The sequence below is a fragment of the Stakelama portus genome (assembly GCF_003171655.1).
GTDB lineage: Bacteria > Pseudomonadota > Alphaproteobacteria > Sphingomonadales > Sphingomonadaceae > Sphingomonas > Sphingomonas portus.
Genome location: NZ_QFZL01000004.1, coordinates 111,911 through 226,003 on the forward strand (window position 1 = coordinate 111,911; position 114,093 = coordinate 226,003).

A 114,093-nucleotide genomic window follows, 5' to 3' on the forward strand; every position below is an offset into this window, starting at 1 on the left:
GGACATACCCAGTCGGTGAAGACGGTCGCTGGTGGAAGGATGGAGCGCACGCGACCGATCGTCGCGATCCGCGACCGAGCGTTCGACATGGTGATGAAGCTGTCGGAGCGGTTTGGCCTGACGCCATCGGACGAATATTCGCTGTTTCGCGAGCAGGCAGTGGCGTTCGCGGCAAATCCGGGTCTGTTCGATCGCGAGCATCAACCGCAGCAAAAGGCCGATGCGGAAGCGGAAACGCCCGGTGACGGCGAAGGTCAATCGAGCCTTATCGGTGCACTGGATCGGATGGATTCGAAGCCGCCGACGCTGAACTGACATGGCGGCCGAAACGGGGTCGATCGACGGATTGCCGCCGTGGTTGGCGCGGCATGCCGACGAAGAGATTTACGATTGGGCGCGCAAGGCATGGGAACGCGCGCGGGCTGTCGACGGTGCGTGGTTCGATCATGCCAAGGCGGATCATGTGGTCGCGCTATGGCCAAAGGTGTTTCGGCTGACCGAGGACAGGTTCGCGGGCAAGCCGTTTCGCCTGGTGCCGTGGCAGGAAATCATTGTTCGCCTGCTGATCGGGTGGAAGGTGCCGGTCGAGGTGCTGGACCCGGAAACGGGCGAGCCGGAAGTGTTGCACGTCCGGTTGTTTCGCCGGTTGCTGTTGTGGGTGCCGCGCAAAAACGGGAAGTCGGAATTCCTGGCAGCACTGGCGCTGTTGTTCTGGGCGCTGGAAGGCGTTGTCGGTGGGCAAGGTTTCGTATTTGCTCGCGACGAAAAGCAGGCATTCACCGTCTTCAACAAGATGAAGGCGATGGTCGCGCTGGAGCCCGAGCTGGCGCGCGAAGTGCAGACGCACAAGCGGTCGATCTATCTGAAGCCCTGCGCAGCGCTGTTCGAACTACTGTCGGGCGCCGAGGAAGGAAAGCACGGCAAGTCGCCCACGGTGATCGTCGGCGATGAAATGCACGAGTGGCGCAGCCGCACCGTCGAAACGACGTTGCGGCAGGGAACCGGCGCGCGTTTGCAGCCGATCGAGCTGTATGCGTCGACGGCCGGGCTGAAGACCAATGTCACAGGCGTGACGTTGTGGGATGAAAGTCTGGCGATACTGGAAGGGCGGATTTCGGACCCGACCACGCTGGTCGTTGTGTTTGCGGCAGATCCAGACGCGTCCTGGGATGACGAGGCAGTCTGGAAGGTCGCAAATCCTTCGCTGGGACTGTCGCCGACGCTGCAGTTTCTGCGGCGCGAAGCGGCGATTGCGGCTGATAATCCAAGGGCTCAAGCCCAGTTCAAATGTTACCATTTGAACCAATGGGTCGACACGGTCGTGCGCTGGCTGAACATGGCCGCTTACGACAAATGTTCGAGCGACCGGAAAGGCTGGAAAACAGCCTGGGAGCGGATGAAGGGCCGTCGCTGTTATGCGGCAGTCGACGTTTCATCGACTCAGGACGTGACTGCGCTGTTGTTATTGTTCCCGCCTGAGGGCGAGGAAACGCAGTGGACGGTGATCTGTCGCTTCTGGGTGCCGGAAGATACGATGGCATTGCGCGTCAAGAATGATCGCGTGCCCTATGATCGATGGGTTGCCGAAGGTGCGATGGAGACGACGCCGGGCGATTATGTGGATCAGAATTTCGTCATGCGCGGCGTTTGCCGGGCTGGTGAGGATTTCGAGCTGCTGGGTGTCGGATTCGACCCCTGGAATGCGCGAAAGCTGATGTCCGATCTGCAAGCCGAAGGCATGGATGTCGGGCTGCAGCTGGAGGTGCGGCAAGGCATCCCGTCGCTAGGTGAGCCGACGAAAGAGTTCGAACGGCTGATCTATGCCGGGCAACTGAATCATGGATGGCACCCGGTGCTGCGATGGATGGCGAAAAACGCAGTGGTGCGGTTCGACGAAAATCTGAATTTCGCTCCCGCCAAGAAGCGGAGCGCCGAGAAGATCGACGGTGTCGTGGCGGCGGTGATGTGCATCGCGGTCGCGCTGTCGACGGTTGAGGAAGGCCCGTCGGTCTATGAAGGCCGTGGCATCATGGAGATCGAAGTCTGATGGGCTGGCTCGCGAATATTGCCGCGCGGTTCGGGCCGTCTGACGCCGCGAGCAATCCGTGGGGCTGGTTTGTTCGTCATTTGGGTGGCACGACGAATACTGGTGTCGCGGTCAGCGAGCATAGCGCGCTGTATCTGCCGATCGTCTATGCTTGCATCAACCGGATCGCGAACCCGATCGCGAGCTTTCCGTTGCGCATTTATCAGAATGTCGGCGGCAAGCGTGAGGAGGTAACGCAGCATCCGATGTCCGAACGGCTGCGGTTGCGGCCCAACGACTATATGAGCGCGCGCACCGTTACCAAGTCCAAGATGCTTCATGCGCTCAGCTGGGGTAACGGCTATCAGGAAATCGAGCGAAATGGTCGCGGTGAAGCGGTTGGGTTGTGGCCGCTTCTGCCAGATCGCACCAGGCCGCGTCGGAAGGACGGAGCGATCGTTTTCGATACGACGATCGATGGCACAGGGTTTGAGATCGAGCATCGCAACGTCCTGCATCTGATGGATCAGAGCCAAGACGGGTATGTCGGGCTGAGCCAGGTCGCGCTCGCTCGCGAAGCGATGGGATTGGCGCTGGCGACCGAGAAGTTCGGCGCGAAGTTCTTTGCCAATGATGCAAAGAGCGGCGGTTTTCTGCTGCATCCTGGTCGGCTTGGTCCGCAGGCAGTGACCAACCTGGCGGGGCAAAAGGACAAGGCCGCGGGCGAAAACCCGGCTTCGCGCATCGAGCGGCAAGGCGGATTGGACAATGCGCATCGTGTAAAGGTGCTGGAAGAGGGGATGAAGTTCGTTTCGACGACGATTCCCCCTGATGATGCGCAGTTTCTTTCGACCCGTGAATTCCAGATCGCCGAGATTGCGCGAATTTACGATGTGCCGCTGGTGCTGGTGCAGAGCCACGAAAAGTCGACCAGCTGGGGATCGGGCATCGAGCAGCTGATGATCGGTTTTGTCCGGCAGACGATTGCGCCCTGGGTGGAGGCGATCGAGCAGGAAATGAACTGGAAGCTGTTCACCGAAGCGGAGCGCGCAAAGGGGCTTTACGTCAAACACAGCATGCAGGCGCTGTTGCGCGGCGACATGGCAGCGCGAGCTGCCTTCTACAAATCGCTGTTTGAAGTGGGTGCTATCTCTCCCGACGAAATCGCCGAGCTGGAAGAAATGGAAGGTGTCGGCGGGAACGGAGCTAAGCGGTTTGTTCCGGTGAATTTCACGCCATTGGATCGGGCGCGCGAACCGCAGGCAACCACGCAGACAATGCCCAGGGATGGAGCGCAGCAATGAAATATCGGCATATCCTGCTCGCCTTCGCGTCCGAATATTGGGCGATGGAGGAATGCAAACTGTTCGCGATCATCGATCTGCTGGCGGCGCAGGCGGACGGCATCAAATTCGATGCCGCTGAAATCGAAGCTCGGATTACACCGCAAACCGCCGCCGCCGTGGCGCGACGCGAAGGATCGGTTGCCATCGTCCCGTTGCGCGGGGTGATTTCGAATCGCATCAACCTGACGCCGAACAGCTCGACCGGCGGTGGAACGAGTGCGGAGGCATTTGCCAATGCAATCGAGCGTGCTGGTGCGGACGATACAGTCAAGGCGGTGGTGGTTGATGCCGATACGCCGGGCGGCAATGTTCAGGGTGTGGAGGAAGCGGCTGCCGCGATCGCTTCGCTGCGTGGGCGCAAGCCGGTGGTAGTGCAGGTGAACGGCAACCTGGCCAGTGCCGGATATTGGATCGGTAGCGCTGCAGATGAAATCGTCGCTACGCCCAGTTCAGCGCTGGGGGCGATCGGGGTTCGCACCGCATATGACAACATAATCGGTGCGCTGGAAAAGCAGGGTGTCGAACGCGAAGTCTTTTCCGCCGGAAAGTATAAGGGCGAAGGCGTGCTGGGGCCACTGAGCGACGACGCGCGGGCGCATATCCAATCGACGGTCGATGAATATTACACGATGTTCGTCGACCGGGTGGCGCAAGGGCGCAACGTATCCTCTGACACAGTGCGCAATGGGTTCGGCGAGGGCCGGATGGTATCCGCCTCGCAAGCGGTGAAGCTGGGGATGGCAGACCGCATCGGCACGATGGCGGAGACGCTGGCGCGCTTCACCTCCACAAGCTCGGGATCCGGATCGCGAGCCCGTCGTGAACGGGCGCTCGCGCTGCTCTGACCGATACCAAAAGCGAAAGTCGCTTCGCCCCGTTCGAGCGCCGGCTCGGGCGGGGTTTGATTTGTCCGGCGCGAAGGCCTGCGGGCCAGGAGAAAGCACGATGAAGAAGACGTTTCTCGTGGGTGCCGCAATGGCGGCGCTTGGACCGATGACTGCCAACGAAGCGCGCCGTGGTCGCTATATGCGCGATCCGGATGGTCACCCGAACTTCAATCCGCAGGCGCGGTTGACGGGGCTGAACGAGCAGCGCGCCGGTCTGGTTGATCAGATGCGCGGCATGCTGGCGACGGCGGCCGACGATGGTGACCGCGACCTGACCGCTGAAGAGGCAACCGCCTATGATGCACTGAACGAGCAGGTATCAGCGCTGGACAAGCGTATCGAGCGACTTTCCGGATTTGGTGCAGCCGAAGCCGCTGGCAGTCGCATCATTCCCGCCGCGTCGCGCGGCAGTGGACCGACGCCACCGCCGCCTGGGCCGGGCGCGAGCCGCGAGTTCGAGAGCTTCGGCGAGTTCATGGCGGCGGTTCGCTTCAATCCGAACGACCAGCGGCTGAACTTCGTCGAGGGTGTCGGCGCGGCGGAGGACGCAACGCTTAGTGCCGAGATGCGCATGGATAACGATGCGCAGGGCGGGTTCATGGTGCCGACACAGTTTCGCAGCGAAATTATGCGCGTGGACCCGCAAGCAGCGATGATCCGTCCGCGCGCGAATGTGATTCCTGCTGGGTCGCCGCCCGATTCGAGTTTCACGATTCCTGCGCTTGATCAGAGCGGCACCGACGCGAACATGTACGGCGGCGTTCAGGTCGACTGGATTGGCGAGGGCGAGGAGAAACCCGAGACCGACGCCACGCTGCGCGAGATCACCCTCACACCGCAGGAAGTCGCTGGTCATATCAAGGTCACCGACAAGCTGCTGCGAAACTGGCAGGCGGCGGGGCCATTCCTCGAGAATCTTCTTCGTCAGGCTGTGACCGGAGCGGAAGAATATGCCTTTCTTCGTGGAAGTGGCTCCCACAAGCCGCTCGGTGTGCTCAATGCCGGCGCCACTAAATGGATCAACCGGGCTAACGCTAACCAGGTGCAGTACGCCGATCTCGTGGGAATGGTCGCCAGGATACTGATGCGCGGCGGCGCGCCGGTGTGGTCGATGCCGCAGGGCGTGCTTCCGCAGATCGCGCAATTGAAGGATGAGAACAATAATCTGATCTGGCAGCCGAATGCGCGCGATGGTTTCGCCGGCACGCTGCTCGGTTATCCGTTGCGGTGGGACAATCGATCGCCCGGGCTCGGGGCGAAGGGCGATGTGATTCTCGCCGACTGGTCGCATTATCTGATCAAGGATGGATCGGGGCCATTCGTGGCGGCGAGCGAGCACGTTTTGTTCACTCAGAACAAGACGGTGATCAAGATCTTCTGGAATGTCGACGGCGCACCGTGGCTGACCGCGCCGATCGCGGAAGAAAATGGCTACGAAGTCTCGCCGTTCGTCGGCCTCGACGTTCCTGCCTGATCCGCATTTCCCAGCGCGGGCACGGTGATCGCCGTGCCCGCATCCCCATTTCCTGAAACCGAAGGAACAAGATGATGCGCGATATCGCCAATCACCTGAACGTTGCCCGCGTGATTTCGCCTGCGGCGGCGGTAACTGACAACACGGCCGTCGTCGGCCAGATTGTCGATCACAATGGCTATGAATCGGCCTGCTATTTTCTCAATGCCGGTGCGATCGCCGATGCGGATGCAACGCTGACTGTGCTGCTGGAGCATGGCGACGAAGCCGATCTGTCCGACGCGGCAGCAGTGCCCGATGAACAACTGACCGGTACCGAGGCGCTGGCTGGGCTGACGTTCGCCGACGACAATGCGCTGCGCAAGCTCGGTTATGTCGGCAGCAAGCAATATACGCGGCTGACCGTCACACCGGCCAACAACACGGGCAACATCTTCCTGTCGGCGCTGTGCGTGCTGGGCGATCCGCGCTTTGCGCCGACGCCCAACCCGCCCGCCTGATCAGCCGGACTGTTTTCCCAGGCCGGGGCGGATTGATGCCGCCCCGGCAATCCTCCCGAAACGGAGTTTGCGATGAAATATCCCGTAATCGCGGAATGCGTCGATGTGCGCGACGGCAAGCGTTATTTTCCGGGCGATCAATTCCCGGACGCCAATGATGAACAGATCCAGCGTCTGGTGAAGGCCGGGTGTCTGAGGTTCGACCCGGAAGCTGAAGCGGCGGCGGCCAAGGCGAAGGCCGAGGAGGAAGCCAAGGCGAAGGCGGAAGCCGAAGCGGCAGCAGCCAAGGCGAAGGCCAAGTAAATGCGCGTCATCGTCGTCACGCCACCGGAACCGGTGGTCAGCTGGGCAGATGCCGACGCGCATCTGAAGCTGGACGGCGATGTTACGCAGCAGGCGATTGTCGAAGGCTATATCGCCAGCGCGACCGAGCATGTTGATGGCCCTGTCGCGCCGGATGGCGGGCTGGGTCGCGCGCTTGGCGTTCAGACGCTGGAGGCGCGGTTCGACCGAGCGGAAATCGGGTCGCATATCCTGTTGCCGTTTCCGCCAGCGATCGAACTGGTGAGCGTTACCTATCTGGACGCTGACGGCGAAGAGCAGGTGGCTGACCTTGCAGATTTCGAACTGCTTGGCCGCGACCTGATCCCGGTTGGCTCGTCCTGGCCGTGGTCTGACGGATCGACGCGGCGCGAGGCGGTGCGCATCCGGTACGATGCCGGATACACGACGCTGCCCGCGCCAATCCGTGCGGCGATCCTGCTGATGGTGGGCGACCTATACGCCAATCGCGAAACGGTGACGGTGGGGGCCAGCGTGCAAGCGCGTGGCATCCCGATGTCGACCAGCGTTTCCAATCTGCTGAATCCGTTTCGGGTTTATAGCTGATGGGAATGATCGCCGCCGGTGCCTTGCGGCATCTTATCCGTGTGCAACAGCCGGTTGCGGATGCCAGCTTTGATGGGGCGGGATCCGGCGCATGGCATACGGTCGCCGAGGTGCGGGCGAATGTGACGGATTTGCTGCCGAGCCGGGGCGAAAAGCTGGCCGATGGCCTAAACATCGCGACCCGTCCCGCGCGGGTTCGCATTCGCTATCGTGCCGGGTTGCGAGCGAACATGCGCGTGTTGATCGGTCACTATGTCGCGGCAGAGGGCGGTGGCGTCCCGGAGTGGATCACCGATCGCACTGCCCAGATCATCACCGTGCCCGCCGAGCTGGGCTGGCGGGAGGGGCTGGAATTCATGATCGAGGATTACAGCACGGCGGGGAATCCGGCCTGATGGCATGGTCGCGCGGCGCTTCGGACGTTCGCGCATATATGGCGCGATTGCCGCAGGAGATCGAAACCAAGCTGCTGCGCGGTGCGGGTCGCGCCGCGGCGAAGGTGGTGGCCGACGAAGCCAAGGAACGCACGCTGTCGAGCGAAATCCGTGCGGCGATCAAGGTTTCGACGCGCAGCAAGGACGGGCGGATCATCGCCAAGGTGCAGGTGAAGGGCGACGGAGCCTATCTGGCGCCGTGGGAAGAATATGGCACCTCGCCGCACTTCATCACCGTCGACGACAGTCAGCGGCAGGGCCGCAGCGTGCAGCGGATCAACCGGCTCGCCAAGGAAAAGGGAAGCAGTCATTCGCTGGTGATCGGCGGTGCGTTCGTCGGAACCACCGTGCTGCATCCCGGCGCGCGGCCGCATCCGTTCCTGCGCCCGGCGCTGGATGTGAAGCAGGCTGAGGCGATCGCGGCGGCGCAGCAATATATCAACGCGCGCGTCACGCGGGCGGGTATCATCGGCAACGCCGAACCGGAAGGCGACAGCGAATGAGCGGGGTGACGATCATCGGCGCGCTGCTGAACGCCAGCACCGCCGTGACGGCCAAGGTGCCGAGCGCCCGGATCAAGGCAGGGCAGTTGCCCGATGGCGTCGCATTGCCGGCGCTGCTGGTGCGCGGGGTGAGCCTGATCGAGCGGAAGGAATTGAAGCGGGGCGCGATCGTGCGCGTGACCGAACGGGTTTCGGTGACGGTGCGCGCGGACAGCTATCGCGATCAGCGGGCCATCATTGCCGAAGGCCTGGTGCGCAACGCCTGCGCCGGGTTCGTCGGTGATCTGGCGTCGTTTTCGCGGGTGTCTGTAACCGATGGGGGGTGCGGCCCCGATCTGATCGGCCCGGCCAACAGCTTTGAACAGACGCAGGATTTCCGGGTGAGTTTCGAGACATCCGGCAGCTGAAAAGGATGATGACGATGGCAAATTCGACAGATGTTCAGGCGGTTGTGATCCGCGATTTCACCGATGAGGGCACCGGGACGGCATATAAGGCGAAACAGCGCCCGACGCTGCCGGCAGGTGTGTTTGCCAATTACGAAGCGGCCGGACTGGTCAAGCGCATTGGCGCTGAAACGCCTGCTGTCACCGAATCGGCCACAAAGGCCAACTGATTTCCGCGCGGCCCACGGGCTGACCATCGCCGGCGACGCCGGCTCGCCACACAGGAGAAACTGACATGGGTTCCAGCACTTCGGCGGGCACGACGCTCGCCATTTCGGCCAGCAATCCCGCGACCGAAGACGCAGCCGGCTATGCCGCGCTGACGTACACGGCAATCGGCGGTATCGAAAAACTCGGCACGATCGGGGCATCGTTCAACAAGATCGAATTCAAACCGCTGAAGGGGCCGACCCAGAAGCATAAGGGCTCGGTCGATTATGGTTCGCTGCAGCCTTCGCTTGCCCATGACGGCAGCGACGCCGGGCAGACGCTGCTGCGCACAGCCGCAGCGAACGAAACGTCGGCGCTATACAGCTTCCTCGCCACCTATCCGACCGGCGAAAAGCGGTATTTTCAAGGGCGCGTGTTCGGCATGCCCGAAAATGTCGACGGACAGGACAGCATGCTGATGGCCAATCCGACCGTCGAAATCTGCACCAAGGTGGTGCCGGTCGCCGCCAGTTAATCATTCACCATTCCGTCGGGTGTTTCGCCCGCCGGTCAACAGGCATCGGCCCGCCCCGCATTCGCGGGTGCGGGGCGGGTCGGTGTACGCAAACCTCCGCGAAGGGAAACTTTATGGACATCACGCAGCACAAGGTCGCCGACACGTCCGCCATTCACATCAAAAATGCCGCCGGAGAGCCGCTGTATGACGGCGACAAGCCGGTGCGCATTCACGTCTATGGCCCGGGCAGCAAGGCCTATGCCACCGTCGAAGCGCGGCAGTCCGCGCGCGCGGTGAAGCGCATGCAGGACAATGACGGCAAGGTGACGGTCGCCCCGCATGAAGAACGACTGCAGCAGGCTGCCGAAGATCTGGCGGCGATCACCGTGCGGTTCGAAAATCTGGAATATCCGCCCGCCAAGGGCAAAGAAGGTGCCGAGCTGTTCGAGGCGGTCTATGCCGATCCGGCGCTGGGATTCATCGCCAATCAGGTTCGCAAGTTCGTGGGTGACTGGGGAAACTTCAGAGCCGGGTCGGGCGCGAGCTGACGCTGTATGTCCGGTATCTGGCGTGGCTGAACGCCACGCCGAAACCGGACGAGGATTCGCGGCGCGGCAAGGCGGGCAAGGCCGCGAAGTTGAGCCGTGCCGAGGCAATGAAGCGTGATGGCGTGCCGATTTCGATGCCGCCCAATCCGATGCCGCACCTGATCGATCGCCTGATCGAAATCGGGCTGACCGAGGCGGCAGGCATGGGCGTCGTGCCGCTAAGCTGGCGCGAGATCGAGGCGTGGCAGCATAATGTGCATGTCGCGCTGGCGCCGTGGGAAGCGCGGCTGATCCGCAAGCTATCGGTGGAATATGTCGCCGAGGGCCGCCGCGCTGAAAGCGAGAATTGCCCGCCCCCCTGGCGCGCGGAAGTGACGGCGCGCGAACGCGAAGTGGAAGAAGCGCGGTTGCGGATGGTGTTGGGGTAATCTTGGATGTAGCCTCCCCGTTATATTGGGTGAGTCGCCAGATGATGACTGAGGTGCAGATCGATGAAAATTTTGCGCGCTTTGGCAGCAAAACCTATGCGATCAACAAGATTAACTCGGTTGATACCAGAACGACCATGAAGAGCGGCAGCAAGGCGTGGATATTCTGGTGGGGATTGGCCGCAATAGTTTTGATCAGTCGATTCGGAGGTGGGAACGTATCGGCAGGCGGGGCTACCGCCGTCGTCGTCTTTGCGGCACTACTTGGCTGGCTTGGTTGGCGGTCGTTCCGAAAGAGGTTTTCGACCACCTATTATCATCTGTATCTGATGACTTCTTCGAGCGAAGCGCAGGCGTATGTGACCACCGATGAATCGGAAATGGCCGAACTTCGCGCCAAGATTGAAGATGCCATGGCGAGGGCTGGCTGATGTGGAAATTGCTATCATTGCCGCTTCTGATGGGCTCGCCAGCTGTAGCGCAGGACGTGCGGCAGTTTGATCTGGTATGCACGGCGGATGACGTTTCGATGCGGTATCGGATCGATCTGGACCGGAATGAGTGGTGCGTTCGGGATTGTCATCAAGTGCGCACGATCGCGAACGTTACCAGCGGAGTAATCACGCTTTATCGCGAACTTCCCGTCCGACCTAATTTTACTGACGCCTACACTGAGATCAATCGCCTGACCGGTGAATGGCGCTGGTATCACAAAAGTGCCCGGTCAATGAACGCAATGGATCACCGCGGGCAGTGTGATGCTGCGAGTTTCAGCGGATTTCCTCCGGCGCGGTTTTGAGGCCAGAGCGATAGGCAAGGAGCCTTTCGGCTGAAGATCGGCCAGACTATCCGTTGCACGCGCATCCGCGCGGTTGGCGGCAGGTCCGGTCGCGGGCGATGCAGGAATTGCCGCAGGCCTTGCCGCGTCGGCATATTTTGCAGCAGGGTTCAGATGTGCTCGCAAAAGTGGCGTTGCAGGGCTGAATTGTTGAAGGTCCGACAGCAAGTATTGCGAGCGAAAGTGCAAGTTTCAACATGAGTCCCTCCCTATTTCAGGGCAGCATTGTCTTTGAATAGGCTGGAGGAGTCTAGGTTTTCGTCAGGGCCGTCCCGTTGGGGCGGCCCTTTTTGCTTTGGAGGTGCCCGATGGACGACGGTTCGCCAGCTTTGGAAGTTGGCTTCGCGATCGACACGGGTGGTTCCTATCAGGAACTGTTGCAGCTGCAGGAGCTGATGGGTTCTGCGGAAGCGAAGATGGTGGCCGAGGCGGCGAACATCGAACGCGCCACCGGGAGCATGGTCAAACTGGGTGGCGCTGCTGCCGAATTTCAGGCTTTCAGCAGCGCCGCAACGCGCGAGTTGCAGGCGATCAATCGCGAAAAGGCGAATACGGATCGAGCGGGTGAACGGCTGATCAAGCAGTTGGAACGCGAAGCCGCTGCATTGGGGCAGACGCGTGATCAGATGCGTGATGCCAAGGTGGAGGCGATTGCGCTCGCGGCCGCTGAACAAGGCAATGCGGATCTTGCTGACCGACTGCAGTTCGCGTCGCGGCAACGCGCGATTGCAGCAGAGAATGCGGCGCAGGCAGAAGCGCAGGCGGCGGCGCGGGCCGTGGCCGCGAAAAATGCCGAAGTGGCAGCGGCAGAGCGACTGGCGCGGGAGCATAAGATGCTGGCCGATGCGGTGCAGGCATCGCGCGCGGCGCAGGAGGCCGATGCTGTTGCCGCCGAGCGGCTGCGCGCGTCGACCGATCCCCTGTATGCCATCACGCAGCGGCTGAATGCCGAACTGGCGGAAAGCACGCGCCTGTATCACGGCGGTACGATCGGCGCCGAAGAATATGCGCATCAACAGGCCGTATTGCAGGGGCGGCTTGAGGATGTGGGGCAGCAACAGCGGATGCTGAACCAAGGTTTGGGCGGGTTGGGTGCGACCGGCAAGTTGACCGGGTTTCACATGCAGAATCTGGCGTTCCAGTTCCAGGATATCGGGCTGGGCATGTTCGCAGCGGCGCAGAGTGGCGCGCCGCTGCGCATGGTGCTGACGACAATGATCCAGCAGGGATCGCAGATTTACGGGATCATGGGACAGGCCGGAGTGGGGTTCCGGGAAGTGGGTGCAGCAGCAGCCGACATGTCGAAAAAATTGCTGCTGGCGACGGTAGCCAACCCAGCTTTGATGGGAATCGCTGGTGCCGCTGCAGTCGCAGCCGGAGCAATCGCGCTGTTGAACCATGCCGCGAATGACGACGCAGACATGAAGGTATATGCCAAGTCGCTAGGTCTGACGGCTGCAGAGATCCGGAAGCTCGACAATCTTACCGTCACCTGGGGTGACACGACCAAGGCGGTTTTTCAGGTCGCCGGAGAGGCGATCTGGGACGCAATCGGCCCGAACGTGACGGATGTGAAGGATGCGATTGGCGACTTCTTCAGCAGCGCGATGGACCAAGGCAAGGCGTTCGGCAATTTCCTGATCCAGGTGAGTGTTGCCACATTCAAGACGTTTCGCAAGAACTGGTCGAGCCTGCCGGAGGTGCTGGGCGATCTGTTTTTCAGTGCAGTCAACGCCGCCATCGATGCAATAAATTTGATGCTGAGAAAGGCGATCGAAGGGCTGAACTGGCTGATCGCGCAGGCGAACAAGATATTGCCGGACGCATGGGCATTGCCCGAGCTGACCGCGCCGCAGATCGAGCGCGCGGCAAATCAATATGCCGGTGCAGCACGGAAAATGGCCGATAGCTGGAGCGAGGAATTCAAGGCGGCCGAACGTGATTATATCGGGGATTTCGCCTCCGTAGTTTCGGAAAGGGCGCGCCAGAATGCACGTGATCGCATACGCGCGCAGGCTGAGGAAAAGGGGTATCTGGACCCGAGCTCGACTCGCGCTCGGCTGTCAGCGGAAGAGCGGGCCTATCAGAATGCAGTGAAAGCGGCGCGGGAATATGCTGCGGCGCAGCAGGAAGAGGCCGACAAGATCGGCCTGAGCGCGCGGGCGTTGCGTGAATATGCCGATGCGGCGGCGATCGCTGCGGCGCCGACAGAGGCGCTGAAACAGGCGATCCGCGATGCCGCGGCAGTGCGCGAAGCGGCCTATGGCCGGCAAAGCGCGGTGGATTTCGACAAGAATGTGATGCAGCCGCTGCGCGATGAGCTGGCGCTATACGGCCTGATCGGCCCGGCGCGTGATCAGGCGGCGCTGGCGCTGGAGAAGGAAGCATTCATCGCCCAGCATATGGATGATGGGATCGCGACGGCGACGGCGCGCTGGGAAGAATATTACGCCGCGAAAAGCGCATTGATCGCGCGGGACGCGGCGGCGGAGCGCGAAGTCGAGACGATCCGGCGGATCCGCGAGGAAATGGACCGGTTGATCGATGCGGTCGAACGGAGCGGAGACGCATTTGCGCGGGCATTCGGGCAAGGCGGCGATGCGATCAACGAATCGATGCGTGCGCTGATCCAATACAGCGAAACACGAAAATATTGGCTGGGCGAGCTTGCGAAAGATAATATCGACGAGGCGCGGTACGCTCGCGAGAACGCCGCCGCCCAGATCGCGTTTTACGGCGACCTGTCCGAAGCCGCGCAGGGGTTTTTCCGCGAGGGAACGGCGGGATATCAAGCCCTGCAGAAGGCCGAGCAGACGTTTCGCGCGATCCAGTTCGCATTGTCGGTGCGCGCCATTGCGCAGGATGCGATCGAAACCGGGGCTTCGCTGGCGAACAGCGCGGCGCGGACGGCGAAGCATGCGGTGGAAGCAGTGGTCAAGGCGATCAGCAGCCTGCCATTCCCGCTGAACCTGGCCGCCGGGGCGGCAACGGCTGCGGCGATCGCATCGCTGGGCGTATCGATCGGCGGCGCATTCGGCGGCGGTGGCTCCCAGTCCGAGCCCAGCAACACCGGCACGGGCACGGTGTTCGGCGATCCGACGGCGCAGAGCGCGAGCATCAAGAATGCAATCGATGCCCTGCGCGAAGTGGATACCGTGACCAGCACCTATGCGCGGCAGATGTCGGCGTCGCTGGAATCGATCGACAGCCAGATCGGCGGCTTTGCATCGCTGGTGCTGCGCACGGGCAATATCGATGCGAATGCCGGGATCACCGAGGGGTTCAAGAAGGACCTTACCGGCAACCTGCTGGAAGGGCTGATCACCGGCGGGGGCATCCTGTCCAAGATTCCGATCATCGGCGGGATCATTGGCGGCATCGGCAACTTCATCGGGTCGCTGTTCGGATCGCGCACCGACGTGACCGGCAGTGGCCTGTATGGCGGGCCGCAGACGCTGGGATCGATCCTGTCGGGCGGGTTCGACGCATCCTATTACAGCGATATCACCAAGACGAAGAAGTTCTTTGGCATCGTCACCGGACGGTCACATTCGACGCAATATAGCGCTGCGAACCCCGATCTGGAAAACCAGTTCACACTGATCCTGAGCAATTTCGCCGATGCGATCGAAGCGGCCGCCGGACCGCTGGGCGTGGCGACCGACGATGTCGAGGCGCGGCTGAACGGATTTGTCGTCAATATCGGCAAGATCGACCTGAAGGGGCTGACCGGAGCCGAGATCGAGGACAAGCTGACCGCCGTGTTCGGCGCCGCCGCCGACAATATGGCGAACGCCGCCTTTCCGGGCATACGGCAGTTTCAGCAGGCGGGCGAAGGCATGTTCGAAACGCTGGTGCGCGTCGCCTCCACGATCGAGGCAGTGGGGAACACGCTGGACCTGCTGGGGCAGGGTGTCGGCAATCTGGGGATCGAAGCGACGCTGGCGCTGGCCGATCAGTTCGACAGCGTTTCGGGGCTGGTGGATGCCGCCGATGCCTATTTCCAGGCATATTATACCAAGGAAGAGCAAGCGGCGGCGAAAGCCGCGCAGATGGCCAAGGTGTTCGAGGGTCTGGGACTGGCGATGCCGGGTTCGATCGCGGCATTCCGCCAGCTGGTGGAGGCGCAGGATCTGACCACGGCAGCGGGACAGGCGACCTATGCCACGTTGTTGAAACTGGCGCCGGCGTTCGCCGATGTGCAGGAGGCGCTGACCGGCGGGAAGAGTGCCGCCGATATCGCCAGCGAGCGCCAGAGCCTGCAGCGCCAGTTGCTGGAGCTGCAGGGCGATACGGCGGCGATCCGCGAACTGGACCTGGCGAAGCTGGACGAAAGCAATCGCGCGCTGCAGCAGCAGATCTGGGCGATTCAGGACGCGAAGGATGCCGCCGCCGCCGCCGACGAATTGCGGCAGGCATGGCAGAGCGTGGGCGACAGCATCCTGGACGAAGTGAACCGCATTCGCGGCCTGGCCAATGGCGGCACCAGTACCGATTTCGCGACGTTGCAGGGGCAGTTCAACGCGGCGACGGCATCGGCCCGCAGCGGCGATCAGGATGCGGCGAAAAGCCTGCCGGGGCTTTCGCAGGCGCTGCTTTCGGCGGCCGCACTGGTGGCGACGAGCCGGCAGGAACTGGATCGGGTGCAGGCGGCGACGGCGGCGAGCCTGGAGGCGACCTATGCCGCAATCACCGGCTTTGCCGGGGGCACGGCGGCGGCTTCGATCGCGGCGGCGGGGACGCCGAGCGGCGACCGGATCAGTTCGCAGCCGGTGCAGGTTTCAATCGACGATCTGCTGAACGCCGCGGCGACCAATCAGGTAGCGACGGCACCGGCAAGCGCCAGTGGCGACATGGCGAGCGAGATCCGCGCGCTGCGCGAGGAAGTGGCGCAGCTTCGCAGCGAGAATAATGCCGGGCATGCCACCACTGCCGCTAACACCGGATCGATGAAGCGGACGCTAGACAATGTAACTCAACAGAGCGGTGGCGACGCGATCAGCATCGAGATTGCCGCATGAAGATCGTGACGGCAGGCGAGACCGAAATCGAAATCGGCACGCTGGAGGCATCGCCGACGATCGGGATTGTCGATTACAGCCGCCGGGTGACCGACGATTTCGGCGTCACGACAATCGTGAAGCGTGGATTTTCGCGCAAGATGTCGGTTCGGGTTGCGCTGGAAACCGAAAATGTCGCCGCGGTACAGCGGCAGCTGGCGGCGCTGCGCGCGACATCGGCGCGGTGGAAAGCCGATGATCGGTTCGACTGGCTGAATTTCGAGGGATATTACAAGGATTTCGAGCTGGACCTGGCGGTGCCGCCACTGAGTTACTGCACGCTGAATGTCGAAGGGCTGGCAGAAACAGAGGCGGGCGCGGATCCGGGTGGCGATCCGGCGCCCACGGGCACATCGACGTTGCGCCTGCTGCAGCCGATGACGGTGACCGATGCCGCGCTGGTTTCGTGTTCGATCGCCGAAAATGATGCTTCGCAATGGTCGGCGGCCACGACCTATGCCGCCGGGGCGAAGGTGCTGCGCGGCAATGCGCACCGGATTTATGAAAGCGTTGCCGATGGCAACGTGAACAATGATCCGGCGACATCGACTGGCAAGTGGATCGATGTCGGGCCGACCAATCGCTGGGCGATGCTGGATGGCGCGTCGGGCACGGCATCGTCGTCCTCCAGCACCATTTCCATCACGATCGATCCAAGCAGCATCGATGCGGTGGCGCTGATCGACGTGGTCGGCACCAGCGCGCGAGTGCAGGCACCGGGATATGACCGCACGATCGCGGTCGCCAATGGCAGCGCATTGTTCCTCGATCTGCCCACCACCACGGGCAATGTGACGGTGACGGTATCGGGCAGCGGCACCAAGTCGATCGGCACGTTGTTGATCGGCACGCTGGTGCCGCTGGGCGTGACGGAAGCGTCGCCGACCGCCGGGATATTGGATTTCAGCCGTAAGGAAACGGACGATTTCGGCGAAGTCACGCTGGTGCAGCGTGCCTGGGCAAAGCGGATGGCTGCGCGCGCGCTGATCCGCACGGACGCGATCGACATGGTGGCGAACCGGGTGGCATCGGTGCGTGCGCAACCGGCATTGTGGATCGGGGACAGCTATCTGGACAGCCTGATCGTGCACGGTTTCTTTCGCGATTTCACGATCGAAGTGGGCGAAACGGTGAGCACCCTCGCGCTGAATGTCGAGGGCTTCTCTGACGCGACGACGCCGAAGTCACTGGGGCAGGCGACCACCTATGACGACGGGACGCCGATCGAGGATCTGAAGCCCGCCGAACCGGGTGCGACGCCTGGCGCAATCGTTGGTGAGAATAGCGATCTTCCCGGCAATGTGCAGCGACCCGGTGGTGGCTGGTATTGGAAGGGAGATCTCGAAACCGCGATCGGTACGGCGGCGGGCGTATTGGGTCAGGGCGCGCTGGCGACCGAGAATGCAGTTCTTTGGGGTGGTCCGCTGATCGCCTCTATACCGACTGAACTCACCGACGGTCGAATCGCAGCCGGGCTGGATGGCTCAGGCGATCTGGCACGGAATATCAGCACCGCTCGTGCGAACAGTTCGGCATTGCTGCGCAAGCTGGGCGGCGGTTTGTTCACGGGCGAGCTGGCGGCGGATGTGACCGCAGGGCACACTGCAGCGGCGATTACGGGCCAGGGTGGGCTGGCGACGAAGAGCGTGGTGACGCCGTCGCTGTTGTCGAGCGGTTTTGGAAGTGCTGTCAACGCGATCCTTGATCCAACGTTTCAGGACAGCAGCTATTGGGAAAGTCTGTCGGTTTCGACCAACAGTGCTGCTTGCACAGCGCTGGGAGTTAAGCGCGCGGCAGTCATTTCCGGTGACGGTGGTACTTCAACTAGCCCAAGTTATACGACGATCCGGTCGCGGACCCGCCCGTGTCGAGGCGGAGAATTGCTGACGTTTGGCGCGCGGTCCTATGTCGGCGTGCAGCTTTCCGGAAAAGCATATGTGCGGATCGATTATTTTCGCGACGATGACAGTGTAGTGATCGCGGCATTTCCGGAGCTGGTGCCCTCCGGCACAGCGGCGGGGGCGTTGGGATCGAAGCAGGCGCGGGTGAAGCTGCCGGACGATGCGGTGGCATGGTACATGTACCTTTATGTTGCCTGGGACGCGAATGTTGCGCGGGCTGGCACCGTCTATTTCGCCGATCCGTTTGTGAGCCCCAGCGCGGTGCTGGGACAGAATGTCGTTCTGGAGGACGGCACGACTGCTGGCACCGAAGCCGTGCTCCGCACTTCGCTCGGCACCGCCGCCGCCATCTCCGGGCAGGGCAGCCTTGCGACGAAGTCAGTAGTGTCTCTGGACAGTGATGTTACCGACGGAGCGACCTATAAGCGCTATCAGCTTACCGAGCGAACCAAGCTGACAGGGGTGGAGAATTACGCGACCGTCGGTGGCGCTTTTGGGGTCAACCTGCTGGAAAGCACAGGCGGCTCGCCGGCCACATTGTCGAATTTCAAGACGGTTCTGGGAACAGCGGCGGCGATTACGGGTCAGGGTGGCCTCGCTACCAAGAGCGCAGTTGATCTGTCCTCGGGCGAAGTCACGAACAAAAGCCTCGCAAATCTGGATTCGACCGCCAGCACAAAGTTGGGCGGTATCGCCGCCGGTGCCACGGTTGGCGCAGCGTGGGGCACAAATCTGACCGGGCGGCCCACGGAACTGACCGACGGGCGCGTTGCGGCCGGGCTAGATTCGAGCGGCCTGATCGCGCAGGACATCCCGCAGTCGCGCGCGACATCGTCGAACCTGTTGCGGAAAACCGGTGGCGGGTTGTTTGTCGGTGATCTGGATGCGGATTTGACCGGCGCGAACACCGCCGCGGCCATCCTAAATCAAGGATCGCTGGCCACCAAAAGCGCGGTCAATCTGGCGACGTCCGATGTCACCGGCACGCTCGGCACCGCCAATGCCGCGACCGGGCTGAAGAACAGCAGCATCACGATCGGATCGAACGGATCGCTGTCGGGCGCCGGTGGCGGTCAGGTGACCTATGGCGGCCTGGGCGGCAAGGCTGTGGGCCTGAAGGACACGCTCTATTTTGGTGACGGGCTGTTGCTCGAGTCCAGTGGCGGATCATCGGCTACGCTGAGCAACTTCAAAACGTCACTCGGCATTGCTTCGGCCATCACGGGTCAGGGCGGGTTGGCGACCAAGAGCGCGGTCGACCTGTCATCGTCTGACGTGACCAACAAGAGCCTCGCCAATGTCGACAGCGCGGCGAACACGAAGCTGTCGGGCATTGCTGCCGGCGCGACGGTGGGGGCGGCGTGGGGAACCAATCTAACCGGGCGTCCTGCTGAACTGACCGACGGTCGGGTATCGGCGGGACTGACCGGTGATGGTGATCTCAATCGCAACATTTCGGCAACGCGCCGGGACAGTAGCAACTTACTCGGTCGATCTGGCGGTGGCCTGTTCACGGGCGAGTTGGCGGCGGATGTGACCGCAGGGCACACTGCAGCGGCGATTACGGGCCAGGGTGGGCTGGCGACGAAGAGCGTGGTGACGCCGTCGCTGTTGTCGAGCGGTTTTGGAAGTGCTGTCAACGCGATCCTTGATCCAACGTTTCAGGACAGCAGCTATTGGGAAAGTCTGTCGGTTTCGACCAACAGTGCTGCTTGCACAGCGCTGGGAGTTAAGCGCGCGGCAGTCATTTCCGGTGACGGTGGTACTTCAACTAGCCCAAGTTATACGACGATCCGGTCGCGGACCCGCCCGTGTCGAGGCGGAGAATTGCTGACGTTTGGCGCGCGGTCCTATGTCGGCGTGCAGCTTTCCGGAAAAGCATATGTGCGGATCGATTATTTTCGCGACGATGACAGTGTAGTGATCGCGGCATTTCCGGAGCTGGTGCCCTCCGGCACAGCGGCGGGGGCGTTGGGATCGAAGCAGGCGCGGGTGAAGCTGCCGGACGATGCGGTGGCATGGTACATGTACCTTTATGTTGCCTGGGACGCGAATGTTGCGCGGGCTGGCACCGTCTATTTCGCCGATCCGTTTGTGAGCCCCAGCGCGGTGCTGGGACAGAATGTCGTTCTGGAGGACGGCACGACTGCCGGCACCGAAGCCGTGCTCCGCACTTCGCTCGGCACCGCCGCCGCCATCTCCGGGCAGGGCACCGGAGCAACGGCGAACAGCCTGTCCCAGCTGAACGCCACCGAAGGTACGAAGCTTTCGGGCATCGCGACGGGTGCAACGGTTGGTGCGGCCTGGGGCACAAATCTGACGGGGCGGCCCACCGAATTGACCGATGGGCGCGTTGCCGCCGGGCTCGATGCTGCCGGCGATCTGGCACGCAACCTGACGACGACACGGGCGAACAGCTCGAATCTTCTGCGTCGGACCAGTGGTGGGCTGTTTACCGGGGAGCTGGCAGCGGATGTTACCAGCGGTCACACCGCGGCGGCGATTGCTGGACAAGGAGCGCTTGCAACGCAGAGCGCCGTGGATCTGTCGAGCGGACAGGTGACGAACAAGAGCCTGGCCAACCTTGACAGTAGTGCTGCGACGAAGCTGAGCGGGATCGAAGCCGATGCCGATGTCACCGCGAACAATCAGCACGGGATGGCCGATGTCCCGAACATCGTCGTCAATGCCGATTATACCGGCACGGCGAATTCAGGCGAGTTGCCGAAGCTGCGTTCGTTCCGTCGGCTGATCGGCACGACCGATGTGAGCGAGAGTACCAGCTATGCGATCCTTTCCAGCTCAGGCTGCACGGCGACGATCAACAACACCGCCGCCAGCGCGCAGCGGGGCGATGTTTCGGTGTCGGCGGTGTCGGCGGCGCAGGGGAGCATCACTGTTTCGGCGGCCTATGGCGGGGTGACGCTTTACAAGCAGATATCCATCCAGCGGATCGACGCGCCGCCCCCGGTAAGCGCAGCGAGCGGCCCGGCAAGCACTAGCAGTTTTACGAATCCAGGCACCAACACCACGCACCAGGTGATGACAGAGAACCTGACGGTAGTGGTCGGCACTGGCGGGGAAGTCGATCTAACCGCGCCATTGACCTATTCCGCAGTGAACGGTTCCGAATTCGACGTCACCTATCTGGCAGCGAAATGGCAATATAGCGCCGATGGATCGACGGGGTGGTCGGATGTGGCAAGCGAGATCACAGGCTCAGCAGCGGAGCGGTGGTTTAGTCTCAATCCTCCCAAGGGGCAGCGGGACTTTCCCGGCGATATCGCGGTGACCCAGACCAAGACGGGGCTGACCAATGGCGCCACTGCCTATTTCCGATTGATGGGCCGCATGGTTTCCGGAGGGCAAGGCCTGGCATCGGTGGTCGGCACCGCAACGGCGTCGCCCCAATGATGCGCCGGGCGAAGGAAGTGCATGCGGTCCGGCATTGGCTGGTCACGCACGCAAACGGTGAACAGACGCGTCATTATACGCACGGCGATGATCCCGCGGCGGAAGGGATCGATACCGGCGTCAGCTGTATCAAGGTGCCCGAGCCCGCGCATGATCGACAGGTGTGGGACAAGCGGAAGCGGCGGTGGAAAGACTGCCCGAGCAAGCAAGCTGAGCATGACCAGGCGATGCGGAAATCCATGTCGCAGGAAAGCCTGATCGAATTGGTCCTGACGCTGGAGGCGCGCGTCAGAGATCTGGAATCGCGCCTCGATCAACCGGAGAAATGAAGATGCGTATTTTTAATGGCATCGCCGATGCCGCAGACGCCGCGCGCGCCCACTTGATCATCAACGCCGGGCTGCTGCCCGCGCACCTTTCGACCAGGCTGGGCGATCTGACCCGCACGGGCACGTCGCCTGTCGATTTGGCCGCGAGTTTCACCGAGGCGGTGTATGCCAACCCCGCCGACTTCGACGATGATGCACGCGAGATCGCGGCGGGTTGCGCCTCGATCTGTGAGCGCGACGGCTTCCACGGGCGGCTGGACAATCGGGCCGGTGCCATGATGCTGGCCCTGCGCCGTGCTGCCGGCGAGACGGCGCCCAGCGGTGGCTGGCCGGATGCGGCCGATGATCCGTCGCCGAAAAGCGAATGGGGTGCGCCGATCGAAGAAGCCGAAGGCGAGGGTGCATAAATGGCCGCTCTCAACAACAAGCCAACGCCGCGCCCCCGGAAGGCCGCAGCGGCGAAAGTCGGCGTGAAGCCGAAGGCCGAGCCCGAAATGCCCGAGGTGACGGCGGAAGCCAAACCGGAGGTGCCTGCGCCTCGTTTCTTCGCGGTGCACGGGTTGCTTCGCGACGCCCAGGGCAATGAGGGCGGGTTCTTTTATCCGTTTCTGGCAGCTGGCGAGAATGGCGCTTTGGCGATGGGATACCAGTCGATCGAGCGGGACTTTCCCGGCGTTCGCGTGGCGCACATCTGGGCCAATGACCTGACAGAGATTTCGGCGCAGGCGATCGCTGAAATCGATCAGCACAGATTGCGGATCACCACAGACTAAGCCTTGGGCGGCAAGCGTCCTGCGGCCAGTTCGGCAAAGAAAATGACGGCGTCACGCAGTTCCGGCGCTCCCTTGATCACCTCATTTGCGGAGAAATTGATAAGATGTTCAGCATCTTCCGAAGGTATCGTGCCATTGCTGACCAGCCAGGAGAGCAGGTCGAGCGAAAGCCGATTGGTGAGCAAAAGAACCGCCTTATCAGCAGTTTCCTCGTCCATGATGAATCTGCCGTCCATGATGGCCCTTCCTTTGCCGGGAGTCGTTCGAGAACGCCTGCATACCCGGTTTCTACAATGCATGCGATTCGAGCGCAGGGGGCGTTGGCGACAGTACAGAAGGTAAAGGTCAATGCCCGATAACCGCCCGCAAGGCATGGGCAATAGCGAGCAGGTGCGCGTCATAGCCGAGCAGCTGGCAGAGGCGTTTATCAAACGGTTCGACCGTGAACATCCGCCGGCGCCTCCGGAATCCCGCGTCCCGGCTCCGTTGAAATGGGCGGCCGGGATCATTTCGTCGCTCGCCAGTCTGGGTGTGGGCGGCATGTGCATCTGGGGCGTGACGACTCTGAGCAGCCTGCAGCAGACCGTTACGCGGATCGATGAACGCCAGCAGCTGTCGGGCGACCGCAGCGACGATCGTTTTGGTGAACTGGATCGGCGCATCGGCCAGCTGGAGGCAATGCACCGTCACGAAAGTGGCGACCAGCGCTGAGGCGCAATCGGAGATATCGACATGGATATGAGTGAGCTGCAGCGGCGCGTGGGCGTCGCGGCCGATGGCGTGTGCGGTCCGCAGACGCGCGCGGCGATACTGCTCAAGCTGACGGAAGGCCCAGACACCCCGCTGGACGTGATGGATATCGAAGATGCGGCGGAGGATCTGGGTGTCGAGCAGGCAAAGATCTGGGCCGTGTGGGATGTGGAGGCGACGGCATCGCCCTTTATCGATGGTCGCCCGACGATCTTGTTCGAGTCCCATCGTTTCAGCCGCGCCACCGGCCACCGTTTCGATGTGAGCCACCCGCATATCTCTTCTCGTAACTGGAACCGGAAGCTCTATCCGGGCAGCCAGGCCGGGCGGTGGAAGCAATTGCTCGACGCCGTGGCGCTGGATGTCGACGCGGGGTTCGCGAGTGCCAGCTATGGCGGGTTTCAGATCCTCGGCGAAAATCATGAAATCTGCGGTGCGCCGACGCCCTGGGCGTTCGCCTGGCGCCAATCGCAAACCGAGGCTGATCAACTGGCTGCGTTTCTGCTGTTCGTGAAACGGCGCGGTCTGGTGCAGGCGTTGCGCACCGGCGACTGGGCTACCTTTGCCGGCGGCTATAATGGCACCGCCTATCAGGCAAACCGATATGATGTGCGCCTTGCGGAAGCTTTTGCCCGCAGGAGGGCCGCGCAATGACGGGGCGTATCGATCTGGGCTTTATCGGCTGGCTCGGGCGATTGCCGGGCCATCTTGGCGCGCCGTTCCGCAGCCTGTTGTCTCAGGAGGGCCGTCGCGCCTGGGCGCTCATGCTGCTCGCCGGCGGCGGCGTGGCGATGACCATCTATGCAGGGTTCACGCTTTGGTTCGTGCGGGAATCGCCGTCGCGGGTGTTCTGGCTGGGCGTCGGTGCGCTGATTCTGATCGGGATCGTCCTGACCGGGTTTGCGGGCCTGCTGATCAAGCGGACGATCCGGGTGAGCCGTGACGGCATCGAGATCGAAGACGCTGTGGTTGCGGCAGCCGCAGAGGCGGCAGCGCGAACCATTTCAAGCAGGGATGAAGAAGCATGACCGAATATCTCATGCGTTTGGCTGCGCGTACAGGCGCCAAAGGGAACGTGCAGCGCGTGGTGGCGGGGCTTATCGCTCTGGCGTTGCTGATTGCGCTGTCCGGGGCTGTCCGTGGCGCCCTGGCGGTGTTCGACTGGTTCAACGATCGCGGGGCAGTTTCGAATGATCGCAACAAGAACAACGCCAGGGTGCGCTCCGATCAGGTGGACGCGGAGCGCGGGGCAATGAAGGCGCGGCAGATGCGCGACGCCGCAGAGGCGAACGAACAGGCCAATCTGATCGAAAGGATCGACGATGCGCGGACCAATCGCAGCAGCGCTCTTGACGCTATCGCTGACTAACTGTGCGCTGCCCGAACGGGCGGTGCCGGTGATGCCGGACCCTGCGCAGCTGAGCGCCGGGTGCCCGGATGCCTTCCCGAAGCTGACCGGATTGCCGCCGCTGGCCCGCTTTACGCTGGCGGCCGATGTGATCGGCACGCGCGACGACGGGACGCGGGCGCTGTTGCCGGCAGGGACTGAGGTCGCGCTTTATTCAAACGTGCTCGATCGCGACGAAGTGACGGCACTGTTCATCGTGCGCGGTGCGCGCGGCGCCTGGGCAGGTTGTCGCTCAGGCGTGCTCTACGGCCTCGACTGGATCAGGAATATGGAGGCACCGCCATGATTTGAATGAAGAAACAGCCCAATATGCAACAGCGCCGGCGGAGCAATCCACCGGCGTTTCATTTGCTGGCGAGCAGCCAGCGCGTATCGTCGCGATCGCGCCACAGCGGCCACCAGAATGCGTTCCAGTAGAAGAAGCGGACCCATCCGGCGCATCCGCGCGTGAAGCGGCAGGGCGAGCGCCTTCCGATCAGGCAATAGTCAGCGCCCTTAGCGTGGCGGATGCGCTCCAGCGCGAGGCGATCGAGTTCGCGCGATTCGCCGCAGGTGTCGCATTGCGCCTTGAGGCGCCCACCGCGCGCGATCGTGTCGGCAATTGTGCGATAGGAGGATGGAATCAGCGGTGCGGTCTTGCCCATGCCCGGCAAGCGAGCAGGCGCGATCCAACATTGCAATCGAAGCTATGGGTGAATGACGAGTTCGCTTGAATCCTATCGTCCGGCTTCCTATCTCCCGGTCGCCTGCGGCATGTACAGCGGACATACAGTTGCCGCCATGTATCGTCCCCCGCAGTTTACATGCGGTCGCCTCCGGACTATTCCGCAGTGAAAACTGGTCGCGACCGTTCTACAAATGGGGGGAGGATAGGATGGACATGGAAACGCTGCTTCAGTTTTTCGCGACACTATTTCTTGTCATCGTCAGCTTTTTGTTGCTGGCTAATGCGGCAAGTGTTGTCGGATATGTGCTGCACCGTCGGCGCACCGTGGACAGAATTCAACGGCGTCTGGCTTCGGTGATCGCATTGTTCCGGATCGGAGTTCGATAATAACCGATTTCGATTCGCTTGGCCTTTCCCCCTATGCGGTCGGCGTTATCGGAAGCGCTGTTGTCGAATTCTTCGCTTTTGCGCGAGCCTGCGCAAAGCTCGACGGACATCTTCCATCTCGATATCGAAAGTGGCCCTATATTGCCACGAGGTGTCTGATGCCGTTCGTGTCAGGCACGCTTCCGTTGATCATTGATGCGGCGACGCCATTGATTGCATTCTATATGGGAGCTACCGCGCCGATCATCGTCGATCGTCTGGCAGTGGGTGTGATGCCGAAATTGCCCGATCCCGATGCACCGCTGATCGGTGGTGACGAAGTATCCAATGCATGAACCGACGTCGCGTCCGCTACTCCGCCCGCATCAATTGTGCAGGGAAGGGTGCGACCAGCGATTGCGCTTCGTTCCAGTCGCCGGTCAGCCATAGTTGATAGTCGTCTTCGGCGAGGATCACGGGCATCGCCTTGGGATGGAGCGGCTTGACCAGGCTGTTCGGTTCGCAGGTGAGAAAGGCGAACACGGGTTCGCCGTTCCACATATCCCATATTCCGGCGAAGGCGGCGGCTGGGCGTGAGGGGACGGTGAACCAATGTTCTTCGCGGCCTTGCCCGATCTTCGGTTCGGCGAAGCGCGTGAATGGGACTAGGCACCGGCGCTCGATCCTTGGCACGCGACCGCGCCAGAAGGGGCTGGACAGGTTGCGGATATTGGTGACCTGCGTTTTGCGCGTCGTCCCTTCGCGTTTTCCGGGGACGTGAAGCTCGAAGCCCCAGCGCATCGGCTCGAACCGCTTTTCGCCATCCTCGATACGCGCGACCCAGCCTTCACCCTTCGGCCACACGTCGTCTAGCGTTTCGCCGAACGCGTCGGGGAGGCTCCACCCGATATAGTCAGCCCACGCGGCGATCGCTTCCGGATGTTTTTGGTAGTGATTGCACATCAGTCGGTATCCACGGATCGCGGGCGCCCAGCTCGCGTTCATCGACCTGAAAGTATCGAGCGAGGATCAGCCTGTCATCTTCATCGAGACGTTCCGGCGTGCCGCGTCTCATGAACTGCTGGAAATACGCTGCATTGCGACCGAGTAGGCGACTGACTGATGCATAGGTTTCGCCGTGCGCGTTGATCAAGTGCTCCAAGCGGTCGCGGATGTGGTGCGGTTCCATTGGCGCAAGGCAGCAGGCAAAATCCTACATTGCAAGCGGGGCGAGCAACGCTGCGATCGTCAAAATGATGATCAACGTGGCTTCAATCTCGATGAGTCTTGGTCTGCGCAATGAGCCATTCCTAACTTCGGGAATAGTTCGGGACCTTCAGGTCGTTTCCGTTCCGATCGTATCCGGTCTGTTCCGTGAAAGGGAGATTGACCTTCGGAGAAAAGCGCGTAAATGCCCGCATTCCCGAGGTACGGGCGGTTAGCTCAGTTGGTAGAGCATCTCGTTTACACCGAGAGGGTCGGCGGTTCGAGCCCGTCACCGCCCACCATTTGCGGGTCGCGACTTTTCAGCCGAACATTCAGAGCGCGCGGATGAGCCGGGTCGCCTGGGCGATCCAGGGGGGATCGGCGACCACTTGCTGGCGCGCGCCGGCGCCGAGCGGGAGCAGGTGCAGCCTGCCATCTTCGCGACCGAGCAGCCGCCCGAACAGGAAGCGTCCGGCGGGCCGGGGGACGAGGATGTCGCGATTGAGCGCCTGTGCGAAATCGGCTGGTGCCAGCCGCTCGCACCAGACTTCGTCTCCGGTGCGATAATCGCCGACGCCGCCAGTGACGCGCAGCGCCACCATTTCGGGCGAGGGACGCGGTGCCGCGAGCGTTGCCTGCCGCCGCGGCGCCTGAGCCCCCTGTCCGTCGAGATGGGCGACGACCGGGACATCGGGACGGTCGGGAAGCTGGACCAGATCCGCTGCGTCGACTTCGAGTGCGGCGGCGATGCGGTTCAGCCATCCCACCGATACGGTTCGCGTTCCGGTTTCAAGGCGACCGATCGTCTGGGCCGTGGTGGGCGGATCGCAACGGCGTGCGACATCCTCTAGCGTCAGCCCCCTGGCGCGCCGGACTTCGCGGATTGCAGTAATCATTGCGGCTCCTGAAATAACCAGATCGGTACATTTCACTGTCCTACAACAGCATCGCTGTGGCAAGGCAAATCGAATCGCGCAATGGATGGGAGTGGCCGATGCAGGAACTTGCCGAACGGGAAATCGACGGAGCGACCGGGCGTATCGGTCGCGCAGGCGCGCGCAAGGGCCGGCGCAGCGTGACCGTCAACCTTGCCGAATCGCCGCTGTCCTGACTGCAGGCGCGGGGCATGGTGACGCCGCGCCAGTTCGAAGCGGGCGAAAGGCTGCGGGGCGATTATGAGACGGCGGCGCTGGGCGCGCGGGTGACGATGGCGTGGGACGCGGCGCCCGCCCGGCGCGGCCATCGCGGGCCGGACGCGCCGCTCGATCCGACGCTGGCGCAGATCGCGGCAAAGCGGCGGTTCGACGCGGCGATCGCCGCCGCCGGGCCGGGGCTTTCCGACATATTATGGCGCGTGATCTGCGCCTGCGAAGGGCTGGCCACGGCGGAGAAGGCGCTGGGCTGGCCGGTGCGCGCGGGCAAGCTGGTGCTCGGCATGGCGCTCGACCGGCTGGCCGATCATTACGGGCTGGATTGAAGCTCGCTTGTCGCTTCCTCGGCGTCCGATCGCCCGCCGAGGAACCGGTTATAGGCCCAGCCGATGCCGATCAGCGCAAGGCCGAGACCGAGGAAGGACAGGATCCGCAGCACGCCATCCAGCGCGGACGCATCGACCAGAAATACCTTGAACGTGACGATGGTGAGCAGGCCGAGCCCGAAAATCCGAAGATCGCGGGCGCCGCTGTGTATTCCGCGCCAGAGCCAGAATAGCGCAAGCAGCAGCAGCACCGCCGAATAGCCGCCATTTTCGAATGTGGTGACGGGACCGGTGAAGATCGCGCCATGCGCCGCCTGGCGCACCGTCGCCATCAGCGTGGCGATGGTCGCGATTGCTGCGGCGATGCGCTCGCCATGGCCGGCCATGGCGGTACGCGGCAGCGTCCAGAGCCAGAAGGCTGCAAGCGCGAAATGGAGCGTTGCAAGGTTGAGCAGCGGCAGGCCGCCGATCCATTGCGGGGTAAATGCCGGATTGCATATCAGCCAGTCGAACCAGACAAGCCGGAAGAAGCCGGTAGCGAGCAGGCCCCAGCCGAATGGCGCCAGCCGACCATGACGAAGCAGCAACCAGCCCGATGCCATCAGCGCCTGGGTAATCAGCGCGCGTTCGGCAAAGCCCCATGCAACGAAGCTTTGCTCATGGGAGATCGCAAGCGGTTGCTTGGCGAGCGTGTAGAGCGCCAGCAGCCCGATCGCGAGCGCGGCAGAGGCGATCGGCGCGCGCGCGCGGGCAAATTGCCGGGGGTCGGCAAGCAGCAGGAAGGCGCCGACGGAAATCGCGGGCAAGGCGCGGAGCATGGCGCCGGTCGTCGGCAGCAACGCATAGACATAGGGCGTGCCAGTGAGCGATTCGACGATGGCATGGAGGTTTCGCCACAGCACCGGACTTGCGGCGAGCAGCGCCGCGACGAAGGCGGCAGTGGGAAGCGCGTAGAGCCGTTTGCGGTCGAGCAGGCGCGCCCAGCCGCCCAGGCTGAGCATGACGATCGTCAGCGGCAGGGCGAGCCAGGTGAAGGGCACAGCCTGACCCAGTCCGGTGGCGGCCATCAGCCCGGCGACGCAGGTCGCGGCGACCAGCGCGATGTCATGGGCAGCGTTCCGCAGCCGCCATCCGGCCCACAGGACGAGCGCGGCAGCGGCGAGCTCGAGCAGGATCCAGCCCCATAGCGGCATCAGGCCGGGTGCGCAGATCTGAGCGACGAGCAGCGGCGCTGCGGTTCCGGCGATGGCGAGCGCCGCCCAGCTGGTCGATCGGCGCAGGAGGATATGGCCGGGCACTGCGAAAATCAGAGTCGCAATCGCGATGGCGATCGGTGTTGCGGACCGTTCGGGCTGAAGCAGGGCGGTTGCTTCGAGCAGCAGCGTCAGCGCGAGCGCGGCGATCGTGCCGGGCAGGTAGCGCGCGTCGCGCCATGCGAGGAAGAGCGTCGCGGCGGCAAGGACGAGATAGAAGCTCCAGGCCAGTCCGTCGAAATCGAGCGACGGCGCCAGCACCAGCAGTTGCAGCAATCCCGCGAGCAATGGCGCCAGCCGCAGCCCGATACTGCGCAACCCCGTAGCGGGCAGTGCGGCGCTGCACCCCACTGCGAGCAGCACGGCAAAGGCGCCGACGCCCGCCAGATCCTGACGCGCCAGCGCATAGATGAGGAAATTGATCCAGCCAAAGCCGGCGAGCGCGGCGGCGAGCGCAAGCCAGCCCCAGCCGCGCTGTACCGCCAGTGCGAACAATGCGGCAGTGAACAGCGCGAGGTAGACGAGCAAAGGGCCCACTCCGGCCGCGTCGAAACCCGCCACCAGCGGCGCGACGAAGCCGCCGATCAACGCCATGATCGCAGTCGGCGGGCCATGACGCAGTGCCAGCCCCAGCGCGCCCGCAGTGACGAGCAGCATCAGGACGAAGGCGGGCAGCGGGGCGATGAGGTGATAGAGCGCGGCGGCGATATAGAGCGTGGCATAGCCGCTGGCGACGCCGGCGCCGGCAAGCGCCTGGGCCACGCGATGGTCGTCGCGCGTCCAGCGCAGATTGCGGGCGAGCTCGCTGAGGACGATCAGCGCCACCGCGAACAACGCGGCGAGGATGGTGCGCGCCACCGGGCCGAGCAGGCCGCTTTCGATCGTCAGGCGAACGAGGAAGAAGCCCGCGAGCACCAGGGCGGCGCCGCCGATCCAGATCGGCAATTGGCCGCCGATCAGCTTTTCGAGACTGAATTCGGGCAGCGCGATCCGCGCGGTTTCGCGGGGTTCGGCGCGCTCGATCGGTTCAGCGGGTTCGACCGGTTCTCTCGGAGCGACAGGCGAATGTTCCCAGGGCGAGACGGGCGCGGTCGGGGGATCGCGTTCGACCGTGGCGGGGCGCAGCCGGGCCGGTTCGTCCTGCGCAGGCCGCCGACCGGCGAGCATCGCGTGCAGTTCGGCGACTTCGCGTTGCAAGGTCACGATGCGCTTGTTCAGCGAGGCATAGACAAGGATACCGCCGACCAGCAGCACGAGCTCGATCATCGGGCGGTTCTGCCATAGCCTGTTGGGGCTGTCCCCGATAAACTAAGTTGCAAGTTGCAACTTAGGCCCTATTCTGGCGGCACTGCAATCGCACGGGAGAGAGCGCGATGATCGTCTATGGTTCCACCCTGTCGCCCTATGTTCGCAAGGTTACGGCTTTTGCCGCCGAAAAGGGACTCGAAATCGAAGTCCAGCCCGCCGGAATGGGGCGCGGCAGCCCGGAATTTCACGCGGCAAGCCCGTTCGGCAAGATGCCGGGATTTCGCGACGGCGATTTTGCGATTTCCGATTCGACCGCGATCGTCACTTATCTCGAAGCGAAATATCCCGATCCCAATCTGATCCCGCTCGCACCCGAAGCGCGCGCCCGCGCAATCTGGTTCGAGGAATTTGCCGATACGCTGATCATGGCGAGCGGTGCCAAGATTTTCGGCAACCGGTTCGTGGTCCCGCGCGTGCTGAAGCGCGAAGCCGATCTTGCCACTGCCGATGCGGCCGAGCGCGACGAATTGCCACGCTGGCTCGATTATCTGGAAAGCGTGATCCCGCAGAGCGGGTTTCTGGTCGAGGACCGGCTGACCATCGCCGATATCGCGGTTGCCAGCCCCTGGGCGAACCTTTCCTATGTCGGCTGTCCGGTCGATTGCGATCGTTATCCCAGGACGGTCGACTGGCTGAATGCGATTCTGGCGCGGCCAAGCTTTGCCGCCACGATCGAAGCCGACCGGGCGATGGTTGCGGCGATGGGCGGGCCGGTTTCGGCGGCGGCGCCCGCCTGAACCCGGCGGGCCACGAAAATCTGCATGCCCCCTCTGTTTCGCGGGAGAAATTCTTCCCATAGAAGGGGCATGCAGATCGCCTTCATCAAATGCCATGGTTCGGGAAATGATTTCCCGCTGATCGACGCCCGCGCGATGGCGTTGTCCGATGCGCAATGGGCGCAGCTGGCGCGCGCGCTGGCTGATCGCAACGGGCCGGTCGGCGGCGACGGCATCCTGTTGCTTACAAAGGGGAATGATCGCGCGGCCTTTGGCATGCGGATGTTGAATCCCGATGGCAGCGAGGCGGAGACGTGCCTCAACGGGCTGCGTTGTACGGCGCGGCTGGGGTTCGAGCTGTTGGGAGTCGATCGCGCGAGCGTTCAGCTCAAGACCAGCCTGGCCGAGGTTGCGCGCGACCCCGAACTGGCGCCGGGGGTGGTGACGATCCGCACGCAGGTGGGCCCGGCATCGCTGGCGACCGGGGATGTTGGTTTGAAGATCGACGCGGCCGAACTGGTCGATGCGCCGATCCCCGGCTTTCCGAGCGAACGGCGTTTTACCGCGGTGGCGATGCCCAATCCGCATCTGGTGACGTTCGTCGATACCGTCGATGAAGCCGAACTCGTCGCGCTGGGCGATTGGTGCGAGGCGGCGCCGGCGCTGATTCCCGGGCGCGCCAATGTCAGCTTCGTCGCGATGCAGGACGGCGGTTTGTTCGTCCGCACCTATGAGCGCGGCGTGGGCCTGACCAATAGTTGCGGTAGCGCGATGGCGGCGTCGACCTTTGCCGCCGGGCTGACCGGTCGGATCGGGTTTGGCGCGGCCGTGACTGTCTTCAACCGCGGCGGGATGGTGCGCGCATCGGCGACGGCGCCGCAGGACGGCGCGCTGGTGACGATCCGCGGCAATGCCAGTTTCGTCTATGACGCGACGATTGCGTTCGATCCGGCGACGGGCGCGATCGGCGCGCCGCTGGTCCATAACCGCCGGTTCGACGAGGCGCAGGCATGGGACGCGCTGCTCGAAAGCCTGAAATAACCTATTTGGTGTTTTTCGCTTGACATCGTCACGCTGTTTTGGTACCTCCAATGCACGCTGAAGAATTGCGAGTCGGGCCGGGGCGGTGACGCCTTCCGGCCCGATTGCGTTTGGGGCCGGGGGGCCCCGAGGGGAGGGCGGCATGGCGGATATGTCGAGGCAGGCGGGCGGCAGGCAGCCCGGCAGCAAACAGGCAGGCGGCGCGAAGCTGCGGTTGGTGAAAGCGGGCGGGAAGGCACGCAAGACGCGCCAGCCGTCGATTGCCGTGCGCAAGGCGTGTTTCCTGGAAGTGCTGCGCCAGACCGCGAATGTGGCGCGGGCGGCGCGCGAGGCGGGGCTGTCGAGTTCGACGGTATATTCGCATCGCGCCCGTTATGCCGGCTTTGCCCGCGACTGGGACGCGGCGATCGCCGAGGCGCTGGACGAGCTGGAAAGCCAGTTGATGGAGCGCGCGCGCAACGGCGTGGAAAAGCCGGTCTATTATCGCGGCGAAGTGGTTGGCAGCGTGCGAACCTATTCGGATAGCCTGGGCATGTTTCTGCTCAAGGCGAAGCGACCCGAAGTCTATGACCGGATCGGCGGCGCCGCGCCGTCGGGCGCTTCGGCGATGACGCAGGACGAGGCCAAGGCCGAAGTCATGCGCCGGATCGCCTTGCTGCGCGATCCCGATCCGGAGGAGCCCGACGAAGAGGATGCGCAGTGAGCCAAGACGCGCGGCGGATCGCCAATGCGCCGCATGGCGAGCAGCTACGCTATTTCCTGCAGGAGCGCGATTGGCGCGCATTGTTGCAGGAATGGCCGTTCTGGGCCGATCCGCGACAATTGCCGCCGCCGGGCGCGGATTGGCGGATATGGCTGATGCTGGCGGGGCGCGGGTTCGGCAAGACGCGGGCGGGCGCCGAATGGGTGCGCGCGCTGGCCGAAGCCGATGGCGGTGTGCGGATCGCACTGGTCGGGGCGACGCTGGGCGAAGTACGCGCGGTGATGGTCGAAGGCGCGAGCGGGATATTGGCGACCGCTACCGAGGCCAAGCGCCCGACATGGGAGCCCACGCGCGGACGGTTGAAATGGACCAACGGGGCGCAGGCCTTTGCCTATTCGGGCGAGAATCCGGAGGGGTTGCGGGGGCCGCAATTCCATTATGCCTGGTGCGACGAAATTGCGAAATGGGCGCATCCGGGCGCGAGTTGGGACAATCTGATGATGGGGCTGCGCATGGGGGAGCGGCCGCGCGTGCTGGTGACGACGACGCCGCGCCCGATCCCGTTGCTGCGGATGCTGCGCGATCGGGCAGATACGGCGATGGTGACCGGGCGGACCGATGAGAACCGGCTGCTGCCCGAGAGCTTTGTCGCGGGGATTCGCGAAACCTATGGCGGGACGCGGCTGGGGCGGCAGGAGCTGGACGGCGAACTGATCGAGGATGTCGCCGGTGCGTTGTGGACGCGCGAGATGCTGGAGAGGTGCCGGGTGGCCGCGATCGGCGGCACGCGCCGCGTCGTCGTTGGCGTCGATCCGCCCGCCAGCGCGCATGGCGATGCATGCGGGATCGTCGCAGTGGCGCTGGGGCGCGATGGCCATGGCTATGTGCTGGAGGATGCGAGCGTGCGCGCGGCATCGCCCGAACAATGGGCGCGCGCGGTGGCGGCATGCGCAGTGCGCAACGGCGCCGACCGGGTGGTGGCCGAAGCCAATCAGGGCGGCGAGATGGTGCGCAGCGTGCTGACCGCTGCGGACGCGGTGCTGCCGATCCGGCTGGTCCATGCCAGCCGTGGCAAGAGCGCGCGCGCCGAGCCGGTCGCGGCGCTGTACGAGCGCGGCAAGGCGTTTCATGTCGGGAGCTTTCCGGCGCTGGAGGACGAAATGTGCGGGATCATCGCCGGGGGTGGCTATGAAGGGCCGGGCCGATCGCCCGACCGCGCCGATGCGTTGGTGTGGGCGATGAGCGAATTGTTGCTCGGCAAGCGCGGCGAGGCGGGGGTGCGGGTTCTCAAATAGCCTGCACCCTCGGCCATCGGATCACTGCGCGATACGCTCGGCTCTGATTTCGGCGCCGCCCTGGAAGGTGGTGAAATAGGGGGCGGGGCCTTGGCCTTCCGGAAAGACCAGACGTGCGCCGACTCGCGGAATGGCGAACTCCGTCGTGCTTCTGGCTTCGAGCGTGAGCGCGGACTGGCCGGTGAGCTGGGCCGTCAGGACATTATCGTTGGAAAGCGTTATGTCGGCGACCATTCCCGCCAGCGAATAGCGGCCGACATAGCGTGCGAGCGTTTCGTGCGGGACCGTGACGGATTCTGGGACGGGACCGGTGCGGGTCGCACGCTCGACCGTGTCGCCGCCATTCTGGTGCATTTCGAGGATATGCGCGCCATCGGCTGCGCGCCGGACGCGGAACCAGCTGAGGCTGCCCGGGCCGAAATGGAAGACGCCGTCGCCGGCGAAATAGACCGGCAATGCGCCACTGCCCTCGCGCCGGGAAAGGAGTTTGCCGTCCTGGAAGAACAGCGTGCGGGTGTCGGTGCTGTCGTCGATCCGGTAGATGCCGGTCACCCATTCGAGCGTGCCGGGATCGACCGGGATCGTGGCGAGCACCGGATAGGGATCGCCAAGCGCGAGCGCGGCCAGCTTTCGCGCGACGATGCCGGGTGGCACGTCGGGCGCGTCGGTGTTGACGAAGGCGGCGGTGAAGATGCCGCTTTCGGGCAAATAGAGGCTGTCGGTGGCGCCGCCGAAAATGCCGCCGCCATGGCCGATCATCTTGTGCCCGCGCACATCCTCAAGGCTGAGGCCGAAGCCATAGGGGATGGTGCGCCCGTCGGGCAGATTGGTGGGCGTGGTCATCAGCGCATAGCTTTGCGCGTCGACGACCTTGCCATGGTGGAGCGCATGCGCCCATTTGGCCAAGCCGCCGACCGAACCGACCAGCGCGCCCGCGGCATGCGGCACGCTCATGTCGATTTTCTGGGCGGGGACATAGCCGTCCTCATTCTTCGAATAGGGGAGCGCGCGATTGGCGAATTCGGATTCGCCGCCGCCATTGCGAATATCGGCGATGCCGAGCGGATCGAGAATGCGTTCGCGCAGCGCGACATACCATGGCTTGCCGGTGACCGCTTCGATCACCGCGCCGACAAGGACATAGCCGCTGTTGTTGTAGCGTTGATCGGTGCCGGGGTCGAAATCGAGCGGCTGATCGGAGAATTGCGCGATCAGCTCGGCTGTCGTCCAGGCGCGGGCGGTGTTGGCTTCGACCAGCCAGCCGGGGATCGCGGTGTAGGATTTGATGCCCGAAGTATGATTGAGCAGCTGGCGCACCGTCGCGGCGGCGCCGGGGCCGGGATAGTCGGGCAGATAGGTGGAGAGCGGGGCGTCGAGCGAGACCTTGCCCTGTTCGACCAGCTGCATCGTCAGCGCGGCGGAGAATTGCTTGGTGATCGAGCCGAGGCGGAACAGGCTGTCGGGCCGGATCGCGCGACCGGTGGCGAGATCGGCGATGCCGCGTGCGCCGGTGAAGACGGTGTCGCCATGCCGGGTGATGATTGCCGCGCCGCCGGGAGCATCGGCGGGGAAGGCGCTTTCGAGAATGGCAGTGGCGGCTTCGTTGAGGTCTTCCGCCGCAAAGGCGCGAACCGGCAGGCCGAATGCGCCGATAGCGGCTGCGGCGGTGCCCGATCCGAGCAGGCGGCGGCGTGAAATTGCGTGGCGCATGAATCTCTCCCTTTTGCGGGAGGCTAACAGTTGGTGTGTTAATCGGTCAACACAGTGCGGCTTTTGTGCGGACCGATGGCGCACTACAATAAGGACATGTGTGTTTTTGCCATGTTGTGGCGCGGCCATCCCGACTGGATGCTGGTCGCCGCCGGGAACCGGGACGAGCGTCATGCGCGTCCTGCCACGCCGCTGTCGCGATGGGAGGATGGTTCGTGGATCATCGCCGGGCGCGATGTGCTGGGGGGCGGCACCTGGCTGGGCGTGAGCGGGACAGGGCGGTTCGCGGTGGTCACCAATGTGCGCGGCGATACGCCGCCCGATCCGGCGAAGCTGTCGCGCGGGGCGCTGGTCGCCGATCTGCTGGGGCCGGTCGATGTCGATGACGTCGATCCGGACGCCTATAACGGGTTCAATTTGTTCGCGATCGATGCCGGGCGGGGCCGGTATCTGAGCAACCGGCCCGAAGCGGTGCGCGAAAAACTGTCGCCGGGGATGCACGGGCTGGCCAATGGCGTCGGCAGGCGGGCCTGGCCGAAGACACAGGCAGTGCAGGGCGCGGTGCGGCGCTGGGCCGATAGCGGCAGCGACGATATCGCGCCGTTGTTCGCGGCGCTGCGTGACGAAAGCGGCTTTGTGACCGATCAGCCGGGCAGCGGATCGCCGGTGTTCATTCGCGACCCGGTTTATGGGACGCGATGCAGCACATTGGTGCTGGTCGATGCCGAAGGGCGCGGAGTGATTGCCGAGCGGAGTTTCGATGCCGAAGGCGCCGTGACGGGCGATGTGCGGGTGCCGTTCAGCTGGATGGTTTGATTTGTAACTGATCGGGTCGGCGGGCTTTGCCTGCTGCCCCTCCACCATTCGCGCTTGGCGAATGGTCCCCCTCTCCGAGAGACGCTCGGGGAGGGTTTTTTGTGTCCGGCGGGCACGGGAGCAACGCATGAAAAACTGGTTCAGGCGGCGGCGGTCGGGCGACCGGCCGGCGCTTTCGCGTGGTGCGCGCATGGTCGTCGCGGGGGATTGGCCGCGATCGTACGAGGCGCAGGTGCGCGAGGGATATTGCGCCAATCCGGTGGCGCAGCGCGCGGTGAAGCTGGTCGCCGAAGGGGTGGGCGGGGCGCCGATCCGTGCCGCCGATCCGGCAGTCGCGGCTTTGGTCGGCGCGCGATCGGGCGGGCAGGCGCTGACCGAAACGCTGGCGGCGCAATTGCTGTTGCACGGCAACGCCTATGTGCAATTGCTGACGGATGCCGAGGGGCAGCTGTGCGAGCTATATGCGCTGCGCCCCGAGCGCGTGACGGTCGAGCCCGATGCGAGCGGCTGGCCGGCAATTTATCGCTATCGCGTCGGCGAGCATGTCGCGCGGCTGGCGGCGGAGGATCCGGGCGGGCGGCCGCAGATCGTCCATATCAAGGCGTTCAACCCGGTCGACGATCATTATGGGCTGGGGTGCCTGGGCGCGGCGGCGGGCGCAGTGGCGATTCACAATGCGGCGTCGCAATGGAACAAGGGGCTGCTGGACAATGCCGCGCGGCCATCCGGGGCGCTGGTCTATGAACCCGGCGATGGCAGCGTGCTGTCGCCCGATCAGTTCGACCGGCTGAAGGCGGAGATGGATTCGGGCTTTGCCGGCGCGGCCAATGCCGGGCGACCGATGCTGCTGGAAGGCGGGCTGAAATGGCAGGCGCTGAGCCTGTCGCCCGCCGACATGGATTTTGTGGGCCTCAAGGCGGCGGCGGCGCGCGACATTGCGCTGGCGTTCGGCGTGCCGCCGATGCTGCTGGGGCTGCCGGGTGACAGCAGCTACGCCAATTATCGCGAGGCCAACCGGGCGCTGTGGCGGCTGGCGATTTTGCCGCTGGCCGAGAAGATTTTGGGTGGCGTGTCGCAGGGATTGGCGGGGTGGTTCGACGATGCCGGGCTGGCGGTCGATCTCGATCGGGTGACGGCGCTGTCCGAGGATCGCGAGCGGTTGTGGGCGCAGGTGAGCGGCGCCGATTTCCTGAGCGATGACGAGAAGCGCGGGATGGTGGGTTTGGGCTGAAAGCTCCGTTTTTTGATCCGCTCACGCGGATGGCGGCACCGGCCCGCTCCCCCACCCGACCTCCCATCGGCAGCATCTTGTGGGAGGCCGGGTGGGGGAGCGGGCCGGCGCCGAACCCCAAGCAAGGGAGAAAATCATGAGCGATTCTGCGGTGCTGGCGCAATTGCTGCGTCAGGGCGAGGAGGCGGGTGCCGATCTGACGACGCTGCGTGCGATCGTCGAGGAAGCGGGCGAACTGGGTGCGCGGCGGGCGCTGGCCAAGCTGGGGCTGGATGATGGTGCGGCGCCCAAGGATATGGCCGAGCTGCGCGAGCTGCTGGGTGCGTGGCGTGATGCCAAGAAATCGGCGGTGCGCGCCGTGATCGGATGGCTGGCGCATCTGGCGCTTGCCGGATTGCTGGTCGGGCTGGCGGTGAAGCTGGGCTTTTCGGGCTGGGTCAAGTGAGCGTCCGTTTCGCAGGCTATGCGGCGGTGTTCGATGTGGTTGATCGCGGCGGCGATGTGCTGCGGCGGGGGGCGTTTCGCGTGCCGGGTGCCGTGCCGTTGCTGTGGCAGCATGGCGGCGATCCGGTGGGCGCGGTCGAATGGATCGAAGAGGATGACAAGGGTCTGCGCGTAATCGGGCGCGTCGAGGCGCCGATGCTCGCGCGGCTTGTCCGCGACGGCGGCGTGACCGGCCTGTCGTTCGGATATCGCGTGCGCGAGAGCCGACGCGGACCGCGCGGGCGCGAATTGCTGCAGGTCGCGCTGGTCGAAGTGAGTCTGGTCGCCTCGCCGATGCAGCGGCTGGCGCGGGTACATGCGGTCGAGCCGGTCCGCGGCTGACATTTCGGGAAATGCGTATCGGGAGCGGTCGTTAGCCGCCCCCTCCACCACTCGCCCGTGGCGAGCGGTCCCCCTTCCCCTGGCGGGGGAGGATCTTTTGTGTGGGAGATTTTCATGATCGAGACGAAGGCGAATGATCTGCGCGCGAGCTTTGGCGCAGTCGATATGGCGGGCGTGCCGAGCGCGCGGCCGATGCTGGCTGGCGCGGCGCCGAGTGGTGGCGCGATGTTCGAGAGCTTCTTGCGGTCGGGCGGCGGCGCGCTGGAGGCCAAGGCGTTCACCGGGGCGAGCGATGGCAGCGGCGGGCTGGCGGTGCCGCAGGAAATCGATGCGCAGATCGATGCGACGCTGAAAAGCATTTCGCCGATCCGTGCGATCGCCAATGTCGTGACGGTCGGATCGAACGGCTATCGCAAGCTGGTGACGAGCGGCGGCACGCCGTCGGGCTGGGCCAGCGAGACCGGCGCCCGCGACGAAACCGACACGCCGGTGTTCAACGAAATCACTCCGCCGATGGGCGAGCTTTATGCCAATCCGGCGGCGAGCCAGACGATGCTCGACGATGCGGCATTCGATGTCGAAGCGTGGCTGGCGAACGAAATCGCGATGGAATTTGCCAAGGCCGAGGGCGCCGCGTTCGTCAATGGCAATGGCACCAACAAGCCCATGGGCTTTCTTCAGGCGGCTACGTCGAGCGCGAGCGATGCGACGCGTCCGTTCGGCACGATCCAGCTTCTGGCGAGCGGGGCGGCGGGCGGATTTGCCGCCAATCCCGAGGAGAAGCTGATCGACCTGGTCCAGAGCCTGCGCCCGCCCTATCGTCAGGGCGCGAGCTGGGTGATGAATTCGGCGACGCTGGCGCGGATCCGCAAGTTCAAGACGAGCGACGGCGCGTTTCTGTGGCAGGCGGGTATCGCCGCAGGCCAGCCGGCGACTTTGCTCGGCTATCCGGTGGTCGAGGCCGAGGACATGCCCGATATCGCCGCCAATGCGCTGTCGATCGCGTTCGGCAATTTCAAGGCGGGCTATCTGATCGCCGAACGGGGCGAGACGCAGATTCTCCGCGATCCCTATTCGAACAAGCCGTTCGTCCATTTCTACGCGACCAAGCGTGTCGGCGGGATGGTGAGCAATTCGGAAGCGATCAAGCTGATGAAGTTCGCCGCGGCCTGACCGCGGCGCGGGCGGCGGCGTGTGGTGGGTGCGTCGCCGCCCCTGTTTCCTTCCTTGCAAGCAACGGAGAACGAGATGGCGGACGCTTTTTCGAACCATGCCGATCATGTGATTGCGCCGGCGACGCGCGCGGTGGCGGTCGTGCCGCATGATGCCAATGCGCTGAGCGATATTCCCAAGGCGCTGTATGTCGGCACCGCGGGTAACGTCACGATGCGCGGCGTCAATGCGAGCGCGGACAGCGTGTGGAAGAATGTCGCGGCGGGCAGCATCCTGCCATTTCGCGCGCAATATGTCCGCGCCACCGGCACGAGCGCGGCCGACCTGCTGGCGCTGTATTGATATGGTCGCGCTATCCATGTCGCTCGCGCTGCCGGGGAGCGTGCGGGGTGCGCGCAGGCGGCCAGAGACCGATGCGCTGATCGCGCGGATGACGGTGCCGCCCGACGCGGCGCGGGTGGCGGCGATCGACCGGCTGATCGACGCGCTGTGCCGCGCCGCGATCTGGGCGAAGCTTGATTGCCTGTGGGTGCTGGCGGCGCATGACGCGCAGGCGGCGCGGCGCAACTGGATTGCCGATCGGTATAATCTGGCGGCGGTCAACGCGCCGCTGTTCACGATCGATCGCGGCTATGCCAGCGATGGCACCACCAGCTATCTGGCGACCGGGTATGACCCGGTAGCGGCCGCTCTGCCGATCACGGCGGGGCTGGGGCTGTGGTGCCGCACCCATGCGGTGACGATCGCAGTGTCGGGGAACCAGAATTTCTCGCTGTCGCCGCGATCGCAGGTCGCCAACGAGATCCGGGGCCGCATCGCCGTCGATGACTATTCGCTCGACAATTTCGGCGCGGTCGCGGACTCGACCGGGTTGACCGTGGCGCAGCGGGAAACCGCGGCCCTGGTCACCGGCTGGCGCGATGGCGTGCAGGTGGGCAGCGCGACGCGGGCGGGGACGGCGCATGCCGCGTCGTCGCTTTACCTGCTCGCGCTCAACAATGCCGGCACTGCGCAGAATTTCGACGGCCGCCAATATGCGGCGTGCTGTGTGTTGCGCGCACCGGCGAGCGCGGCGGAACAGACGGCGCTTCATGGCGCGATGCGCGATTACAGAGACGAGCGTCACTTTGTGCTGGCGTGTCGACCGGCGCGATGGCGTGACGGTCGGACTGACAGCGCATGATCGCGATCTGGAAATCGACGGGCTTGTATATCGCGCGGCGCCGGGAATGACGCCGTCGGCAGTCGAACGCTCGGCGGGTCTGGATGCGGATACGATGGATGTCGGCGGCGCGTTGACCGGTGCGGCGATCAGCGAGGTTGATCTGCTTGCCGGGCGATGGGACGGGGCGCGGGTGTCGCTGTTCGCGTGCGGCTGGACCGCGCCGGACGATATAATCGCGCTGGGTAGCGGATTTGTCGGCGCAGTCGAAACGCGGGACGGAACGCTGACCGCGGAGTTGCGCGGCTGGTCGACGGCGCTCGAACGGCCGGTGGTCGAGGAGACTTCGCCCGAGTGCCGCGCCGAACTGGGCGACCGGCGCTGCCGCGTTCCGATGGCGGGGCGGCGGCGCTATGCGCGCGTGCTGTCCGTCAGCGACGAAACGCTGGCCATGGATGGCGTCGAGCCGAGCAGCAATGCCTATGGCGGCGGCAGGCTGCGCTGGTTGAGCGGCGGCAATAGCGGGTTGGAGGATGCGATTGCCGTTTCCGACGGCGCGACGATCACGCTGCGCTCGCCGCCGCGTTTTGCCGGCGAAGATGCGCAGGTCGAGCTGATCGAGGGGTGCGCGAAATCGCTCGCGGTCTGTGCGGGGCGGTTCGGCAATGCAGTCAATTTCCGGGGCGAGCCCTATCTGCCGGGGAACGACCTGTTGACGCGCTATCCGGGCGGATGAGCGGCGAGGCGGCGGCGGTCGCTGCCGCGCGAAATGCAGTGGGTGTCCATTTTCGCCTGCACGGGCGCGATCCGGCGGAGGGGCTGGACTGTGGCGGGCTGGCGGCACTGGCGCTGCGCGCGGAAGGATATGCAGGCGAAGTGCCCAGCGGATACGCGCTGCGCAGCGGCGATGCGGCGCTGGTTTCGGCGCGGCTCGATGCGTTGGGGCTGATGCGTGCATCGGAGGCGCGGGCGGGCGACCTGCTGCTGTGTCAGCCGGGGCCGGGGCAATTGCACTTTGCGATCCGCGACGCCGATGGCGTGATCCATGCCGATGCGATGCTGCGCCGGGTGGTGGCGCGACCGGGGCCGATACCGTGGCGCGTGATCGGCGCCTGGCGAATGCGCGCATGCTGAGCGAACAAGGAGAAAGCCATGGCGACGCTGGTGCTGACAGTGGCGGGGACGGCGATCGGCGGGCCGCTGGGCGGATCAATCGGTGCCGCAATCGGCGGCGTGATCGATCGCGAAGTGCTGTTCAAGCCCGCGGGACGCGAAGGGCCGCGGCTCACCGAACTGGCGGTGCAGACATCGTCTTACGGCACGCAAATTCCGAAATTGTTCGGAACGATGCGCGTTGCCGGATCGGTGGTCTGGGCGACCGACCTGGTCGAACATCGCAGCACCAGCGGCGGCAAGGGCCGGCCGTCGACGACCAACTACAGCTATACTGTGTCGCTGGCTGTGGCATTGTCGGGTCGCCCGATCTTGTCGGTGCGGCGCATCTGGGCGGATGGCAAGCTGTTGCGCGGGACGGCGGGCGACTTCAAGGCACGGACCGGATTTCGCCTGCATCGCGGCGATGAGGATCAGGCGGTCGATCCGTTGATTGCGGCTGCCGAAGGCGTGGGACTGGCTCCGGCGCATCGCGGCATTGCCTATGCCGTGTTCGAGGATCTGGAACTCGCCGAATATGGCAATCGCATTCCGTCGATGACGTTCGAAGTGATTGCCGACCCCGGTGCCGTGGCGGCAGGCGATATCGCCGCTTGTGTGGCCGACGGGGCGCTGGCGAGCGAAGCGGGGTCGGTGTCGCTCGATGGTTTTTCGGTACAGGGAGGGAGCGTCCGCGCGGTTGCCGAAACGCTCGCGGGTGCGGCGAATGGGTGGTTCGTGCCCGGCGAAGCGGGCGTGACGCTGGTACATGGCATCGGCGAGACGATCGAATTGCCCGATGAAGGTGTCCGCGATGCGCAGGGGCGGATGGGAACGGCGAATCGCGCCATCGCCGCCGCCGACAGTGCGGCGCGGATGGTGTCGCTGACACATTATGACCCGGCGCGTGATTATCAGGCGGGCGTCCAGCGTGCGAGCAGGCCGGGGGCCGGGACGCGCGAGGCGCGGCTGGAACTGCCGGCGGCGATTGCGCCGGGTGCGGCGCGGACCATCGCGCAGGCGGCGTTGGCACGCATCGATCGCGAGCGCGAACGGCGGACGCTGACGCTCGGATGGCATGCGCTGACACTGTTTCCGGGCGGACGGGTGACGATCGCGGGGACGCCGGGACAATGGCGGATCGACCGATGGTCGCTCGAAGCGATGGTGTTGCGGCTGGAACTGCTGCGGATCGCGGCGGCGCCGCTGCCTGCCGGCGGGGGGCGCGTCCTGTCTTCGCCCGATCTGCAGATCGGAGATACGGTGCTGGCGGCGTTCGAATTGCCGTTGCTGGAGGATCGGCTGGCTGTGGTTCCGCGTCTGGCGGCAGTCGCAGCGGGAACCGGCGCAGGGTGGCGCAGCGCGGGGTTGATGCTGAGCATCGATGACGGGGCGCATTGGAGCGAAGCGGGCGCTACGGCGCCGCCCGGTGTGCTGGGAACGATCGATGTTCCCCCAGGCGTGGCGAGCGCGGCGATTGCCGATGCGATTAACCATTGCGAAGTCACGCTTGCCAATCCGGCCATGCAGCTTTCCGACGCCGATGCGGCTGCGCTCGACAATGGCGCCAGTCTGGCGCTGGCGGGCGAAGAGCTGCTGCAATTCGCGCGTGCCGAACCTTTGGGTGCGGGGCGCTGGCGCTTGCGCGGCCTGTGGCGCGGCAGGCGCGGAACCGAACATGCGATCGGCGGGCAGAATGCCGGGGACGCGTTCGTTCTGATCGATTCGGAAACGGTGAAGACCATCGACCTGGCGAGCAGCGCGATCGGGGCGCAGGCGCGAGTTACGGCCCAGGGCGCCGGGGATGGTGCGGGCGTGACGGTGGCTGCGCCGATCGACGGGCGATCGGTAGTGCCGCCGTCGCCGGTGCATCCACGCGTGCAGATGCAGAGCGATGGCGCGCTGTTGATCGAATGGGTGCGGCGGAGCCGGTTGGGATGGCGGTGGATCGATGGCGTCGATGCCGCGCTGGGCGAAGAGATGGAGCGCTATCGGGTTTCGATCGCTCCCGGTGATGCTCCTGCGCGGACAGTTGAAACCGAAACAGCCTCGATTATGCTCGATCCGGTCGATTTTGGAGCGGGTTGCGCGATCACGATATGTCAGATCGGTTCCCAGGGCCTGTCGCGACCGCTGTCGATCATCTTGTCCGATACGGGAGAACCGGAATGAGCGAGTTTATCAGCGCGCGGCTGGCGCTTCCTCTGCTGCAGGCCGGACAATCGCAGAAGGAAATGTCTCATAACGAGGCTCTTATGCGCATCGATATCGCCTGCCAGGCGGCGGTGGAGGCAGCGCAGCCCGACACGCCTCCCCGGATCCCTTGCCCGGTCAGTGCTGGATCGTGGGAACCGACCCGTCGGGCGCGTGGATTGGCCATGCAGACGCGCTGGCCTGCTGGACGGCAGGCGGCTGGCGTTTCGTCGATGCGCAGGAAGGCATGTCGGCATGGGACCGCGAGACGCAGTCTCCGGCGCTTTTCCGCGACGGAAGCTGGCGGATCGGCGAAGTACATGGTCGGTTGATCGTGGATGGGCAGCAACTGGTCGGCCCACGTCTGGCGGCGATCGGGAATCCGGAGGGCGGCACGTTGATCGATGCCGAGGCGCGCGAGGTAATCGCGCAGGTGCTGGCGGCGATGCGCGAGCACGGGCTCATCGCTGTGGATGAGATGTGATGTTTCTGCAACAGTAGCTTAATTCTTCGACTTGCGCGGAAACCATCCTTTCGTTAGGGAGTTTGCGCTGTCCGTAGGACATCATTGAAAGGGGACCAAAATGCGGAAGCTCGCCATCACTCTGGCACTTGCGTCGACCGCGCTCAGCACTCCTGCCCTGGCACGCGACGACGCGTGGTACGTGGGTGTGGAAGGTGGCGCGATGATCGTCGAAGACCTCCATTTTGACATCAACGGCGCCACGCGCGCCGGAACCGTGGAACACCGTGCCGGTTGGGACGCTGATGCGACGATCGGTTATGATTTCGGCGGTTTCCGCCTCGAAACCGAAGTCGGGTATCGTAGCGCGAACGTGAAGGGCTATGCGTCTTCGGTTTCCACGCCTTATTATAACGGGTCGGGCACGCTGCTGAACGTGGGTTCCGGCATCTATCCGGCTGGCAAAAAGACTTCGGCTCTCAGCTTCATGGTTAACGGCATGTTCGATTTCGGCGATGGCCCGATTTCGGGCTTCGTTGGCGGCGGTGCGGGCGTCGCGCGTGTCAGCGCCGACTATGCGCTGACCTCGGGCGGTTCATTCCTCGACGATTCGGACACCGTGTTCGCCTATCAGGCGATCGCCGGTATCCGTTCGGCGATCACGGACAACATCGACGTTACGCTGAAGTATCGCTTCTTCAGCACCGAAAAGGGTAACTTCGTCGACGTCACGGGTCGCGAATTCGAAGGTCGTTTCCGTTCGCACAGCCTGATGGGCGGCGTGACCTACAACTTCGGTGCGCCGGAGCCGGTTTACACCCCGACCCCGACCCCGACCCCGACGCCGGTTTACACCCCGACGCCGACCCCGACGCCGACGCCGACGCCGGTCGTTTGCACCCCGGGGCCGTACATCGTGTTCTTCGACTGGGATAAGTCGGATATCACGCCGGAAGCCGCCAACATCCTGAACAACGCGATCAGCAACTATCGCAGCTGCGGCAATGCCCAGGTGATGCTGGCTGGTCACGCCGACCGTTCGGGCCCGGCGAGCTACAATGTCGGTCTCTCGCAGCGTCGTGCCGACGCGGTGAAGGCCTATATGACGGCTCGCGGCATTCCGACCGGTGTGATCACCACCGAAGCGTTCGGCGAAAGCCAGCCGCGCGTCCCGACTGCGGACGGCGTGCGCGAGCTTCAGAACCGTCGCGTGGAAATCAAGTACGGCCCGGGTTCGGGCATGTAAGCCACGCGATCCGAAGTTTCGGATCAGGAAATCGGGGAGGTCGGGCAACCGGCCTCCCCTTTTTCATGCGTGCGTGTCTTCCTGCGGCGATGCGAGCAACCGGGAAGGCGGGCGACCGGCGTCCGGCAATCGCCTGACGCGGGGATCGAGCCGCTATCGGTCGTGCTGTGCGTAGCGTTCTTCGCAAGTCGGTGGGCGCGGCGGACGGACCTGTCGCAAGCGTAGCGGTGCGTATCGCCTCGCTTTCTCAAAGGCTGCGACGGACCTGCCTCGTGCCATGCGCGCACGCTGCGGCGCCAGTCAGGCGATCTTCAGCTTTCCGAAGGCGTCGAAACGGCGAGCGCCTCTGCCAGCCAGCCGGGGATATTGGCCGCGCCGAGATCGTCGATACGGCGATGTTCGACCATCAGCCCGAGTTCCGGATATTGCGCACGGGTCCGGTCGCCTGCCTCACCCATGGGTAGCACCACCAGTCGACGGTTGACCTTGCCGCGATAATGCATCCGCGCGCTATTCTCCTGGCCGATGAAGCAGCCCTTGTCGAACCGCACGCCATCGAGTTCGCGGGCATTGCATTCGAGCCAGAGCGTCTTGTCGTGACCCAGTTCCGCGACACCCTCGGTCACGCCATGGTGCAGACGATGCGCGAGCCAGCCGGTAGCCGCCGGCGCATCCACCGCGCCCAGCCACCGCCATCCCAGTTCCGCGAGTCGTGGATCGGCGACTCCGGGCCCCTCCTCGGCGGACCAGTGCACCGCCAGGTCGTCCACAGGCGTGATTTCGATCGCGCGGCGCAGGCGATACAGCGTCAGCCGCCGTGCCAGTGCCGCGCGTTGTTCCGATTCGCAGTCGATCAGCACGGTTCCGTCCTCGCCATCCCAAAGGATGAAATCGAACAGCGCCTTGCCCTGTGGCGACAACAGTCCGGACCATTTCGGCGTTCGGGGCGTGACCGCCGCCATATCCTGAGTCACAAGGCCTTGCAGGAAGCCGCGTACATCCTCGCCGGAAATGCGCAGCAGGGCTCGATCGCGAAGCAGGGTCGCCGGGGTGGTATCGCTCATTACGAACAGGTAGGACGCCTGCCTTGCCTGCAAAAGGGGATAGCCGATGTCGAGCGTTGACCTGAAGCTTGTTGGTGGCCGGGTTCATTTGCCCTCGGGGCCTGCATCCTGCGACATCGGCGTGCGCGATGGGCGTATCGTCGCGCTCGGGTCCGTCGGCGATGCCGGGGAGACGCTGGATTGCTCGGGCCTGGATATCCTGCCCGGCGTGATCGACAGCCAGGTTCATTTTCGCGAGCCCGGTCTGGAGCATAAGGAAGATCTGGAAAGCGGCAGCCGCGCGGCCGTGCTGGGCGGCGTCACTGCGGTGTTCGAAATGCCCAACACCAATCCCAACACCGACAGCGAAGCCGCCATTGCCGACAAGCTGGCGCGCGCAAAGGGGCGGATGTGGTGCGACCACGCCTTCTATGTCGGCGCGACGGCGGACAATGCCGAGATCCTTGGCGAACTCGAACGCCTGCCCGGAACGGCGGGTGTGAAAATCTTCATGGGCGCGTCGACCGGCAATCTGCTTGTCGCCGAGGATCGCGAGCTGGCCCGGGTGCTTGCCTCTGGCCATCGCCGCGTTGCCGTTCATTGCGAGGACGAGGCGCGGATGAATGCGCGCGCCGATGCGCGTGTGCCGGGTGACCCGTCCTCTCACCCTGTCTGGCGCGACGATGAAAGCGCGATCCTTGCCACGCGGCGTATCCTGAAACTGGCGCGTGAGGCGCGGCGGCGCGTGCACGTCCTTCATGTCACGACGCCGGCCGAGCTCGAGCTGCTGGCGCAGCACAAGGATGTCGCGACATGCGAAGTGACGCCCCAACACCTCACGCTCGCCGGCGAAACGGCATATCCCGAGCTCGGATCGCACGCACAGATGAACCCGCCGATCCGTTCGGCGGCGCATCGCGACGGCCTGTGGCACTGGCTGAATCAGGGGGTTCCCGATGTCCTGGGTTCCGATCACGCGCCGCACACGCGCGAGGAGAAGGCGCAGCCCTATCCGAAGAGCCCGAGCGGCATGCCCGGCGTCCAGACGCTGTTGCCGCTGATGCTCAATCACGTCGCCGAAGGGCGGGTGACGCTGCAGCGGCTGATCGACCTGACAAGCGCCGGGCCGCAGCGGATATTCGGGCTGGTACGCAAGGGCCGGATCGCGGCCGGGTATGACGCGGATTTCACTGTGGTCGATCTGAAGGCGAAGTGGACGATCGAAGAGAGCTGGCTCGCATCGCGTTGTGGCTGGTCGCCCTTCACCGGGATGGAACTGACCGGGCGACCCGTCGGCACGATTATTCGCGGCAATCGCGTAATGTGGCAGGGCGAGCTGGCCAATGCCGCCCTGGGCGAGCCAGTCTCGTTCGAATCGGTTGCCTTCGTCTGAGCGGGCAAAAGCCTCAGAATGGCAGCCAGCGCTGCCGTTCGGTGAATTTCATATAGCCCACATTCGCGCCGAGCCGCCATCCGACGCCGAGTCGGACGGGGATCAGGACCACGTCGCCCGAGCGCATATAGGTGGCCGAAAACCCGCCCACGAAATAGATCCGGCCCTCACCGCCCGGGAAGCGTTTGTAGAGATCCTGCGAATCGTAGAGATTATAGACCAGCACGAAGACCTTGTTGGCGTCGCCGCCGACATCGAAGCCGACCGACGGGCCGGTCCAATATACCGGTCGCTGGCCCTCCACCTTGTGGAACAGCGTGCCCGAGCCATAGCGTAGCCCGACGATGAACGCGCCGCTTGCCTCGCGCCCGGCGATATAGGCATTGGGTTCGCCCTGTTCGCGCAGGATATTCTCGATGATCCCGGCCAGCCCTTCCGCGCCCTGTCCGAACACGCCCTCTGCCGCGCCGATCAGATCGTCTTCCTTATAGGTGGTGCCGTCCTGCACGGCCTGGCTTGCCGCCTGTTCGGTCTGCTGATCGGTGGGATATTCGGGCTGCACATAGCCTGGCTGCGAATAGCTGTCCTGTTGGGGTGCAGGCTGGGGATAGGGATCGTTTAGCGTTGGGGGCGGCGGATTCCTGTTGTCCTGAGGCGGATTGAGGTCTGCGTCGATCTGGCTGTTGGGATCGATCGTCTGAATATCCTGCGCCATTACAGGTGTGGCGGTGAATGCCAGTGCCGCAGCCGCGACCATCAAGAAGCGCGAAAAAATCGCCATTTTGCTACCCCACATACCTATTCGGGCCAGCCCTATGGGCTCGTAAATGACCCCGCAATGAACAGGCGGTGACCCGAGTCCTATTCGCGCCGATTCGCCTGTCAGACAGTGTTGCTTCGGCACCGGACCGCAGCTATAGCGCGCGCTTCAGGCCGTTCGGAGACGTGGGTGAGTGGCTGAAACCAGCGGTTTGCTAAACCGCCGTACGGGGATTACTCGTACCGAGGGTTCGAATCCCTCCGTCTCCGCCAGTTTCTATTAATTTCATTGGATAAAATTTCCTTTTAGAGCCTTGTTCCCATAATCGCTCCCCGAAAATTTTATCGCTGTGGGAACTATGGAAAGCTGCCGTTCGCGTGTTCGTTCAAAAAACGCGAAAAGGAGGCTCCCAGAGGAAAATGGCGCGACCGGGGGGATAACTTCGAGAGCAAGTTGCTTGTCCCGGCCTATTGGCCGTTCACGATAGGCCCCAATTTTCTAAGTCGGCCAATTCGGCGCGTGCTTCACAAATCCAAGTGACCGGCGGGCCGCTGGTAGAAGGTCATTTTTCGCCCGCGCACCGTTTCGACGCGATACCAGCCTTCAATCTCCTTTCGGGCCGCGATCAAGGCGAGGGGGATTCGGGCATAATCTTCCTTCCGCAGGCTCGAACGGTAATGCCATACAAGCCGAACCGCGATCCAAGCATGGGGCACCGCCCGCGAGGGAATGACGTCGCGTAACCATTCGCCCAACATCGCGATGGCATGAGGCCTACCGTCCGCTGCATCGTCCATGTTGGCACAGACCTCAGCTGACGCCTTTGTCGTCTCTACGTCTCCGAGTGCTGCGACTTGGCTCAAGGCAATATCGGCATAGCGCCCCAAATCATATTCCAACGTTGGGTCGTCGATCAGAGCCAGCAGTTGCTCCACGCTCAGCGGATTTTGCCGGGCCAGCGCGCGGCGCATCTGTTCGGCAAGAGGATTTTCCTCGCTGGCCTTAACGAATCCCGCTTTTACGAGCTTTCGTATCGTCCAAGCGCTGACGCCCGATTTCTTTGAAATTTCCTGAATTGTCTGCATGATTTGCTCTCGCCGGTTAGCGGGGAAGCCGCGTGGACCGCCTGACTTCCCCTTCGGTTGCCTATCGAACCGCCCAAAAGCGGTAAAATTGCTCGTAAATATGCGGCAAAGCATCGCTTGGAGGTGAAATGGACCAGATAGCTTCCCACGTATGATACGCGCGGGCGCGGTGGAGGAGCGATGCTTTCGCTCGCTCCGTTCGCTCTCGCGCCTGCGGCGCTTCGCTCACTCGCTTCTACGCAATACTTACGGGTTGCCGCTCGATGAGCATTGGAATTTCAAAAATATCCGCTCAATCTTCAGAAATCGGCTTTCTTACCTTTTGCCGAGTTTCGAGTTGATGGCTTCCTGTCTTCCAGTTGGTTTGAACGGCGCGTGCCATGAGCCACATCACGGTGATTCTGATTTTCACCCACCGCCCACCAGCGCCCGAAGGCTTTCCGCCGGAATAACGGTGCGGGAGCCGATCTTTCGCGTTTCGAGGCGACCTTCGCCTATCAGCGCATAGAGTTTGGTACGGCCGATGCCGACGGCATGGCAGGCTTCGGCAATGGTGAAGGCCAGCATCGGGCTTTCGTGCTTTTGCATTCGTCTATCTCCACAAGGCCACAAGCGTGATCGCCCGGACGTTGCGGAACGGCATATGATGCGCGGTGGGCACGGTGCGGAGATGACTTAATTCGGCAAATTACTCGACACTGGCAGACGCAACGCCCGACTATCGTTTCGGGCTGGATCCCGTGAGCGTTTGGAGAACATTAGAAGCTGGTGCCGGCGTGATTGGCTTCCCGGCTTCCGCAACGAGTTCCTGCATGGTCATACTCGCGGGAGGCTCGCCAAATTTCGCCTTGTAGTCGGCTAGCGAGCCTTCTCGTAGACGAAGCAGGCGATCCCATGAATCGTGCAACGTTCCAGTTTCGAGAAGCGCCCTGATAGCCCGCAAATTTTCCGTGTACGGGTATTTCTCCTCACTCAGCCGTTCCGCTTCCACTAAGGTGTAATAGCGGCGGCGCTCGCGGAGTTTTCTCATGAGACGATCTCGCGTCGAGGCGAAGCTATGCCCCGGATGTTTCTCCGCGAAAACGAGCGCGATCGAGCGATTGGAACGCGCTGTAAATGGGTCGCCGCCTTCCAGCCAGAGGCGGGCGTCCTCGCGCAATATGCTGGTTAGCTCTGGCCAGTCCGCTATGGGAATTGGCCCGCGCCGTCGCGCCGTTTGCTGCTTGATCGCCTCTTGCACCTTATCCACGCCATAGCGTTGGATCAGGCGGCGAATATCGTCATCGACAGCGGGGCCGGAAATTTCAAGATCGGGGGAAGGGTTGGGCAAGTTCTGTCACCATTTGTCGGCCATGCCGCCGACGCTGTCAGGTAGACATATTGCGTGCGGCTTCCAACTCTCTGCGCAAAGCGTAGCCATAGTAAGCCCGCGCCGAATATATGAATACCGCGCTTACCGTCACGCCCATGAGATACGAATTTGCGCGGCTATCCGCCCAATAATATCCGAGCAGCGTCGAAACCGGCATCAAAACTAGAATTGATAAGAACGTCGTAGAAATCAGTCCAACCCCTATCGAATCTCCCATGGCGCGGAATGACGGCCCGTACTTTCTATGGCCGTTAAAATGGCAAATAAGGTAAATTGCCGCGCAGCTTATCCCAAGACACGCTGCGCTTAGGGCGACGCATGCCCAACTCCCACCACAGATGCTATAGAAAACCGCGATCCCTACTGCCGCGCCGGCCAACGCTGCCACGCCCGCCAATGCGACGAACAGCACTCTCCAGAAAACGGCTACAATAGCGAGAAGCGAAACGGCCAGGATGATCCCGCCTGCGATTTCAAATATCAGCGTCATTGCTATCTCCACGGGCCTAGGTGCGCAGGCGCATCGCGAAACTGCTGCGTACACCGGCGAGGGAGTAAACTAATTACGGACAGTTGCCGGTAGGTTACCGAATCGCTCTATAATCTATTCTACTTCCCTCATAGCATTTTCAGCGTGCCGCTACCCGTGGGCCGGGAGGCGTCATGGTGGATTTGCGCAAAAGGTTTGGGAGGCTGGTCAAAGCGCATCGTGTTCGAATGCGGCTGACGCAAGAAGCGTTGGCCGAGCGCGCCAAAATCAGCACCGACATGGTTTCAAAAATTGAAGGCGGTTCAAGTGGCGCTCGTTTTGGTGTCATCACCCAACTTGCGGAGGCGCTGGGCGTCGATCCCGCCGAATTGTTCACCCCGGATTTGCCTAACGGACAATTACAACGACCGGCACTTACCGAGATCACAAGCCGCCTCGCCAGCCTCAGCGAGAGCGAATTGCTCTGGGTGAGAAATTTGCTTGAGACGGCTTTACAACCCAAAGCGTGATAGATCGGCCGGGCGCGTTCTGATACCCAAGTATTCCGGGAGGAAGAGCAGTGGCCAAAAGAGGAAGCGTCAAGCTCAATATCCAGCGTGGTGCCGGGGTAGCGGAATTTCGGCAGTTTCTAGCCGACTTGGAGAGCGCTTATCTGGCCCTATATTTCCTGCCTGTTGGTGATGGCGTTCGCCGATTAAGTCGCCGGTTGCCATTGCTGATCGACTACATGGGGATCGAGCCTTTTGAAGTCTATTTCGGAAATCCACGTCGGTCGGAAGACGGAGCAATCTATCCGAAGGACCAGCTTGAGATAGCGGCAATCAGCATCCACTCGCCGGGCTGGGTCGAATTGATCGGCTCCCTAAACCCGCTCCAACAGATTCGCGAATATCTCAAGGACCGGCACGAGCGCAAAAAGGATCGGGCGTGGCGATCCGAAACGGAAAAGCATCGCGCGCTTGTCGAGCTCGAAATTTTGCGCCTGCAAGCCGAGCGAGAGCGAACGGGCGTGATCAGCGATTTTTACGAGTTGCTCGAACGCATGGATATCAGCCCGGAAGAGCGACAGCGTATCCTTTGGGATCGGCTCGGTAAGCCAATGAGCCAACTGGCACATCATCAGGACACGGGTCTGCTTGGAAGCCAGAACGATAATATTGATGGGGTGAAAGATTAGTGAGTCAAAATAGAGCCCAATTTCACGATTGCGCGAATTGTCGTGGCGTCGAGATTGGGCCTGCGCCCCTGACGGGTATCAGGTGCGCCGGTAGCGCCAAAAATGAGCGAGAAAAGCTCTCGCATTTGTTGGTCTGCTAGAGTTACTTTTGAAACATGCGCTTCTTCGCCGACGGCCCCGATATTCCGGAAAGTCTGCTCGACGCCCGTAATCTCGGAGAGGTCGTTTTCTTTTGCGGGGCGGGTCTATCGGCACCCGTTGGTCTTCCCGATTTCGCGGGCCTTGCCGACGATGTGATACGTCGCTTGGCCGCGCAGGAATCTCGTGAGGCGCGAGAACGCGGCGAAAGCCTCGATCGCGTGTTTACGGCAATGGTCAAGGAATTTGGCGGCGCTGCTGTCGATCTGGAAATGAGCCGGGCGTTGAGAACGCCAAGGAATGCTGACCTTCGCTTTCATCGCGCCATTCTCGACCTGTCGCGCGGGACAGATGGCGCGGCCAAGGTCGTGACCACCAACTTCGACTTGCTGTTCGAGCGCGTCGATCGGACGCTCCGCCGGTATGTTCCGCCAGCGCTCCCTGACCTGGCGCAGCTACAACCGGTGCAGGGCATCGTCTATCTTCACGGACGGCTCAACCGGAGCGCCGGGGCGCGCGCGGGGTATGTAATTTCAAGTGCCGATTTTGGACGCGCTTACCTGGCCGAAGGTTGGGCCGCACGGTTCGTGCGTGGCCTGCGCGAACGGTACACGATCGTCCTAGTGGGCTATTCCGCCAACGACCCGCCAATGCGATATTTGCTAGAAGGGCTGAACAGTCGGGAAGGATCGTCCTACCGTACGCTCATATACGCTTTTGCACCGGAAGGCGCTGCGGCCGCCGATGAGGCTTGGCGCGACAAGGGTGTGACGACGATCCCGTATAGCCCGCGCGATGCGGCACACGCGGGACTTTGGGATACGCTGTTCGCGTGGGCCGAGGCGGCGCGCGATCCCGCTGCGCGACAGACACAGCTGATTTCTCTGGCGCAATCGCAGCCTGCCAGTCTTCATCCCTTTGAACGTGGACAAGTCGCGCATCTTGTTAGTTCCAAGGCCGGTGCACGAGAATTTTCGGCGGCGCGCCCGCTCCCGCCGGCAGAATGGCTTTGCGTATTCGATGCTGGCATCCGCTATTCCAAGCCGGGGAGATTGAACTGGCAGGAAGAAATTGAGGTCGATCCGCTGGACGTGTTCGGCCTAGACAACGATCCGCCGCGACCAGAACCTCGGCCCGGCGGTGAAATCGACGTTACGGGCGAGGATTTGATCCGATGGCGCAATGGCGACGAATCTCGGCCCGACCGACAACGGTTGAGTGGCTTTCATCCTTTATTCGCGATCGATTTTCCGCCGCGCCTATTTCACCTCGCCAGCTGGCTTGCAGAAGTAATGGACCAACCGGCGGCGCTCTGGTGGGCTGCACGCAATACCATGCCCCATCCGGGTCTTGTGCGGGAAGTACGGAACCGGCTCGATCGCGCCGCAACCATGCCGCCGCCAGTTCGGTCATTCTGGCAATGCTGGCTTGAAGCATGTCGTGCGCGAACAGAGTATATGCACGATTTGCGGCGCTACGAGCTTGCAGCACGGGTTAGGTCAGATGGATGGAGCAACGCTGTCCTGCGCGAGCTTGAACGGGTCATAGAGCCATTTTTCGAGATCAAGCCAGCATCGCTTTCGTCGCCCATACCGCCAGCGGGGGATTGGAATACGCTCAATTTGCGGCACGTCGTTGACATACGCGTCGCGGTCTCGAATTGGCCGGCCGACGGTGGCTTGGAGCCGCCATCTGACATACTCGCAGCCGTCGCGACGATGGTGCGTCGTTCGCTCGTTCGTATGGCTGAAATGTTGACGGAAAGCACGGTCCTATACTGGCGGACACCGACGCTACATCCGACCGGCGAACGGGGCGAATCTCAGTTTTCCGGCCGCAAGGCAGGTCACTTCCTCAAGTTCAAAGCACTATTCGAACGGCTTGTTCTGGAGGATGCTGCGGCCGCGCGGCGGGAGGTTCAGCAGTGGGATAGCAACGATCCGATTTTTTTCGCCAAGCTATTTTTGTTTTCTGCAACTCTGCTCCCTGTGGTTGATCACAAGGACGTAGCGTCTCGTCTCCTCGCGATGCCCGCAGAAGTTTTCTGGGATAGCAATCTGGCGCGTGAGCTCTTGTTCGCTCTACGCGCCAACTGGCCACATTTTTCGCCCGCAACCCTTGCACGTCTTGAGCACAGGATTGCCAGCGGACCTCCCATTCGCGACGGCGAATCCCGTAAGGATCATCGCCGCCGGGCGTCTGCTCACGCGGCGAGTTGGCTGCGCTGGCTTGAACTGCATGGCCGCACATTGACCGGCCGCACGCAATCGAAACTGCAAAAGCTCATGGCGGCGGACAGCCGTTGGTCTGGCGCATGGGCATGGAACGCCGACGATAGCGGAGGCCCTTGGGGCGGCTATATAGAGCGGGTCAAAGAGTCTCAGGGACTGGAAGATGCCCCGTTGCCAAATGTGTTGGCACTGGCTGAGGCGCTGAGCACGGATGATCACAGGCAACTACGCGACTACCGGCCATTTGACGGGTTGGTCGAGAAGGCTCCTTTCCGCGCCCTCGCTGCGCTGCGTATCGCCAGCCGTCGCGGCGAGCACCCGCCGCGATTTTGGCACAGCATCGTCGATAACTGGCCGAGCGAAGCAACTACTTCCTGCTTGAGCCTGTTTTTCGGCTTCACCCTAGCTCGCCTGCCAGCGGAGATGTTCAAGGCGCTGAGGCATGGCGTCGCGGATTGGCTCTCTAAAAATCTCGACTGGCTGCTCAAAAGCGACCGAGCGCGGACATTGAAGCTGTGGGATGTGATTGTTGCACGCTACGCCGCAGCCGACGCCGCGACGCTGGAAAGTGGCGTGGGCTTCTCAACGATCGGCGGCGTGCCGCAGGAAAAATCAGAGTTCTCGCTGATGAAGGCGATCAATTCGCCGGCCGGGAAATTGGCAGGCGCGTTGCTAAAACTGCCTGGCGACCGCAAGCGCAAAGCGGCAATGCCGGCTTGGATCGCCACTAGGCTTGACCGCTTGCTTCAGCTTCCCGGAGATGGTGGCGGTCATGCAGCTTGCGTTATCGCCCGACAGCTGAGCTGGCTCGAATACTGGTTCCCGACATGGGCCGCGAAGATGTTGCCTATGCTCGCGCTTGACCATCCACTTGCCGAGGCAATGTGGCACGGGTTAGCCGCAGACCAGCATTTCCTGAGTGACGAGGCACGACGTTCGATCAAGCCGGCTTTGCTCGATCTGCTTGTAGACAACGCGCCCTTCCAAATGGATCGGGAAGAGCGCGAACGCCTCATTCAGTGGATGACGATGCTGACAATGCCGCGAGGGGGCAATAAAGCGGTTGTCAGCTATGCGGACGTTCGCAGCATTCTTATGAATGTGGGCGACACCGATCGCGCGGAGGCGCTGGAATTGCTCGCGCGCTCGATGGATTCCGGCGAGATGTGGACCGGATTTGTGCGGCCCTTCATTCTCGACGCCTGGCCTAGACAATTACGTTTTCAAAGCGAAGCCAGCGCGCGGCAGTTCGCTTACATTGCTGAGAAGGCAGGCGACCGTTTCCCTGAAGTGGTCGAATTGGTTCTACCATTTCTGCGGCCTGTCGCGCATTTCGACACGTTCGCATATCGCCTGAAGAAACAGGATGAGGATGGACAGGGCTACAGCGCGCGTTTTCCTGCCGATACGTTGCGTTTGCTCGACGCAGTGGTTGGCGATGATCCGCAGCTAAAGCCGTGGAACCTCGGCGAACTAATCGAGACCATCGCGGAGGCACAACCGGCGCTTCGTCAAAGCGACCAATGGCGACGCTTGAAAGGCATCGCCCAATAGCGATTTACACTACTACGCTGCGGATAGGCGTTACCCCACCCTTCGCATCAACGTGGCCGGTCAAACAATACGCCGACCAATCATTCATCAGCCGGCGGCGTTTCTCAAACAAATCGCCGCGCCGATAGGCAGCTTCCGCCTTGTTTTCGATCACATGGGCCAGGGCCATTTCGCAAACTTCGTGCGCGTATCCGGTGCTCTCAGCCGCCCAATCGCGAAACGCCGATCGGAAGCCATGTACGGTGGCGTCAACCTTCATCCGACGAAGCAGCATATTCATCGCCATACCAGAGAGCTTGGGTTTCATTCCGTCCGAAGTTTTTGCGGTGCCGACGAAAAGCCAATCGCCCCCGAGCGCCTGTGTGGTTTTGAGAATTTCGACGGCGCGCGCCGACAGGGGAACGCGATGTTCCTTGCCCGCCTTCATTCGCCCGGCCGGGATCGTCCAAACCGCTTTGCCTAGATCGATCTCGGCCCAAGTCGCGCCGATCACTTCGCCCGTTCGTGCGGCTGTCAGGATCGCAAATTCCAGCGCTAGAGCGGCCGTCGCTTCCCGATTGCGCAGACTGGCGACAAACGTGGGAACGTCCTCATAGGACAGCGCCTTGTGATGGCCGCGCGATAGGCGTTTACGGGCGGGTAGAATTTGCGCGACATGGCCGCGCCAGCGCGCCGGATTTTCCCCATTCCGATATCCGCGCGCCTTTGCAGCGTCCAAGACCGTTTCGATCCGCCCGCGCACCCGGCTGGCGGTTTCAGGCTTTTCTTTCCAGATCGGCTCGAGGATTTGCAGGATGTGCGTGGTGCCGACTTCCGCGACTGGCAACGCACCGATCACAGGATAGACATAGGTGGCGAGTGTGTTCTTCCATTGCTGCCGGTGCTTGGCATTGCGCCAGCCGTCCTCATTTGCCGCGATATGAGCCTCAGCGACGGCCTTGAACGTGATTCCGGCTATCTGCGCCGCCTGAGCCGCCGCAAGTGCCTCAGCGGCCTCCCTGTCGCGTTCCGCGAGGGGATCGACTCCCGCCTTCACCTTCAAACGCAAAGCGTCGGCCTTATCTCGCGCTTTGGCTAGCGAGATCGCCCCGGGGCCGGCTGCGGCGCCCAAACCGATATCGCGGGCTTTGCCGCGCAACATGAAGCGATAGACCCAGGAACGCGCGCCGCTTTCCTTCACCAGCAAATGCAATCCGCCCCCATCCGCGTGGCGTCCAGGCTTCGCGTTCTTCACCGCCAATGGCGTTAGCGCGTTGCTGAGCTTCCTTGGCATGGCGCGCCATCCTCGTTCCCAAAATAGCTCCCCGATATTAGCGCGGTTTTATGGGAACGCAACCGAACAGAGGTGAACGATGGGTGCGCAAGTTGGGACATAAATTGGCACTTTTCAGCGGAATTATCGGTTATTCGAGAACGGTTGCGGCTAGTGGTTTAGCGGACTCCGTCTCCGCCAGTTTTGTTTGAGCCTCAAGCGCCGGCGGCGACATCCGTCGCCTTGGCTTTCCTCGCATAAGCTCGGGCGGCCGTTCGGCCTTGCGAACCCTGACGGGTTCGAAGAGTCTCCCTCCCGCTCGGCCAGTATTTGATCTCGCGGCCAGTTCGCTTCGCTCACGCCTCCGACGGGGCGGCCGGTCGCGCCGTCGCGCTCCTGCCCACGCCGCCGCGGTCGACGGCGTTTGGCATCGCGATCAATCCGCTGCGAAATGGTGCAGCCGGGCGCCTTTCAGTGCGATTTCGCGAAGTTTGGACAGGTCGGTGAACAGGAGGGTGCCCTGCTGGACCGATATGATGCCCAGTTCCTGAAATTCGTGCAGCACCTTGTTCACGGTCTGTCGCGCGGTGCCGACCATCGCCGCGAGTTCGGATTGCGACAGCCGCCGGGACAGGCCGATGCCATCGTCGCGCGCGACGCCGAAGGTTTCCGCCATGTCGAGAAGACGCTGTGCCAGCCGCGAGGACACTTCATCGAACGTGGCCGCCGCGAAATAGTCGCTGAGCAATCGCATATGCCGCGATAGCAGCTTCAGCAGCGCATCGTTCAGTTCGGGATGCGCCTGACGCAGCCGGTTGATCGTCGCGCGGTCGAACACCTGCAAGGTTACGTCGTCAAACGCTTCTGCGGTATGGGGTCGCGGTTCTCCGTCGACGACACTGCTGGTGCCGAAGCAATCGCCGGGACTGAACAACTGATACAGAAGATCGCGGCCATCATCGCCCATAAGCGAAAGCCTGACGGTCCCCGACACGAGCCGGAACATGTCGCGTCCTTCTTCGGACTGCACATAGATCGAACTGCGGGCGGGAAAGTGGCGCGATTGGCCCGCCGCCAGAAACGCGTCGGCAGCGTCCTTTGGCAGCCATTGCAGCAAGTCGAATGATGAATATCGTTCCGTCATCGCTCCATCTGTTCCGGTTGGCGGGGAAGATCCAAGCGGCGCTGCAATCCCCCGAGAATTCTGCGCTGCCCCGCAGCCAGACGGGTGCCCCCCGGAACCGGCGCCGTAGAATCGGAATATACTCCGCGCTGTCATGCAGATGACAGCGGTCCATCAGCGCTTCCGATAGACGGTCACGGACGAGAAACGGGACCGATATGACTGCAATCACCCTCGACGACAAATGGAATGTAACCACCGGGCGCGTGATGCTGAACGGCACCCAGGCGCTGGCCCGCGTGATGCTTGCCCAGGCCGCGCTCGACGCGCGGGCGGGATTGAAGACGGCGGGCTATATCAGTGGCTATCGCGGGTCGCCGCTGGGCAATGTGGATATGACCTTGTGGTCAGCGGCCAGGCGGCTCGATGCGGCGAATATCAAGTTTCAGCCCGGGGTGAATGAAGACCTGGCGGCGACTGCGATTGCCGGCTCGCAGCAGATCGATCAGGTCCCTGGTGCCCGATATGACGGCGTGTTTGCCGCATGGTATGGCAAGGGTCCCGGAGTCGATCGGTCGGGCGATGCGTTCAAGCACGGCAATTATGCGGGCGCCCATGCCAAGGGCGGCGTCGTCCTGTTCTATGGCGACGATCACGCGGGCAAATCCTCGACCGTCGCCCATCAAAGCGAACAGGCCGTCGCGGCGAGCCTGATCCCCTGTTTCTATCCCGCCAATGTCGGCGAAATCCTGCACTATGGACTGCTGGCACTGGCGCTCTCGCGCCATTCGGGCCTGTGGACCGCCGTGAAGTGCGTCAACGAAGTGGTCGAACAGACCGCGACGATCGATATCGACCTCGAACATTTCGCGCCCGTGCTGCCGCCTGTCGCGTCGCGACCGCCCGAAGGGCTGCATGCCGCGATCCGGCCCTATAATCCGCTGCGCGCCGAGCAGATCGTGGTCGAACACCGCCTGCCGCTGGTGATCCCGTTCGTGCGCGCCAACCGGATCGACCGCGCCGTCTTTCGTGCGGAAACGCCGCGGCTTGCGATCGTCAGCACCGGCAAGAGCCATGGTGACGTGATGCAGGCGCTGGAGTTGCTTGGCCTGGACGCGGCGCGCGCGCAGGCGCTGGGCATTTCGCTGTTCAAGGTCGGGTGCATCTGGCCGCTCGATAGTGAGCGGGTCGCGGAGTTCGCGAACGGGCACGACACGCTGCTGGTGGTCGAGGAGAAAAAGACGTTTCTGGAGGCGCAGATCGCCGAGGCGCTGGTCAACGATCGCGATGCGCCGATGCTGATCGGCAAGAAGGACGAACGCGGCCGGGCGCTGCTGTCGTCGGTCATCCAGCTCGATCCCGCCGATATCGCGCGGGTGATTGCAGGCAGGCTGACCGAACTCGGCATTCGCGACGCGGCGATCGATCGGGCGATTGCGGCGCTCACCTCTGCCCGCTCGGGCAATGCCAATGTCGCCAGTCTGAAGCGTAGCCCGTTTTTCTGTTCGGGCTGCCCGCATAACCGCTCGACCCGCATCCCCGACGGCAGCCTGTCGATGACGGGTATCGGATGCCACACGATGGTCAATTTCGTCGCCCCGGACAAGGCGATGCTGCCGACCCAGATGGGGGGCGAGGGCGCCAACTGGATGGGGCTGGCGCCCTTTACCGACACATCGCACATTTTTCAGAATATGGGCGACGGCACCTATTATCATTCCGGATTGCTGGCGATCCGGGCGGCGGTCGCCTCCGGCGTCAACGTCACCTACAAGATTCTCTACAACGATGCCGTGGCCATGACCGGCGGTCAGCCGGTCGACGGGCCCCTGTCGGTTTCGGAAATCGCACAGCAGCTGTTGCACGAAGGTGTCGGCAGGATCGTCGTGCTGAGCGACAATCCCGATCACCATCGCCGCGACCGGACCATGCCGAAGTCAGTGACCATCGGCCATCGCGACGAGCTGGACAGCGTTCAGCGAATGCTGCGCGAAACGCCGGGCTGTACGGTCCTGATCTATGAACAGACCTGCGCCGCGGAAAAGCGACGCCGCCGCAAACAGGGGAAGTTTCCCAATCCACCCAAGCGGATGTTCATCGCCGAGGATGTTTGCGAAGGCTGCGGCGATTGTTCGGTCCAGTCGAGCTGCGTCAGCATCCTGCCGCGCGAAACCCCGCTGGGCCGCAAGCGCGAGATCGATCAATCGAGCTGCAACAAGGATTATAGCTGCGCCGACGGATTTTGTCCGTCCTTCATCACCGTGCGCGATGCCGAACCGCGCAAGCCGAGCGGCGTTGCGCTGACGGACGCGCTGTTCGATTCGCTCGAAACGCCGGCAGTGGCGCCGGGCAAGTGCAACATCATGGTTGCCGGGATCGGCGGCACCGGCGTCATCACCGTGGGTGCGCTGATCGGCATGGCGGCGCATATCGACGGCCGCGCCGCCTCGCTGTTCGACATGACGGGGCTGGCGCAGAAGAACGGCGCGGTGTTCAGCCACATCCGCATCGCCGACACGCCGGACGATCTGCATACGCAGCGGCTGGGAAGCGGCGAGGCCGACCTGCTGCTCGCCTTCGATCTGGTTGCGGGGCTTTCGCCCGAATCGGCAATGACGCTGTCGCCGAACAGCCGGGCCATTGCCAATGAAGCGGTGGTTCCCACGGTGGCGTTTCAGTTCGATCGCGATGCGGTTCCGGAAAGCGAAGTGCTGGTCGCCCGTCTCGCCGAAAAAATCGGCGCGGAGCGGATGCAATTGGTCGATGCCACGGCGCTCGCGCTCGGCCTGACCGGCGACACCATCGCTGCGAATCTGATGGTCGTGGGCATGGCGGCGCAATCGGGCCTGTTGCCGGTTTCGGTCGCTGCGATGGAACAGGCGATTGCGCTGAACGGCGTTGCGGTGCGGCTAAACGTCAATGCCTTTCGCCTCGGGCGGCTGTTCGTCGCCGATCCCGATCGGGTGCTGGCGATGCTGCCGCGCCCCGACGCAGGCGATGCCATTCCCGAGACGCTGGACGCGATCTTGGCGCACCGCTCCGCGCATCTGGCCGCCTATCAGAATGAAGCGCTTGCGCAGCGCTATCGCGAACGCGTCGCTGCGGTACAGGCGCGTGAGAGCGCGGCCGTGCCCGGTTCGACCGCTCTGACGACCATCTTCGCGCGCAATTACGCCAGATTGCTGGCGATCAAGGATGAGTATGAGGTGGCGCGGATGCTGGTCGATCCGAAGCTGCATGCGCGCCTGCGAGAGCGTTTTGCCGATGGGGCGCGGCTGAGCTTCAACATGGCGCCTCCGTTTCTGGGCGGGTGCGGACGCGATGGGCGTCCGGCCAAGCGCGAATTCCCGGCATGGGTCATGCTGCCGGCGTTGCGTTTCCTGAAAAGAATGAAATTCCTGCGCGGAACCGCGTTCGACCTTTTCGGGATGACATCGGAGCGCCGGGCGGAGCGACAGTTGATCGGCGACTATGAGCAACTGACGGAGCGCACGCTCGACGGGCTGAGCGCTGCAAATCTGCCCGAGGCGGCCGCGCTGCTGGAAGAAATTGAAGCCGTGCGGGGCTATGGGCCGGTGAAGGAAGCTGCGATGCAAGCCTATGCCAGGCGGATCGATGCTGCAGAGGCGCGATTTGCGCGTGGCAATGGCGCCGCGCGAGAGGTGGGAGCCGCGCCGGCGCAGATCGCACCGGTCGAATAGGGCGCGTACTCCAGCGCGGCTTGCGCCGTCAGCTGGCCAAGAGACGTGCGATCTGGTCCTTCGCTGCAGCGGCCAATTGCCGGATCTGGTCGGCATTTTCGGGGGCGGCGGCGGTGACGGCGACATCGAACGACGGACGATCCTGAACGCGCTGCCACCATTGGTGCAGGCGCGGCGTTTCCGCTTCGGGAAGCAGCAGTCCCAGCAATTCCATCCGCGCCAGGAACGGCGTCAGCCCTGCATCGGCGAGGCTGTAGTCGCCGACCAGGAAATCGGCCGCAAGGCTCCGTTCGGCTTCGTGCTGCAACGCCTTCAGCGCTTGTAGCGCGCCGCCCACTTCCGGCGCCTCCAGTCCCTGTTCGACGAGATTGCGGTAAAGCTGGCGCCGCTCCGGGATCTGGACCGACGCATAATAGGCTTCGCGTTGTTCGGCGGGCAGCGCGAGGATCGGGTGCCGCATCGCAATCGCATAGGTGGCGATGCCCAGATGCTGCAGGCTGTCGTCGAGCCGCTTCAACCAGGCGTTCACCCGTGCGCGGCCGAGCGGGGTATCGGGCCGCAAAGCTGGCCGGGGAAACACCTCGTCCAGATAGGTCATGATCACGCTCGATTCGACGAGCACATTGCCGTCATGGACGAGCGTCGGCACCACGCCTGCGGGATTGAGCTTCAGATATTCCGGATCGGACAGATAGCTTCTGGGTACCAGTCTGTCCTCATAGTCGAGGCCCTTCTCGGCCAGAACGAGCATGACCTTGGAGGCGCAGGTTGCGCCCCGAAATCGATAGAGGCTGAGCATCGGATCGGCCTTTTCGGCATGGGCAACGGGCGAGGATCGGATCGCTCGCCCGCTGCGCAGGTCAGAATCGGGTGGCGGCGGCGGGGCGGGCGCCGACCTAGTTGGCGGCCAGAACGCCCATGATTGCCGGATCCAGCTGATCCTCGTCATAGCGTTGCAGGTCCGCTGCGGGCGTGCCCTCGCGCAGCGCCTTCAGATTCGCAGCGGGATCGAATGCCACGCCGATCGGATTGCGTTGCATCGCGCCGCTTTCCAGAAACCGCGTGAAGGCGTCGAAATCGGCGAAATTGTCGACCTGCAGTTCGATCCGGTTGCGATCGGGATCTTCATAATAGATCGACGTGGTCGCACCGTGATTGATCGACAGGATCGGCTCGATGCCATCCTCTGCAAGCCGCTCATAGGTCAGGAGCAGATGTTCGAGCGCGGCAAAGGTGAAGGCGACATGGTCGACGCCAACCGTGCCCGAGGGGCGGTCGACCATTTCGGGCACGCGCGCGATCGCGACGCGATGATGTTCGTCATCATAAGTGAGGAACGCAAGATTATCGTCCTTGTGGACGCATTGCGCGTTCAGGAGATGCAGGTACCAGCGCACCATTTCCTCGAACCGTTCATTGGTGCGCATGACCACATGCGCCAGCTTAACGGGCCGGATCGGCGACGCGTCGGATTGGGACACGATCGTCTGTTCTGCAATATCCATCATCATCTCCTCATAAATTATGTTTCGTCGTCGGCATCGCCGCGCCCGGCCGGACGCTGGATTTGCAAGCCGTTGAAAAGCAGTTTGATCATGTAATCCGCATGGGCGTTCGCCACGTCCTCATCCTGCGGATCGATGCCGTAGAGGCCCTGGATCAGCGGCCGGAACGTATAGAAATGCGACAGCGCGATCATGATCATCGGGGTCAGGTGGGCGACCGGCACGGGCACGATCCAGCCATCGTCGGCGGCGCGGGACAGCAGGTTGTCGAGCTGCCCATGGAAAGGCCCGACAAACGTCTCGATCAGCCAGTCGAAACGCTCGCCCGGTGTGCGCATTTCGTTGAGGATGATCATCACATGTTCGGGCCGCTCGGCCGAAAATTCGAGAAACCCCCGCATGAACACGCGAAGCGCGTCGATGGGCCGCAGGTCGACGATCGTCCTGTTCAACAGGCCGAAGAACCGCTTGTAATCATCCAGCGCATATTCGACTGCTGCGCGCCACAGATTGTCCTTCGATCCGAAGTGATAATGGACCAGCGGCTGTCCGATGCTCGCCGAATTCGCGATTTCCTGCAGCGACGCGCCATCGAACCCGTTCTGCGCGAACAGCTTCAACGCCGCATCGAGCAGATCATTGCGCGCGTTCGCCGACGATCCGGGGGCCGCGCGGCGCGTCTTCGTGGGTTTGCGGGCAGGAGCTTTCGACATGACGGTCCTTCGGGAAGTTTAGACTGTGGTCAGCATATCTGACCGAAGAATCGCATTCAACGCAGCCGCAAGACCGGCGCCGTCCTGATCGCGCCCGTTCCAGGCGACATGCCCGTCGGGACGGACGAGGATCATGTCACTGCCGGTCAGCATGTCGGGGAGGTCGTCCGAGATCCGACGCAGCGCGACTTCCCCGGGCAAGTCCGACAGGGTTCCGATGTCTACATCCTTGCCCACCAGCAGGGTCAGGCTATCGCCGGCGCAAAGCGTGTGCAGGCCGACGCTCCCCTGCGGCCCGTCGACCAGCGCGTGCGGAAGACGCCCGCCCTGGCGCACGGACGGCGCATAGGGTCCAGCCTCCGAATAGGGTTCGCAAGCGCCATAGACATAGCCAAGTTCGTGCGTGAGCGAATCGAAATGCGGCCGCTGCGCTTCGATCGCTTGCGCCACTGCACGCCGGGCCTCGTCGCCGTCTTCCCCGTCGATCGCGAGCGCTGGTCCGCTTGTTTCGGCACGGGTAACCACGGCCGGGTCGACCGGTGCCAGGAAAGAGACACCGAGCGCGGCGTCGATTTCCGCCAGTTTCATTGCGTTTTCCAGGCTGTGCGCGCAATTTGCCCGGGCAACCGGCATGCGCTCTTCGGCATAGCTTTCCAGCAGCGCGGCGGGCGCTTTCCCCTGAAGCACGAACGCCAGTTTCCACGCCAGATTATGCGCGTCCTGCACGCCGGTGTTCAGCCCCAGCCCGCCCGTGGGCGGAAAACGGTGCGCCGAATCGCCGACCAGGAAAAACGGGCCGCGCCGGAAATCGTCCGCGACCTGCGCGCTCATATTCCACGATCCGACGCCGTCGAGCCGGATGGTCGCCGTGCGATCGCCGATCGCGCGATAGATCAGCTCGCGCATCACATCGGGACCGAAATCATCGGGAGTGGAATCGGGCGGGATGACGCACATCAGCGCCCAGCTGTTCGCGATGTCGAAACCGATCAGCACACCCCTGACATCGGGGCCGCCGACAAAGACAACGGGCCCCCGTATATCGCCGATCAGATGCGACAGGTCGGCAGTGAAATAGGCCGATGCGTAGCGTGCGATCGATGGCGGGCCGACCATGGCGATGCCGAGCGATTCCCGAACGGAACTTCGCGCTCCGTCGCAGGCCAGGACATAATCATAGTCATATTTGCTGATATCACCATCAGCATTGCGGATACTCAGCACAGCCTTGTCGCCGTCAATCTGCGATCCGACCACCCGGTTGCGATAGCGGACGGAGCCACCCAGCTCGGCAAACCGTGCCGCCACGACCTGTTCGAAGTGATTCTGACCGACATTCAGCGCGTGAACCGCGCTCGCGCCAGCGCGCAAGGCGCCCGATGCTGCGTCCTTGATCAGGTCCATCCGCCCGAAACGTCGTCCGGTCAGCGATTCAACCCACGCGATCGATTCGACGCGATCGATCGGCGCGGCGACAGCCCGCAACGCTTCAAACGCACCGATTTCTGCCAGAATCTCGCTGGTGCGCGTGTTGATGACATGCGCCTGGGGCAGGGTGCAGGGGCCATCGCCATCGTCGAAAATATCGACCGCAATCCCCCGCTGCCGAAGCAGCACGGCGGAGACCAGCCCTGCGGCGCCCGCGCCCACAATGGCGATCCTGTGGTTCAAATCCGTCACCCCCTTCACCCGCACTCTCCAAGTCTGTTGACATTGTCTGTTATGCTGATAGCTTTATCAACATAGCCAATGACAATGTCAACAAAGACGGATCAGGCTCGGAGAGATCGGAATGGCAATTCGTGAAGCAGTGATCGATCGCGTGATCGACTTTTGGCGTGCGCTGGATCGGCGCGACTATGCGACGATCCTCTCGCTGGTCGCCGAGGACTGTGTCTGGCAGCGCGAGGTGCTCGTTTCCGGACGGGCCGCAATCGGCGAAGCGCTGTCGAAACGGCCGGCCGGCCTGATGACCCGCCATCAGATCACGAATCTGCGCGTGAAGAGCGACGGCGATGGCTGCTCGGTCGCATTCCTGATCACCACCTTCGGCGTGGTTCGGTCCGGTGAGGAAGACTCACCTCCCGACTGCGGCGGCCCGGCGCTGGTGGCCGATGGCGAGATGCGCTTTTCGATCGACGGCGAGACGATTTTAATAACCGCGATTGGCGCGGAAATAGTCTTCCTGGCGCCTCAGAAATAATCCGCGCAACTTCGATAATAATAAACAAAATCAATAATAATATTTGGGGAGGGTTTCGTGAAATACGCATCCAAGAATTACCTGTATCATGCGCCATGCATTCTCGCCCTGGTATATGCCGGGGCTGCCCATGCGCAGGACAGCGCGCCCGTTACGCAGCAGACGCAGAACTGGACGGATACCGAGATCGTGGTCACCGCCCAAAAGCGCGATGAGCTGTTGAGCGATGTGCCGATCGCGATTTCCGCGGCCTCTGGCGACCAGCTGGCACGGCAGGGCGTGACGTCGGTCGAGAATCTCGATCGCATCGCGCCGGGTTTCACATTTCAGCAATCGCACTTCGGAACGCCGGTTTTCACCATTCGCGGCGTCGGTTTCTTCGACAGTTCGATCGGTGGCAGCCCCGCCGTCAGCGTCTATCTCGACCAAGTGCCGCTGCCCTATTCGCTGATGACGCGCGGGGTCGCACTCGACCTTGAACGTGTCGAGGTGCTGAAAGGGCCGCAGGGCACCTTGTTCGGCCAGAGCTCAACCGGTGGCGCCATCAACTATATCGCGGCGAAGCCCACCGAAGACATGCATGCCGGTTTCACGCTGAACGCCGGTCGTTTCGACGAGGTGTCCGCCGAAGCCTTTGTCAGCGGAAAGCTGGCCGAGGGGCTGACCGCGCGCGTTGCCGGTCGCTATGAATATCGCGATGGGTGGCAGAAGCCCGATATGCGCAACGATGCGCGCTTCGGACAGAGCGAGGATGCGCGCATGGGAATGCGGCGCTTCTATACGGGTCGTGTTCTGCTCGACTGGAAACCGACCGACACGCTTCGGTTCGAACTGGGCGCGAATGGCTGGCACGACGGATCCGAACCACAGGCGTTTCACTATATCGCGTTCGCGCCGACCGCTCCGATGAATCCCCTGAACGCGGGCAACAGCTACGCGAATCTGGGGCCACTCACCGCCACGCCCAACGACCCCCGGCTCGCCGGCTGGGATCCGAACACGCCCTTTGGTCTGGATGACGATTTTTATCAGTTCTCGCTTCGCGGCGATTACGATCTGAGCGATTCGATCACGCTGTCGTCGATTTCCGCTTATTCCGAGCTGACCACCAATGCCTATACCGATACCGACGGCACGGCCTATGCCGCGTTCGTGTTGCGGCGTCAGGGATCGATCAAATCCTTTTCGCAGGAACTCCGTGTCGCCGGCACGTCGGGGGCGGTCGACTGGATGATCGGCGGCAATTACGCCTGGGATCACAGCAACGAAATCCAGCAGAACATTCTGAAGACGAGCAACGCCGGCCTTGGGCCGTTCCCGTTCAGCGGGCTTGAGGTTCGCAACGATCAGCAAGTGAACACCTATGCCGCATTCGGCAGCCTGAACTATGCGCTTTCGCCGCAGTTCGAAATCCAGCTTTCGGGGCGCTACACCAAACAGGATCGCGATTTTCGCGGTTGCCTTGCCGATCCGGGCAATGGCCAGGTCGCGACGGCGTTCGGCGCGGTATTCGGTATTCCCGCAATGGCGGGCGAGTGCGTAACCCAGTCCGCCCCCGGTGTATTGCTGGGCGAAGTGCGCTCTTCGCTGGATGAGGATAATGTGTCGTTTCGCGGCGGCGTGAACTGGAAGCCGTCGGACGACGCGTTGCTCTATGCCTCGATCTCCCGGGGCTATAAGCCCGGCAGCTATTCGGTATTGCCGGGGGTTTTCGCTTCGCAGTTCAGCCCGGTTACCCAGGAATCGGTGACGTCGTACGAAGCGGGGTTCAAGCTTTCGGCGCTGAATCGTCGCGTCAGCCTCGACGGCGCGGTGTTCTATGCCGATTATACCGACAAGCAGATTCTGGGCAGCGCGGTAATTCCGCCGTTCGGCAACCTGCCCAAGCTGGTCAACATCCCGCGTTCGCGCGTCTATGGCGGCGAGCTTCAGGCGGTGGTTCGCCCCTTTGCCGGGCTTCGTACGACGGCGGGCATCGCTTATTATAACAGCCGGGTTCTTGAAGACCCCAGCAACCCGGTCGACGCCTATGGCGTGCCCACCTCCTTTGTCGGCGAAGAACTGCCGACCTCGCCCAAATGGCAGATCGTCGGCGACGCGGAATATGGGTTCGATATCTCCTCGGGCACTCGCATGTTCCTGGGCGGCGGTCTGACCTATCACAGCTCGACCTACGCCGCCTTTGGCGAAAATCCGGGGCTGTTGCTGCCGGCCTATACGCTGATCGATGCGCGCGGCGGGATCGAAGCCGCAGACGGCAGCTGGCGGGTTCAGCTGTGGGGCAAGAACATCACCAACCAATTCTACTATCTCAGCTCCAGCGTGGGCGGTGATCGGCTTGCCGCCCTTACCGGAATGCCCGCGACCTACGGGGTGACCTTCAGCTTTCGCTACTGATGCGCGCAGCGTGATGAACCTGTTCCTGGGAGATGACCGGACATGAAGCTTTGCCGATTTGAAATCGACGGTGAAATCAGGATCGGCAAAATTGTCGGGGATCGCGTCGTCGATCTGGGCAATGTTGCGGGGGTCGGATCCTCGATGCGCAAGCTGATCGAGGATCTGCCCGCGCTTCGCGGCGCGCTGGAGGCGGAAAGCGGGCGCGACTTTCCGCTGGCGAAGGTGCGATTGCTGGCGCCGATTACGGACCCGCAGAAATTCCTTGCGATCGGCATGAACTATACGGCGCATGCGGCAGAGGCCGAAGCCGCCGGCATTCCGGTCCCGACCAGCCAGGCATGGTTCAACAAACAGGTGTCGTGCATCACCGGCCCCTATGATCCGATCGAATTGCCCAAAGCGTCGGACAAGGTCGATTATGAAGGAGAACTGGCCTTCATCATCGGCCGGCGATGCCATGATGTCAGCGAAGCCGAAGCGCATTCGGTCATCGCGGGATATCTGCTGTGCAATGACGTGTCCGCGCGCGATTGGCAGATGCGCAGCCCGACGGTCACGCTCGGCAAGAGCTTCGACACGCATGGGCCGATCGGCCCCTGGATCACGACGGCGGATGAAGTGCCCGACGCCGAGGCGCTGACTCTTTCGCTCAGCGTCAATGGCGAGGAACGCCAGCGCGCGGATACCGGCGGGCTGATCTATTCGATCGCCGCGCAGATCGCCTATCTCTCCACCGTGATGACGCTGGAGCCCGGCGACATCATCGCAACGGGTACGCCTTCGGGCGTCGGGATGGCGAGCGGCCGGTTCCTTGCCGACGGCGATATCGTCCGGCTGGAAATCGAAGGTCTGGGCCATATCGAAAACAGGGTTTGCGCGGAGTTGTGACCGGGCAGGGCTTCGAGTTGACGGACGCCGATCTGCTCGAGCGGATACGCATCGAAGACCGATTGGTGTTCGAGCGGGCTGCGCGCGATGCAGGGCGCTGGGACGAGATGGCGGCCTGTTATCATCCCGATGCCGAGGTCGATATTTCCTGGTTCACGGGATCGGGAGCGGCGTTCGTTCAGGCGTCGCAAGCGATGGCGCAAGGCGGCAACGTCTCCTTTCACCAGATCGGCCAGTCGGTCGTGCAACTCCGTGGCGACCGGGCGACGCTCGACACGGATTGCACCATCCATATTTTCACCGAACTGGAAGGGTGCGGAGTCGCGATCACCTCTTTCGGGCGGCTTCGCGTTCGCATGGAAAAACGGGGCGGAGCGTGGCTGATTGCGGGTCTTCGCGGAATTTATCTTCGCGACCTGATGCAGCCGCTTGATCCGAACCGAATTCCGCAGCTCGATGAGGATCTTCTGGCCGGCCTGCGTCCCTCCTATCGCTGTCTGGCGTATGCAATGGCAAAGCTCGGTCGCCCGGCATCGGCCACGCTGCCGGGCATCGACCGCCCCGACCTCGTCCAGTCCCTGATCGACGCCGAGCGTGCGTGGTTGCTGGACATGGCAACCACAGAGACGAACAACCACGGGAGAAGCCTGCGTGCGTAACCTTAGCCGGAATTGGAAGCTGGGCTTTGTCGCCTTGTGCGTCGCCACCATCGGGCCTGTGTCGGCTGCAGCGCAAGCTGTGGGCGCGGCTCCGGCGCCGCAGCAAGTCGCACAGCCGGACCCGGCAAAGTCGACGCGCATCGTGACGCTGGGGACGGCCGCCGGGCCCCGATCGCTGTCCGATCGCGCAGGACCGGCCACCTTGCTGCAGGTGGGAGATCGCATCTACCTGATCGATGCTGGCGCGGGGGTTTCGCACGGCCTTGCGAAAATCGGCATTCAGCCGGATCAGGTTCGGCGGATCTTTCTCACCCACCTCCATTTCGATCATGTGGCCGGTATTCCGACCATGCTCGGTTTTGCCTGGCAAAGGCGGCCGAGCGAACCGATCGAGATATACGGGCCGCCCGCCACGCGGGAATATATGGCGCGCGTGACGAATCTGGTCGGTTTCACGAGCGATATCTACGCGGCGGAAATGCCGCCGACGCCGCCCGTTGCACAGATGGTGGTGGCGCATGATGTCGACGTTTCCGGCCCGGCGGTGATCTACAAGGATGATCTGATCACGGTCACTGCAGTCGAAAATTCGCATTATGCGACGATCCCTGCTGATCGACGCCCGCTGGGTGCTGCGCGATCCTATGCCTATCGCTTCGACACGCCGGACCGCTCGATCGTATTCACGGGCGATACGGGCCCTTCGGAAGCTGTCACCGAACTGGCGCGCGGGGCCGACATCCTCGTCGCCGAAGTCATGGACATGGACTATACGCTGTCGCAGCTGTCGCAGCTGTTCAACACGCCGGTTGCGCAGTTGAAACCCGTTGCCGAGCATATGTTGCAGGAGCATCTGTCGCCGCAGGCGGTTGGCGAGATGGGGAAGCGGGCCGACGTCGCTATGGTCGTGCTCAGCCATATCGGCACGGGCGAGAACAACCATGATTTGCGGCTGTTCACCAGCGGGGTCCAGGCAGTGTATCCGGGGCCTGTCGTCGTCGCCAACGATGGCGATGCGTTTTAGCAGCGGGCGGAATCTATCCGGTTCCTGCGCAGGTTTAAGATAGTTTCACGTCAGGAGATGCCGATGGCTTCGGTCTCGCTCATGCGATTGTTCACTGCGGCCGCCGAAGCCTCGACCGGTCGGCGTTTCGGCGATTATGAAGCCCTGCACCGCTGGTCGGTGACGGATGCCGAGGCATTCTGGAAATTTCTGTGGGAATTTGAGGGTGTCCTGTCGGACACGCCGTATGAAACGGTACTGGCAAGCCGTTCGATGCCGGGTGCGCGATGGTTTTCCGGTTCGACGCTCAACTATGCCCGCCAGGTTTTCCGCCACGTCGATGCCGCCGATGCCGCCGGCCATCCTGCGATCGTCGCCGAGGATGAAACCGGCGCGATTGCGCAAGTCGGATGGCCCGAATTGCGTGCGCGCGTGGCCTCGTTCGCAGCCGAGTTGCAGTCGCTTGGCGTGGAAAGCGGCGATCGTGTCGCCGCCTATCTGCCCAACCGGACCGAGGCGGTGGTGGCGTTCCTCGCCTGTGCGTCGATCGGCGCGGTGTGGACGGTATGCGCTCCCGATATGGGGGCACCCGCCATTCTCGACCGGTTCCGGCAGATCGAACCGAAGCTGCTGATTGCTGCCGATGGCGTATTCTATGGCGGGAAGGCGATCGATCGCGCACCGGTCGTCCGGCAATTGCACGATGCACTGCCGACGGTCGAAAAACTGGTGATCGTGCGATCGGGCCATAGCGCCGACCCGTTCGAGGACGCGCTCGACTTTGCCGCGCTGTGCGCCCGTACCGATTGCGTATTGGCGCCGACGCCGCTGCCGTTCGATCACCCGCTATGGATCGTCTATTCCAGCGGCACGACCGGCAAGCCCAAGGCGCTGGTCCATGGTCATGGCGGGATCATCCTCGGCAATGCGGCAACGCGGCTCCATAGCGATCTTGGCGCCAGCTATGACGCGCGCACGCCGGGCGAGCGTTTCCACTGGTTCAGTTCGACCGGCTGGATGATGTGGAATACGCAAGTCGGCGGCCTGCTGGGCGGGACCACGATCTGCATTTACGACGGCAGCCCGATGGGCAGCCGGGAAGCGCCCGACTGGGGTGTCCTGTGGCGTTTCGCCGCACGCCATCGCGTCACCTTCCTGGGATCGGGCGCGCAATTCTACACGCTATGCGCCAAATCCGGTCTCGACCTTGCTTCGGTCGGCGACCTTTCTTCGCTAAGGTCTCTGGGAAGTACCGCGTCGCCCTTGCCGGCGGCGGTGCAGCTGGAAATTTCCAGACGGCTCGGCTCGGCCGGCGCGCCGGATATCTGGTGGTTCAACAGCTCGGGCGGCACGGATATTTGCGGGGCGTTCTGCACGGGCAATCGCGATCTGCCCGAAGCGCCCGGAAAATTGCAGTGCCGCCAGATCGGCGCTGCCGTGGAAGCGTGGGACGAAGCGGGCAATCCGGTCATCGACGTGGTCGGCGAGCTTGTCTGCACCCAGCCGCTGCCGAACATGCCGCTCTATCTGGTCGGCGATACCGATGGCGCGCGCTATCGCGAATCCTATTTCGACATGTATCCCGGCATCTGGCGGCATGGCGACTGGCTGCGCATCGAATCCGACGGGACTTGCGAAATCTTCGGCCGCAGCGACGCCACCATCAACCGTGGCGGACACCGGATGGGCACCAGCGAAATCTATGACGCCGTGGAGCAACTGGATGCCGTCGCGGATTCGATGGTGATCGACGTTCGCCAGCAAGATGCCGACAGCAAGTTGCTGCTCTTCGTGGTTCCGGCGGGCGGAGAACTGACCGATGCACTGGCGGATGCCGTTCGGGACGCGATCCGAACCTCGCTATCGCCGCGCTTCATCCCGGATGCGATCATCCCGGTCGCCGACATTCCGCGAACCCTGACGTCCAAGAAGCTGGAATTGCCGGTCAAGCGGTTGTTCGAAGGGCGTCGTGGCAAGGCACTGGTCGATCCATCGACCATGTCCAATCCCGATTCGCTAACCGAATATATGGCTATCGCAGACCGTTTGTCGTCCGGACGGGGCGTGTAGGGGCGGGCCTGGCAGCAGGATGGATCGGGTGGGCGATGCAACGCGCCATCCCCGAGATATTGCAGAAGCCTCACCAGCCCATGGTTCGGCGGACAAGGCGCGCCTGCATGGGGGGTATTGCTCCCGCGCTGTTGTCGCCGGGTAGTGGTCAGGTGAATCCGCAGCCAGGTCGCGCTCGCTTTTCAGTTGAAGCGCGCGGAGCTTGCCGCCGACGAGACAATTGTCCCTGGCGACGATCCCGATGATCTGCATCAGCGCGGAAAAAATGCTCGTTGCCGCGGCAAAGGCGTGACCTGACGGAGTGCCGGTGCGCGCTGTACAAGTCGGCTGAGGCTTGCGGTCATGGCCCGGCCCACCATAGCCAGAGGAAAGCGGCCGACAGCACCGCCTCGCCCGCGATCGATCGGAAAATGCCCGCGCTGGCCCGTCGCGCCAGGAATTCGAACAGCCCCAGACATGCCAGAAGCGCGACGGCGCCCGCCACGACTAGGCACATGGCCGAGCGGAAATCCGAAGGCGCGGCATTGCGCCCCAGAAAAAACGCCAGGGCAAGGCCGAGATAGATGACGCCGAGCCGGCGAAACAGAATCAGCGCGCCGGCGGTCGGTTCAAGACCCCACTCCCTGAGCACGCCGCCCCCCGCGAAGAGGAAGCGGAACCCCAGAAGGCAAGCAGCGCCGCACGTGACGTACGCCAATATCTGAAAGGTCATTGTCGATCTTCCTGATCCAAATGCCGGGGCCAATGCAGGCCCGTTCGGCACGGTCATGCAGGATTGCGTCCGGACGATCCATGCGCCATCGTCCGATTTTCCTTGGAGATCGTCCAGGCATGGATCCGCTGTCCGATGTCCTCGCGCTGCTGGAACCAAGAAGCTACCGTGTCGGCGGCTTCGAGGCGGGCGGCGACTGGTCGATCCGCTTCGATGCCTATGACACAGGGATCAAATGCTATGCCGTGACTGCGGGCAGTTGCTGGATCACGGTCGAAGGCGCCGGCCCGCCTGTGCTGCTTGAGCAAGGCGATTGTTTTCTGTTGCCGCACGGCTGGCCGTTCCGGATTGCAAGCGATCCGAACCTGCCGGCCGAGGATTACCGACCTTATTTCGTTGGCTCACCCGAGGGCGCGGTCGTCAGGTTGCACGGCGGCGGCGGGGTGACGGTGCTCGGCAGCCATTTCCAGTTCGCAGGGCCGCATGCCGAGATGCTGCTGGGGCTGTTGCCGCCGCTCGTTCACCTGAAGAGCGAGGCGGATCGTGCGACGCTGCGCTGGGCCTTTGACCGGATGCGACAGGAACTGGCCATTGCCCAGCCGGGAAGCGTGCTGATCGCGCAGCATCTGGCCCATATGATCTTTGTCCAGGCGTTGCGGCTTCACCTGGAGGAAGGCAGGGACGCGGGATGGTTTTCCGCGCTGTCCGACAAGCGGATCGGCGCGGCGATTGCCGCGATGCACCGGGAACCGGCCCGGCGCTGGACGGTCGCAATGCTTGCCGCCGATATCGGCATGTCGCGATCCAGTTTCGCGGCGCGGTTCAGGCAATTGGTCGGCGAAGGACCGATGGCATATCTCACCCGCTGGCGGATGCTGCGCGCCGAACGCAGCCTTTCGCGCGGCGAGGCCGTCGGGACCGTCGCCCGCTCGCTCGGATATGAATCGGAAAGCGCGTTCAGCACTGCCTATAAGCGCGTCATGGGCAGCACGCCCCGCCGGCGCGCGCGTTCGGCGGTCATCGGGCCGCTGCGCTAGCCAAATGGGAACAACGCGTGCGGCGGAGCGGCACCGGCGCGTGCCGAAACTGCCGGTCGTTGCGCGGCGGCCTTTCCGCCTCTCGGTCTCGCTGACCGGCGCGGCGATCAGCGTGCGGTTTCGCGATGGTTCCAGCCTGCGGAACGGACCGATTTCAGAACAGCGGAGCAATCATCGTCAGCAGATTGTCGACAAAGCGGCGGGCAATCGACCGGCTGGCGGCGCCGCCGCGATCGATCTCGATAGCGTCGGCAAGCCAGCGCTGCTGATGCTCGCGCAACTGCGTTGCCAGCTCGCGGGATTCGAACAGGATGTTGTTCTCGAAATTCAGATCGAGACTGCGCCGGTCCATGTTGGACGAGCCGATCAGGGCCAGCCTGTCGTCCACCGCGATCGTCTTGGCGTGCAGCAGTCCGCCGCCATATTCGAAGATACGCACCCCGGCTCTTGCGAGAACCGGATAATAGGCTCGGCCGATTGCGCCGACGATCCGGTTGTCGTTGCGGCGCGGAAAGACGATGCGGACCGCGACGCCACGTCGCGCCGCGGCAACGATCGCGCTGATCAGCGGCGGATCGGGCGCGAAATAGGGCGTCGTGATCGTCGCGCTTTCCTGTGCGACCGCGAGCGTGGCGACGAACATGTCGGTCATCGTTCCGCCCGGAGATAGCGGCCCGGTTCCTGCGGCGATCGCAACGAAGCCGTCGGCCGCAGGTTGCGGCGGATCGACGGCCATGACGGGACGCAGATCCTCGCCCGTTTCCAAGGTCCAGGCAGAGGCGAAGATGAGGTCGGCCTGGCGTGCCACCGGCCCTTCGAAGCGAACCAGAATATCGACCCAGGGCGCAAAGCTGCGTTTGACCAGAAACGCCGGATCGGCGCAATTCTGGCTGCCGCAATATGTGACGTGTCCGTCGATGACGGCGATCTTGCGGTGATTGCGCAGATCGGTGCGATGCCCCACCAGAAAGCCGAGACCCAGCGGCGCCTGAAGCGAACTGCAAAGCCGCGCGCCGGCATCGCGCATCGCCGACCAGGGATCGGAGCGGATCAACGCCCGCGATCCGATCGCATCGGCGACGATGCGACAGGTCACCCCGCGCCGGGCCGCGCGACATACCGCCTCCACGACCTTCATGCCATTATTGTCGGCCAGCCAGATGTAGAAGGACAAATGAACCGACTGGGTTGCCGCATCGATGTCTGCGACCAGCATCGCGATCGCGGCATCGGAATCGGGTGCGATCCGGCCTGTGTTTCCGACAGAAGCCGGCCAACCCGATGCCGCTTCGAAGGTTCGAAAGGCGTTCGCCGCGAAGGCGGCGTCCCCGCGTTCTGCAGGGCGGGGCGCGAATGGAAGCAGCGCGTCATAGGCGCGGCGTCCACGGTCCCTGAGGCCGCTCGAAATCCAGGGTTCGCCGAACAGAAGGTACAGGATCACGCCGAGCACGGGCAAGGCGATCAGCAGCAGCAACCAGGCTGCGCGCGCATAGGAATCGCGCCCTTCGAGCAGGACCGCGCGGAGGACCACGGCGAGATGGAGCGCCGCGACGATCAGCCATAGGATGGTGTTCAGTTCGATCAACGACGTTTCACCCCTGTCGGTGCCTGGTATCTGTGCTTCTTTCCTTGGTCATGGTCCAGCCGCTTCCGGGTTGCCGGCGGACGGCCGGTTGCTGAGCGATGCGCGGTCGATAATCGTCGTTCATCAGCCGATGGCCGCTGCGGTGGCCGCCGTCGCGCTCGCATATCCCGTCCCCTGCGGAGCCGGGTCTTGCAACCACAGACGGTTCGCTCAGGCTCTGGGAAGCCGCACCTCGAACGTGCTGCCTTCGCCGGGGGCGCTTTTCTGGAGGGAAATCTGGCCGCCATGCATTTCCACCAGTTCCTTGACCAGCGCCAGACCGATGCCCAGACCGTCACCGACGATACCAAGCGATGAATCGGCCTGACCGAAAATCTCGAAGATTCGCGTCTGCTGATCCGGTGCGATGCCGATGCCGGTGTCGCGGACCGCGATGATCGCCTGAGTCTCGGTTCCGGATATCGTGACGGTTATCCGTCCGCCCGCAGGCGTGTAGCGCGCGGCATTGCCGACCAGGTTGCTCACGATCTGGATTATTCTGGCGGGATCGGCTTCGAGGAGGATCTCCTCATCGGGCATTTCGACGTCGAGCCTGTGTCCGGCCGTCTCGATCGCCACGCTGTTGAGCGCCAGCGCCTGTGGCAGGATGTCGTGCAGCGAGAGCGTTTCCTTCCGCAGCGAAATCTTGCCCTGCTCGATCCGCGCGATATCCAGAAGATCGTCCACCAGCCGCGAAACATGCGTGATGTTCTGTCGCATCGCCGCGCGCACCTCATCGGCATTCGCCCGGCGATTGTCGCGCTCGAGAATGTTGAGCCCTGAGGAAAGCACCATCAGCGGATTGCGCAGTTCATGCCCCAGAACCGCAAGAAAGCGATTCTTCTGCTGGTCGGCGACCTGAAGCGCCGCGCTGAGCATGGCGAGTTCGTCGCGCTGGGCGGCGATCTGGCGACGCTGATCGTAAAGGTCGATGAAAACCGCCGCCTTCGAGCGCAGAATATCCGCTTCGATCGGTTTCTGGATGAAGTCGACTGCACCGGCTTCATAGCCACGGAAGCGGCGCGCGGAATCGCCCGTTCCGGCGGTCACGAAAATGATCGGAATATGCCGCGACCGTTCGTTGGCGCGCATGAATTCCGCGAGCTCGAATCCGTCCATCCCGGGCATCTGCACGTCGAGCAGCGCCAGCGCATAGTCATGCTGCAGCATCAGTTCGAGCGCTTCCTCGCCGCTGCGGGCCGTGTGGAACGCCAGTCCGTCGCGCTTGAGCAACGCTTCGAGCGCGAGCAGATTCTCGGCCAGATCGTCGACCAGCAGCAGGTTGATGGTGGGTTCGGGCACCGTCATTGAGTCACCGTCTTTGCAAGATGCGCCGCGATTTCATCGAGCGTCATAACCAGTGCGCCCCGGCACGCGTCCGCTGCGGCGACCGGCATCGCCGCGACTTCGGCTTCGTCGGGATTTTGCACGATGGCGGTGCCGCCCGCCGCGCATATCGCCTGCAATCCGGCTGCGCCGTCATTATTGGCGCCAGTCAGCACGATCCCCGTCAGCGCCGCTCCATAGGCATCGGCGGCGCTTTCGAACAACACGTCGATCGCCGGACGCGAATGATTGACCGGTTCCTCGGTCGAAAGGGCGAGCGCGCCCTCCGCCTCGACCAGCAGATGATAGTCGGGCGGCGCGAAATAGACGGTCCCCGACGTCAGCGGTTCCTTGTCCTCGGCTTCCTTCACTCTCATCCGGCACTTGCGGTCGAACAGCGCGACCAGCGCATTGTCCTTTCGCGGCGGAATATGAACCACCACCACGACCGGCAGCGGATAATCCGCCGGCAGATCGGGCAGGATATGCGAAAGCGCCTGTACACCGCCCGCCGAAGCACCGATTGCGACCAGCCCCTGCGTCATCGCGACTTTCTCCGATAGATACGTTCCTCGCGCACGAACTCGGAGAACCGGTCGGCCTGGGCGGAAAAACGCAGACTCTCCTTGGACCCGATGCCCAGAAAGCCACGCCGTGCCAGTGATTCCGCGAACAGGCCGACCACGCGATCTTGCAGTTCACGATCGAAATAAATCAAGACATTGCGGCAGGATATCAGGTGCATTTCGCCAAATGCCGCGTCGGTGACCAGGCTGTGGTCGGAAAATACGGTTCGTGCGCGCAGCGACTGGTCGAACACCGCGCGGCCGTAATCGGCGGTATAATATTCCGACAGCGAGCATTGGCCGCCCGATTGCTGGTAGTTTTCCGTGAACAATCGCACGCGGTCTAGCGAATAGACACCCGCCTTGGCCGCCTTCAGCGCGGCGGGATTGATGTCGGTGGCATAGAAGATCGTCTTTTCCGCCAGCCCCTCTTCGCGGAACAGGATGGCGAGCGAATAGAGTTCCTCGCCATGGCTGCATCCGGCCACCCACACTTTCAGCGAGGGATAGGTGCGCAAATGCGGGATCACCTTCTCGCGCAACGCCCGGAAATAGGACGGATCGCGAAACATCTCGCTGACCTGTACCGTCAGATAATTGAGCAGGTTGGGCAGCATCGTTTCGTCATGCAGCACGGCGGATTGCAGCGCCGAAATGCTGTCGAAGCCCAGCTGCTTTTGCGCCTGAAGCAATCGGCGCTTGATCGACGCGCGCGCATAATGGCGGAAATCATAATGATAATGGCGATAAAGCGCGTCCAGCAGCAGCTGGATTTCTATTTCCTCGACGGGCTCGCTCATTATCGGGGCATCCACACCCGCACCAGCGACAGCAGCTTGTCGACGTCGATCGGCTTGGCCATGTAATCATTGGCGCCGGCATCGATGCATTTCTGCTGATCGTCGGGCATCGCCTTGGCGGTGAGCATGATGATCGGCAATTTGCGCCATTGCGGATCGTCGCGAATGGTGCGTGCCGCAGTCAGGCCGTCCATCACCGGCATCATCACGTCCATCAGCACCAGGTCGATCGCATTGTCGGGATCGGTCGCGGCCGCCGCCAGCGCGTCGAGTGCTTCCTGGCCGTTGCGCGCGATGCGGGTCAGTGCGCCGCGAGGTTCCAGCACGCTGGTCAGCGAATAGACGTTGCGCACGTCATCCTCGACGATCAGGATACGCCGTCCTTCCAGCGCGGCGTCGCGATGCCGCGCTTTCTCGATCATCTGCCGCTGTTCGGGCGGCAGTTCGGACACCACCCGGTGCAGGAACAGCGAAACCTCGTCCAGCAACCGTTCGGGCGATTTCGCGCCCTTGATGATGATCGAACTGGAATAGCGGCGCAGGCGCTGTTCCTCATCGGCCGAAAGATCGCGCCCGGTATAGACGATGACCGGCGGCAGCGGCTCGTGGACATCTTCGCTGAGCGTTTCGAGCAACGAGAAGCCCGAGGCGTCGGGCAGCGAAAGGTCGAGGACCATGCAGTCATAGCCGCCCTCGCGAAGCTCTGCGAGGCACTCCGCGGCAGTGCCGACACCGACGGTTTCGACATCCTGCGACCGCAGCAGATTGCCTACCGCCTCGCGCTGAACCGAGTCGTCCTCGACGATCAACACGCGCCGCATGCGTGCCGACAGTTTTTCCTGCAGACCGGCAAGCACTTCGGCCAGCTGTTCGCGCGGCGCGGGCTTGCCGAGAAAGCCGACCGCGCCGAGCGCCAGCGCGGTATTGCCCTGGTCTTCGCCCGATACGACATGGATCGGAATATGCCGGGTTTCGTCCTGGTGCTTCAGCCGGTCGAGCACGGTGAGTCCGGACTGGTCGGGCAATCCGATGTCGAGCACGATCGCGCTCGGCCGATATTCGCGGGCAAGGTCGATCGCATCCTGCGCGGTGCCGGCAACGATGCACTGGAACCCCATTTCGCGCGAAAGATCGCAAATGATCGAAGCGAAGGTCGAATCGTCCTCGATTACCAGCAACAGCCGCTTGCCATCGGCAAGCGCATCGCGATCGTCTTCCACACTCGAGGACGGTGCCGCCGGTCCGGGCGTTCTATCGCGTAACGGCTTCTCCGGCGCCATGATCGCTGCGGGAACCTGCGGCACGACTTCCCTCGCCGCGACCTTGCCGGGATCATAGGCGAGGGGAATTGCGACGAAAAAGGTGCTGCCCTTGCCGACTTCGCTTTCGAGGCGGATCGAACCGCCCAGCAGGCGCACCAGTTCGCGCGAAATCGACAGGCCAAGCCCGGTCCCGCCGAACCTGCGGCTGATCGTGCCGTCGGCCTGCTGAAACGCTTCGAAAATCGCGTCGCGCTGTTGGGGCGGAATGCCGATGCCGGTGTCAGAAACGGCCAGTTCCAGCATCTCGCCCTTTACCGGTCCGATGGAAAGCCCGACGCGTCCCTGTTCGGTGAATTTGATCGCGTTGGACAACAGATTCTTGAGCACCTGTTCCAGGCGCAACCGATCGGTTTCGATCGAGCGGGGCGCGCCGGGCGCCAGAGTGACGTCCAGATCGAGCCCGCGTTCCTTTGCCAGCTGCTCGAACAGCTTGCGCATGTCCGCGGCCAGCCGCTCGGTCGCCACGGGCGCGGCTTCTATCTCGACATGCCCCGCCTCGATCTTCGACAGGTCGAGAATGTCGTTGATCAGCGTCAGCAGGTCGTTGCCCGACGATTCGATGGTACGGGCGAATTTGATCTGTTCTTCGGAGAGATTGCGGTCGGGATTGTCGGCCAGCAATTTGGACAGGATCAACAGCGAATTGAGCGGCGTGCGCAGCTCGTGGCTCATATTCGCCAGGAAATCGGACTTATACTGGCTGGCCTGTTCCAGCTCGCGCGTCTTGAGCTGCAGCGTAGTCGCGGCGCGGACCAGCTCGTCGCGCTGGTTTTCCAGTGTCTGCGCCTGTTCCTCCAGCTGGCTGTTGGTCTGTTCCAGCTCGACCTGCTGCAATTCCAGCCGCGCCTGCGATTCCTTCAGTGCGTTGCCCTGTTCCTCAAGCTCTTCGTTCGAAACGCGCAGTTCCTCGCTTTGCGCCTGCAACTCGCCGGCCTGACGCTGAGTCTCTTCCAGCGCGTCCTGCAGCTTTTCGCGGAACCGTGCCGACCGCAGTGCAATGCCGATCGCGCCCGCCGTGCTTTCGAGCAATTCGGGCACCTGATCGTCGATTTCATCGAAAAACCCCAGTTCGATGACGCCGTTGACGATTCCATCCACCTGGCAGGGTGCAATCAGCAAATGACGCGGCACATCGCTGCCGAACGCCGAGCCGATGGTGAGATAGCCGGCGGGCACATCCCGGAGCATGGTCGCATGGCCATCGCGCGCAACCTTGCCCAGCAATCCGTCGCCGCGTTCGAACGTTTCCGGCACATCGGCAGTTGCCGGGACGCCAAGCGTCGCAGCGCGGTTGAACGTCCCAGCCTCGCCCTTGAACATCGCGCCGGCATGGGCGTGGGTGACCTCCGCCAGGAATGTGAGGATGGCAGAGGCCAGCTGCGGGACCGTCTTGTCCCCCCGCATTGCCTCTGACAGGCCGACCTGAGCGGTCTGCAGCCATCGCTGGCGTTCGCGGGTGCGGCTGGTTCGCAAACCCAGAATGAAGATGGTGACCGTCAATGCGATACCGATCAGACTGGCCGTGACTGCGCTGATCACGGCCTGGCGCGATGCTGCCTCCAGCGCGGCTTCGCGCACCTGTCGTGTTTCCAGTTCGCCTCGCTGCAACACTGCCATCTGCGCGCGAATGGCATCCATCGCCGCTTTGCCGCGGTCGCTGCTAACTTCCGCTATCGCTGCTTCGAGCCCGCGCTCGCGGCGCAGTTCAATGACCCGCGCCATTTCGCGCAGCTTGATCTCGACCGCGCTTCTCAGCTTCTCGAAGGTTTCGCTGCGCAGACTGTCCCCCTGCGTGTCGCGTTCCAGAAGCTCAAGGCGACGGCGCAGGTCGGCCACGCCGTCGACATAGGGTTCGAGATAGGCCTCCTCGCCGGTCAGGAGGTAGCCGCGCTGGCCGGTTTCGGCATCGAGCGCAGAGGTCAGCACCTCGTCCAGCATCGTCAGCACGTCATGCGTCTGGCGAATCTGGGCGTCGCTTTGCCGCATCTCCTGAAGGTTCGAAAAGGTGATGGCGGCGGTGACGAGGAAAAATCCGATACCCAGCGCGATGCCGCCGATCGACCACCATGTCGTGGCATCACGCAGGTTGCGCGCGCTGAAAAGTCTCTTCAATTTGGATACCTTACAAAAGCAGCCTGGGTGAAATAGCAGGCGGACTGTTCTATTCAATCGCTATCGGGCTTTGTGGGGCAGGCGCCGAAGGGGCGTAGCGGACTCATTTTTCAGCCCGCGCGCGTCCGCAAGCGAGGCGACGGATCCCGGCCTTGGTCCCATTGGGGACGCAATCCGCGAGGAGGGCGGGAGGCGGGGGCATCGCCGAGTTACCGGAGCGGCAGCGTCGCCGGCCCGCATCCGGATGTCGTGAAATCCCCGCCGGCTTGGCCGAACGCTGCATGCAGGACGCCGTTGGCACCCCCGGAAGGGCACGCTTTCAGGCGATAAGCAAACGATATTGACAGCGCCACGAGTCTGTATATTAAAAGTGTTGACACCGGTTACCTGAAGACGGGAACCGGCTGTCTGGCGAAGTAATTCGCCGCTGTCCGTTTTCGCCGGGGGCGATCGGGCAAATTGGCGGAACGGGGGAGGTCGCAATAGGAATCAGCGCGCCATCAGTGCGAGTGGCCGTTTTTCGGCAAATTCTTGAAAAAATCAGAATCGCTGACGGGTGTAGCCTGCAACGCAGGTGCGCCCACATTGCATCATAGATTTCGACTGTTGTTGATACCGGTGTCACAGCTTTCGAAGCTCGCGCTGCAAAGTGCCGGTTTCGAAATCGACCGCGCCGGTTACATGTCGATCGAACGGGAGAAGGTCATGTCTGAAGTGCAGAAGGGGGCCCGCGCCATGCGGGTGGGGATTCGTTCGTTATTGACGGCATCGGTTGCCGTGCTCGCCATAGGCAGCGCCTATGCCCAACAGGCCGGCAATGCGCAGGATGCTGCGCAGGACGACAGCCAGTATGAAGAGATTGTCGTCACCGGTTTCCGCGCCTCGCTGGAGGAAGGGCAGGATAACAAGCGCAACGCGCCGAACGTCATCGAAAGCATCGTGGCGGAAGATATCGCCAAGCTGCCCGATCTGAACGTCGCCGAAACGCTGCAGCGCATTCCGGGCGTCGCCGTATCGCGCGAAGGCGGCGAGGGCCGCAACATCACGCTGCGCGGCTTCGCGCCCGATTTCACGCGCACCACGCTGAACGGCATGGAAGTTCCCGCGTCGAGCGACGGCCTCGATTCGGGCGGCTTCACGCTCAATGCCGGACGCGCATTCGACTTCCACCTGTTCGCGTCGGAATTGTTCACGCGCATCGACGTCCAGAAGTCGCAGCGCGCATCGATCGAAGAGGGCGGCATCGCCGGCACCGTCGATCTCTATTCGGCCAAGCCGCTTGATTACGACAAGCCGGTGATCGTGATGTCGGCGCAGGCGGGCTATAATTCGCAGACCGAAAAGGTCGATCCGCGCTTCACCGCGCTGGTCAGCGATACCTTTGCCGACGGCACCCTTGGCGTGCTGCTGTCCGCGGCCTATTCCAAGCGCACGGTACAGCAATCGGGCTTTGGCACGGTGCGCTGGACCTCGCCCTATGCCAATGGCGATTCCTGGGCGGACACCAATCCGACCGTGATCGGAACGGTCGACGGCAGCTGTGGTGCGACCGATCCGCTCGACTGTCTGTGGGCGCCGCGCCTGCCGCGTGCCGATTATTTCGGCAATGATCAGGAACGTATCGGCCTTGCCGGATCGATCCAGTTCAAGCCGAGCGACAGCTTTGAAGTGACTCTCGACGTGCTGCATTCGGAGCTCGACAATGATCGCTACAGCTACAACTCGATGGAGTGGCTGCTGACCCATGGCGATCCGGGCAATTATACCGGCCAGACGCCGCTCGAATTCGTGGTCGGCCCCGATGGACGCCAGATCGTCGCCGCCAAGTTCGACGACGTCACTTCCTGGTATGAAAGCCGTCACCAGACGTCGAAGTCGAAGTTCAACCAGGTCGTGTTGTCGACCGATTTCCAGTTTACCGACCGGCTGAAGGGCGATGCCATGGTCGGCTGGGCGCGCGACAGCGCCGATCGCTATGAGCTGCGCTTCTATGCGCGGTCGAACCCGCATTATTATGCCTATGATTTCCGCGACAACCCGCTGGTTGCTGCGGTCGATTACGGCTCGTTCGATCCCAACGATCCCAACAGCTTTATCAATGCGACGACTGCGGCGCATCGCACCAACGATGTCGATAAGGAGAATGTGACCGCAAAGGGCAATTTGTCCTTTGAAATGGGCCGCGCCACGATCCTTGCCGGCGGCGCGTTCAGCGATCGCACCGTCCGCTATCGCGAGGCATCGGGCTCCGCCGCCGACTTCGCGCCGCAAAATTATCTGCGCCCCTTCCCGATCTCGACCTTCGGAAACGGGATCGGCTCGCCCGGGCTGGTGCCGTTCGCCGTAATCGATTTCGACAAGATCGATTCGACCGTCCTCACGCCGGGCTTCACTGACAATGTCGGCGCCGGATGGGATGTGGGTGAGCGCACCGCAGCCGGCTATATCGAAGTGCTGGGCAGCGTCGATATCGGCGGCATGGAACTGCGCTATGACGCGGGCGTCCGCTATGTGAAGACGATGGTTCGTTCGAGCGCGGTGGTCAGCGGTACGCCGGTCAAGGTGACCAATGATTATGACAACTGGCTGCCGTCGGCGAACCTGGCGCTGAACATCACGCCGTCAATCATCGCCCGCGCCGCCTATGCCCGCAGCATGACGCGGCCCAGCCTGGGCTCGCTCAATATCGCCGGTCCGCAATTCGGTTATACCACCCGCACGGTCAGCAATATCGGCAACCCCAATCTGAAGCCGTATGAATCGAACGATCTCGATTTCTCGCTCGAATGGTACACGCCGGGCGGTGGTCTGATCGCGGTCGGATATTTCAACAAGGATATCGTCCGGTCGCTGAATACCCAGATCATCACCCAGATGATCGACCCGGTCTATTGGCCGGCAATCTATGCCGATCCGCAATATGATCCGTCCTACAATGCCGATCCGGCAGTGGTGCCCTACACCTTCTCGATCCCCGTCAACAACGAGGACGGAAACTCGGTCAAGGGCGTCGAAGTCACGCTGAACCAGCCCTTCACCTTCCTGCCCGGCGCGCTGCAATATTTCGGTATCGCGGCAAACTACACCCATGTGTCGGCGCGCGATTCGACCGGGCTTTCGCCCAATTCGTACAACGCCACGGTATATTATGATCACAGCGATTTCGGCGCGCGCGTTTCGGTGAACAAGCGTGACGATTATCTGCTGTCGCAACCCGGCGGCAACGGCCATGTGCAGGAACGCAAATATGGCCCGACGCATGTCGACTTCTCGGCCTTCTACAACCTCACCGATCAATTTACGCTGACGCTGGAAGGCATCAACATCACCAACGAGAAGGAAGTCATCTATGGCACGGGCCAGGGCGATCAGTACCTGTTCCGCGAATATAGCCGCACCGGCGCGCAGTGGTTCGTTGGCCTGCGCTTCACCTATTGATCCTGTGATCGGGCGCTTTCCTGTGCGGGAAGCGCCCGTCGCCGCACCGCGCTCCCCGCGCGTTCGCCGCCTCGGCTGGCGCGGGGCCGTGGGGCTGGCGCTCGGCCTGCTGGTCACGGCCTGCGCCACGCCGGAGGCGGCACAAGCGCCCGCCAGCGTTTCGGCCAGCGCTTCTCACACCGGAACGGTGCCGTTCGACCTGTCCTACACCATCTCGAGCCGCTTTGCGCAGAACCGCGCCGAGCATCCCGATTATCGCCTTCCCGAGGTCGCGCTGTCCGACGGGCGGCGCTTGTTGTTCGAACGGCGCTATCGCGAAGTCGACGGGCGCGAACTCCATCTCGACCTGTTCCTGCCTGCGGCTTCCGCGAAGCCCGCGCAAACGATCGTGCTGGTCCATGGCGGCGCGTGGCGATCGGGCGACAAGTCCAATTTCTATGCGATCGCCGACCATCTGTCGCGTGCGGGCTATGCGGTGGCGCTGCCCGCTTTTCGGCTGGCGCCGCAAGCCGCCTATCCTGCCGGGCTGACCGACATCAACGCCGCGATCGGCTGGCTGCGCGACAATGCCGCCATGCTGGGCATCGACGCGGCACGGATCGCGATCGGCGGCGAATCTTCGGGTGGGCAGATGGCGGCATTGCTCGCCTATAGCTGCGGTACGCCGCTATTTTCCGCTGACGGGAACGCGGCCCCGGCGATCAGCGCACTGATCGATATCGACGGCGTGCTCGATTTCACGACGCCGCTTGCGCTTGCCAACGAAAACCGCGCGGGCGTCGATTCGCCTGCTGCGAAGTGGCTTGGCGGGTCATGGGAACAGATCCCCGACCGCTGGCGCGAAGCAAGCGCGGCGACGCATCTCAGTCCCGCCGCTCCGCCGACACTGGTGATCAGCGGCGAAGCCGCGCGCTTCACGGCGGGATGGGATGCGGTGCAGCCCGCGCTCGATCGCTGGGGCATCGCCAATGCCGAAATACACTTTGCCGGACAGCCGCACACTTTCTGGCTGTTCGAACCCTATGCCGGTCAGGTCGCCGATGCGATCGACGGCTTTCTGCAGCGCCAGGATGTCGCGGCGGCCCGCCCCTGTGTCCGCGCGACCGGAGACACGCAATGAAACCGATCCTCGCCACACTGGCCGCCGCACTGGCGCTGACCGCGTGCACCGCCGATTCGGGCGTAGCGCCCGGCGGCGTTGCGGCGCCGGACCGGATGCTGACCTTCGAAGTCCGCAAGCAATGCGATGCGGCGCCGCGCTGCTTCGAAACGGTGCAGGGTGCCGTCGATGCTGCCGCGGCGACGCCCGAAACGGTGCCGGTGACGATTCGCGTCGGTGCGGGCGATTTCAATGAGCGGGTCGAGATACGGCGCGGCAATCTGACGCTGACCGGGGCCGGGCGCGACGCAACGCGGCTGCACCATGACCTTGTCGCCGAAAATGCCGGCAAATATCACCGCAACAATTGGGGGACCGCGGGATCGGCGACCCTGACGCTCGACGGCGACCGGATCGATGTGCGCGCGATGACGATCGAAAACACCTTCGACTACCTCGCCAACGACGCGTTACCCGGCGATGATCCGCGCAAGATCGGCAATTCACAGGCGCTGGCTGTGCTGCTCGACATTCACAGCGACCGCGTCGCGTTCGAGGATGTGGCGCTGCTCGGCTATCAGGACACGATCTTCGCCAATGGCGCACGCGCCTATTTCCACAATGGCCTGATCGCGGGGAATGTCGATTTCATCTTCGGCAACGGCCAGTTGCTGATCGAGGATAGCGAGCTGCGTACGCGCCGCCGTGCGGGCGAGGACAATGACCATGGCTTCCAATCCTTCCTGCTCGCCCCCTCCACGCCGATCCAGCAGGCGATCGGGCTGGTGGTCCATCATTCCCGGCTGACGCGCGAAGCCGGCGTCCCGGACGCCAGCGTGGCGCTGGCGCGGCCATGGCACCCGACCACGCGCTTCCCCGATGGCCGCTATGCCGATCCCGATGCCGTCGGGCAGGCGATGTTCATCGACTGCTATATGGACGCGCATATCCATCCCGATCACTGGGCGAGCATGCCTGGAACCGCGCGCGACGGCACAAAGACCGATATTTTCCAGCCACAGGATTCGCGCTTTTACGAAAGCGGTTCGCACGGCCCGGGCGCGCGGCATCGCGACATCGGCATCACCTGGCGCCCCGACATGTCGATCGATCAGATCCGCGCCAGACTCTTCGAGGGCTGGTCGCGCTGAATATCGCAGGCGACACACGTGTCGCCTGTTCAATTGCGCGATTTTGACTCGGGTCAAACCATGCTGACCCGGGGCGGATTATTCCGGTGCCATGGCAAACTGCCCGGAGTATTCGTGATGCCCTCGTCCGGTCCGTTCTGGATTTCCCCAGCCGATATCGACATCGATCATCAGGTGCAGGAGGCGCTGTGCCATGATCTGGAGCGTGTCGCCGATGCGTTGCCGGGATTGCCGACGCCGGCCAAAGTGCGCAGGCTGGCCGAACGGGTCGACCGCGTCGTTGACGAACATTTCCCCCGTGCCGAAGCGCTTTTCGCCGCCATGCCCGATTCCGAACGGCCGACCGAACAGGAATTGCGCCGCCTGCGCAACATGCACAGCATGGATGCCGTCCATGGTGAGGATCTGATCGACATCATGTGGGACCGGGTGTGCGATCGCTCCACCGGCAGCCAGAACGATCTGGCCTATATGCTGCGCTGCTTCTTCGACGGATGTCGCCGTGCCATCGCGTACAAGGAATCTTTATTGGCGAGGGGCCAGCGGCTGCCGGTCAATCCGGATCGGCAATCGCCGCAAGCCGCTCGCGAGAAAGGATCGTGCAGGAACGATCGCCTTTCTCCAACGCAATCACACCGTCTTTTCGCAGCCGGGTGAGTTGTCGGCTGACGGTTTCGATCGTGAGGCCGAGATAATCGGCCATTTCGCCACGGCTGATCGGCAAGGCGATTTCGCTGGCGCTATCGTCTTCGTCGCTGCCCATGCGTTCCGACACTTCGAGCAGGAAGCTGGCGATGCGTTCGACCGCGTTCTTTCTGCCGAGTGCGAGAATGCGATTTTGCGCGTCGGTAAGCGATTCCATCGTCCGTTCGAGCAGCTTGCGTTCCATCGCGCGATGTTCGTCGAGCGTGCGTTCGAACGGACCGCGCGGGAACAGGCAGAGATCGGTTTCGCCGACCGCCGTGATCGTCAGCGGCGCATCCTGCGCAAAGGGCTGGCCGACGAAATCGCCCGGATAGAGAAGGCCGACAATCTGTTCGCGGCCATCGGGTGTCGATGCGGTGACCTTCACTGCGCCGGAAACGATATTGGCGCAGAGCGAATTGGGATCGCCCGACCAGGTAACGACCTGACCCGCCGGAAAGGTCTTGCGGCGGGCGATGTCGCTCAATGCATGAAGCTCGTCATCGCGCATCGCACTGCACAGGGACGTATCGCGCACCAGACACTCGGCACAACGGGAAGGCAGACTAGGCATAAGGCGCATATCGCCCGCCTGCCCCCGGATGTAAATCAGCGATCTTCCGGATCGTCCTCGTCGCTGTCTTCCCAGGCGCAGCGCATGCAGGCGGCGTGACAGCCCCCCGCGCAATCGGAACGCCGCTCGCCCTTCCCCCGGATCGGGATCTGGATCGTGCCGATCGTGCCATTCATCCCGCAAATCGAGACGCTTATGGTGCGTGCTCCGGCCTGAGCCGGGAATGCCGAAAGCAGTGGCAGGACCGACGTCATCGCGGCGGCCGCCAATGCAGTCCTTCCGGCCCAGCGGTGCTCAGACAGCATTGCTGAACCGCACGCCGCTATTGTGTCGATAGGGATCGAGTGTCGCTGCCACAGTGCGCGCATAAGGAAGCGATTCGGGCGCCAGCGTCAACCTTGCACCTTCCCACGCGATCAGGCCGCGTTCGGCAAAGGGCGTCAGCCGGTCGCGAATCTCGGCGAGATCGGGGAGGGCGGCGAGGTCGGCCGAACCGACGCACAGCAGCTTTTCGATCGCAACCCCGCGCAGCCGGTCGAGCGTGCCGCGGTGGAGGCCGCGCGTCGTCGCCAGCGTTCCGTTGCCGATACGCAGATGCCAGCGACCGGCATTTTTCTCGTTCTGCAACAGCGCGCCGGGAAAGGCGCTGATCGCCGACGCGCCCAGGCCGATCAATATGTCGGACGGGTCCTCGGTAAAGCCCTGGAAATTGCGGCGCAGCGTGCCGTTGCGGGATGCGACGGCAAGCGCGTCATGGGGCAGCGCGAAATGATCGAAACCGACCGCCTCATACCCCGCCTGCGTAAGCAGCGCGTGCGACAGGATGGCCTGATCGAAACGCGTCCGCGCGTCGGGCAGGGCGCTGGCATCGATCTGGCGCTGGCGCGGCAGAAGGTGGGGCACATGCGCATAGCCGAACACCGCCAGCCGTTCCGGTTGCAGTTCGATCGCCTGTTCGATCGAATCGCGCAGCAGCGCCGCCGATTGTCCGGGCAGGCCGTACATGAGATCGAAATTGAGCGAATCGACGCCCGCGCCGCGCAGCAGCGACACGGTGCGGGCAATATGTTCGGCGGGCTGGACCCGGCCGATCGCGGCCTGAATTTCGGGCGAGAAGGTCTGCACGCCCAGACTGGCGCGGGTAGCGCCCTGACGCCACATCGCTTCTGCCCAGGGCGCGTCGAAACCGCGCGGATCGAGCTCGACCGAAAGCACTGCATCGCGGCATGCAAAGGCATCGCGAACCCGCCCCGCAAGCGATTCGAACTGTTCGGGCGACAGCGCATTGGGGCTGCCGCCGCCGAACGCGACACGCGCGACCCGGCCATGCCCGCGCAAATGATGCGCGATCAGGTCGATTTCCTCGCCCAGCCGATGGACATAGGCGGCAAGCCGTCCCGAACGGTTGGCCGCACCGGTATTGCATCCGCAATACCAGCAGACCTCATGGCAATAGGGGATGTGCAGATAGAGCGAGAGCGGCGCGTCGATATCGACTGCGGCCAGCGTGCTTGCAAGATCGGCGGGGCCGACCGAGTCGCCGAACTCCGCCGCAGTCGGAAAGCTCGTGTAACGCGGTACGGGCGTCGCCAGCAATTCGGGGTGATAGCTCCACATGCCCGCTTCCCTAATGGGACACGCGCGCGAGGCGTTTGACGCCGGTCAAGCTGGAATTTGAGCAGTCTCAAGGCCGCTGGTTCAGCTGGGGTTCAAAGGCTCCTCACCGACTTGATACGGAGATACGAAATGAAAGGGTTGATTCCGGTTTCGCTGCTGGCGGCTACGATGTTCGCCGCACCTGCCGCCGCGCAGGATCAGGGCATCGGTGCCGGAGACGTGCTGTTGCGCGTTCGCGGCATCGTAGTGGCTCCCAATGAAGATTCGGGGAGCATTCTTCCGGCATTTCCGGGCGAGGGCGTTTCGGTGAACAATGCCGTCATGCCGGAAATCGACTTCACCTATATGGCGACCGACAATATCGGTTTCGAACTGATCGCGTCGACCACCAAGCACACCGCCTCGGGCGTTACCGGCACGACCGGTTCGGTGGGCGAACTCGCCAAGACCTGGGTGCTGCCGCCGACGCTGACCGCGCAATATCACTTCAATCCGAAGGGTGCGATCCGTCCCTATATCGGTGCGGGCATCAACTACACCATCTTCTGGAACGAAGAAGCAACGCCGGCCCTCGAAAGCGCCGTCGGACCGACCTCGGTCAAGATGGACGACAGCTTCGGCTGGGCCGCGCAGGTGGGTATCGACATCGATATCACGCCGAAGGTCTTCATGAACCTCGACGTCAAATATATCGACATGGATACCACCGCGCACATCAATACCACGGCTGCCGGCATGCAGAATGTCGATATCGACCTCAATCCGCTGGTGTTCGGCATCGGTTTCGGCATCCGCCTTTGAACTTTGCGGGGGGCGGTCCCCCGCGTCACCATCTCTCCCCTCAGGGCCGGTGCAAACCGGCCCACTTTTTTTGTCTGCTGCAGGTGAAGCGGGCGGGGAGGGCGGCGTCGCGTTTCGGTGAAGCCGGGGCTCAGGCGTCGCGATCGGTCCGGCTCTGGTCCGGGCGATCCTCGTCGATCAATATGCGCATCGCCGCGCCGTCGAGATCGTCGAACTGGCCGCTTCTGGCTGCCCAGAAAAAGGCGGCAACGCCTATCCCGCCGAGCAACAGCGCAATCGGGATCAGGATGACGAGGCCGTTCACCGCGCCGCTCCGCGCAGGCGCAGCGCATTGGCGACGACGACCAGCGACGATCCCGACATGGCGGCGGCGGCGATCAGCGGGGTGACGAACCCTGCAATTGCCAGCGGGACGGCAAACGCATTGTAGATCACTGCGAGCGCGAAATTCTGCTTCACCACCGCCATCGTCCGCCGCGCGGCGGCAATCGCGATCGGCACCGGCATCAACCCGTCGCCCAGAAAGACGATATCGGCGGCCTGGCGTCCGACATCGGTCGCGCTGGAGGGCGCCATCGACACGGATGCGGCGCGCAGGGCAGGGCCGTCATTAAGTCCATCGCCGATCATCAGGACATGATGCCCGGCCTCTTCGCGTTCGCGGATCGCAGCAACCTTGTCCTCGGGGCGCAGCCGCGCCTTGCCTTCGATGCCGAGCTGCGCGGCGAGTCGTGCCACCGGATCCGGCGCATCGCCCGACACCATGGTGCAGCCGATGCCCATCTGCTGCATGCGGGCAATCGCTGCCGGCGCATCGGTGCGCGCCCGATCCTCGATAGCGATAGCGTGGATCGCGCCGTCGCCCAGCCGGAACGCAGTGTGCGAGCCGTCACGCGCTGCGGCGCCGACCCAGTCGGGGTGCCCGAGCATTGCCTGCCGACCGTCGATCACGCCGCGTACGCCCTTGCCGGGCACTTCCTGCAGGTCGCGCGCTTCCGCCGCTTCGATACTGTCGCCCAGGGTGCAGACGATCGCGCGTGAGGCGGGGTGGTTGCTCGCCCGCGCGAGCGCCAGCAGCGCGCTGCGTTCCGCCATGTCTTCGGGCAGGCCCGAGGTGACGAGCGGGCGTCCGATGGTGATCGTCCCGGTCTTGTCGAACAGCGCCATGTCGGCGCGTGCGAGGCGTTCGAGCCCCGAGCCATCCTTGACCATGATCCCCTTGCGCATCATCGCGCCGGTGACGACCACCTGCGAAATCGGTACGGCAAGCCCCAGCGCGCACGGGCAGGTGATGATCAGTACCGCAATCGCCGTGGTGATCGAGGCGTGCAGCCCCATGCCCGCGATCAGCCAGCCGGCAAAGGTGAGCAGCGCGAGCGAATGGACGGCGGGGGCATAAAGCCGCGCCGCGCGATCGGCGATGCGGGTATAGCGCGACTTGCCCTGACCCGCGCTTTCCATCAGCCGCGCGATCTCGGCGATGGTGGTTTCGTTACCGACACTGGTGATCTTCACCGTCAGCGGCGCCGACAGGTTGATCGTTCCGGCCAGCACTTCGCTGCCCTCGCGCACCGGCTCGGCATCGCTTTCGCCAGTGACGAGCGAGCGATCGATGTCGCTTTCGCCCGACAGGACGATGCCGTCCGCCGCGATCCGTTCGCCCGCCGCGACCAGCAGCGTCATTTTCGGCGCCAGTTCGTCGATCGCGCGGCGGCTGGTGCTGCCGTCCCCGGCCAGAACCAGCGCGTCATTGGGCAGGCGGCGCAGCAGCGCAGTGATCCCGTCCTGCGCCTTTTGCCGCATCACGCTGTCGAGGAACCGCCCGCCGAGCAGGAAGAAAAGCAGCATCAGCGCGCCGTCGAAATAGGCGTGAATGCCGCCGGTGGCGGTTTCGTACACGCTAAGGCCGAGCGCCAGCACGACGCCGATCGAAATCGGCACGTCCATGTTCGTGCGCCCGCGCCTGAGCGCGCTCCATGCGCTTTTGAAGAATGTCTGTCCCGAATAGGCTGCGGCAGGCAGCGCGATCAGCGCCGACAGCCAGTGGAACATGCCGCGCGTCGCGCCGTCGGCGCCCGACCAGACCGACACCGACAACAGCATGACGTTCATCGCGGCAAAGCCGGCGACTGCCAGTGCGAGCACCAGTTTGCGGCTTTCGTCGCTGATCCCGGCGGGGCGTTCGCCCTGCGCCTCATGCGCCTCGAATCCCAGCGCGCGGATGCGTTCGGCAACGGCTTCCGCATCGATGTCGGCCAGATGCGCGACCTTGACCTGGCGCGTGGTGAAATTGACGCGGGCGCTGGCAATATCGGGCTGTGCGGCAAGGCCGTGCTCGATCTTGGCGATGCAGCCGGCGCAGCGCATCCCCTCGACAGCGAAGGTCGATGTCGTCAGCGGTTCGGGCTGTTCGGCGGACGCCGGCGCATTCAAATCCGGACCTCATTGTCGAAATAGGCAGTGTCCCCCGCTGTAACGGCGGTAATGCGCAATTCCCAGCGCCCTTCGGGCAGCTTGTGATCGGTGACATAGCTGCCCTGCGCCGCATCCCAGTGCATCGCAAAGCTGCGTTCGGGCGCGTGGCCGAAGGGGTGGCGCGCGCGCACATCGACCTTGGCGCCGCTTATCGCCTGGCCCGCACGCTGAAGCAGTACGGTCAGCGTGCCGTCCTTGGCGACCAGCGGTGCGGCTTTCCACCCGGCCGCGGCCTGTTTGCGCCCTGCTTCGATCCATTGGTCATAATGCTGGCTGGCGACATAGGGGTTTTCGACGGTCACGCCGCCAAATCCGCGGATCGCGCTGGTCGCCATGATGACGTTGACCGAAATGATCACGCCGAACATCACGAACATGACTCCCAGCATGTGCCAGCCGGTAAAGCGCTTGATCATCGGTTAGCCTCCGGGCGTTCGAAGAAGCTCTGGTCGGTGGCGCTCGCCATATCCTGATCGAGCGCGCGGACCGTGAAGGTGACGTCGGTGCGCTTCGGGCCGTTGCCGGGCGCGGCGACGAAGATCTGGGTCTTCGCCACCTTGTCCGCCGGAACCTTCAGCCGGACCGACCGGGTCGCCTGTTCGCGGCTTCCCGCTTCGTTCCACAACACGCCGTCGATGCCGTCGACACGGATTTCGACGGTGCGCGGGCGTGCCTCCATGTTGCGGATCTTGACGGTATAGGTGTTGCGGATGCTGCCATCGGCAAGGCGGACCCATATGGGATTGCGCGTCTGAAGCACATCGATCCCGATCCGGTCGCGGTTGCCGAGCACGAACAACATGCCGAGCCCGACGCCCGCCCATAGCAGGAAATAGATAAGCGTGCGCGGGCGCAGCAGCCGCTTCTTTGCCGAAACCGTCGGCTTGCCTTCGCGGATCAGCGCTTCGTCGGCAGCGGTGGCATAGCCGATCAGCTTCGGCTCGCGGCCGACCTTTTCCATGATCTCGTCGCAGGCGTCGATGCACAGGCCACAGGTGATGCAGCCGATCTGCGGCCCTTCGCGAATGTCGATGCCGGTCGGGCACACCGCGACACAGGCATTGCAGTCGATACAGTCGCCGACTTTCTCGCCATTGGCGAGATCGGTCAGCGGCTGGGCATGCGAACGTTTCAGACCATGGGTGCGCGGTTCGCCGCGCCAGTATTTATAGGTAACGCCGAGCGATTTCTCGTCCATCATCGCGCCCTGGATGCGCGGCCAGGGGCACATATAGATGCACACCTGCTCGCGCATGAAACCGCCGAGCGTGAAGGTGGTGAATGTGAGGATGCCGACCGCGGCATAGGCGGCGAACGGCGCGCTACCATGGATGAAATCCATGAACAGCGTCGGTGCGTCGGCGAAATACCAGATCCACGCGCCGCCGGTGGCGGCCGCGATATAGAGCCAGATGGCGTATTTCAGCGCCCGCTTGCCGATCTTCTTCGCGGTCCAGGGCGCCTTGTCGAGGCGGATCTGGGCGTTGCGATCGCCCTCGACCAGACGTTCGACATGGACGAACAGGTCGGTCCAGACGGTCTGCGGGCAGGCATAGCCGCACCAGGCACGCCCGACCGCCGAAGTGACGAGGAACAGGCCGATTGCCGCCATGACCAGCAGGCCGACGACATAATAGAATTCGTTCGGCCAGATCTCGATCGAGAACATGTAGAAGCGGCGGTTCGCCAGATCGATCAGCACGGCCTGATCGGGGGCGTAAGGCCCCCGATCCCAGCGCAGCCATGGCGTGACGTAATAAATCGTCAGCGTCACCGCCATGATGACCCATTTCAGGCGGCGGAACGTGCCGTCCACCTTGCGCGGGAAAACCTTTTTCCGCGCTTCGAAGAACTTCTCCTCCGCTCCGGTCAAGTCACTCGGCGATGACATTGCCCGCGCTTTCGTCAGGTGCCGGAGCCGCTTCCGGTTCCGCCCCGACATCGGAGGTCGGCAGGCCTTCGCCACCGCCCAGCGAGTGGACATAGGCTGCCAGCATCTTGATCGTCACCGGATCGAGCCGTCCGCCCCATGCAGGCATGATGCCGTAGCGCGAATTGGTCACGGTATCGGTGATGGTGTTGCGGTCGCCGCCATAGAGCCAGATGGCATCGGTCAGGTTCGGTGCGCCGAACTGCCGGTCGCCCTTCGCATCGGCACCGTGGCAGACGGCGCAGTTATTGGCGAAGATCGCCCGCCCGCGTTGCGCGGATTCGCTCGCCGGCTCCTGCTTCGACGCGAAGCGGACATAGGAAACCACGTCCTGAATCTCGCTCGAAGAAAGCAGCCCGTCGCGGCCGAAGGCAGGCATTTGCGACATGCGGGTCTGATCGTCGCCCGGCTGGCGAATGCCGTGCATCAGCGTCTGCTGGATGGCGGTGATGTCGCCGCCCCACAGCCAGTCATCGTCGTTCAGGTTGGGATAGCCCTTGCTGCCCGCCGCGCCCGATCCGTGGCACTGGACGCAATAGACCTTGAACGCCGAACGACCGCCTTCGACTGCGGTGTCCATCAGCTGCGGGCTGGCGACCAGTTTTTCGACCGGAGTGGTCGACAGCGCCGACATGATCGGCGCGCGCTGCGCTTCCTGTTCGGCCAGCTTCTTTTCCAGCTCGCCATGGCTGGACCAGCCGAGCACACCGGCGGTGGCGCGGTCGATCATCGGCCAGGCGGGATAGAGGATCGTATAGACGATCGCGAATACCACCGTGGCGTAGAAGATGATCAGCCACCAGCGCGGCATCGGCGTGTCGAGTTCCTCGATGCCGTCCCATTCGTGACCGACGGTCTGCGTGCCGGTCGGTTCGTCGATGCGCTTGTTGTCAGCCATTGTCGTTCTCGTTTTCGAAAATGCTATGGGCGGCGCGGCGGTTCGCCTCGCGGTTACGCGGCAGAAAGGCCCAGCCGATCAGTGCCAGGAACAGGCCGGTCATGATGATCAGCGCCCAGCTGTCGGCAAATTCGCGCAGCAGATGATAGTTCATTGCGCCACCTCCTGCGGAATCGCGGTCGAGAAATCGACCTGCGTGCCCAGGCCCTGAAGATAGGCGACCAGCGCGTCCATTTCGGTCAGGCGGCTCGGATCGCCGTCAAAGTCGCGCGACTGTGCCTTGGGATAGCGCGCAGCGACGGCGGCGGTATCGCCTTCGCCGCTGCCCTGCGCGATCGCATCGGCCTGGGCATTCGCAATCGCTTCGTCGCTATAGGGGACGCCGACCCGACGCAGCGCGGCAAGATGTTCGCCAAGCTTGGTGGTGTCGAGATCGGTCCGCGCGAGGAAGCCATATTTCGGCATGATCGATTCGGGCACGACCGATTGCGGGTTCTTCAGATGCTGGACGTGCCATTCATCCGAATAGCGCCCGCCGACGCGCGCCAGATCCGGCCCGGTCCGCTCCGACCCCCATTGGAACGGGTGGTCGTACATGCTTTCCGCCGCCAGGCTGTAATGGCCATAGCGTTCCTTTTCATCGGGGAAGGGGCGGACCATCTGGCTGTGACAGCCATAGCAGCCTTCGCGGATATAGATGTCGCGCCCGGCAAGCTCGAGCGGCGTATAGGGCCGCACGCCTTCGACATGCGCGACCGTCGACTGGATCCAGAAGAGCGGTGCGATTTCCACAATGCCGCCGATCGCGACGGTGACGAGTGCGCACACCCCGAGCAGGGTCACGTTGCGCTCAAGCTTCTTATGCTTTTCTGCCCATTTGGCCATGATCGTTATCCTTATTCGGCAGGGGCGACATTGGCGGCGGCCGGTGCCGGCAGCGGACGATCCTTGGCAGGATCGAACGCGGCGTCGGTCAGCGGGGCTTCGTCACGAAGCTTGCCGGCGATCGTCATCCAGATGTTCCAGACCATGATCAGCGCGCCGGCGAGATAGAGCAGGCCACCACTCCAGCGGATCAGATAATAGGGGTGGAGTGCTGCCACGACTTCGGCGAACGAATAGACGAGATAGCCATTGTCCCCATATTCGCGCCACATCAGCCCCTGGGTGACGCCCGCAACCCACATCGAAGCGGCATAGAGAACGATGCCCAAGGTCGCGCACCAGAAGTGCCAGTTGACCATCCGCAGCGAATAGAGGCGCGTGCGGCCCCACAGGCGCGGCACCATGTAATAGAGTGCGCCGAAGGTGATCATGCCGTTCCAGCCGAGCGCGCCGGAATGGACGTGGCCGATGGTCCAGTTGGTATAGTGCGACAGCGAATTGACTGCCTTGATCGACATCATCGGGCCTTCGAAGGTCGACATGCCGTAAAAGGCGAGCGCGAACACCATCATGCGGATGATCGGATCGGTGCGGATCTTGTCCCATGCGCCGTTGAGCGTCATCAGGCCGTTGATCATGCCGCCCCAGCTGGGCATCCACAGCATCACCGAGAAGACCATGCCGAGCGTCTGTGCCCAATCGGGCAGCGCGGTATAGTGAAGGTGGTGCGGACCCGCCCAGATATAGAGGAAGATCAGCGACCAGAAGTGCACGATCGACAGGCGATAGCTGTAGACCGGGCGTTCGGCCTGTTTGGGCACGAAATAATACATCATGCCCAGGAAGCCGGCGGTCAGGAAGAAACCGACCGCATTATGCCCGTACCACCATTGCGTCAGCGCGTCCTGAACCCCCGAAAAGGCGGCATAGGATTTGGAGCCGAGCAGCGACACCGGCATCGACAGGTTATTGACCAGGTGCAGCATCGCGATCGTGATGATGAACGCGAGATAGAACCAGTTGGCGACATAGATATGCGGTTCGGCGCGGCGGAAGATCGTACCGGCAAAAACCACCAGATAGGCGACCCAGACGATCGTCAGCCAGATGTCGACATACCATTCGGGCTCGGCATATTCCTTGCCCTCGGTCACGCCCATCAGATAGCCGGTCGCGGCCAGCACGATGAACAGCTGATAGCCCCAGAAGACGAAGCGGGCGAGGCCGGGCATGAACAGGCTGGCGCGGCAGGTGCGCTGGACGATGTAAAAGCTCGTCGCGATCAGCGCATTGCCGCCGAATGCGAAAATCACTGCCGAGGTGTGCAGCGGACGCAGCCGACCGAAATTGAGATAGGGCTCGACGTTGAGCCAGGGAAAGGTCAGCTGCGCGGCGATGAACACGCCGACCAGAAACCCGACCACGCCCCAGAAAACCGTCGCGATCGTGCCCCAGCGAATGACTTCGTCATAATAGACGTCGCGGCGGCTGTCGGCGAAGGCGCGTTTTTCCTCGCTGCCGACCCGGCCGATGGAAACCCATGCCGCGATCAGCGCGGCGATTGCGAATATCCCCATATGCACAGCGAAAGGGGCATCCGCCGCCATCGCCGAAGCGAAAAGGCAGGCGAACCCCAGCAGTGTCCATCCGCCGGCGCGGATTGCGGTGTTTTCCATAACTACCCCGATCAATAACCCTGTCAGCCGGCCTATGGCCGTGTGACAGGTGCTAGCTCTTGATCGACGTCAAAACAATGTTCCGGGTCCCTCCGGGAAACTATCATATCGGGCCGCGCCGATGGCGAACTCACTCAGTCGGCGCGGCCCTTTTCCATGGTTTCAGCGCAGCCGGTTGCCCTCTGCGTCCCACACTTCGACACTGCCCAGGTCGAGCGCGCGGATGCCCGTTTCGATCTTCGAAAGGTCGCCGACGATCACCCAGGTCATGGCGTCGGGATGCAACGCCTTTGCCGCTTCGCCGATCGTCGCGGGCGTCAGGGCCGCATAGCGATCGGGCAATGTGGTGATCCATTCATAGGGATGGTCGAAGCGGTCGACATAGCGCAGATAGCCGACCATCGCATTGCTGGTTTCGAACTGGTCGGGCAGCGTCAGCACCTGCCCGCGGACATAGAGGTTGAGCTCTTCCGGGGTGGTCGGACGTTCGCCGGTGATGCCGTGCAGTTCCTTGCGGATCTCGCCCAGCGCTTCGACGGTCTTGTCGGTCTGGACGCTGGTGGCGATGGTGAAGACCTGGGGCCCGCGACCGCCGCCGATGCCGCTGCTGGCGCCATAGGTCCAGCCCTTGTCCTCGCGCAGGTTCATGTTGAGCCGCGCCGTGAAGCCGCCGCCCAGCACGCCGTTCATCGCGTCGAGATCGAAATTGGCCGGATCGAGTCCGTTGGGCATGATCTGGCCGACACGGACCACCGACTGGATCGCGCCGGGCTTGTCGACCAGGACGATGCGCGGCGCGGATTGCGCCGTCAGCGGCTCCAGCGTCTTGGTGCCCAGCGGCGTGGCCGGTGCCTGCCAGTCGCCGAAATTCCGTTCCAGCGTCGCGATCAGCATGTCGAAATCGACATCGCCAGCAGCATAGATCACGCCATTGTCCGGGCGGATCCATGCATCGTGAAACTGCTCGACATCCTCGCGGCTGTACGAAGCGATATTGTCCGTGCGGCCGGCCAGCGGCGCGCCATAGGCGTGATCGGGGCCATAAAGCAGATAATTATAGACGCTGCCCGCGATGCTGTCGGGATTGGCCTGTGCCTGGCGTACGCCGTTGAGCGCGTTCTGGCGATCGCGTTCCAGATCCTCTTCACGGAAGCCGGGGTGACGGATCATGTCCGCCCATAGCGCGACGGTGTCGTCGAGCGAGCGGAGCAGCGCCGAGGCCGCGAAATTGCTGGTGTCCGAATCGCCATACGCATTGAGCCGTGCGCCGAGCATTTCGCTGCGCTCGGCAAATTGGCTGCCGGTCAGGCTTTCGGTGCCGTCGCTCATCATGCCGAGCATGAAGCCCTGCAGCCCCGGCTTGGCCGATTGATCCGCCGCGCCGCCGGCATCGAACGATGCGACCAGCTCGACGGTCGGCGTACCGGTCTTGTGCGAAAAGACGACGCGGATCCCGTTGGAAAGCGTCGCTTCGCGCCGTTCGGGAAGGACGAGCGGCGGCGTCGCGCCCAGCGGCGGCAACTGGCTGCGGTCGGCGCCGTCGGCAACTGCCTGATACTGGCCGAACGGCGTCACCGTCAGCCGATAGTTGGGCCGCGCAAGCCAGCTGTTCGCCGCCTGTTGCACGGCGTCTGTCGTCAATGCGGCATATTCGGTATCATCCTCGGCATAGGCGCCGGGATCGCCGGAAAACACCGTCCCGCCCGCCAGCGTCATTACGCGAACGAACAGCATCTCGCGCGCGCGGACATTGTCGGCATAATAGATGTTCTTGTAGCGATCGAGTTCGGCGGGGGTGGGGCCCTTTGCGAGAAAGCGATCGAGCTCGCGCTGGATCACCGCTTCCACCGTTTCGGCGTCGACGCCCGGCTTGAGCCGCACTTCGATGCTGAAGATGCCGGCGATGGCCGCGCTCTGATAACTGACGTCGACATTGGTGGCATAGGGATTGTCGATCACCAGCGCCTGAGTCAGCCGCGAAAGCCGCCCGCGGCCGAGAATGGCCGACGCCATGCGCAGCGCCGGATTGTCATCGGTGTTGGCGCCGGGCACCGGCCAGCTCCACGAAATCGCAGTTTGCGGCACATTGTCCTGCACGGTTTCCGATTTCACGCGGTCGAGCGTCGGAACCCAGGCTTCGACGCGCGATACCGGCTCGCCCGGCGGGACGCTGCCGAAATATCGCGTCATCAGCTCGCGCGCCTGATCGACCGTCACGTCGCCGGCCAGCGCGACCACGGCATTGGTCGCGCCATAATAGCGGCGGAACCAGTCGCGGACATCGTCGAGCGAGGCAGCGTCCAGATCCTCCATCGAACCGATGGTCTGGTGATAATAGGGGTGATTGACCGGGAACAGGCCGTGCGCCTGCATCTCCGGCATCATCGCATAGGGGCGGTTTTCATACGTGCGCTTTTCGTTCTGGACGACGGCGCGCTGCTCATCGAGCTTTGCCTGGCTGACCGCGCCGAGCAGATAGCCCATCCGGTCGCTTTCCAGCCACAGGACGCGTTCGAGCGCGCCGGTGGGCACGATCTCGTAATAATAGGTCTGGTCGAGCGACGTGGCGCCGTTGACGCCGGAAACGCCGACTTCCTGAAGCGGCGGCATATATTCGTCGTCGCGATGTTCCGATCCGTTGAACATCAGATGTTCGAACAGATGCGCGAAGCCGGTCTTGCCCTCGGGCTCGTTCATCGATCCCACATGATACCAGACGGCGACCGCCACCTTGGGCACCGAATGATCTTCGTGCACGACGACGCGCAGCCCGTTGGGCAGCGTGAATTGCTGAAAGGGGATGGCGGCGTCCTGCGCGGCGGAGCGGGCGGCATCGGCGTCCTGAGCGGACTGGGCATATGCGGCCGGGCTCAGAACCGCCGCCGCACCGGCGAGCAATAGCGTCATCATTTTCATGGCTGTCCGATGTCCTTGCAAACGTACAAAAAAACCGGCGCAGCAGAGTGGCTGCTGCGCCGGCGATATCCGGAATGGGTCAGAAAGTGGCCGAAACGCCGAGCTTGAAGCTGCGTCCGCCCAGATAGCTGGCGCTCGTATAGAATTTCCGGTTGTCGCCCAGCGAATAGGCGACGTCTGGCGACCCGGTGCCTTTCAACAGGTTCGCGCCTTCGACGAAGATGCGGAACTGCCCGAAGCTGGGGCGCAGATAATATTCGGCGCGGAAATCGAGCGTCTGCGCATCCTCGGCATAGAAGCTGAGGCCGCGCGGATAGAAGGTGCTGAGCGCGCGCGACTGGAAGCCATAGGTCAGCGTCGCGTCGATATCATATTTGTTATAGGTGAGCGCGACCGTTCCCGAATGTTTGGGCGACGAGGAATAAGGCACGCCCGAAAATTCGAAGATATTGTTGTTGGGGTCGGTATAGGCCCAGCTATAGCGATCGACGCGCGAGCTGTGCGTATAGGTGTAATTGGCGAAGATGCCGAAGCCGCCAAGCACGCCCGGCAGGAAATCGAACCGGCGTTCGGCCTGAACCTCGACGCCCCAGAGCTCGGCCACATCGTCGCTGTTCGACGGCGTCGAACCGGTGATGAAGAAATTTTCCGGATGCGCCGGATCGAAATAGGGCGGGCCGTTGAAATAGGGGTGATCGGGCAGCGTCACCGCGTCGAGATTGGCCGCGCCGTTGCTGATGTTCGACTGGAGCAGATTTTCGGTCCGCTTGTAAAAGCCGCTCAGCTTGAAGATGCCGATTCCCGAATAATATTCGGCGCTCAGATCGAAATTATGCGTGGTTGCGGGCTTGAGATCGGGATTGCCGCTGTTGATCTGCAGGATCGGCTTGGTCCCCTGCGGTCCCGGAATCGGGAAGTTGATGAACGCGATCCGGGTTTCGTCCGAAAGCTGTGAAACCGACGGACGCGCGACCGACATGAAATAGCCGCCGCGAAAGATCAGGTCGTCGCTCTGGCGATAGTTGAACAATACGCGCGGAAGAAATTCGTTCGTCGTGCCGGATTCGGTGACCAGACGGGAAAATTCGTTCTGGAAAATGATATCGTTGCCGATGCCGCCGCCGTTTTCGGGCAGGATCGGACCGGTATAGACCGGGAAAACGAGATTGCGTGCTTCGAGCTTGACCCGATTGTAGCGAACGCCACCGATGATCTCGAGCTTGCCGAACTTCAGCTTCGACTGGACATAGGCCGCGAAATTGGTTTCGCGGGTCATTTCCTGATCCTGGCCGGGCACCGGCGCGATCGGATTGATCGTGAGCGGCGTGTTGGCGGCGATGCTGTCGATATGGTCGACGAAATATTTGTAGGAATCTTCGCTAACCACCGTGAAGCCAGGCACGTCGAGCCCGATGCGCGAAAGATCGGACGGAACGAACTCGAGGCCGACGGCGCTGGCAAGGACGTTGCCGCCGATCTGCGAGCGGCTATGGTCGGTGTGGAATTCGGCGCGTTCATAAAATGCGCCAACCTCGATATAGCGCAGGAATCCGGCATCGGGCTGCCAGCGTACGCTGCCTTTGGCCGTGTAGCGATCGTTGCTGCCGGTCCAGCTGTCCAGCTGACCGCTGTTGTTCTGGATGGTGAAGCTCGACGGATCGTTGATCAGCGCCCAGCCCTGCTGAGTCAGTAGCGGCAGGGGAATGCCATCGCCGGTGCGCGGACCCCATGCCGAAATGATATATCCGGTTTCAGGGTCGACTGCTTCGGGCAGGAAATAGCTCGCCTGTGCATCGATCGCAGTGCCGTTCGCCGCGGTTCCGAGCTGAAGCGTGTTGGAAAAGTCGCGCGGATCGGTGCGCTCGCCATGCGCATAGCCGGCAGTATAGTTGAATTCGAACGCACCGATATTGGTCTTGCCGTTGAAGGCATAGGTTTCGGTGATGTTCTTGACGTCGGGGCTGTAGGAATAGCTTTGCGATCGCGAGATAGCGCCGTTGTCCGGCGAGAGGTCGACGCTGAGTTCCGGTCCGTCATAGCCGCCGGGAAGGTCGCTATATTCCGATGCCACGCTGAAAGTGTCGGAGAGAGAGAAGATGGTCTGGCTCGATTCCGCGCGCTGCACGTCGAACTTCAGATTGGTGTGATCGGCGACCTGCCATTCGGCAGAGACCGTCGCCGTCAGATTTTCGCTTTCGATATGGGAAAAGCGCGTGCCGAGCGAGGTCACATAGGCCTGATCGGCGCCATCGACGAACGGGAAGTTCGCATAGGGATCGAGCTCTTCGGTGCTTTCATAGGTGGGCAGCCCGTTCGCATCGAGCGGCAGCGCACGCCCGGTGCGCAAATTGGTGCCATAGCCGACCGTGCGCAGATCCTGTTTGCGATACTGGACCGAAACGCTGACTCCGAAATTGCTGCCGAAGGTGCCGGCGAGCGTTCCCGACGCCAGGAAATCGTCATTGAAATCGCGACCGGTCGTGCCCCCTTCGACCAGGATATTGGCATAGCGGCGCGGGCGATTGAGCGGCGACATCGTCTCGATCTCGATCAGCCCGCCGGTCCCGGCGCTGTCATGGCTGGGCAGCAGTGTCTTGTTGACGGTGATGCTGCTGACCGAATCGGCGAGCAGGTTGGAAAGATCCGCCGAACGATCAAGGCCGTTGCCGACCGGCAGGTTGAGCCCGTTGAGCTTCACCTGGTTCATGTCGGGTTCGAACCCGCGGACGACGACATTGCTGCCGTCGCCCGTCGCCGAATCGCGCTGAAACGACACGCCAGGCACGCGGCGCAGCGCTTCGGAAAAGGTCGTGCCGGTGAAATTGCCCAGATCGTCGGCCGAGATGATGTCGGCGCTGTTGTCGGCGGTGCGTTGCTGGTTGAGGGCGTTGGCGCGCGCGCTGCGCGAACCATAGACGACAATCTCTGCGCCATCGGTATCGATCGCCGGATTGAGCGCCAGATCGACCTGCGAGCGGGAGCCGTCCGTCACCGTCACCGTTTCGGTGCGCAGTTCATAGCCGAGGAAGGAGATTTCGAGCGTGTAGGTGCCAGCGGCGACATCGGGAAAGCGAAAATTGCCGAATTCGTCGACGCTGGTGGTGGCGCCGGTCTCTGCGATGCGGACCAGCGCGCCGGTCATCACCGTCACGCCGTCAGGGCCGGTGACATGGCCGGAAAGCATGCCCGTTCCCTGCTGGCGAACCGACTGGCGCGCCACCGGCGCGGTGACCACGAACGAACCGCCGCTGGTGGTGCCCAGCGTCAGCCCCGATCCGGCGAGCAACGACTGATAGGCATTGCGCGCGCTGAAGCTGCCGTTCAGCGCAGGGGCGATCTTGCCGCGCACCATGGTGCCGGTGAACACGATGTTGGTGTCGGTTTTGGCGGCGACGGCGCGGAGCGACGTTTCGAGCGATTGGGCCGGAAGATTGAAGCTGTAGAGCGCCTGCGCCTGTGCCGCCGGCATCACGATCATGCTTGCCGTCGCGGCAAGCGCCGCCATCGTGGTTCTGGACATGGATTCCCCCTTATTGCGGAGCGCGACCCCGTTCGGCTCCAAAAGGGTAGACGATGCGGCAGTGCAAAACCGACATGGCCGCGACATAAAAATGCAACCGCGCGGTGATCAGCGCGATATACGAAGCGTATCGCCGTCCTTTTCGACATGAAGGCCATGCAACTGCGCGACCGCCTCGGCGAATTCCGGCGTATCGTTGGTGGCGAACACCCCCGATACGGGAAGCGCGGCGACGTGCGGGTCGGCGACTTCCAGTCGCGGGCCGCCATAGCGATTGAGCTCCGCCACTGCCGATGCAAGCGGCGTTTCGCGGAATATCGCCTGGCCGCGGCGCCATGCCGTCGCCGCCTCGATCGATTCGGGTTCGACGATCGCCGGGCCGTCGGTCGAAGCGGTCAGCCTTTCCCCCGGCGAAAGCTCTGCGGCAGGCACCGGCGTGCGCCCCCGCTGCGGCGCCGCAATATCGCTGACCGCGACCTTGCCCTTGATCAGCGTGACGACCACCGAATCGCCGTCGCGGCGCACGATGAAGACCGTGCCGATCGCGCGCACCTGGGTATCGCCCGCAGTGACGATGAAGGGACGGTCGGCATCGGGCGCCACTTCGAACATGGCCTCCCCGCGATCGAGCCGGACGCGGCGCATGCCGGTGGTGAAATCGACGTCCAGCCGGCTGTCGGTGTTGAGCACGATACGGCTGCCATCGTTCAGCGTCGCAGTGCGTTGTTCGCCCCGTTCGGTGGAATAGCCGGGAGAGGCGCCGAACGTCGCGAGCACGCCGCCTGCGAGCAGGAGGACCAGCAGCGCGACAAGCGCAAATGCCGCATGCCTTTGCCGGGGACGGGGTTCCGGTTCGGCATGCGATCGCGCCCGTGCGTCCTTTTCGGCCTGGCTGCAAAGCGCGGCACCGGGCAGCATCGCCCAGATTTCGGTCGCGCGTTCGAACGCATCGACATGCGCCGGATCGGCCTGAAGCCATTGCTGCAGCCCGGCTTCGGCGCTTTCGGTTTCGCCGCTCTGAAGCCGGGCGACCCATGCCGCCGCTTCCGCGTCCACCGCGTTGTCGAGGAATCCGCCGCTTACCACTGCGCCATCCATTCCATCAGCATCAGCGTGGCACGGGCAACCTGCTTTTCCACTGCGGCCACGCTCATATCCTCGCTGCGCGCGATTTCCGCATAGCTCATATTCTCGAGCCGCCGTTTGAGCAGGATGCGACGGCTGCGTTCCGAAAGACGATCGAGCCCGCCCGCCAGATGGCGCAGTCGCGCCTGTTGTTCGACGATCTGGGCGGGGCCGGGCGTCGCATCGGCGATGTTCTGAAAATCGTCGATGTCCGACAGGCGCATGCGCGCGGCGCGGCGCTGGCGATCGATCGACAGATTGACCGCCGCGGTGATCAGCAACGCTTCCTGCGAACGCGCGACATGCGTTCGCTGATATTGCTCCACCTTCAGAAACGCGTCCTGCACCAATTCTTCCGCATCCTGTTCGGAGATACCCCGCCGCAATACGGCACGTCTGGCCTTTTCGAGCATCTCGGCGAGCGTCGGCATCGTTTGAAGCAGACCTCAGCTACGAAGACGATCCGGCACGGCGAATCCGACATGGATTTGCGCGCATGGGGACGGGGGCGGGCACATCGGGCCCATAGTGGCAGCGAAAAGCCATGATGCAAGACGGCGATGCTGCGCGTGCAAAACGATCCGTCCCGTCGCGAAACGGCAAGGTCGCAAGGGCGCCGGTCAGAGGCATTGTTCGAATGCGCTGCACCCATAGTACATCGCGAAGGCGATCAGCGTGAAGAACAGCACGGGCACGATCACCAGTGCGGCGATGGCGCGAATGCGTCCGTGCCCGGGTATGATCGCAAGCCCCGCGCCGCCCATTGCGGTTGCGATCAGCAGGATGGGCAGGTCCCAGCCGCCATAGCCGTCTGCCTGTCGCGTGAAATGCATCAGGATCAGCAATGTGAGGAAGGGCAGCACGAGCAGCATCGTGACGCCCAGCGCCGTTCGGCCGCGGCGCGAAAGCTGCGCGGTCACGCTGCTGCCTTCACCTTTGCCACGCCGCCCAGCGAATTGGGCCCCGCGCTGACGATATCGACCGTCACCATATCGCCGATCTGCGCATGGGTTTCGAGATGCACCGATTGCAGCCAGGGCGACTTGCCGATCATCTGGCCGGCATGGCGGCCCTTGCGTTCGATCAGCACGTCGCAGGATCTGCCGACAATTGCCTCGTTGAATGCCTGCTGGTGGGTGTTGAGCGCCGCCTGCAGCCGCTGCAATCGCTCGCTCGCAACATCGTCGGGAATGAAATCATCGGTCATTTCCGCTGCGGGCGTGCCCGGGCGGGGCGAATATTTGAAGCTGAAACACTGGGCGTAGCGGACTTCGTGGACCAGGCTCAGCGTCTCTTCGAACTCAGCGTCGGTTTCGCCCGGGAAGCCAACGATGAAATCGCCCGACAGCGCGATATCGGGCCGCGCCGCGCGGACGCGATCGAGGATGCGGAGGTAGGAATCGCGGCTATGGCTGCGGTTCATTGCCTTGAGCACGCGGTCGCTGCCCGCCTGTACCGGCAGATGGAGGAACGGCATCAGCTTTTCGACATGCGCGTGCGCGTCGATCAGGCCCTGCGTCATGTCATTGGGGTGGCTGGTGGTATAGCGAATGCGCTCCAGTCCGGCGACCTTGTCCAGCGCCATGATCAGGTGCTCCAGCCCCTGTTCGCCGTCGCTCCAGGCGTTGACGTTCTGACCCAGCAGCGTGATCTCGCGCGCGCCGGCATCGACCAGCGCCTTGGCTTCGTCGACCAGCGCGTCGAACGACCGGCTGACTTCGGCGCCGCGCGTATAGGGGACGACGCAATAGGTGCAGAATTTATCGCACCCTTCCTGCACTGTCAGAAACGCGGTCGGACCCACCTTGCGCCGGGCGGGCAGCGCGCCGAATTTGGCGATGGCGGGCATATCGGTGTCGAGGCTCGCCTGCCCCTTCGCCGCATCGGCGACCAGTTGCGGAAGGTTGTGATAAGCCTGCGGCCCGACCACCACGTCCACCTTGGCGCGGCGGATAATCTCCTCGCCCTCGGCCTGTGCAACGCAGCCGGCGATGGCGATCATCGGCTTGTCGCGGCCCAGTTCCGCTGCGCCCTTACGCAGCCGTCCGATTTCCGAATAGACTTTCTCGGTCGCCTTTTCGCGGATGTGGCAGGTGTTGAGCACCACCAGATCGGCGGCATTGGGATCGTCGGACGCAGTCAGCCCCTGCGCCGCCATCAGTTCGGCCATGCGCTCGCCGTCATAGACATTCATCTGACAGCCATAGGATTTGACGTGGTATGTTTTGGGATCGGTCATTTGGCCGCGCGCTATAGCGATTGTCGCGGGGGAGGTCGATTCCTCGCATCAGGGTTGTCGAAGCACGATCTTGCCCCGCTGCTGGGAGCGCGAAAAACAACAGGGTTTCGACAGGCTCAGCCCGAACGGTGGAAAGCGGCTGTTCGTTTCGTCATCGCGTGCCTGGTCCGAAATCCGGCTTTTTCGGTACTTGTATCCGCCGAAATACAGCTGACCCCCCGGTTCAAGGCCGGGGTGACGGGCAAAAAAGGTCTTGAACGCGAAGCTGCCTCAGCGCGCGATGTCGCTGGGAAGTTCGGGCTCCTCCCGCTTCCCCGCCCACCAGTCATGGCCTATGAACTCTTCCGGCGGGCTGCCGGTGCGTTCCTCAAAGGCTTCGCTGATCCGGCGTTTCGCCTCCGCCGCAAGTGCCTTGCGCGTCGGGAAGTCGCGCGGGTGGAAGGGGTCGAGGAACACGCAGCGGACGCCGAAGCTGCCCTTGTTCGACAGCACCCGGATCGCATTGTCCTTGCCGCGTTCCTCGCCGATCCACGCCAGATTGCGCCCGCGCGCATCATAAACCAGCAGGATCGGCTGGACCATCACGCCCGGCGGCGGGGGTTCGAGCACCTTGAGCAAGGGCGACTTGAACGGGAGCAGCGACGCGCCGTCGGTGGTCGTGCCTTCGGGAAAGACCGTCACGGCCCAGTTATCGTGAAACGCCTCGCGCAGCTGGTTGATCTGGTCGGCAACGCGCAGCCGTTCATTGCGCGCGACATAGACGGTGCGGTTGAGGCTCGCCAGCCAGCCGACGATCGGAGCCTTTTGCAATTCGGCCTTGGCGACAAAGGCGCTGCCGCTGCCTCCGGCAATCGCCAATATGTCGATCCAGCTGATATGATTGGCGATATAGAATACGTCGCGTTTCAGCGGCACGCCGATCTTCTTCACGCGTGCGCCGCAGATCCGTGCCGCCATCCCCAGAAACAGGCGCGGCCAGGGTGATGGCAGGCGAACGATGCGGAACAGATAATGGAGCAGCACGGTCGGCACCACCGCGACCGCCAGCATGGCGACGCGCAGCCACAGCCGGCACCAGCCGATCAGGCTGACCGGCGGAGGCCTGCCTTCGGCTGCGGCATGTAGCTGCTCCTCGGGAGTAAGCCCCATGCGGCCTTAGCCCTTGCGGTCTAGGGAGACGCCGTAAAGTTCCATACGATGGTCAACGAGGCGGAAGCCGAGCCGTTCCGCAATCTGCTTTTGCAGCAGCTCAAGCTCGGGATCGACGAATTCGATCACCTTGCCGGTTTCGACATCGATCAGATGATCGTGATGCGCTTCGGGTGCGGGTTCGTATCGGGCGCGACCGTCGCCGAAATCGTGGCGGTCGAGAATGCCGGCCTCTTCGAACAGCCGCACGGTGCGATACACCGTGGCGATCGAAATGCCCGAATCGATCGCGGACGCGCGCTCGTACACCTTCTCGACGTCGGGATGATCCTCGGCATCGGAAAGCACGCGCGCGATCACCTTGCGCTGCTCGGTGATCCGCAACCCCTTTTCGTGGCAAAGTGCCTCAAGATCGATCCGTCGCCCCATGGCTTGGAAATGGCTTCCCGATGGCGAAAGGTCAATGGCGTAAAGGCACAAGCGGCACGGCGCATGCCTTCATGCGAAAGCCCGCCGACGCCATCGCGCCGACGGGCTCGCAAAAATCGCTTTCGCCGGGATCAGCGCTTGCGGCGCTTGGTGCCCAGGCCGATCTTCTTCGCCAGGGTGCGGCGCTGTTCGGCATAATTGGGCGCGACCATCGGATAATCGGCCGGGAGATTCCACTTGGCGCGATATTGTTCCGGGGTCATCTGGTAATGCGTCATCAGATGCCGCTTGAGCATCTTCAGCTTCTTACCGTCCTCAAGGCACACGATATAGTCGGGCTTGACCGAGGCACGGATCGAAACTGCCGGCTCCTGCTTCACTTCGGGCTCGGCTGCTTCGGCGGAGAGGCCCGAAAGCGCTCCGTGCACGTTCTGAATGAGCAGCGGCAGGTCCGACACGGCGACGCTGTTGTTCGATACATGCGCGGCGACAATATCGGCAGTCAGCGTGACGAGCGTCTCGTTCAGTTCAGTTTGCGATTCCATCATAATCCTTTCGACCCGGATTGTTCATTTTTATTATGTGCCACTTATGGGCCCTATCAC

Annotated in this window: 108 protein-coding genes and 2 tRNA genes (1 of these 110 running past the window's edge); 64 read left to right on the forward strand and 46 right to left on the reverse strand. The window is 63.2% G+C overall.

From position 1 onward, the window contains the following. The 22 genes from DKB74_RS11990 to DKB74_RS12090 form a co-directional block, all read left to right on the forward strand. Positions 1-315 carry the final stretch of a P27 family phage terminase small subunit gene (locus DKB74_RS11990; RefSeq protein ID WP_161956857.1) on the forward strand. It extends 321 nt beyond the left edge of the window, so only the last 315 of its 636 coding nucleotides appear in the window; the start codon falls outside the window, past its left edge; its stop codon occupies positions 313-315. A gap of 1 nt (position 316) precedes the next feature. Next, positions 317-2,047, forward strand: coding sequence for a terminase large subunit (locus DKB74_RS11995; protein ID WP_109808410.1), 1,731 nt, complete (start codon positions 317-319; stop codon positions 2,045-2,047). Next, positions 2,047-3,330 (forward strand): phage portal protein, encoded by a 1,284-nt coding sequence (locus DKB74_RS12000; protein ID WP_109808411.1) that lies wholly within the window; start codon positions 2,047-2,049, stop codon positions 3,328-3,330. The genes DKB74_RS11995 and DKB74_RS12000 overlap by 1 nt, the downstream gene beginning before the upstream one ends. Continuing rightward, positions 3,327-4,217: a S49 family peptidase gene (locus tag DKB74_RS12005; protein WP_109808412.1), complete on the forward strand. Its 891-nt coding sequence runs from the start codon at positions 3,327-3,329 to the stop codon at positions 4,215-4,217. The genes DKB74_RS12000 and DKB74_RS12005 overlap by 4 nt, the downstream gene beginning before the upstream one ends. A gap of 100 nt (positions 4,218-4,317) precedes the next feature. Continuing rightward, a complete protein-coding gene (locus tag DKB74_RS12010; protein WP_205007874.1) occupies positions 4,318-5,733 on the forward strand; it encodes a phage major capsid protein in 1,416 nt (471 codons plus the stop codon). A 71-nt stretch (positions 5,734-5,804) separates the two neighbouring features. After that, positions 5,805-6,233, forward strand: a complete 429-nt coding sequence (locus DKB74_RS12015; protein WP_205007875.1) for a hypothetical protein — start codon at positions 5,805-5,807, stop codon at positions 6,231-6,233. Between the two features lie 105 nt (positions 6,234-6,338). Further along, positions 6,339-6,536: a hypothetical protein gene (locus tag DKB74_RS18945; protein ID WP_193504449.1), complete on the forward strand. Its 198-nt coding sequence runs from the start codon at positions 6,339-6,341 to the stop codon at positions 6,534-6,536. Then, positions 6,537-7,121, forward strand: a complete 585-nt coding sequence (locus DKB74_RS12025) for a head-tail connector protein (RefSeq protein ID WP_109808413.1) — start codon at positions 6,537-6,539, stop codon at positions 7,119-7,121. It begins immediately after the preceding gene. A 5-nt stretch (positions 7,122-7,126) separates the two neighbouring features. After that, positions 7,127-7,516, forward strand: coding sequence for a head-tail adaptor protein (locus tag DKB74_RS12030; RefSeq protein WP_109808799.1), 390 nt, complete (start codon positions 7,127-7,129; stop codon positions 7,514-7,516). Then, positions 7,516-8,058, forward strand: coding sequence for an HK97-gp10 family putative phage morphogenesis protein (locus tag DKB74_RS12035; protein WP_109808414.1), 543 nt, complete (start codon positions 7,516-7,518; stop codon positions 8,056-8,058). The genes DKB74_RS12030 and DKB74_RS12035 overlap by 1 nt, the downstream gene beginning before the upstream one ends. Beyond that, positions 8,055-8,465, forward strand: coding sequence for a hypothetical protein (locus tag DKB74_RS12040; protein WP_109808415.1), 411 nt, complete (start codon positions 8,055-8,057; stop codon positions 8,463-8,465). Before DKB74_RS12035 ends, DKB74_RS12040 begins: the two co-directional genes overlap by 4 nt. Before the next feature lie 8 nt (positions 8,466-8,473). Then, a complete protein-coding gene (locus DKB74_RS12045) occupies positions 8,474-8,674 on the forward strand; it encodes a hypothetical protein (RefSeq protein WP_145960980.1) in 201 nt (66 codons plus the stop codon). Positions 8,675-8,739: 65 nt separating this feature from the next. Further along, positions 8,740-9,189, forward strand: a complete 450-nt coding sequence (locus DKB74_RS12050; RefSeq protein ID WP_109808417.1) for a hypothetical protein — start codon at positions 8,740-8,742, stop codon at positions 9,187-9,189. A gap of 113 nt (positions 9,190-9,302) precedes the next feature. Beyond that, a complete protein-coding gene (locus DKB74_RS12055; RefSeq protein WP_109808418.1) occupies positions 9,303-9,719 on the forward strand; it encodes a hypothetical protein in 417 nt (138 codons plus the stop codon). 89 nt (positions 9,720-9,808) lie between these two features. Beyond that, the gene (locus tag DKB74_RS12060; protein ID WP_239987492.1) at positions 9,809-10,147 is read left to right on the forward strand and encodes a hypothetical protein; all 339 of its coding nucleotides are present in this window, start codon (positions 9,809-9,811) and stop codon (positions 10,145-10,147) included. A 41-nt stretch (positions 10,148-10,188) separates the two neighbouring features. Beyond that, positions 10,189-10,578 (forward strand): DUF6232 family protein, encoded by a 390-nt coding sequence (locus tag DKB74_RS12065; protein ID WP_109808420.1) that lies wholly within the window; start codon positions 10,189-10,191, stop codon positions 10,576-10,578. Beyond that, positions 10,578-10,946: a hypothetical protein gene (locus DKB74_RS18630; RefSeq protein WP_145960981.1), complete on the forward strand. Its 369-nt coding sequence runs from the start codon at positions 10,578-10,580 to the stop codon at positions 10,944-10,946. Before DKB74_RS12065 ends, DKB74_RS18630 begins: the two co-directional genes overlap by 1 nt. Before the next feature lie 347 nt (positions 10,947-11,293). Then, complete coding sequence (locus tag DKB74_RS12070) at positions 11,294-16,006, forward strand: hypothetical protein (protein ID WP_109808421.1); 4,713 nt, start codon at positions 11,294-11,296, stop codon at positions 16,004-16,006. After that, complete coding sequence (locus DKB74_RS12075) at positions 16,003-21,360, forward strand: beta strand repeat-containing protein (protein WP_109808422.1); 5,358 nt, start codon at positions 16,003-16,005, stop codon at positions 21,358-21,360. Before DKB74_RS12070 ends, DKB74_RS12075 begins: the two co-directional genes overlap by 4 nt. Next, positions 21,357-21,689 carry a hypothetical protein gene (locus DKB74_RS12080; protein ID WP_145960982.1) on the forward strand — a complete coding sequence of 111 codons (333 nt, stop codon included), beginning with the start codon at positions 21,357-21,359 and terminating at the stop codon, positions 21,687-21,689. The genes DKB74_RS12075 and DKB74_RS12080 overlap by 4 nt, the downstream gene beginning before the upstream one ends. Beyond that, positions 21,686-22,096, forward strand: coding sequence for a hypothetical protein (locus DKB74_RS12085; RefSeq protein WP_109808424.1), 411 nt, complete (start codon positions 21,686-21,688; stop codon positions 22,094-22,096). Before DKB74_RS12080 ends, DKB74_RS12085 begins: the two co-directional genes overlap by 4 nt. A gap of 87 nt (positions 22,097-22,183) precedes the next feature. Next, positions 22,184-22,462 carry a hypothetical protein gene (locus tag DKB74_RS12090; RefSeq protein ID WP_145960983.1) on the forward strand — a complete coding sequence of 93 codons (279 nt, stop codon included), beginning with the start codon at positions 22,184-22,186 and terminating at the stop codon, positions 22,460-22,462. Here the strand turns inward: DKB74_RS12090 and DKB74_RS12095 are convergent. Further along, on the reverse strand, positions 22,459-22,698 hold the full coding sequence (locus DKB74_RS12095; RefSeq protein WP_109808426.1) for a hypothetical protein: 240 nt from the start codon (positions 22,696-22,698) through the stop codon (positions 22,459-22,461). The two genes, DKB74_RS12090 and DKB74_RS12095, sit on opposite strands and share 4 nt — an antisense overlap. Before the next feature lie 112 nt (positions 22,699-22,810). On the opposite strand from DKB74_RS12095, the gene DKB74_RS12100 reads away from it, so the two are divergent. The 5 genes from DKB74_RS12100 to DKB74_RS12120 are packed head-to-tail and all read left to right on the forward strand — an operon-like array spanning position 22,811 to position 24,906. After that, complete coding sequence (locus DKB74_RS12100) at positions 22,811-23,173, forward strand: hypothetical protein (RefSeq protein WP_145960984.1); 363 nt, start codon at positions 22,811-22,813, stop codon at positions 23,171-23,173. A gap of 21 nt (positions 23,174-23,194) precedes the next feature. Continuing rightward, positions 23,195-23,866, forward strand: a complete 672-nt coding sequence (locus tag DKB74_RS12105; RefSeq protein WP_109808428.1) for an N-acetylmuramidase family protein — start codon at positions 23,195-23,197, stop codon at positions 23,864-23,866. Next, positions 23,863-24,240, forward strand: a complete 378-nt coding sequence (locus DKB74_RS12110; RefSeq protein WP_109808429.1) for a hypothetical protein — start codon at positions 23,863-23,865, stop codon at positions 24,238-24,240. The genes DKB74_RS12105 and DKB74_RS12110 overlap by 4 nt, the downstream gene beginning before the upstream one ends. Further along, positions 24,237-24,581 (forward strand): hypothetical protein, encoded by a 345-nt coding sequence (locus tag DKB74_RS12115; RefSeq protein ID WP_109808430.1) that lies wholly within the window; start codon positions 24,237-24,239, stop codon positions 24,579-24,581. Before DKB74_RS12110 ends, DKB74_RS12115 begins: the two co-directional genes overlap by 4 nt. Beyond that, a complete protein-coding gene (locus DKB74_RS12120) occupies positions 24,535-24,906 on the forward strand; it encodes a hypothetical protein (protein WP_145960985.1) in 372 nt (123 codons plus the stop codon). The genes DKB74_RS12115 and DKB74_RS12120 overlap by 47 nt, the downstream gene beginning before the upstream one ends. A gap of 58 nt (positions 24,907-24,964) precedes the next feature. Here DKB74_RS12120 and DKB74_RS12125 read toward each other — a convergent pair whose 3' ends face one another. Further along, positions 24,965-25,264, reverse strand: coding sequence for a hypothetical protein (locus tag DKB74_RS12125; protein ID WP_109808432.1), 300 nt, complete (start codon positions 25,262-25,264; stop codon positions 24,965-24,967). Positions 25,265-25,494: 230 nt separating this feature from the next. On the opposite strand from DKB74_RS12125, the gene DKB74_RS18635 reads away from it, so the two are divergent. After that, positions 25,495-25,674, forward strand: coding sequence for a hypothetical protein (locus tag DKB74_RS18635; RefSeq protein ID WP_145960986.1), 180 nt, complete (start codon positions 25,495-25,497; stop codon positions 25,672-25,674). Positions 25,675-25,832: 158 nt separating this feature from the next. Then, complete coding sequence (locus DKB74_RS18720) at positions 25,833-26,009, forward strand: hypothetical protein (RefSeq protein WP_154670834.1); 177 nt, start codon at positions 25,833-25,835, stop codon at positions 26,007-26,009. 16 nt (positions 26,010-26,025) lie between these two features. On the opposite strand, the gene DKB74_RS12130 is transcribed toward DKB74_RS18720, so the two are convergent. Continuing rightward, positions 26,026-26,616 (reverse strand): SOS response-associated peptidase, encoded by a 591-nt coding sequence (locus DKB74_RS12130; RefSeq protein ID WP_109808433.1) that lies wholly within the window; start codon positions 26,614-26,616, stop codon positions 26,026-26,028. Further along, positions 26,567-26,842, reverse strand: coding sequence for a hypothetical protein (locus DKB74_RS12135; RefSeq protein WP_239987493.1), 276 nt, complete (start codon positions 26,840-26,842; stop codon positions 26,567-26,569). Before DKB74_RS12135 ends, DKB74_RS12130 begins: the two co-directional genes overlap by 50 nt. 243 nt (positions 26,843-27,085) lie before the next feature. On the opposite strand from DKB74_RS12135, the gene DKB74_RS12140 reads away from it, so the two are divergent. Further along, positions 27,086-27,161 (forward strand) — tRNA-Val (locus DKB74_RS12140). A gap of 30 nt (positions 27,162-27,191) precedes the next feature. Here the strand turns inward: DKB74_RS12140 and DKB74_RS12145 are convergent. Then, positions 27,192-27,755 (reverse strand): helix-turn-helix domain-containing protein, encoded by a 564-nt coding sequence (locus DKB74_RS12145; protein WP_109808434.1) that lies wholly within the window; start codon positions 27,753-27,755, stop codon positions 27,192-27,194. Between the two features lie 230 nt (positions 27,756-27,985). Here DKB74_RS12145 and DKB74_RS12150 point away from each other — a divergent pair, with 230 nt between their 5' ends. Continuing rightward, positions 27,986-28,336, forward strand: coding sequence for a DUF6456 domain-containing protein (locus tag DKB74_RS12150; RefSeq protein ID WP_338062890.1), 351 nt, complete (start codon positions 27,986-27,988; stop codon positions 28,334-28,336). Here the strand turns inward: DKB74_RS12150 and DKB74_RS12155 are convergent. After that, the gene (locus DKB74_RS12155) at positions 28,321-30,855 is read right to left on the reverse strand and encodes a DUF2339 domain-containing protein (RefSeq protein WP_109808435.1); all 2,535 of its coding nucleotides are present in this window, start codon (positions 30,853-30,855) and stop codon (positions 28,321-28,323) included. The two genes, DKB74_RS12150 and DKB74_RS12155, sit on opposite strands and share 16 nt — an antisense overlap. A 107-nt stretch (positions 30,856-30,962) precedes the next feature. On the opposite strand from DKB74_RS12155, the gene DKB74_RS12160 reads away from it, so the two are divergent. From DKB74_RS12160 to DKB74_RS12175, 4 genes are all read left to right on the forward strand, one after another. Then, the gene (locus tag DKB74_RS12160; RefSeq protein WP_109808436.1) at positions 30,963-31,634 is read left to right on the forward strand and encodes a glutathione S-transferase family protein; all 672 of its coding nucleotides are present in this window, start codon (positions 30,963-30,965) and stop codon (positions 31,632-31,634) included. 69 nt (positions 31,635-31,703) lie between these two features. Beyond that, positions 31,704-32,654 carry a diaminopimelate epimerase gene (gene dapF, locus DKB74_RS12165; protein WP_109808437.1) on the forward strand — a complete coding sequence of 317 codons (951 nt, stop codon included), beginning with the start codon at positions 31,704-31,706 and terminating at the stop codon, positions 32,652-32,654. A 142-nt stretch (positions 32,655-32,796) separates the two neighbouring features. Beyond that, positions 32,797-33,357: a hypothetical protein gene (locus tag DKB74_RS12170; protein ID WP_109808438.1), complete on the forward strand. Its 561-nt coding sequence runs from the start codon at positions 32,797-32,799 to the stop codon at positions 33,355-33,357. Further along, the gene (locus DKB74_RS12175) at positions 33,354-34,652 is read left to right on the forward strand and encodes a DNA-packaging protein (protein WP_420822415.1); all 1,299 of its coding nucleotides are present in this window, start codon (positions 33,354-33,356) and stop codon (positions 34,650-34,652) included. The genes DKB74_RS12170 and DKB74_RS12175 overlap by 4 nt, the downstream gene beginning before the upstream one ends. 21 nt (positions 34,653-34,673) lie before the next feature. On the opposite strand, the gene DKB74_RS12180 is transcribed toward DKB74_RS12175, so the two are convergent. Next, entirely contained in the window at positions 34,674-36,362 is a 1,689-nt protein-coding gene (locus DKB74_RS12180) for a serine hydrolase domain-containing protein (protein ID WP_161956858.1), read from the reverse strand. A 96-nt stretch (positions 36,363-36,458) separates the two neighbouring features. Between DKB74_RS12180 and DKB74_RS12185 the strand changes: the two genes are divergently transcribed. From DKB74_RS12185 to DKB74_RS12240, 12 genes are all read left to right on the forward strand, one after another. Beyond that, on the forward strand, positions 36,459-37,178 hold the full coding sequence (locus tag DKB74_RS12185) for an NRDE family protein (RefSeq protein ID WP_109808440.1): 720 nt from the start codon (positions 36,459-36,461) through the stop codon (positions 37,176-37,178). Positions 37,179-37,305: 127 nt separating this feature from the next. After that, the gene (locus DKB74_RS12190) at positions 37,306-38,409 is read left to right on the forward strand and encodes a phage portal protein (RefSeq protein WP_109808441.1); all 1,104 of its coding nucleotides are present in this window, start codon (positions 37,306-37,308) and stop codon (positions 38,407-38,409) included. A gap of 136 nt (positions 38,410-38,545) precedes the next feature. After that, positions 38,546-38,854: a DUF6127 family protein gene (locus DKB74_RS12195; protein ID WP_109808442.1), complete on the forward strand. Its 309-nt coding sequence runs from the start codon at positions 38,546-38,548 to the stop codon at positions 38,852-38,854. Then, positions 38,851-39,234 (forward strand): HK97 family phage prohead protease, encoded by a 384-nt coding sequence (locus DKB74_RS12200; RefSeq protein WP_239987494.1) that lies wholly within the window; start codon positions 38,851-38,853, stop codon positions 39,232-39,234. Before DKB74_RS12195 ends, DKB74_RS12200 begins: the two co-directional genes overlap by 4 nt. A 114-nt stretch (positions 39,235-39,348) precedes the next feature. Next, the gene (locus DKB74_RS12205; protein WP_109808444.1) at positions 39,349-40,407 is read left to right on the forward strand and encodes a phage major capsid protein; all 1,059 of its coding nucleotides are present in this window, start codon (positions 39,349-39,351) and stop codon (positions 40,405-40,407) included. Positions 40,408-40,482: 75 nt separating this feature from the next. After that, entirely contained in the window at positions 40,483-40,749 is a 267-nt protein-coding gene (locus DKB74_RS12210; RefSeq protein WP_109808445.1) for a spike base protein, RCAP_Rcc01079 family, read from the forward strand. 1 nt (position 40,750) lies between these two features. Next, positions 40,751-41,590, forward strand: coding sequence for a hypothetical protein (locus DKB74_RS12215; RefSeq protein ID WP_145960987.1), 840 nt, complete (start codon positions 40,751-40,753; stop codon positions 41,588-41,590). Continuing rightward, the gene (locus DKB74_RS12220; RefSeq protein ID WP_109808801.1) at positions 41,499-42,305 is read left to right on the forward strand and encodes a DUF2163 domain-containing protein; all 807 of its coding nucleotides are present in this window, start codon (positions 41,499-41,501) and stop codon (positions 42,303-42,305) included. Before DKB74_RS12215 ends, DKB74_RS12220 begins: the two co-directional genes overlap by 92 nt. Further along, entirely contained in the window at positions 42,302-42,703 is a 402-nt protein-coding gene (locus DKB74_RS12225; RefSeq protein ID WP_109808447.1) for a hypothetical protein, read from the forward strand. Before DKB74_RS12220 ends, DKB74_RS12225 begins: the two co-directional genes overlap by 4 nt. A gap of 18 nt (positions 42,704-42,721) precedes the next feature. Then, positions 42,722-44,893: a phage tail protein gene (locus tag DKB74_RS12230; RefSeq protein WP_109808448.1), complete on the forward strand. Its 2,172-nt coding sequence runs from the start codon at positions 42,722-42,724 to the stop codon at positions 44,891-44,893. A gap of 172 nt (positions 44,894-45,065) precedes the next feature. Beyond that, entirely contained in the window at positions 45,066-45,398 is a 333-nt protein-coding gene (locus DKB74_RS12235; RefSeq protein ID WP_239987495.1) for a DUF2793 domain-containing protein, read from the forward strand. Positions 45,399-45,498: 100 nt separating this feature from the next. After that, positions 45,499-46,623 (forward strand): OmpA family protein, encoded by a 1,125-nt coding sequence (locus DKB74_RS12240; RefSeq protein ID WP_109808449.1) that lies wholly within the window; start codon positions 45,499-45,501, stop codon positions 46,621-46,623. Positions 46,624-46,934: 311 nt separating this feature from the next. Here DKB74_RS12240 and ygfZ read toward each other — a convergent pair whose 3' ends face one another. Beyond that, entirely contained in the window at positions 46,935-47,687 is a 753-nt protein-coding gene (gene ygfZ / locus DKB74_RS12245; protein WP_109808450.1) for a CAF17-like 4Fe-4S cluster assembly/insertion protein YgfZ, read from the reverse strand. A 46-nt stretch (positions 47,688-47,733) separates the two neighbouring features. On the opposite strand from ygfZ, the gene DKB74_RS12250 reads away from it, so the two are divergent. Continuing rightward, positions 47,734-49,059: a dihydroorotase gene (locus DKB74_RS12250; protein ID WP_109808451.1), complete on the forward strand. Its 1,326-nt coding sequence runs from the start codon at positions 47,734-47,736 to the stop codon at positions 49,057-49,059. Between the two features lie 13 nt (positions 49,060-49,072). On the opposite strand, the gene DKB74_RS12255 is transcribed toward DKB74_RS12250, so the two are convergent. After that, the gene (locus DKB74_RS12255; protein ID WP_193504451.1) at positions 49,073-49,840 is read right to left on the reverse strand and encodes a DUF1134 domain-containing protein; all 768 of its coding nucleotides are present in this window, start codon (positions 49,838-49,840) and stop codon (positions 49,073-49,075) included. Positions 49,841-49,998: 158 nt separating this feature from the next. Here DKB74_RS12255 and DKB74_RS12260 point away from each other — a divergent pair. Next, a tRNA-Ser gene (locus tag DKB74_RS12260) sits at positions 49,999-50,091 on the forward strand. Positions 50,092-50,343: 252 nt separating this feature from the next. Here DKB74_RS12260 and DKB74_RS12265 read toward each other — a convergent pair. The 4 genes from DKB74_RS12265 to DKB74_RS12280 all read right to left on the reverse strand — a co-directional run bounded on the left by DKB74_RS12265 (position 50,344) and on the right by DKB74_RS12280 (position 52,766). Next, positions 50,344-50,904, reverse strand: a complete 561-nt coding sequence (locus DKB74_RS12265; RefSeq protein WP_145960988.1) for a hypothetical protein — start codon at positions 50,902-50,904, stop codon at positions 50,344-50,346. Positions 50,905-51,312: 408 nt separating this feature from the next. Beyond that, positions 51,313-51,471 (reverse strand): helix-turn-helix domain-containing protein, encoded by a 159-nt coding sequence (locus DKB74_RS12270; RefSeq protein ID WP_205007876.1) that lies wholly within the window; start codon positions 51,469-51,471, stop codon positions 51,313-51,315. A gap of 151 nt (positions 51,472-51,622) precedes the next feature. Then, positions 51,623-52,234: a hypothetical protein gene (locus tag DKB74_RS12275; protein WP_145960989.1), complete on the reverse strand. Its 612-nt coding sequence runs from the start codon at positions 52,232-52,234 to the stop codon at positions 51,623-51,625. A gap of 37 nt (positions 52,235-52,271) precedes the next feature. Then, positions 52,272-52,766: a hypothetical protein gene (locus DKB74_RS12280; protein WP_109808456.1), complete on the reverse strand. Its 495-nt coding sequence runs from the start codon at positions 52,764-52,766 to the stop codon at positions 52,272-52,274. Between the two features lie 173 nt (positions 52,767-52,939). Between DKB74_RS12280 and DKB74_RS12285 the strand changes: the two genes are divergently transcribed. From DKB74_RS12285 to DKB74_RS12295, 3 genes are all read left to right on the forward strand, one after another. Further along, the gene (locus tag DKB74_RS12285; RefSeq protein ID WP_109808457.1) at positions 52,940-53,275 is read left to right on the forward strand and encodes a helix-turn-helix domain-containing protein; all 336 of its coding nucleotides are present in this window, start codon (positions 52,940-52,942) and stop codon (positions 53,273-53,275) included. Between the two features lie 50 nt (positions 53,276-53,325). Then, positions 53,326-53,943, forward strand: a complete 618-nt coding sequence (locus DKB74_RS12290; RefSeq protein WP_145960990.1) for a hypothetical protein — start codon at positions 53,326-53,328, stop codon at positions 53,941-53,943. A gap of 155 nt (positions 53,944-54,098) precedes the next feature. Next, entirely contained in the window at positions 54,099-57,866 is a 3,768-nt protein-coding gene (locus tag DKB74_RS12295; protein WP_109808459.1) for an SIR2 family protein, read from the forward strand. A gap of 4 nt (positions 57,867-57,870) precedes the next feature. Here the strand turns inward: DKB74_RS12295 and DKB74_RS12300 are convergent, their stop codons facing one another. Together DKB74_RS12300 and DKB74_RS12305 are read right to left on the reverse strand one after the other, a co-directional pair. Further along, complete coding sequence (locus DKB74_RS12300) at positions 57,871-59,139, reverse strand: tyrosine-type recombinase/integrase (protein ID WP_109808460.1); 1,269 nt, start codon at positions 59,137-59,139, stop codon at positions 57,871-57,873. A 415-nt stretch (positions 59,140-59,554) separates the two neighbouring features. Beyond that, positions 59,555-60,262 carry a Crp/Fnr family transcriptional regulator gene (locus DKB74_RS12305; RefSeq protein WP_109808461.1) on the reverse strand — a complete coding sequence of 236 codons (708 nt, stop codon included), beginning with the start codon at positions 60,260-60,262 and terminating at the stop codon, positions 59,555-59,557. A 197-nt stretch (positions 60,263-60,459) separates the two neighbouring features. On the opposite strand from DKB74_RS12305, the gene DKB74_RS12310 reads away from it, so the two are divergent. Then, positions 60,460-63,942 carry an indolepyruvate ferredoxin oxidoreductase family protein gene (locus tag DKB74_RS12310; RefSeq protein ID WP_109808462.1) on the forward strand — a complete coding sequence of 1,161 codons (3,483 nt, stop codon included), beginning with the start codon at positions 60,460-60,462 and terminating at the stop codon, positions 63,940-63,942. A gap of 28 nt (positions 63,943-63,970) precedes the next feature. Here DKB74_RS12310 and DKB74_RS12315 read toward each other — a convergent pair whose 3' ends face one another. The 4 genes from DKB74_RS12315 to DKB74_RS12330 form a co-directional block, all read right to left on the reverse strand. Further along, positions 63,971-64,741, reverse strand: a complete 771-nt coding sequence (locus DKB74_RS12315; protein WP_161956859.1) for a glutathione S-transferase family protein — start codon at positions 64,739-64,741, stop codon at positions 63,971-63,973. Between the two features lie 97 nt (positions 64,742-64,838). Then, positions 64,839-65,447 (reverse strand): VOC family protein, encoded by a 609-nt coding sequence (locus DKB74_RS12320; RefSeq protein WP_109808802.1) that lies wholly within the window; start codon positions 65,445-65,447, stop codon positions 64,839-64,841. Between the two features lie 17 nt (positions 65,448-65,464). After that, on the reverse strand, positions 65,465-66,160 hold the full coding sequence (locus DKB74_RS12325; RefSeq protein WP_109808464.1) for a TetR/AcrR family transcriptional regulator: 696 nt from the start codon (positions 66,158-66,160) through the stop codon (positions 65,465-65,467). An 18-nt stretch (positions 66,161-66,178) separates the two neighbouring features. Continuing rightward, positions 66,179-67,831 (reverse strand): FAD-dependent monooxygenase, encoded by a 1,653-nt coding sequence (locus tag DKB74_RS12330; RefSeq protein WP_161956860.1) that lies wholly within the window; start codon positions 67,829-67,831, stop codon positions 66,179-66,181. Between the two features lie 139 nt (positions 67,832-67,970). Between DKB74_RS12330 and DKB74_RS12335 the strand changes: the two genes are divergently transcribed. From DKB74_RS12335 to DKB74_RS12360, 6 genes are all read left to right on the forward strand, one after another. Continuing rightward, entirely contained in the window at positions 67,971-68,363 is a 393-nt protein-coding gene (locus DKB74_RS12335) for a nuclear transport factor 2 family protein (RefSeq protein WP_205007877.1), read from the forward strand. 57 nt (positions 68,364-68,420) lie between these two features. Then, complete coding sequence (locus tag DKB74_RS12340) at positions 68,421-70,760, forward strand: TonB-dependent receptor (RefSeq protein ID WP_161956861.1); 2,340 nt, start codon at positions 68,421-68,423, stop codon at positions 70,758-70,760. A 42-nt stretch (positions 70,761-70,802) separates the two neighbouring features. Then, entirely contained in the window at positions 70,803-71,651 is an 849-nt protein-coding gene (locus tag DKB74_RS12345) for a fumarylacetoacetate hydrolase family protein (RefSeq protein ID WP_109808468.1), read from the forward strand. Further along, complete coding sequence (locus DKB74_RS12350) at positions 71,648-72,310, forward strand: nuclear transport factor 2 family protein (protein WP_109808469.1); 663 nt, start codon at positions 71,648-71,650, stop codon at positions 72,308-72,310. Before DKB74_RS12345 ends, DKB74_RS12350 begins: the two co-directional genes overlap by 4 nt. Then, the gene (locus DKB74_RS12355; RefSeq protein ID WP_161956862.1) at positions 72,303-73,334 is read left to right on the forward strand and encodes an MBL fold metallo-hydrolase; all 1,032 of its coding nucleotides are present in this window, start codon (positions 72,303-72,305) and stop codon (positions 73,332-73,334) included. The genes DKB74_RS12350 and DKB74_RS12355 overlap by 8 nt, the downstream gene beginning before the upstream one ends. Positions 73,335-73,397: 63 nt before the next feature. Continuing rightward, complete coding sequence (locus tag DKB74_RS12360) at positions 73,398-75,383, forward strand: acetoacetate--CoA ligase (RefSeq protein ID WP_205007878.1); 1,986 nt, start codon at positions 73,398-73,400, stop codon at positions 75,381-75,383. 340 nt (positions 75,384-75,723) lie between these two features. On the opposite strand, the gene DKB74_RS12365 is transcribed toward DKB74_RS12360, so the two are convergent. Continuing rightward, positions 75,724-76,095: a hypothetical protein gene (locus DKB74_RS12365; RefSeq protein WP_109808472.1), complete on the reverse strand. Its 372-nt coding sequence runs from the start codon at positions 76,093-76,095 to the stop codon at positions 75,724-75,726. Positions 76,096-76,214: 119 nt separating this feature from the next. On the opposite strand from DKB74_RS12365, the gene DKB74_RS12370 reads away from it, so the two are divergent. Next, complete coding sequence (locus DKB74_RS12370; protein WP_109808473.1) at positions 76,215-77,132, forward strand: AraC family transcriptional regulator; 918 nt, start codon at positions 76,215-76,217, stop codon at positions 77,130-77,132. 154 nt (positions 77,133-77,286) lie between these two features. On the opposite strand, the gene cls is transcribed toward DKB74_RS12370, so the two are convergent. From cls to DKB74_RS12395, 5 genes are all read right to left on the reverse strand, one after another. Further along, positions 77,287-78,717 (reverse strand): cardiolipin synthase, encoded by a 1,431-nt coding sequence (gene cls / locus DKB74_RS12375; protein WP_109808474.1) that lies wholly within the window; start codon positions 78,715-78,717, stop codon positions 77,287-77,289. Positions 78,718-78,927: 210 nt separating this feature from the next. Then, positions 78,928-80,064: a hybrid sensor histidine kinase/response regulator gene (locus DKB74_RS12380; protein WP_109808475.1), complete on the reverse strand. Its 1,137-nt coding sequence runs from the start codon at positions 80,062-80,064 to the stop codon at positions 78,928-78,930. Beyond that, positions 80,061-80,627 carry a chemotaxis protein CheB gene (locus tag DKB74_RS12385; protein ID WP_109808476.1) on the reverse strand — a complete coding sequence of 189 codons (567 nt, stop codon included), beginning with the start codon at positions 80,625-80,627 and terminating at the stop codon, positions 80,061-80,063. The genes DKB74_RS12380 and DKB74_RS12385 overlap by 4 nt, the downstream gene beginning before the upstream one ends. Continuing rightward, positions 80,624-81,448, reverse strand: coding sequence for a CheR family methyltransferase (locus DKB74_RS12390; protein ID WP_109808477.1), 825 nt, complete (start codon positions 81,446-81,448; stop codon positions 80,624-80,626). The genes DKB74_RS12385 and DKB74_RS12390 overlap by 4 nt, the downstream gene beginning before the upstream one ends. Next, a complete protein-coding gene (locus DKB74_RS12395; protein WP_109808803.1) occupies positions 81,448-84,756 on the reverse strand; it encodes a response regulator in 3,309 nt (1,102 codons plus the stop codon). The genes DKB74_RS12390 and DKB74_RS12395 overlap by 1 nt, the downstream gene beginning before the upstream one ends. A gap of 831 nt (positions 84,757-85,587) precedes the next feature. On the opposite strand from DKB74_RS12395, the gene DKB74_RS12400 reads away from it, so the two are divergent. From DKB74_RS12400 to DKB74_RS12410, 3 genes are read left to right on the forward strand one after another with little or no spacing between them, the layout of a single operon-like run. Further along, positions 85,588-88,320 carry a TonB-dependent receptor gene (locus tag DKB74_RS12400; RefSeq protein ID WP_239987496.1) on the forward strand — a complete coding sequence of 911 codons (2,733 nt, stop codon included), beginning with the start codon at positions 85,588-85,590 and terminating at the stop codon, positions 88,318-88,320. A gap of 22 nt (positions 88,321-88,342) precedes the next feature. Further along, the gene (locus tag DKB74_RS12405; RefSeq protein WP_239987497.1) at positions 88,343-89,440 is read left to right on the forward strand and encodes an alpha/beta hydrolase; all 1,098 of its coding nucleotides are present in this window, start codon (positions 88,343-88,345) and stop codon (positions 89,438-89,440) included. Further along, the gene (locus DKB74_RS12410; protein ID WP_109808479.1) at positions 89,437-90,570 is read left to right on the forward strand and encodes a pectinesterase family protein; all 1,134 of its coding nucleotides are present in this window, start codon (positions 89,437-89,439) and stop codon (positions 90,568-90,570) included. The genes DKB74_RS12405 and DKB74_RS12410 overlap by 4 nt, the downstream gene beginning before the upstream one ends. Positions 90,571-90,648: 78 nt before the next feature. On the opposite strand, the gene DKB74_RS19015 is transcribed toward DKB74_RS12410, so the two are convergent. The 4 genes from DKB74_RS19015 to hemN all read right to left on the reverse strand — a co-directional run bounded on the left by DKB74_RS19015 (position 90,649) and on the right by hemN (position 93,445). Next, positions 90,649-90,966 (reverse strand): hypothetical protein, encoded by a 318-nt coding sequence (locus tag DKB74_RS19015; protein WP_239987498.1) that lies wholly within the window; start codon positions 90,964-90,966, stop codon positions 90,649-90,651. A gap of 157 nt (positions 90,967-91,123) precedes the next feature. Further along, positions 91,124-91,792: a Crp/Fnr family transcriptional regulator gene (locus tag DKB74_RS12420; protein WP_239987499.1), complete on the reverse strand. Its 669-nt coding sequence runs from the start codon at positions 91,790-91,792 to the stop codon at positions 91,124-91,126. A 71-nt stretch (positions 91,793-91,863) separates the two neighbouring features. Next, entirely contained in the window at positions 91,864-92,097 is a 234-nt protein-coding gene (locus DKB74_RS12425) for a hypothetical protein (protein ID WP_109808482.1), read from the reverse strand. 25 nt (positions 92,098-92,122) lie between these two features. Next, positions 92,123-93,445 carry an oxygen-independent coproporphyrinogen III oxidase gene (hemN, locus tag DKB74_RS12430; RefSeq protein ID WP_109808483.1) on the reverse strand — a complete coding sequence of 441 codons (1,323 nt, stop codon included), beginning with the start codon at positions 93,443-93,445 and terminating at the stop codon, positions 92,123-92,125. Positions 93,446-93,574: 129 nt separating this feature from the next. Between hemN and DKB74_RS12435 the strand changes: the two genes are divergently transcribed. After that, complete coding sequence (locus tag DKB74_RS12435; protein WP_109808484.1) at positions 93,575-94,246, forward strand: OmpW/AlkL family protein; 672 nt, start codon at positions 93,575-93,577, stop codon at positions 94,244-94,246. Between the two features lie 130 nt (positions 94,247-94,376). On the opposite strand, the gene ccoS is transcribed toward DKB74_RS12435, so the two are convergent. The 17 genes from ccoS to DKB74_RS12520 form a co-directional block, all read right to left on the reverse strand. After that, on the reverse strand, positions 94,377-94,550 hold the full coding sequence (gene ccoS, locus DKB74_RS12440) for a cbb3-type cytochrome oxidase assembly protein CcoS (RefSeq protein WP_109808485.1): 174 nt from the start codon (positions 94,548-94,550) through the stop codon (positions 94,377-94,379). After that, complete coding sequence (locus tag DKB74_RS12445) at positions 94,547-96,679, reverse strand: heavy metal translocating P-type ATPase (protein ID WP_109808486.1); 2,133 nt, start codon at positions 96,677-96,679, stop codon at positions 94,547-94,549. Before DKB74_RS12445 ends, ccoS begins: the two co-directional genes overlap by 4 nt. Next, positions 96,676-97,137, reverse strand: coding sequence for a FixH family protein (locus DKB74_RS12450; RefSeq protein ID WP_109808487.1), 462 nt, complete (start codon positions 97,135-97,137; stop codon positions 96,676-96,678). The genes DKB74_RS12445 and DKB74_RS12450 overlap by 4 nt, the downstream gene beginning before the upstream one ends. After that, complete coding sequence (gene ccoG, locus DKB74_RS12455; protein WP_109808488.1) at positions 97,134-98,612, reverse strand: cytochrome c oxidase accessory protein CcoG; 1,479 nt, start codon at positions 98,610-98,612, stop codon at positions 97,134-97,136. The genes DKB74_RS12450 and ccoG overlap by 4 nt, the downstream gene beginning before the upstream one ends. Continuing rightward, positions 98,596-99,549, reverse strand: a complete 954-nt coding sequence (gene ccoP, locus DKB74_RS12460; protein ID WP_109808489.1) for a cytochrome-c oxidase, cbb3-type subunit III — start codon at positions 99,547-99,549, stop codon at positions 98,596-98,598. Before ccoP ends, ccoG begins: the two co-directional genes overlap by 17 nt. Further along, the gene (locus DKB74_RS12465) at positions 99,542-99,703 is read right to left on the reverse strand and encodes a cbb3-type cytochrome oxidase subunit 3 (protein WP_109808490.1); all 162 of its coding nucleotides are present in this window, start codon (positions 99,701-99,703) and stop codon (positions 99,542-99,544) included. The genes ccoP and DKB74_RS12465 overlap by 8 nt, the downstream gene beginning before the upstream one ends. After that, positions 99,700-100,434 (reverse strand): cytochrome-c oxidase, cbb3-type subunit II, encoded by a 735-nt coding sequence (ccoO, locus tag DKB74_RS12470; RefSeq protein WP_109808491.1) that lies wholly within the window; start codon positions 100,432-100,434, stop codon positions 99,700-99,702. The genes DKB74_RS12465 and ccoO overlap by 4 nt, the downstream gene beginning before the upstream one ends. A gap of 11 nt (positions 100,435-100,445) precedes the next feature. Further along, a complete protein-coding gene (gene ccoN, locus DKB74_RS12475) occupies positions 100,446-102,110 on the reverse strand; it encodes a cytochrome-c oxidase, cbb3-type subunit I (protein ID WP_109808492.1) in 1,665 nt (554 codons plus the stop codon). A gap of 162 nt (positions 102,111-102,272) precedes the next feature. Continuing rightward, positions 102,273-105,026: a M16 family metallopeptidase gene (locus tag DKB74_RS12480; protein WP_109808493.1), complete on the reverse strand. Its 2,754-nt coding sequence runs from the start codon at positions 105,024-105,026 to the stop codon at positions 102,273-102,275. A 79-nt stretch (positions 105,027-105,105) separates the two neighbouring features. Continuing rightward, a complete protein-coding gene (locus tag DKB74_RS12485) occupies positions 105,106-108,546 on the reverse strand; it encodes a TonB-dependent receptor (RefSeq protein ID WP_161956864.1) in 3,441 nt (1,146 codons plus the stop codon). A 108-nt stretch (positions 108,547-108,654) separates the two neighbouring features. Further along, positions 108,655-109,632 (reverse strand): FecR family protein, encoded by a 978-nt coding sequence (locus DKB74_RS12490; RefSeq protein ID WP_161956865.1) that lies wholly within the window; start codon positions 109,630-109,632, stop codon positions 108,655-108,657. Further along, positions 109,626-110,102: an RNA polymerase sigma factor gene (locus DKB74_RS12495; protein ID WP_109808496.1), complete on the reverse strand. Its 477-nt coding sequence runs from the start codon at positions 110,100-110,102 to the stop codon at positions 109,626-109,628. The genes DKB74_RS12490 and DKB74_RS12495 overlap by 7 nt, the downstream gene beginning before the upstream one ends. A 189-nt stretch (positions 110,103-110,291) precedes the next feature. Continuing rightward, positions 110,292-110,591, reverse strand: a complete 300-nt coding sequence (locus DKB74_RS12500; RefSeq protein ID WP_109808497.1) for a hypothetical protein — start codon at positions 110,589-110,591, stop codon at positions 110,292-110,294. Beyond that, positions 110,588-111,910 carry a tRNA (N6-isopentenyl adenosine(37)-C2)-methylthiotransferase MiaB gene (gene miaB / locus DKB74_RS12505; RefSeq protein ID WP_109808498.1) on the reverse strand — a complete coding sequence of 441 codons (1,323 nt, stop codon included), beginning with the start codon at positions 111,908-111,910 and terminating at the stop codon, positions 110,588-110,590. Before miaB ends, DKB74_RS12500 begins: the two co-directional genes overlap by 4 nt. Positions 111,911-112,180: 270 nt before the next feature. Continuing rightward, positions 112,181-113,059, reverse strand: a complete 879-nt coding sequence (locus DKB74_RS12510; RefSeq protein WP_109808499.1) for a lysophospholipid acyltransferase family protein — start codon at positions 113,057-113,059, stop codon at positions 112,181-112,183. 6 nt (positions 113,060-113,065) lie between these two features. Then, positions 113,066-113,488 carry a Fur family transcriptional regulator gene (locus DKB74_RS12515; RefSeq protein WP_109808500.1) on the reverse strand — a complete coding sequence of 141 codons (423 nt, stop codon included), beginning with the start codon at positions 113,486-113,488 and terminating at the stop codon, positions 113,066-113,068. Between the two features lie 131 nt (positions 113,489-113,619). Beyond that, complete coding sequence (locus tag DKB74_RS12520; RefSeq protein ID WP_109808805.1) at positions 113,620-114,033, reverse strand: Ros/MucR family transcriptional regulator; 414 nt, start codon at positions 114,031-114,033, stop codon at positions 113,620-113,622. Between the last annotated feature and the right edge of the window lie 60 nt (positions 114,034-114,093).

Bases quoted from the DNA above. Each gene is read 5' to 3' on its own strand.
- DKB74_RS11995 (WP_109808410.1), top strand. From the start codon at position 317: ATGGCGGCCGAAACGGGGTCGATCGACGGATTGCCGCCGTGGTTGGCG.
- DKB74_RS12000 (WP_109808411.1), top strand. From the start codon at position 2,047: ATGGGCTGGCTCGCGAATATTGCCGCGCGGTTCGGGCCGTCTGACGCC.
- DKB74_RS12005 (WP_109808412.1), top strand. From the start codon at position 3,327: ATGAAATATCGGCATATCCTGCTCGCCTTCGCGTCCGAATATTGGGCG.
- DKB74_RS12010 (WP_205007874.1), top strand. From the start codon at position 4,318: ATGAAGAAGACGTTTCTCGTGGGTGCCGCAATGGCGGCGCTTGGACCG.
- DKB74_RS12015 (WP_205007875.1), top strand. From the start codon at position 5,805: ATGATGCGCGATATCGCCAATCACCTGAACGTTGCCCGCGTGATTTCG.
- DKB74_RS12025 (WP_109808413.1), top strand. From the start codon at position 6,537: ATGCGCGTCATCGTCGTCACGCCACCGGAACCGGTGGTCAGCTGGGCA.
- DKB74_RS12030 (WP_109808799.1), top strand. From the start codon at position 7,127: ATGATCGCCGCCGGTGCCTTGCGGCATCTTATCCGTGTGCAACAGCCG.
- DKB74_RS12035 (WP_109808414.1), top strand. From the start codon at position 7,516: ATGGCATGGTCGCGCGGCGCTTCGGACGTTCGCGCATATATGGCGCGA.
- DKB74_RS12040 (WP_109808415.1), top strand. From the start codon at position 8,055: ATGAGCGGGGTGACGATCATCGGCGCGCTGCTGAACGCCAGCACCGCC.
- DKB74_RS12045 (WP_145960980.1), top strand. From the start codon at position 8,474: ATGACGATGGCAAATTCGACAGATGTTCAGGCGGTTGTGATCCGCGAT.
- DKB74_RS12050 (WP_109808417.1), top strand. From the start codon at position 8,740: ATGGGTTCCAGCACTTCGGCGGGCACGACGCTCGCCATTTCGGCCAGC.
- DKB74_RS12055 (WP_109808418.1), top strand. From the start codon at position 9,303: ATGGACATCACGCAGCACAAGGTCGCCGACACGTCCGCCATTCACATC.
- DKB74_RS12065 (WP_109808420.1), top strand. From the start codon at position 10,189: ATGATGACTGAGGTGCAGATCGATGAAAATTTTGCGCGCTTTGGCAGC.
- DKB74_RS18630 (WP_145960981.1), top strand. From the start codon at position 10,578: ATGTGGAAATTGCTATCATTGCCGCTTCTGATGGGCTCGCCAGCTGTA.
- DKB74_RS12070 (WP_109808421.1), top strand. From the start codon at position 11,294: ATGGACGACGGTTCGCCAGCTTTGGAAGTTGGCTTCGCGATCGACACG.
- DKB74_RS12075 (WP_109808422.1), top strand. From the start codon at position 16,003: ATGAAGATCGTGACGGCAGGCGAGACCGAAATCGAAATCGGCACGCTG.
- DKB74_RS12080 (WP_145960982.1), top strand. From the start codon at position 21,357: ATGATGCGCCGGGCGAAGGAAGTGCATGCGGTCCGGCATTGGCTGGTC.
- DKB74_RS12085 (WP_109808424.1), top strand. From the start codon at position 21,686: ATGAAGATGCGTATTTTTAATGGCATCGCCGATGCCGCAGACGCCGCG.
- DKB74_RS12090 (WP_145960983.1), top strand. From the start codon at position 22,184: ATGCCCGAGGTGACGGCGGAAGCCAAACCGGAGGTGCCTGCGCCTCGT.
- DKB74_RS12095 (WP_109808426.1), bottom strand. From the start codon at position 22,698: ATGGACGGCAGATTCATCATGGACGAGGAAACTGCTGATAAGGCGGTT.
- DKB74_RS12100 (WP_145960984.1), top strand. From the start codon at position 22,811: ATGCCCGATAACCGCCCGCAAGGCATGGGCAATAGCGAGCAGGTGCGC.
- DKB74_RS12105 (WP_109808428.1), top strand. From the start codon at position 23,195: ATGGATATGAGTGAGCTGCAGCGGCGCGTGGGCGTCGCGGCCGATGGC.
- DKB74_RS12110 (WP_109808429.1), top strand. From the start codon at position 23,863: ATGACGGGGCGTATCGATCTGGGCTTTATCGGCTGGCTCGGGCGATTG.
- DKB74_RS12115 (WP_109808430.1), top strand. From the start codon at position 24,237: ATGACCGAATATCTCATGCGTTTGGCTGCGCGTACAGGCGCCAAAGGG.
- DKB74_RS12120 (WP_145960985.1), top strand. From the start codon at position 24,535: ATGCGCGGACCAATCGCAGCAGCGCTCTTGACGCTATCGCTGACTAAC.
- DKB74_RS12125 (WP_109808432.1), bottom strand. From the start codon at position 25,264: ATGGGCAAGACCGCACCGCTGATTCCATCCTCCTATCGCACAATTGCC.
- DKB74_RS18635 (WP_145960986.1), top strand. From the start codon at position 25,495: ATGGACATGGAAACGCTGCTTCAGTTTTTCGCGACACTATTTCTTGTC.
- DKB74_RS18720 (WP_154670834.1), top strand. From the start codon at position 25,833: ATGCCGTTCGTGTCAGGCACGCTTCCGTTGATCATTGATGCGGCGACG.
- DKB74_RS12130 (WP_109808433.1), bottom strand. From the start codon at position 26,616: ATGTGCAATCACTACCAAAAACATCCGGAAGCGATCGCCGCGTGGGCT.
- DKB74_RS12135 (WP_239987493.1), bottom strand. From the start codon at position 26,842: ATGGAACCGCACCACATCCGCGACCGCTTGGAGCACTTGATCAACGCG.
- DKB74_RS12145 (WP_109808434.1), bottom strand. From the start codon at position 27,755: ATGATTACTGCAATCCGCGAAGTCCGGCGCGCCAGGGGGCTGACGCTA.
- DKB74_RS12150 (WP_338062890.1), top strand. From the start codon at position 27,986: ATGGTGACGCCGCGCCAGTTCGAAGCGGGCGAAAGGCTGCGGGGCGAT.
- DKB74_RS12155 (WP_109808435.1), bottom strand. From the start codon at position 30,855: ATGATCGAGCTCGTGCTGCTGGTCGGCGGTATCCTTGTCTATGCCTCG.
- DKB74_RS12160 (WP_109808436.1), top strand. From the start codon at position 30,963: ATGATCGTCTATGGTTCCACCCTGTCGCCCTATGTTCGCAAGGTTACG.
- dapF (WP_109808437.1), top strand. From the start codon at position 31,704: ATGCAGATCGCCTTCATCAAATGCCATGGTTCGGGAAATGATTTCCCG.
- DKB74_RS12170 (WP_109808438.1), top strand. From the start codon at position 32,797: ATGGCGGATATGTCGAGGCAGGCGGGCGGCAGGCAGCCCGGCAGCAAA.
- DKB74_RS12180 (WP_161956858.1), bottom strand. From the start codon at position 36,362: ATGCGCCACGCAATTTCACGCCGCCGCCTGCTCGGATCGGGCACCGCC.
- DKB74_RS12185 (WP_109808440.1), top strand. From the start codon at position 36,459: ATGTGTGTTTTTGCCATGTTGTGGCGCGGCCATCCCGACTGGATGCTG.
- DKB74_RS12190 (WP_109808441.1), top strand. From the start codon at position 37,306: ATGAAAAACTGGTTCAGGCGGCGGCGGTCGGGCGACCGGCCGGCGCTT.
- DKB74_RS12195 (WP_109808442.1), top strand. From the start codon at position 38,546: ATGAGCGATTCTGCGGTGCTGGCGCAATTGCTGCGTCAGGGCGAGGAG.
- DKB74_RS12205 (WP_109808444.1), top strand. From the start codon at position 39,349: ATGATCGAGACGAAGGCGAATGATCTGCGCGCGAGCTTTGGCGCAGTC.
- DKB74_RS12210 (WP_109808445.1), top strand. From the start codon at position 40,483: ATGGCGGACGCTTTTTCGAACCATGCCGATCATGTGATTGCGCCGGCG.
- DKB74_RS12215 (WP_145960987.1), top strand. From the start codon at position 40,751: ATGGTCGCGCTATCCATGTCGCTCGCGCTGCCGGGGAGCGTGCGGGGT.
- DKB74_RS12220 (WP_109808801.1), top strand. From the start codon at position 41,499: ATGGCGCGATGCGCGATTACAGAGACGAGCGTCACTTTGTGCTGGCGT.
- DKB74_RS12225 (WP_109808447.1), top strand. From the start codon at position 42,302: ATGAGCGGCGAGGCGGCGGCGGTCGCTGCCGCGCGAAATGCAGTGGGT.
- DKB74_RS12230 (WP_109808448.1), top strand. From the start codon at position 42,722: ATGGCGACGCTGGTGCTGACAGTGGCGGGGACGGCGATCGGCGGGCCG.
- DKB74_RS12240 (WP_109808449.1), top strand. From the start codon at position 45,499: ATGCGGAAGCTCGCCATCACTCTGGCACTTGCGTCGACCGCGCTCAGC.
- ygfZ (WP_109808450.1), bottom strand. From the start codon at position 47,687: ATGAGCGATACCACCCCGGCGACCCTGCTTCGCGATCGAGCCCTGCTG.
- DKB74_RS12250 (WP_109808451.1), top strand. From the start codon at position 47,734: ATGTCGAGCGTTGACCTGAAGCTTGTTGGTGGCCGGGTTCATTTGCCC.
- DKB74_RS12255 (WP_193504451.1), bottom strand. From the start codon at position 49,840: ATGGCGATTTTTTCGCGCTTCTTGATGGTCGCGGCTGCGGCACTGGCA.
- DKB74_RS12265 (WP_145960988.1), bottom strand. From the start codon at position 50,904: ATGCAGACAATTCAGGAAATTTCAAAGAAATCGGGCGTCAGCGCTTGG.
- DKB74_RS12270 (WP_205007876.1), bottom strand. From the start codon at position 51,471: ATGCTGGCCTTCACCATTGCCGAAGCCTGCCATGCCGTCGGCATCGGC.
- DKB74_RS12280 (WP_109808456.1), bottom strand. From the start codon at position 52,766: ATGACGCTGATATTTGAAATCGCAGGCGGGATCATCCTGGCCGTTTCG.
- DKB74_RS12285 (WP_109808457.1), top strand. From the start codon at position 52,940: ATGGTGGATTTGCGCAAAAGGTTTGGGAGGCTGGTCAAAGCGCATCGT.
- DKB74_RS12295 (WP_109808459.1), top strand. From the start codon at position 54,099: ATGCGCTTCTTCGCCGACGGCCCCGATATTCCGGAAAGTCTGCTCGAC.
- DKB74_RS12300 (WP_109808460.1), bottom strand. From the start codon at position 59,139: ATGCCAAGGAAGCTCAGCAACGCGCTAACGCCATTGGCGGTGAAGAAC.
- DKB74_RS12305 (WP_109808461.1), bottom strand. From the start codon at position 60,262: ATGACGGAACGATATTCATCATTCGACTTGCTGCAATGGCTGCCAAAG.
- DKB74_RS12310 (WP_109808462.1), top strand. From the start codon at position 60,460: ATGACTGCAATCACCCTCGACGACAAATGGAATGTAACCACCGGGCGC.
- DKB74_RS12315 (WP_161956859.1), bottom strand. From the start codon at position 64,741: ATGCTCAGCCTCTATCGATTTCGGGGCGCAACCTGCGCCTCCAAGGTC.
- DKB74_RS12320 (WP_109808802.1), bottom strand. From the start codon at position 65,447: ATGGATATTGCAGAACAGACGATCGTGTCCCAATCCGACGCGTCGCCG.
- DKB74_RS12325 (WP_109808464.1), bottom strand. From the start codon at position 66,160: ATGTCGAAAGCTCCTGCCCGCAAACCCACGAAGACGCGCCGCGCGGCC.
- DKB74_RS12345 (WP_109808468.1), top strand. From the start codon at position 70,803: ATGAAGCTTTGCCGATTTGAAATCGACGGTGAAATCAGGATCGGCAAA.
- DKB74_RS12360 (WP_205007878.1), top strand. From the start codon at position 73,398: ATGGCTTCGGTCTCGCTCATGCGATTGTTCACTGCGGCCGCCGAAGCC.
- DKB74_RS12365 (WP_109808472.1), bottom strand. From the start codon at position 76,095: ATGACCTTTCAGATATTGGCGTACGTCACGTGCGGCGCTGCTTGCCTT.
- DKB74_RS12370 (WP_109808473.1), top strand. From the start codon at position 76,215: ATGGATCCGCTGTCCGATGTCCTCGCGCTGCTGGAACCAAGAAGCTAC.
- DKB74_RS12380 (WP_109808475.1), bottom strand. From the start codon at position 80,064: ATGACGGTGCCCGAACCCACCATCAACCTGCTGCTGGTCGACGATCTG.
- DKB74_RS12385 (WP_109808476.1), bottom strand. From the start codon at position 80,627: ATGACGCAGGGGCTGGTCGCAATCGGTGCTTCGGCGGGCGGTGTACAG.
- DKB74_RS12390 (WP_109808477.1), bottom strand. From the start codon at position 81,448: ATGAGCGAGCCCGTCGAGGAAATAGAAATCCAGCTGCTGCTGGACGCG.
- DKB74_RS12395 (WP_109808803.1), bottom strand. From the start codon at position 84,756: ATGCGGCAAAGCGACGCCCAGATTCGCCAGACGCATGACGTGCTGACG.
- DKB74_RS12400 (WP_239987496.1), top strand. From the start codon at position 85,588: ATGTCTGAAGTGCAGAAGGGGGCCCGCGCCATGCGGGTGGGGATTCGT.
- DKB74_RS12410 (WP_109808479.1), top strand. From the start codon at position 89,437: ATGAAACCGATCCTCGCCACACTGGCCGCCGCACTGGCGCTGACCGCG.
- DKB74_RS19015 (WP_239987498.1), bottom strand. From the start codon at position 90,966: ATGGACGGCATCCATGCTGTGCATGTTGCGCAGGCGGCGCAATTCCTG.
- hemN (WP_109808483.1), bottom strand. From the start codon at position 93,445: ATGTGGAGCTATCACCCCGAATTGCTGGCGACGCCCGTACCGCGTTAC.
- DKB74_RS12435 (WP_109808484.1), top strand. From the start codon at position 93,575: ATGAAAGGGTTGATTCCGGTTTCGCTGCTGGCGGCTACGATGTTCGCC.
- DKB74_RS12450 (WP_109808487.1), bottom strand. From the start codon at position 97,137: ATGATCAAGCGCTTTACCGGCTGGCACATGCTGGGAGTCATGTTCGTG.
- ccoG (WP_109808488.1), bottom strand. From the start codon at position 98,612: ATGTCATCGCCGAGTGACTTGACCGGAGCGGAGGAGAAGTTCTTCGAA.
- ccoP (WP_109808489.1), bottom strand. From the start codon at position 99,549: ATGGCTGACAACAAGCGCATCGACGAACCGACCGGCACGCAGACCGTC.
- DKB74_RS12465 (WP_109808490.1), bottom strand. From the start codon at position 99,703: ATGAACTATCATCTGCTGCGCGAATTTGCCGACAGCTGGGCGCTGATC.
- ccoO (WP_109808491.1), bottom strand. From the start codon at position 100,434: ATGGCCAAATGGGCAGAAAAGCATAAGAAGCTTGAGCGCAACGTGACC.
- ccoN (WP_109808492.1), bottom strand. From the start codon at position 102,110: ATGGAAAACACCGCAATCCGCGCCGGCGGATGGACACTGCTGGGGTTC.
- DKB74_RS12480 (WP_109808493.1), bottom strand. From the start codon at position 105,026: ATGAAAATGATGACGCTATTGCTCGCCGGTGCGGCGGCGGTTCTGAGC.
- DKB74_RS12485 (WP_161956864.1), bottom strand. From the start codon at position 108,546: ATGTCCAGAACCACGATGGCGGCGCTTGCCGCGACGGCAAGCATGATC.
- DKB74_RS12495 (WP_109808496.1), bottom strand. From the start codon at position 110,102: ATGCCGACGCTCGCCGAGATGCTCGAAAAGGCCAGACGTGCCGTATTG.
- miaB (WP_109808498.1), bottom strand. From the start codon at position 111,910: ATGACCGATCCCAAAACATACCACGTCAAATCCTATGGCTGTCAGATG.
- DKB74_RS12510 (WP_109808499.1), bottom strand. From the start codon at position 113,059: ATGGGGCTTACTCCCGAGGAGCAGCTACATGCCGCAGCCGAAGGCAGG.
- DKB74_RS12515 (WP_109808500.1), bottom strand. From the start codon at position 113,488: ATGGGGCGACGGATCGATCTTGAGGCACTTTGCCACGAAAAGGGGTTG.
- DKB74_RS12520 (WP_109808805.1), bottom strand. From the start codon at position 114,033: ATGGAATCGCAAACTGAACTGAACGAGACGCTCGTCACGCTGACTGCC.